The following is a 113,455-nucleotide window of genomic DNA, read 5'->3' on the forward strand; positions in this document are numbered from 1 at the left end:
CGCGCTCGGCATCGCGCTCGTGACGCTGCTCGTCCCGATGACGTTCATCGACCTCGACACGCGCACGATCCCCAACGTGCTGCTCGCGCCGTTCGCCGTCCTCGCTCCGGTGATCGCGCTCGCGCTCGACCCGGACCTGCTCCCGGAGCTGCTGCTGTCCGGGGCGGCCGCGTTCGCGGCGTTCCTGCTCGTGGCGCTCGCCTCCCCGAAGGGGATGGGGATGGGGGACGTGAAGCTCGTCGGCGTCCTGGGCCTGTACCTCGGCCGCGCGGTCGCCCCCGCGATCTTCGCGGGGCTGATCGCGGGCGTGCTCGTCGGCGCCGTGATCATGGGCCGACTCGGCGCGCAGGCGGGCCGCAAGGTCGCCGTGCCGTTCGGCCCGTTCCTCGCGCTCGGGGCGGTGCTCGCCCTGTTCGTCGGCGAGGACCTCGTCGACTCCTACGTCGACACGTTCTAGCGCGCCGCGTCGGCGTCCACGATCTCGCCGCCGACGCTCAAGTCTGAAGCCCGTCTGGACGAAGAGGGGAGTGGAGGCGCCCCCCGCTCGAACCGCGAGCCGGACGGGCCGATCCGCCCCCGAGACCCATGGCCAAGAAGCCCGCAACCATCGTCGGACTGGAGCTCGAGCCGAGCGGCGTCACCGCCGTCGCGGTCACCGGCTCCGGCCGCCTCGAGATCAAGCACGCCGCGACCGCCCCGCTGGACCCCGGCGTCATCCGGGACGGGGAGGTCGCCGAGGTCGACGCGCTCGCCGACGCGCTGCGCCGCCTCTGGCAGGACGAGAAGGGCCTGGACAAGCGCGTCCGGGTCGGCATCGCCAACCAGAAGATCGTCGTGCGGATCATCGAGCTGCCGGTCATCGAGGACCCCAAGGAGCTCGCCCAGGCCGTCCGCTTCCAGGCCCAGGACCAGATCCCGATGCCGCTCGACAGCGCCGTCCTGGACTTCCAGACGCTCGGGATCGTCGACACCGACCAGGGCCGCCGCCAGCGCATCGTCCTCGTCGCCGCCCGGCGCGACATGATCGACCGCGTCCTCGCCGCCACCCGCGCGGCGGGCCTGCGCCCCGAGGGCATCGACCTCTCCGCGTTCGGCATGGTCCGGGCGCTGCAGCCGACCGCGCTCGCCGCCGGTGCCGGCCCGGACGACGTCGTCCTCTACGTGTCGATCGGCGGCCTCACGAACATCGCGGTCGCCCAGGGCCGCACCTGCACGTTCACGCGCGTCGTCGGCGCCGGGCTTGAGCAGCTCGCCGTCGAGCTGGCCGAGCGGCGCCGCCTGACGCTGGACCAGGCGCGCGCCTGGTTCGCCCAGGTCGGCCTCGAGCAGCCGCTCGAGCTGCTCGACGGGGACCCCGAGATCGTCGCGGAGACCCGCGCGCTGCTCGACGAGGGCACCCGCCGGATCGCCGGGGAGGTCCGCAACAGCGTCGACTTCCACCACATGCAGGGCAGCTCCGGGCCGGTCACGCACTGTGTGCTCACCGGTCCGGCGGCCGACGTCCCCGGCTTCGTCGCCGCGTTCGCGGTCGAGCTGGGCCTGCCCGTCCACCCCGGCGCCGTGGCCGGCGCGCCCCTGGGCCTCGACGCCCGGATGGCCGTCGCCGCGGGCCTCGCGATCCCGGAGGCCCAGGCCGCATGAAGGCCGTCAACCTCATCCCGCTCGAGGAGCGCCGCGGCGCCGGCGGTGCCGCCGGCCGGTCCGGCGGCGCGGTCTACGTGCTGCTCGGCGCGCTCGCGATGGTCGTCATCGCGCTCGCGACGCTCACGGTCACCGGCAAGCGCATCGACGACCGCAAGGCCGAGCTCGCGTCCGTGCAGCAGCAGGTCGCCGCCGAGCAGGCCCGCGCCGCCGAGCTGCAGGCCTACGCGACGTTCCGGGCGCTGCGCGAGGCGCGCGTCCAGACGGTCACGAGCCTCGCCAACAGCCGCTTCGACTGGGGTGCCGCGCTGCACGAGGTCTCCCGTGTCGTCCCGCGCGACGTCTGGCTGACCCAGCTGAACGCGACGGCCGCGCCCGGCGTCGCGGCCGGCGGCGGCGGGACCGGGGCGAGCACGCTGCGCAGCGCGCTCGCGGTCCCGGCGATCGAGCTGACCGGCTGCACCACGAGCCAGCCGGGGGTCGCCCGCGCGATGGCCGCCTTCCGCCGCATCGACGGCGTGCAGCGCGTGACGCTCGCGAGCTCCGAGAAGGGCGACGCCGCCCAGGCGGGCTCCTCCGGCAGCGGCGACTGCCGCCAGGGCCGCGACACCTTCCCGCAGTTCTCGATGGTGCTGTTCTTCGACCCGCCGGCCGGGGGCGTCGCTCCCGCCACGCCCGGGACCGCGACGGCCGCCCCGGCGGCGGTCACCGGCCCGACCGGCGCCACCGGCGCCGCCCCGTCCACGGCGACCGCGCAGCTGCAGGCAGCCAGGCCGCCAAGGACGCCGCACTCGCCACGCAGGAGGAGGACCGGTGACCGCCCGTGACCGCACCGTGCTGATGGTCGTGGGGCTGCTCGCCCTCGTCCTCGGCTTCTGGTTCCTGGCGATCTCGCCCAAGCGCGACGAGGTCGCCGCGCTCGACACCCGCATCGCCACCGCCCGGCAGGAGCTGCAGGTCGCCGCCGAGGGGGCGCGCAGCGCCGAGCAGGCGAAGGCCCAGTACGCCCGCGACTACGCGGTCGTGGCGCGGCTCGGCAAGGCCGTGCCCGCCGACGACGACGTCGCCTCCCTGCTCGTGCAGCTGGAGGCGGCGGCCGACGACGCCGAGGTCGACTTCCGCACGATCCGCCTGGAGTCCTCCGGCACCGTCGCCCCGCAGGCCGCCACGCCGAGCGCCGCGGTCGCCGCGGTCGGCGCGGCCGAGAAGGGCAAGGACCCGGCGGCCGCCGCGGCCGCACCCGCCACCGAGGCGGCCGCCGCCGTGCTGCCGCCCGGCGCGGCGATCGGCCCGGCGGGCTTCCCGACGATGCCGTTCAGCTTCGCGTTCCAGGGCGAGTTCGCCGGCCTGGAGAAGTTCCTCGACCAGCTCACCGCGTTCACGCGGATGAAGGGCAGCACGATCGCCGTCCGTGGCCGCCTCCTGACGATCGACGCGGTGAACCTCACCGCGGGACCGAAGGGGTTCCCGCAGATGGAGGCGGCGATCAAGGCGACCGCCTACCTGCTGCCGGGCGACCAGGCCGGCCTGCCGGCCGCGCCCGGCGCCACGCCCACCACCGTGACGACCTCCGGAGGCACCCCGTGACCGTCCTGCGCGCCATCGGGCACGACCTCGTCGAGAAGAAGCTGTGGCCGCTCGCGGTCCTGCTCGTCCTCGCGCTCGTCGCCGTGCCGGTCGCCCTCGGGGGCGGCGGCAGCCCGCAGAGCACCCCGGCCGACCCCGGCGCGACCGCCGCGGTCGCGCCCGGCGGCGCCCCGGCGACCGCCGAGGTCGCGGTCGCCGTCGAGCAGCCCGCGCTGCGCCGCCGTGCCGGCGCGACCCGGGACCCCTTCCGCCAGCAGTACGTGCGCAAGGCCACCGGCGCGGTCGACGGGGCGGTCACCGGCGCCACCGGCGTCGCGACGGTCGACCCGGTGAAGGACGTCAGCGGCGGCACGCCGAGCTCCCCGGTCGCGGCGACGACGGGGCCGAGCGGCACCAGCGGCCCGTCCTCGACGGCCGGCACCACGACCGTCCCGAAGCTCGACCCGCTCGACGTGTACCGCGTCGCGCTGCGGTTCGGCACCGACGAGCGCCGCCGCACGCTGCGCAACGTCTCGCGGCTGAGCCCGCTCCCGAACGCCGAGCAGCCGTTCTTCGTCTTCCTCGGCGTCCTCGCCGGCGGCAAGAAGGCCGTGTTCCTCGTCGGCGCCGACGCGCAGGTGACGGGGGACGGCACGTGCCGCCCGTCGCGCACGAACTGCGAGACCGTCGAGATGGGCACCGGCGACACCGTGTTCCTCGACCGCGAGACCGCCGACGGCATCACGCAGTACGAGCTCGAGCTGCTGTCGGTGACGCGCCGCACCAGCGCGCAGGCGGTCGCGGCCAAGGAGGGAGCCTCCACCTCCCAGAAGCGGCAGTCCGCCGCGAAGGACGAGGCGGCCGAGGACCTCACCGACCTGTACCGCTGGGACGACGAGCGGGGCGTGCTCGTGCGTCGCAAGCTCACGCGTGCCGCCCGGTCGGCGCCCGCCGCGACGCGCACGCCGGCGCCGCAGGACGCCCCGGCGGTCGCGGGACACACGGCGGCCGAGTACCGGGCCTGGTATCTCGCGGTCTACCTGGAGTACCTGCGCCAGCTCGCGGCCGGGACGGCGCAGGCGGCGCAGCGGACCGCGGCGGTCCTCGACGCGGTCCCGCAGCCCTGAGCCCGGGGGTCTGGCGCGGGCCACGGCGTCCCGCCGCGTAGACTCCGGCGCCGCATGACCCTCAAGCTCGTCACCGCCGGGGAGTCCCACGGGCCCGGTCTCACCTGCCTCGTCGAAGGCCTGCCCGCGGGCCTGGAGCTCGATCGCGACGCGATCGACCGCGACATGGCGCGTCGCCAGCTCGGCCACGGCCGCGGCGGCCGCATGAAGATCGAGACCGACCGCGCGTACGTCACCGCCGGGGTGCGGCACGGCCGCACGCTCGGCGGGCCGATCGCCCTCCAGGTCGCCAACCGCGACTACACCAACTGGGAGGAGCGGATGAACCCGTGGCCGGTCGAGGCGACCGTCCCCGAGGTGCACCTGCCGCGGCCCGGGCACGCCGACCTCGTCGGCACGCAGAAGTACGGCCTGACGGACGTCCGCGACATCCTCGAGCGCGCGAGCGCCCGCGAGACGGCCGCGCGCGTGGCGGGCGGCGCGGTCTGCAAGGCGTTCCTGCGCACGCTCGGGGTGGAGGTCGTCAGCCACGTCGTGCAGATCGGCAGCGTGCACGCGCCCGCGGTCGACCGCGAGCTGACGCTGGCGGACTTCGACGGCATCGACGACGACCCGGTCCGCTGCCTGGACGGGGACGCGAGCCGCGAGATGGTGCAGCACATCAACGTGCAGCGCAAGGCGAACGAGTCGATCGGCGGCGTGTTCGAGGTCGTGGCGTTCGGCCTCGTGCCGGGCCTCGGCTCGCACGTGTCGTGGGAGGAGCGTCTCGACGGCCGCCTGGCGGGCGCGATCTGCTCGATCCAGGCGGTGAAGGGCTGCGCGATCGGGGACGCGTGGGACGTCGCGGGCCGTCCGGGCTCGCAGGCCCACGACGAGATCTTCTACGACGCCGAGCGCGGCTACCACCGCTCCACGAACCACTCCGGTGGTCTGGAGGGCGGCATGACGACCGGCGATCCGCTGCACGCGCGCGGGGCGATGAAGCCGCTGCCGACGCTGACGAAGCCGCTGCAGAGCGTGGACATCGACTCCAAGGAGCCCGCGCAGGCGCTGCGCGAGCGCACGGACTCGTGCACGGTGCCGGCGGCCGGCGTCGTCGGCGAGGCGATGGTCGCCCTGGTCCTCGCGGACGCGTACCGGCGCAAGTTCGGCGGCGACCACGTGGACGACGTGCGCGCCGCGGTGGACGCGTACCGCGCCCGCCTGCGTCAGGGGTAGCGGGCCCGCGCGATGCCCGCGCCCGCGCTGGTCTTCGTCGGCTTCATGGGGGCCGGCAAGAGCACGGCGGCCCGCGAGGCCGCCGCGGTCCTCGACGCCCGACTTCACGACAGCGACCGGCTGCTGGAGGCCGAGTTCGGCAGCACGATCGAGGCGTTCTTCGACGCGCACGGCGAGGCGGCGTTCCGCGAGCGCGAGGAGGCGCTCGTCCTGCGCCTGCTCGACGCCGCGGACGGTGACGTGATCGCCTTGGGCGGCGGGACGCTCGCGAGCGCCCGGGTCCGCGAGGCGCTCGGCCGCCACCTGGTCGTGCACGTCGAGGTCGACCTCGAGACGGCGTGGACGCGCGCCGCGGGCAAGGGCCGGCCGCTGGCCCGCGACCGCGCGGTGTTCGAGGCCCGGTACGCGGAGCGCGCCTCGACCTACCGGTCGGTCGCCCGCGCGACGTTGCCGCCCGCCGACAAGAAGGTGGGCCGCCGGGCGGCGCGGGCGCTGCGCGATCTCGCGGACGCCCCGGCGGGCACGCAGCTGCTGTGGGCGACCGCCGCCTCGGGCGACTACCCGGTGCTCGTCGGCCGCCGGCTGCTGGGCCAGGTCCCGTGGCCGCTGGGCGGGCGCCGGTTCGTGGTGAGCGACGCGAACGTCGGCGACCTCTACGCGGGCCTGGTCGGTGAGGTGTCAGGCTTGATCGAGATCGGCGCGGGGGAGGAGCACAAGACCCTCGCGACGGCCGAGCGGGTCTGGGAGGCGCTGGTCGAGCAGGGCGCGACCCGCGCCGACCACGTCGTGGCGGTCGGCGGCGGCGTGGTCGGCGACCTCGCGGGGTTCTGCGCGTCGGCGTACCAGCGCGGCGTGCCGGTCATCCAGGTGCCGACGACGGTCGTCGCCCAGGTGGACAGCGCCTACGGCGGCAAGACCGGGGTGGACCTCCCGACCGCGAAGAACTACGTCGGGGCGTACCACCAGCCGTCCGCGGTCGTGGTCGACGTCGCGACGCTGGCGACGCTCCCGCCGGAGGAGCACGCGGCGGGCTACGCGGAGGTCGTGAAGACCGCGCTGATCGCGGGCGGCGCGCTGTGGGAGCAGGTCGCCTCGGGCGTTCCGGTCGACGACGCGACGATCCTCGGCTGCGCGCGCACGAAGCTCGCGGTGGTCCGCGAGGACGAGCGCGACGGCGGCCGCCGGCAGGTCCTGAACCTCGGCCACACGGTCGGCCACGCGATCGAGACGGTCAGCGGCTTCGCGCGCTACCGCCACGGCGAGGCGGTGGGCCTGGGCCTGCTGGCCGCGCTGCGCCTGTCGGGCCAGGAGGATCTGCGCGCGCACGTGCGGGACCTGCTCGAGGGGGTCGGCCTGCCGGTCGAGCTCGACCCGCAGCTGGACGCCGCGGAGATCGTCGCGGCGACCGCGAAGGACAAGAAGCGGCTGGGCGAGCACACGCCGTTCGTGCTGATCCACGGTCCGGGGGACGTCCGGCACGGTGCGGTGGTCGCGCCTTCCGACGTGCTCGCGGCCGTGGCAGAGTTGCACGGGTGACCCCGCCCGTGAGCACCCACAACCGCGTCGAGGTCCTGCACGGCGTGAACCTCGACCAGCTCGGCCGGCGCGATCCCGCCCACTACGGGTCGTTGACGTTCGAGCAGCTGCAGTACCGGATCGAGGAGTTCGGGCGGGAGCTCGGCCTGAGCTTGCGGTTCTTCCAGACCAACCACGAGGGCGAGTTCGTGGAGCACCTGCACGAGATCCGGGACACGGCGGACGGCATCGTCCTCAACCCGGGGGCGTGGACGCACTACAGCTACGCGATCCGCGACGCCCTGGAGCTGACCGAGCTGCCCGCGGTGGAGGTCCACCTCTCCGACGTCCAGGCGCGCGAGGCGTTCCGCCGGCACTCGGTGATCACCGACATCTGCGTCGCGACGGTGAGCGGCAGGGGCGTGGACGGGTATCGCGACGCGTTGAACCGACTGAGCGAGGAGCTGCAGGGATGAGCGCAGGCATCGACATGACCCGGGCCGACCGCGTGGCGGCGGCCCTCGACGGCCGAGCGGCCCTGCTCGTCACGGACCTCGTGGACATCCGCTGGCTGACGGGCTTCACGGGCTCCAACGCGGTCGCGCTCGTGGGTGCGGCGGGCGAGCGGCTGCTGCTGACCGACTTCCGCTACCTCAGCCAGGTCGAGGCGCAGGTCGACGCGGGCTGGGAGCGCCTGATCCGCCAGGACCTGCTGGCTTCGGTGGCGGACGCCCTACCGACCGGTCGGTCGGGCTTCGACGAGCACGACCTGTCGGTGCACCAGCACCAGCACCTGCTCGCGAAGGTCGGCGAGGGCGTCGAGCTCGAGCCGGCGGGCTCGATCGTCAAGGACCTGCGCGCGATCAAGGACGAGGCGGAGCTCGTGAAGCTCCGGGCCGTCGCGAAGGTCGCCGACGAGGCGTTCGAGGAGGTGGTGTCCGCCGGGCTCGTCGGCCGGACCGAGCGCGACGTCGCCCTGGACCTGGAGATCGCGATGCGCCGCCGCGGCGCCGACGGGGTCTCGTTCCCGCCGATCATCGCCGCGGGCGAGCACGGCGCGCTGCCGCACGCGGAGCCGCGCGACGTCCCGATCCCCGCGAACACGCTCGTGGTCATCGACTGGGGCGCCCAGATGGACGGCTACGCGTCGGACTGCACGCGCACCGTCGCCACCGGGCCGTTGGACCCGCGTGACCGCGCGGTCTACGACACGGTGCTGGCCGCGCAGGAGGCGGCGCTCGCCGCGGTGCGGCCCGGGCCCACGGGCCGCGAGGTCGACGCGGTCGCCCGGACGATCATCGACGAGGCCGGGCACGCCGAGCACTTCGGGCACGGCCTCGGCCACGGTGTCGGGCTGGAGGTCCACGAGGGTCCGCGGCTCTCCAAGCAGGGCGAGGTCGCGCTCGCCCCGGGCCACGTGGTGACGGTCGAGCCGGGCATCTACGTGCCGGGCGCGGTCGGGGTCCGGATCGAGGACCTCGTGGCGGTGACCGAGGGCGGGCACGAGGTCCTCTCGTCGCTGCCCAAGGCGCTACGCACCGTCGACTGATGCTCGAGCTCTCGGGGCACCAGGTCGCGCTCATCGACGAGCCGCTCGACGTCCGGCTGCGCGGCCTCGGCGAGGTCGCGGCCGCATTCGACGACGAGGACGATCTCGGCGGTGTCCTGTGGCGTGCGCGCCTGCGCGACGACGACGGACGCGTGTGGCGCGCCGCGGCCGACGCTCCGGAGCACCTGCCCGCCGGTCTGGCCCCGTCCAAGCCGGGAACGGGCCGCGTGCCCGCGCTGGGCTCCCTGCACCCGGTGCGGCTGGACGTGCACGCCGAGGCGCCCGACGGGCGCGGCGCGAAACGCACGTTCGAACGGCGGCTCCTGGCCGACGGGGTGCGCGTCCGCCGCTGGAAGGAGCCGCAGCTGCGCGGCACCGCGTTCCTGCCGCCGCCCGACGCGCCGGCCGCCGAGCCGTTGCTGCTCGACGCGCGCATCGACGCCAGCACCGGTGAGCTCGGCCTGCTCGCCGCGTTTGTGGCGCCGCTGGCGGCCGCGGTCCTCGCCTCGCGGGGCCGCGCGACGCTCGTCGTGACCGACCTCGACGACCTCGCGCCCGCGCTGGAGCGGCTGGCCGGGCTGCGCGCGGCGACCGGGGCGCCCCGCGTCCTGCGAACGCTGGGCGCCGGCGACGTCGTGCTGCTCCCGCCCGGGATCCCGGTGCTCGACGAGGGCTCCGCGGCCCGCACGGCCCGGCGGGACCGCTGGGCGAGCATCGTCACCCCGGCCTGAGGTCCGGCGGGTCACGCCCGAGGTCGCCGCCGCGCGGGCGGGCCGGCCACGACGGATCCGCGCCCGGCGGGGTGCGCTCGCCGCGCCGCAGGTCCGCGCGTGGCGGCCGGGTCCACGCGCGGGCGAGGTTCGACGCGGCGACGAGCGGGTGCGCGAGCGCCCAGTGCATCACGGCCTCCGCGGCGCCGACGAGCATCTCGGCGTGCAGCTCGAGGGCGAAGCGGCGGTTCAGGCCGCGCTGGGCACGGACGCTGCGGTCACGGCGCAGGGCCGCCACCACCCGGTCGAGCACCGTCCGCCGCACCTCGGCGTGCACCGCCATGACCGCCTCCTCCTCGATCGGCCGGTGCAGCAGCAGGCGGGCGCTGTCGGGGTTGCGCCGTGCCCAGCGCACGAGCGCGCAGACGACGCGCGGGAGCGGCTCGAGCTCCCAGCCCGTCGGTGCGGGGCCGGCCGCGACCGTGTCGACGGCCCCGACGTGGCCGCCTCGACCCGCCGCGAGCACGGCCGGGCCGAGGAACTCGTGCGCGTGGGCGCCCACGAGCTGCGGGCCGAGCACCGCCTCGACGCGTTGGGCCTCGTGCCGCAGCGCGGCTGCGTACAGATGCGCCTTGGACGGGAAGTACGAGTACATCGTCGGGCGCGAGACGGGGGAGACCGCCTCGAGGCGCCGCAACGTCGCCCGCGCGTAGCCGCGCGCCGCGAAGACCGGGATGACCGCCTCCAAGATCTGGACCCGCCGCTGCGCCCCCGTGACCCGGGCGGCCCGCCGCGCCCGCCGGTCGCGCGGCTTGTCGAGCACCTTGCCGAACAGGAGCCGCTCGGTGCGGTCCGGGTCGAACAGCGCGTCGATGTCCTTCTGGTCCATGCCCCAGACCTACCGGTCGGTCGGGTGGGGTTGGGGAGGGACCCCGCGATCGGCACCGGATCGGCACGAAGCCGTCACGAAGCCCGCACACGGACCGGTCGTCACGACACGCCGCGCGGCACTACGCTCTGGGGACCGTGATCAGCACCAACCAGCTCAAGAACGGCAACCACATCGAGGTTGACGGGGTCATCTACAAGGTCGTGGAGTTCCAGCACGTCAAGCCGGGCAAGGGGCCCGCGTTCGTGCGCACGAAGCTCCGCCGCACCACCGACGGCAACATCATCGACAAGACCTTCCGCGCCGGCGAGAAGTTCCGCAGCGTCCGCACCGAGGCCCGCAAGGAGACCTTCCTGTACTCGGACGGCGCCGACGCGCACTTCATGGACGCCGAGACGTTCGAGCAGACCGCTATCCCCGAGAAGGCGCTGGGCGACAAGCTCCGCTGGGTCAAGCCGAACGAGACGGTCGACCTGCTGTTCATCGACGGCCAGCCCGCGGACATCCAGCTGCCCGCCTCGGTCGAGCTGGAGATCACGCACACCGAGCCGGGCCTGCGCGGCGATACGGCCTCCGGTGGCGGCAACAAGCCCGCGACGGTCGAGACCGGTGCGGAGATCCAGGTGCCGCTGTTCGTCAACGTCGGGGACCGCGTGAAGGTCCAGACGGAGACGGGCCAGTACATGTCCCGCGTGTGAGCCGCCGCTCCGACCAGCGGCGCGCCTCGGTCTTCGCGCTCTACCAGCACGAGCTCACCGGCCGCGAGCTCGACGACGTCTTCGAGCGCGACGCCAGCGAGTTCACGCGCGCACTCGCCTACGCGACCGCCGACTACGCCGAGGAGCTCGACGCGATCGTCGAGCGCCACGCCACCGGCTGGACCGTCGACCGCATCGCCCCGCTGGAGAAGGCGATCCTCCGCGTCGCGCTGCTCGAGATGCTCCACCCCGACGCTGCGCCCGGCGACCAGCCGATCCCGGCCGAGGGCGCGATCGACGAGGCGGTCGAGACCGCCAAGACGTTCTGCGGGGCCGAGGCCCCGTCGTTCGTCAACGGCATCCTCGACGCCGCGCTGCGCGAGCACCGCGCCGCGCCCGCCGACGCCGACGGCGATGCGGGATGATCGGGACGCGATGAGCGAGGCGCCCGACACCCACGAACAGCTCGACCGGCTGATCGAGCGGCTCGAGACCGCTGCCGACCAGCTGCGCACCGGCGAGCTCGACCCCGACCAGGCCGCCTCCGTCGTCGAGCAGTGCGCCACGTTCGCCTCGCAGGCCTCCGCCGAGCTCGAGCGGCTCGCCCGCGTCGCCGCCTCCGAGCCGCTCCCCGGTCAGGACCAGCTGCTCTAGATGGGCTACCCGGACGCGCTGCGCGACGAGGTCGAGGCCTACCTGGAGGGGCTGTCGTTCGCGCCGCCCGGCGGCACCGACGGGCTCCAGGAGGCCATGCGCTACAGCCTGCTCGCGGGCGGCAAGCGGATCCGGCCGGTGCTCGCGCTCGCGACCGCGCGCGCCGTCGGCCTGCCGCACGAGGCCGTGCTCCCGTACGCCGCCGCGCTCGAGCTCGTCCACACCTACTCGCTGATCCACGACGACCTGCCGGCGATGGACGACGACGACCTGCGTCGCGGCCGCCCGACCTGCCACGTCAAGTACGGGGAGGACGTCGCGATCCTCGCCGGGGACGCGCTCTACGCCGAGGCGTTCCACCTGCTCCTGCGCAGCACCACCGCCGTCGGGGCGATGGACCCCGCCGACGTCATCGCGGCGGCCGCCGAGCTCGCCGCCGCCACCGGGGTCGACGGGATGGTCGGCGGGCAGTACATCGACGTCGCCGGCACCGCCACCACCGCGCAGGAGCTCCGCGCCCTTCACGCCCTGAAGACCGGCCGCCTGATCGGCGCCTCGGTCGTCGGCGTACTGCTTCTAGGAGGCATCAAGGAACCTGCGACAATGGCCTATCGCCAGTACGCCACCGAGATCGGAGTGCTCTTCCAGATCGTCGACGACATCCTCGACGTGACCGGGACCGACGCGGACCTGGGCAAGCCCCAGGGCAGCGACGAACGACACGGCAAGCGCACGTACGTGTCGGAGTTCGGCCTCGACGGCGCGCGGGAGCTCGCAGCCCGCTGCCACCAGGACGCCCGGACGACGCTCGCCACGGCGGCCGCCGCCCACGACGGACGAGCCGACGAGCTCGAGCAGATCACCGACTTCATCCTGACCAGGACCGCATGACTCGCATCCTCGACCGCATCGACCGCCCCCAGGACCTCCACGGCCTCACCGAGGAGCAGCTCGCGCAGGTCGCGCAGGAGGTCCGTGAGCACATCATCGACACCGTCGGCGAGATCGGCGGCCACTTCGGCGCGAACCTCGGCACGTGCGAGCTCGCCGTCGCGCTGCACTCGCTGCTGGACTCGCCGCGCGACAAGATCCTCTGGGACGTCGGCCACCAGGCGTACCCGCACAAGATCCTGACCGGCCGTCGCGACGAGCTGCACACGATCCGCCAGTACGGGGGCCTCGCCCCGTTCTGCGCCACGTTCGAGTCCGAGCACGACATCATGGGCGCCGGCCACGCCTCGACCTCGATCGGCTACGGCGTCGGGCTCAAGGAGGGCATGCTCCTGCGCGGCCAGAAGCCGCAGGTCGGCAAGGTCGCGGCCGTCATCGGCGACGGCTCCATGACCGGTGGCGTCGCGTTCGAGGCGATCCACCAGGCCGGCGGCCTCGGCACCCCGCTCGTCGTCGTCCTGAACGACAACGGCATGTCGATCTCGCCGAACGTCGGCGCGCTCTCCCGCTACTTCAACCGCGTGCGGCTGCACCCCAAGCTCTGGCACGCGCGCGAGGGCATGGAGAAGAACCTCGTCGACCTGCCCGGCGGGCTCGGCGCCGCGATCGAGAAGCTCGGCCCGCAGTTCAAGGAGTCGATCAAGGCCTTCTGGGCTCCCGGCCTGCTCTGGGAGGAGCTCGACTGGGCGTACATGGGCGTCATCGACGGCCACGACGTCCGCGCGCTGCGCGTCGCGCTCAAGCAGGCGTTCGCCGCCGAGCGGCCCGTCGTCGTGCACGTCGCGACCGTCAAGGGCAAGGGCTTCGCCCCCGCCGAGGAGGGCGGCCTCGAGGGCATGGAGCAGTGGCATGCCGCCAAGCCCAAGTCGATCGCCAACGGCAGCCCCGTCGCCGCCAAGCCCGCCCCGGCGGACGCCAAGCCCGCCCCGCCGCAGTACACGAAGGTCTTCGGCGACGCGATGGTCGAGGAGGTCCGCCGTGACCGCCGGGTCGTCGGCATCACCGCCGCGATGAACTCCGGCACCGGCCTCAACATCCTCCAGAAGGCGGAGCCCAAGCACTACTTCGACGTCGGCATCGCCGAGCAGCAGGCGCTGCTGTTCGCCTCCGGCCTCGCGCTCGAGGGCGTCAAGCCCGTCGCCGCGATCTACTCGACGTTCCTGCAGCGCGCCTACGACCAGATCGTCCACGACATCTGCCTGCAGGAGCTCAACGTCGTCCTCGCCATGGACCGCGCCGGGCTCGTCGGCGACGACGGCCCGACCCACCACGGCGTCTTCGACATCGCCTACCTGCGGTCGCTGCCGAACATCGTCTGCATGGCGCCGCGCGACGAGGCGATGCTCCGCCACATGCTGCGCACCGCGCTGCTGCACGACGGCCCGATCGCGCTGCGCTACCCGCGCGGCGAGGGCGTCGGCGTGCCGCTGCCCACCCCCGAGGAGATCCGCCCGATCGAGATCGGTCGCGGCGAGGTCCTGCGCGAGGGCACCCGGGTCGCGCTGCTCGGCTACGGCACCGGGGTCCAGAAGGCGCTCGACGCGGCCGACCGGCTGCGCGACGAGCACGGACTCGAGGTCACCGTCGCCGACGCGCGGTTCGCCAAGCCGATCGACCTCGAGCTCGCCACGCGGCTCGCCACCGACCACGAGCTGCTCGTCACCCTCGAGGAGGGCGTGCTCGCCGGTGGCTTCGGCAGCGCCGTCTGGGAGGCCCTCAACGAGCACCCCACGCCCGGCGCCGACGCGCGGATCCTGCGGATCGGGGTGCCCGACCGCTACATCACCCACGGCAAGCCCGCCCTGCTGCACGAGGAGATCGGCTTCACCGGCGAGGCGGTGGCCCGGCGCGTCCTCGAGGCGATCGGCGCGTCGACCGGGACGCCCGTCGGCACCGCATGAGCGCCGGCCCCGGCGGCGGCCTGCACCCGCAGGTCGCCGCGCTCGTCACCGCCCCCACGGACGGGCCGCTGGACCTCGACACGCTACGCGCCGGCTACGCCGAGACCGCCCGGGCGCTCGGCGGGCCCCCGGAGGACGTCGCGCACGTCCAGAACCTCCGCGTGCCTCGCCAGGACGGACCCGACACCGAGGGCATCCCCGCCCGCTACTACCTGCCGCAGGACCTCGCCGACGGCCCCGCCGGGGTGCTCGTGTGGTTCCACGGCGGCGGCTGGGTGATGGGGGACCTCGCGGGCATCGACCCCGCCTGCCGCGCGATCTGCGCCGCCTCGGGGCACGCCGTCCTCTCGATCGACTACCGGCTCGCGCCCGAGCACCCGTTCCCCGCCGGTCTCGACGACGCGTGGAGCGCGGTCCGCTGGGCGGCCGGGCCCGACGGGGCCGAGATGCTCGCCATCGAGGAGGGCCGCGTCGCCGTCGGCGGCGACAGCGCGGGCGGCAACCTCGCCGCCGCGTGCGCGGCCGCGCGCGGGACGGCGGCCTCGCGCTCCACGGCCAGGTGCTCGTCTACCCGGCGCTCGACCCGACCGGGGCGAGCCCGTCGTTCACGGAGCACGCCGACAGCGACATGCTGCGCGCCGACCAGATGCGCTGGTTCCTCGACGCGTACGCCGGCGGCGACGCCGGCGCGCGGCTGCGGGACCCCGACTTCGCGCCGCTGGCCGCCGCCTCGTTCGCCGACCTCGCGCCCGCGTACGTCGCCGTCGCGGAGATCGACCCGCTGCGCGACGACGGCCTGCGCTACGCGCAGCGCCTGCAGGAGGCCGGGGTGGAGGCGTCCACGCGCGTGCACGCCGGGATGGCGCACGGGTTCCTGCGCTGGGGTGGCGCGGTCGACGAGGCGCTCGTGCTCCTCGAAGACCTCGGCCGCGAGACCCGCCGCCTGCTCGGCTGAGTCGCGGCCGTCGCCCGCGTCCGCGTCGCCGTTGCGGGCGGCGCGCGACGACCGTCGCATCCGGCATCCTGCAGGACCGATGCGCGGACCGCTCCTGCTCCTCCTCGCCTCCGTGGTGCTCGGCGCCGGGGCCGCGGTCGCCGCGGTGACCGAGCGCAGCGACGGCCTGCGTCCGCCCGGCCTTACCGCGCGGACCGCCGCCCCGTCGGGCTCCGTGGTCGCCCGCGCCACGCCGCTGCCGCCCGCCCTCGCCCCGGCCCCGGCCGTCCCGGCGCCCACGCCCGCCGCCACCCCGACCCCGGTCCCGACCCCGCCCTCCATGGGGACCGCGCCCGCGTCCCGCGCCGTCGGCCGCCCGTTCCGCGACGGCCGGCTGGAGAACGGCGTCCTCCTCCCGGCGCAGGGCCCCGGCCACCGCACCTGGGACGCGCCGCTGCAGCGCAGCCCCAGCCGCGCCTGGCGGCGGTGGGGGACCGACGTCCTCGTCGCCACCGTGCTCCAGGTCCTCGCCGAGCACCGCGCCGCGCACCCGGAGTCGCCACCGATCCTCGTGGGCGACCTCAGCCGCCCGCGCGGCGGCATCTTCGACCAGCGCTACGGCGGGCTGGGGCACGCCTCGCACCAGAACGGCCTCGACGTGGACATCTACTACCCCCGCAAGGACCGGCTCCCGATCGAGGCCGCGCGCGCCTCCCAGGTCGACCGGCGGCTCAGCCAGGACCTCGTCGACCGCTTCCTCGCGCGCGGCGCGGAGTTCGTGTTCGTCGGGCGCAACGTCCGCCTGCGCGGACCGAAGGGTCGCGTGTCGAAGCTGCCCCACCACGACGACCACCTCCACGTGCGGATCCCGGACCCCGACGGCGTCGGCGGACGCTAGCCCGCCCGGGCAAGAAAACGGCCCGCTGGGAGGCGGGCCGCTTTCGGGGAGGAGAGATACTGCTATGTGGGTCGTGCGTGGATCTCTGAGGGAAGTCTGTGTGCCGGTCAGGCGCGCGCGCTGTACCGGGTGCTGAGGTTCAGCGCGAGCTGCAGCGCCGCGATGCCCGCGAGCGTGAAGCCCGCGACCGCGTCCCCGGCGACGCCGAGCACGAGGGCCGCGCCGCCGACGCCGATCGCCAGGCCGTAGTCCGCCGCGTGGTGCGTGGCGACCGGGACGGCCGGGACACCGCGCTCGTCGGTGGTGGAGCCGAGCGCGAGGCCGACCAGCGCCGCGCCGACCACGACCGCCAGGACGGTGCCCGCCGGGTCGAACCCGAGGGCGAACGGCGCGACCATCGTGAGGATGCCGACGAGCATCTCGAGGGCGCCGTGGGCCTGGAGGGGGATGAGGCGGAACGCGGTCATCTGCCGCCGGATCGTGGCGGGCGGACGGACGTTCGTCTGTGACACCAGGCACACACCCGAACGGCCGTTCGCCCCGGGCTGGGCGTCCCGCTGCACGGGCGGCGCGGGTTCGGCGCTACGGTGTCGCACGCCGATGCCCAAGGTCCGCCTGGACACCCTGCTCCACGAGCGCGGCCTGTTCGCGTCGCGCAGCCGCGCCGCCGCCTCGGTGATGGCGGGCGAGGTACGGCTGGGCACCGACGGCGCCCGCGCGCAGAAGCCCGGCCAGCTCGTCCCCGACGACGCCGTCGTCACCGTCGACGAGGCCCCGCGCTACGTGTCCCGCGGCGGCGTGAAGCTCGCCAACGCGCTCGACGTTCGGGCGATCGAGGTCGCCGGGCGCCGGGCGCTCGACGTCGGCGCCTCCACGGGCGGGTTCACCGACTGCCTGCTGCAGCGCGGCGCCGCCCACGTCGTGGCGCTCGACGTCGCCTACGGGGAGCTGCACTGGAACGTCCGCACGGACGAGCGGGTCACGGTCGTCGAGCGCACCAACGCCCGCGCGCTGACCCCGGACCAGCTGCCGTACGCTCCCGACCTCGTGGTCTGCGACGTCTCGTTCATCTCGCTGACGAAGGTCCTGCCGGCGGTCCTCGCCTGCCTGGACCCGGCGCGCCACGACGTCCTCGCGATGGTCAAGCCCCAGTTCGAGGTCGGCCGCGAGCGCCTGGGCAAGGGCGGCGTGGTCCGCGACGCCGACGACCGGCGCGCCGCGCTCGTCGCCGTCGCCGCCGCCGCCCGGGACGGCTCCGGCGCCACCGTCCTGGGCTTCGCGTCCTCCGGCCTGCCGGGCCCCAAGGGCAACCGCGAGACGTTCGTGCACCTCGCCGAGCCGGGCCGCGACGGGGCCGTGACCGACCTCGAGGCGGCCGCCCGGGAGGTCGAGCCGTGACCCCGCGCCGCTCCGTCACCGTGCTCACGCACCAGCGGCCCGTGCAGACCGGCTCGGTGCTCGACACGCTCGTCCAGGTCGCGCGCGAGGCCGGGGTGCTGCTGCGCTTCGACCCCGACGAGACCCGCAAGCACCACCTCGCCGCCCAGGACGTCGTCGCGGTCGACGCGCCGCTGATCGACGACGTCGAGCTGTGCATCGTGCTCGGCGGCGACGGCACGATCCTGCGCGCCCTGCGGCGCTACGCCGGCACGAGCGTCCCGGTGTTCGCCGTGAACTTCGGCGAGGTCGGCTTCCTCGCGACCGTCGACCCCGACGACGACGGGGGCGCGGAGGCGTTCCGCCAGGCGCTGCGCGGCGACTTCGAGACGCTGACGCTCCCGGCGATCGCACTGGAGCTGCCCGGTGGCCCGCAGGCGGCGATCAACGACATCTCGATCCATCGCAAGGTCGGGGAGCGGGTCGCGACGCTCGCCTACGCGAGCAACGGCGAGGAGGTCGGCAGCGTCCGCTGCGACGGCCTCGTCGTCGCCACCCCGGCGGGCTCGACCGGCTACAACCTCGCCAACGGCGGCCCCGTGATGGCCTGGGGCGTCGAGGGCTTCGCGGTCTCGTTCATCGCGCCGCACTCGCTGACCGCCCGGGCGCTCGTGGTCGCCCCCGACGACGAGCTGACGATCTTCAACCGCTCGCTCGGCGCGGTCGACCTCTCGGTGGACGGCCGGCCCGTGGGCGAGCTCGGCCCCGGGCAGCGGATCACCGCCCGGTTCGTGCGCGAGGCGGCCGACCTCGCGCAGCTGCCCGGCACGAGCTTCTACCGCCGCCTGCGGGAGAAGTTCGGCCGCCTCTCCTCCTAGAACGTCTGTTCGCCCCGGTTCCGTCCGTGGCCGGTGGTTCACTCGGCGGCGTGCTCCACGAACTCCGCGTCGAGAACCTCCTCCTGATCGAGCGGGCCGAGCTGCGGCTCACGGCGGGCCTCAACGTCCTGACCGGGGAGACCGGCGCGGGCAAGACCGTGCTCGCGCACGCGCTCGACCTGCTGCTCGGCGGCAAGGCCCGTGCGGGCATCGTGCGCCCGGGGGCGTCCGAGGCGTGGGTCGAGGGGGTCTTCGACCTGCCCGACGCGCTGCGCGCGACGATCGGGGACCGGCTGCCCGAGGACGCGGAGGACCTCGTGCTCGCGCGCCGCGTGAGCGCGGAGGGGCGCACCCGCGCCTACGTCGGCGGGCGGACCGCGACGGTCTCCGACCTGCAGGAGATCGCGGCCGGCCTGATCTCGTTCTACGGGCAGCACGAGCACCGCAAGCTCACGCTGGCGACCGCGCAGCTGGACCTGCTCGACAGCGCCTGCGGGCCCGAGCACCTCGAGCGCCGGGCCGCGTTCGGCGCGGTCCACGCCCGGGCCCGGGGCCTGGAGCGGCGGCTGGAGGAGCTGCGCGAGGTCGCGGGCGCCCGGGAGCGCGAGCTCGACCTGCTGCAGTTCGAGCTCGCGGAGATCGAGGCGGCCGCGCCCGACGTGGCCGAGGCCGCCGAGCTGCGCGGCGCGCGCGAGCGCCTGCGCCACGTCGAGGCGCTGCGGCTGGCCGCGCACGAGGCGGCGGACGCGCTCGCGCCCGAGGACGGCGACGGGGTCGTGTCGCTGCTCGGCGGCGGCGCGGCCGGCCTGGAGGGCGTCGGCGGCGTCGACGCCGAGCTCGACCGGCTGACCGAGCGGGTCCGGGCGCTGGGCTACGAGGCGCAGGACGTGGCGGGCGAGCTGCGCCGCTACGTCGACGGCCTCGACGCCGACCCGGAGGCGCTGGAGGCGACCGAGGAGCGGCTCACGGTGCTCGACCGGCTGCAGCGCAAGTACGGCGGGTCGATCGAGGCGGTGCTCGAGCACGCCGCGACCTGCCGCGCCCGCCGCGACGAGCTCCAGGGCGCCGAGGTGGCGATGGAGGACGCGACCGCGGCGCTCGACGCCGCCCGGGCCGAGCTCGACACCCGCGCCCGCGAGCTGCGCGCCGCCCGCGAGGCGCAGGCTCCGCTGTTCGCGCAGGCCGTGCGCGAGCGCCTCGGGGCGCTGGCGATGGAGGCCGCGCGGTTCGAGGTCGTCGTCACCGAGCGCGAGCCGACCGCCACGGGCGCCGACGCGGTCGAGTTCCGGATCGCGGCAAACCCCGGCGTGCCCGCCGGCCCGTTGCGCGACATCGCCTCGGGCGGCGAGCTCTCCCGCGTGATGCTCTCGATCATGGGCGTCGCCAACGACGGGTCGGGCGCGACGCTCGTGTTCGACGAGGTCGACGCCGGCATCGGCGGCGTCACCGCCCGGGCGGTCGGCGAGCAGCTGCGCGAGCTCGGGGCCGGGCGCCAGGTCGTCTGCATCACGCACCTGCCGCAGATCGCGTCGCTGGCCGCGCGGCATTTCTCGATCGAGAAGGACGTCAGCGTCGAGCCCGCGCGCACCACCGTGCGGACGCTCGAGCAGCGCGAGGTCGTCGGCGAGCTCGTCCGGATGCTCGGCGCGGAGGCCGACGACGTCGCCGCGCGACGGCACGCCAAGGAGCTGCTGAAGGCCGCCTGAGCGGCCCGCGGGAGGGACCGCGGACGGCGACCCGACGGGGGCGCGCCGTAGACTCGCGCGCAATGGCGTTGCGCCGCCGGTCGACCGGATCCCAGCCCGTTGGCGGCTCGCCCGACCCCTCCGGGGTGCGGGTGGTGCGCGGGCCCGTGCGCCGCGGGCGCAAGACGAAGATGCTGGTCAAGCGCCTGCGTCCCGGCGAGGTCGCGGTGATCGACCACAAGGACCTCGACCGCGTCGGCGCCGAGGACCTCATCGCCGCCGGCGTCGTGTCGGTCCTCAACTGCCGCCCGTCGAGCAGCGGCACCTACCCGAACATGGGACCCCTGCTGCTCGTCCAGGCCGGCATCCACCTCGTGGACCTCGACGGCGACGGGATCTTCGACGCGGTCGACGACGGGGACCCGATCGAGGTCCGCGGCGGCACCGTCCTCATCGACGGCGAGGTCGTCGCCACCGGGACCGTGCAGGAGCCCGCCGACGTCCGGGCCGCCAACGAGCAGGCGCGCGCCGACATCGGCGAGGCGCTCGAGGCGTTCGCGCGCAACACGATCGAGCACATGGTCGAGGAGCAGGAGCTGCTCTCCGGGCGCATCGAGCTGCCCCGGTTCGACACCGACTTCCGCGACCGGCCCGCGCTGATCGTCGTGCGCGGCGTCGACCACCAGTCCGACCTGCAGGCGCTGCGGCCGTACATCCGCGACGTCAAGCCCGTGCTCGTCGGGGTCGACGGTGGCGCCAACGCGATCCTCGAGGCGGGCTTCAGCCCCGACATGATCGTCGGCGACATGGACTCCGCGCAGGAGCGCACGCTGCGCTGCGGCGCCGAGCTCGTCGTCCACGCCTATAGCGACGGCCGCGCGCCCGGCCGCGACCACCTCGAGAGCCTCGGGCTCGCGCACAAGGTCGTACCGGCCCCGGGCACGAGCCAGGACGTCGCGATGCTCATCGCCGCCGAGAAGGGCGCGGAGCTGATCGTCTCGGTCGGCGCCCAGCTCAACCTCATGGAGTTCCTCGACAAGAACCGGCGGGGGATGAGCTCGACGTTCCTCACCCGCCTGCGGCTCGGCGAGATCATCGTCGACGCCAAGGGCGTCAGCCGGCTGTACCGGCCGCTGCCGCGCGCCGCCCCGATCTGGCTCGTCCTGCTCACCGGGTTCGTGACGCTCGTCGCGGTCGTGCTGCTCACGCCCGGGCTGCGCGAGGTCGCCGACCTGCTGTGGCTGAAGCTCCGCGTCCTGCTGGGCTTCGACCTGTGACCACCTCCGATCGCTAGCCTCCCGGCCGCCTCGTGTTCGACTTCCGCTACCACGCGCTCTCGCTCGTCGCCGTCTTCGTCGCCCTGCTCATCGGGCTGCTCCTCGGCGTCGCGATCGGGGACGAGGGCCTCGTCTCCAGCGCCGAGCGCCAGCTGCGCTCGAACCTGCGCTCCGACGTCGCCGACGCCAACCGGCGTGCCGACGAGCTGCGCGCCGACGTCGCCGAGAGCCAGCGGTTCGCCTCCGAGGTGTACGCGCCGCTCGTCGCCGACCGGCTGCTCGGGCAGCGCGTCGCCGTGCTCTTCCTGGGGGAGGGCTCCGAGGACCTCGCCGACGACGTCCGCACCGCCCTGGAGGACACCGGCGGCCGGGTCGTGGCGGTCGGCGTGGTGCGCGAGCCGCTGGACGTGCCGCAGCTCGCCCAGCGCGCCGCCGACACCCGCTACGAGAACCTCGCGGTCGGCGACGAGGACCTCGCGCAGGCGCTCGGCGTCCGCATGGGCGTCCAGCTGGTCTCCGGCGGCGAGCTGCTGGGCCGCCTGCGCCCGACGCTCTTCCGCACCCTCAACGGCTCCCTCGACGACGTCACGATGGTCGTCCTGATCCGCCGCCCGCCGAAGCTCGAGGGCGCGCCGGAGCGCACCCGCGCCGGGTTCGAGGAGGGCTTCGTGCAGGGCCTGCGGGAGACCGCGATGCGCGTGGTCGGCGCGGAGGACTCCGACGCCGACCCGTCCCAGATCGGCTGGTACGAGGACCGTGACCTGTCCAGCGTCGACGCGCTGGACCGCATCGAGGGCCGGGCCGGGCTCGTCCTGACCCTGGCCGGAGCCGAGGGGACCTTCGGCATCAAGGACAGCGCCGACGCCCTGTTGCCCGACGTGGTGGGAGGAACACCATGAACCTCACCAGCGACCGCTCGCTGGGACAGCTGCTCGACACGTCCTTCGCGCTCTACCGCGCGCACCTGGGGCTGTTCCTGCTGCTCGCGGCCGGGGTCGTCATCCCGGTCGACCTGATCGTCGGCGGGATCGGCCTCGGGCAGCTCACCGCCGGCTACGACGAGAGTCCCTCCGCCGCCGAGACGCTCGTGCCCAGCGCCGTCTCCGCGCTGGTGACCGTGCCGCTGATCACGGCGATGCAGGTCCGCGCGATCCTCGCGATCGAGCAGGGACGGACCCCGACCGCGGGCGAGGCGGTCCGCGAGGGCCTGGACGTCTTCACCCCGCTGCTGGTCGTCGTCGTGCTCGCCGGCCTCGTCACGATCCTCGGCTTCCTCGCGCTGATCATCCCCGGCATCTACCTGCTGACGCACCTGGCGGTCGCCGCGCAGGTGGTCGCGGTCGAGGGCCGCACCGGCGGGGAGGCGCTGCGCCGCTCGTTCGAGCTCGTGCGCGGCAACGCCTGGTGGACGCTCGGCGTCCTGCTGGTGATCAACCTGCTCGCGGGCATCGTCGGCGGCATCGCCACGCTGCCGGCGGTCGGGCTGGCCGAGAGCAGCGACAGCGCGCTGCCGCTGCTGATCGCCGCGATCATCGTCGAGCCGTTCACGCTCTCCTTCCAGGCGCTCGCCACGACGGTCCTGTTCTTCACGCTCGTCGCCCGCTCGACCGGGGTCGGTGCGGCCGATGGGCCGTCCGGCGCCGGGCCGGGCACCGCACCGTCGCAGGACGACGCCTTCCGCGCCCCCGAGGCGCCCTGGCAGCCGCCCGGCTTCACCGACCTGCCGCCGCCGCCCCGCCCGCCCGCCGGGTGGGAGCCGCCGCGCCCCGGCTCCTGAGCGATCCCGGGCGGGCCGCAGGGCGGGTCGTCCGCGCCCTCAGCTAGGTTGCCCGTCCGTGCCGGAGCTGCTCGTGTCGTTCGTCATCGCCGCCGCCGTCGCGGCGGTGATCGCCGGCCCGCTGCTGCGGAGCCTCGCCGACGGGGGCTTCACGGTCACCAACTACCGAGGCGTGCCGCTGCCGTGCCCGCTGGGCCTGCTGTTCCCGGCCGCCCTGTCGGTGGCGTTCGTGCCGCTCTGCGCCGCGGTCGTGCTCGGCGCCGACCCGGAGGTGCTGGCCCTCAGCGGCTTCGTGTTCCCGGTGCTCGTGTCGGTCCTCGGGCTCGCCGACGACGCGTTCTCGAGCGCCTCGCGGGGCCTGCGCGGCCACCTGCGGGCCACGCTGCGCGGCGAGTTCTCCACCGGCGCCCTGAAGGCGGTCGGGATCGCCGGCCTGGCGCTGGGGACGACGTACGGCGCCTACGGCGACGACGACGCCCGCTGGCTGGCGAGCGCGCTCGTGCTGACGCTCGCGACGAACCTCTTCAACCTCGTCGACCTGCGCCCCGGCCGCGCGGTGAAGGCGTACCTGCTCGTCGTCGCGGGCTGCGCCGTGCTGGCGTGGGACGAGGCGCTCTTGCAGGGGATGTCCACCTTCACCGCGGTCGTGGTCGTCTGCGGCCTCTTCGACCTGCGCGAGCGGGGCATGCTCGGCGACACGGGCTCCAACGCCATCGGGGCGGCCGCCGGCGTCTGGCTCGTCGGCACGCTCGACTCGACCTCCGGGCTGCTGCTCGCCGCCGCCGTCCTGCTGGCGCTGACCGCGTACGGCGAATTCCGCTCAATTTCCGCGTTCGTCGAACGCACCCCAGGATTCCGTCACCTAGACTCGCTCGGGAGAGTGCACCGTGCCTGACACCACATCCAAGACCCGGTACATCTTCGTCACGGGCGGCGTCGTGTCGTCGCTCGGGAAGGGGATCGCCGCCGCGTCGATCGGGCGCATCCTCGTCTCCCGCGGCCTGACGGTCGGCCTGCAGAAGTTCGACCCGTACATCAACGTCGACCCGGGCACGATGTCGCCGTATCAGCACGGCGAGGTCTTCGTGACCGAGGACGGCGCCGAGACGGACCTCGACCTCGGCCACTACGAGCGCTACACCGACACGAACGCGTCGCGCGCCTCGAACGTCACCGCCGGCGGCATCTACAACTCGGTCATCCGGCGCGAGCGCCGCGGCGACTACCTCGGCGGCACCGTCCAGGTCGTCCCGCACATCACCGACGAGATCAAGAACCGGATCAAGCTGATCGCGGAGACCTCGGACGTCGACGTCGTCATCACCGAGATCGGCGGCACCGTCGGCGACATCGAGTCGCTGCCGTTCCTCGAGGCGATCCGCCAGTTCCCGGTCGACGTGGGCCGGCGCAACTGCCTGTTCATGCACCTGACGCTCGTGCCGTACATCGGGCACGCCGGCGAGCTGAAGACGAAGCCGACGCAGCACTCGGTCAACGAGCTGCGTCGCATCGGGATCCAGCCCGACATGCTCCTGTGCCGGTCGGAGTCGGAGCTCTCGTCGGACATCCGCAAGAAGATCGCGCTGTTCGCGTCGCTGCCGGTCGAGGCGATCGTCTCCGCCAAGGACGTCAGCGACATCTACGAGGTGCCGCTCTGGTACCACGACCAGGGCGTCGACACGTTCGTCATGGACCAGCTCGGCATCGTGCCGCCGCGCGACGCGGACCTGGCCGAGTGGGAGGCCGTGGTCGAGCGCGCCAAGCAGGCGACGCAGCCGGTGCGGATCGCGCTCGTCGGCAAGTACGTGCAGCTCGAGGACGCGTACCTGTCGGTCGCGGAGGCGCTGCGCCACGCGGGGATCCTGCACGGCGGCAAGATCGAGCTCGACTGGGTCGACTCGGAGACGCTGACCGACGACGCCGTGGCGCGCGAGCGCCTGGGCGACCACGACGGCATCCTCGTGCCCGGCGGCTTCGGCGGCCGCGGCGTCGAGGGGAAGATCCGCGCGGCGCGCGTGGCGCGCGAGCAGCGGATCCCGTACCTGGGCATCTGCCTGGGCATGCAGATCGCGGTCGCGGAGTTCGCGCGGCACGTGGCCGACATGCCGGGCGCGAACTCGACCGAGTTCGACATCGAGACCGAGTGGCCCGTGATCGACCTCCTGCCCGAGCAGAAGGAGGTCGCGGACCTCGGCGGCACGATGCGCCTCGGCGCCGACCCGGTGAAGCTGCACGAGGGCACGCGCGCCCGCGAGCTGTACGGGGAGGCGGTCGTCTACGAGCGCCACCGCCACCGCTACGAGGTGTCGATCAGCCTGCGCAAGCGGCTCGAGGCCGCCGGGCTCGTCGTGTCCGGCACGTCGCCCGACGAGCGGCTCGTCGAGGTGGTCGAGCTGGCGGACCACCCGTTCTTCGTGGCGTCCCAGTACCACCCGGAGTTCAAGTCCCGCCCGGAGCGTCCGGCGCCGCTGTTCCGCGAGTTCGTCGGCGCCGCCATGGGCCGTGCGCGGTCCGAGCACCCGGACGGCGACGTGCAGGTCTCGCGCGGCTCCGCCGCGCACCCGGCCTGAGCCGTGCGGCGCGCCGACGCGGCCGAGCGCGAGCGCCTGCACGCGCTCTTCGGCGAGCTGTGCGCGATCCGCTCGGTGACGGGCGAGGAGCGCGCGATCGCCGACCGCGTGACGGCCGAGCTGACCGGCCTGGGCCTCGCGGTCCACGAGGACGGCACGGCCGCGGAGACGGGCCTGGGCAGCGGCAACCTGCTGGTCCGGATCCCCGCGGCGCACCCGACCGACCGGTCGGTCGGGTTGTGCGCGCACCTGGACACCGTGCCGCACGACGGGGTCGTCGAGCCCGTCCGGGTGGACGGGGGGTGGGAGAGCGCGGGGGAGACGATCCTCGGGGCCGACAACAAGGCCGCGCTCGCCGTGCTGCTCGTCGCGGCGCGTCGGCTGGTGGCCGAGGGGGCCCCGGTCGGCGTCGAGCTGCTGCTGACCGCCGGGGAGGAGACCGCACTGCTGGGCGCCTCGGCGTTCGACGTCTCGACGCTGCGCTGCGACCTCGGCTACGTCTACGACCACGCGTCCCCGATCGGGGAGATCGCGCTCGCGTCCCCGACCTACTACCGGATCGAGGGCCACTTCCTCGGTGCCGCCGCCCACGCCGGGATCCGTCCCGAGACGGGGCGCAGCGCGGTCCGGGCCGCGGCCCGGGCGATCGTCGCGATGCCGCACGGCCGGCTCGACGACCAGACCACCGCGAACGCCGGGCACGTGCGCGGCGGGCCCGCCGGGGCGACGAACGTCGTGCCGGAGCACGCCACGGTGCTCGCTGAGGTCCGCTCCCTGGACGCCGCCCGGGCGGAGGAGGTCGTCGGGCAGGTCGTCGACGCGTTCCACGACGCCGCCAACGACCCGGACGCCCCGTGCGACCTGGACCTGCAGGTCGCCCGCCTCTTCGCCGGCTACCGGCAGGCGCCCGACCTGCCCGCGGTCCGCATCGCCGAGGAGGCGCTGCGCGCGTGCGGCTACGCGCCGCGCCACATCGTCACCGGGGGCGGCACCGACGCCAACGCGATCATCGCCGCCGGCGGGCCGCCGTTCGTGAACCTCGCCAACGGCACCGAGCGCAACCACCAGACCTCCGAGCGCGTCAGCGACCAGGCGCTCGAGGACATGCTCGACCTCACCTTCGCGCTGCTCGACGCCGCGGCGGACCCCCGGTTCGCGCCGGAAGCGTGACAGCGCACCCCTGATCGCGTGACGGCGGCCGCCGGCGCGCCCGAGCGGTGCTTGGGTGCGCCCATGTGGTTCGCCATCCTCACCCCGGGCACGCACGAGTGCCGACCGATCGCGAAGCCCGGCGTGGCGACGCTCTACTGCTGGAACGACATCGCGCGGATCCGGATCGACGGCCCCGCGCACGACGTCGCCTCGGGCCTGCGGATGCTCCGCGCGTCGCTGCGCCGGCGCGGGCAGGCCGGGCACGACCCGCGCTGCTTCGTCTGCGGCTGCCCCTACCCGGTCCCCGACCCCGACGAGGTGCTCCGGGAGGCGGGGCCGCCCGACCCGGAGGGCCTCGCGATGCCCGCCGACGCCGCCGACCACCAGCCGCCCGAGCACGGGCCGGCCACGCTGCTGCTCGTCCACCTCGCCGACGACGTGCGTGACGTGCGGGACGAGGAGGCCCTCGTCGTCCTCGCGGGCACGCCGGTCGCGATGCTCGTGCCGCTCGACGCGCTCGACCACGTCGGCCCGCTGCTGTCCCAGACCGCCGCGACGCTCGAGCCCGCCCGCTGCGAGGCGTGCGACGCGGTCGCCCCCGGCGGGGCGCGTGCGGGCCGGCCCGGTCGCGCCGAGCGCCGGGCGGCCGCGCGCGCCGCGGCACGCGCGGACCGCCGCGGACACGCCCGCCGCGGGCGCGCGGCCTGAGCGGCGCGATCCCGTAGGGTCGCCGCGATGCTCGTCCTGCGCCGCGGCACCGTCCTGCACGCCGATCCCCCCGAGGGGACCCAGCAGGCGTTCACCGTCGAGATCGACGGCCGCGAACGGCGCGCCTTCGGGGACGTCGCGCTGCACGGCGAGACGGCCGCCGGCGACGACGTCGTCGTCAACACGCAGGCGGTCGACCTCGCGCTCGGCAGCGGCGGGGCGGACGTCCTGCACGTGAACCTCACGCGCGGGCTCGGCCGGTCCGGCGTGCCCGGCGCGCACGTGATGAAGCTGAACTACACGTCGCTGCAGCACGCCGTGCTCCCGGTCGAGGGGGAGGACCTGCACGTCCCGCTCGGCCGGCCCGCCGCGGTGTTCGGCCTGCACGGCCAGCTCGCGCCGATCGCCTGGGCGTTCTCCCGCACGGCCCCCGGCGGGCGCCTGGGCTACGTCCAGACCGCGGGCGGTGCGCTGCCGGGCGGGCACTCCCGCGTCGTCGCCCGGATGCTCGACGAGGGCCTGCTCGCCGGCCACCTCACCGCGGCGCCCGCGTTCGGCGGGCAGGGCGAGGCGATCACCACCGCCGGGGCGCTCCAGCACGGCCTGCACGACCTCGGCTGGGACGCCGCCGTCGTCGGTCCCGGCCCGGGCATCCTCGGCTCCGGCAGCGCGCTCGGCCACGGCGGCCTGATCGCGCTCGACAGCGCGCACACGGGATTGGCGCTCGGCTGCCGCGTCGTCCTCTGCGCGCGGATGAGCAGCGGGGACCCGCGGCCGCGCCACCAGGGGCTCAGCCACCACACCGCGACCGTCCTGCGGCTGCTGCTGGCGCCCGTCGAGGTCGCGCTGCCGGTGGGGCCCGCACGCACCCCGGATGCCGACGGCGTCCTGCCCGTGGCGCGCGTCACCGGCCTCGGCCACACGGTCACCGAGCTCGAGACGGACCTCGACGGCTACCGGGCGAGCGGCCTGCCGGCCCGCACGATGGGCCGCTCGATCGACGAGGACGCGCCGTTCTTCGCGGCGGCGCTCGCCTGTGGCGCCGCCCTGGCTGCGAGGATCACCCCGTGAGCGAGCGCGATTTCGAGCACGTCGGCGGCGAGCTGATCTACGAGGGCCGGATCATCTCGGTCCGCCGCGACCGGTTCCGCTACCCCGACGGGGGAGACCGTCGAGCGGGAGGTCATCACCCATCCCGGGGCCGTCGCGGTGCTGGCCGTCGACGACGACGTCGTCCACCTCGTGCGGCAGCCCCGCGAGGCGGTCGGCGACCCCGACGTCCTGGAGATCCCCGCCGGACGCCGCGACAAGGACGGCGAGCCGCCGCTGGAGTGCGCCAAGCGCGAGCTCGCCGAGGAGATCGGCAAGGCCGCCGACCACTGGGAGCACCTCAAGGACATGTACGCCGCCGTCGGCGTGCTCGGCGAGGTCGTCACGATCTACCGGGCCACCGGCCTGCGCGACGTGCCGTTCGAGGACTCCGGCGAGAACGAGCGGATCGAGCTCGTCGCCTGGCCGCTGGACGACCTCGACGGCGCGATCGCCGCCACGCGGGACTCGAAGACGCTCGTCGCGCTGCTCTGGCTGAAGGCCGAGCGCGCCGCCCACGCCTGACCGCGACCACCGGCGCCCGTACGGCGCGCTCACCCGAAGTCGGCGTCGAGCTGCTCGCGCAGCTCGAGCGCCACGCGCAGCTCCAGCGACCGCTCGCGCAGCGGCCGGCCGATCAGCTCCTCCGCCGCGCGCACCCGGTTGCTGACCGTGTTGGGGTGCACGCCGAGCCGGGCGGCGGTCGCACCACGGTGCTCGTGCTCCTGCAGGTGCACGCGCACCGTGGCGCGCAGCCGGGCGGGCTCGGCGCCCGCCGCCGCGAGCGGCCCGAGATGGCGGGCCACGAACCGCCGCGCCCGCGCCCGGTCGCCGCCGGCCAGCGCGACGAGCTCGACCGCCGCGAACGACACGACCCGGTCGCGTGGCGTGGCGCTGCCCATCGCGATCCCCGCGGCGGCCAGCGCGTCCTCGTGCGTGGCGCGGAAGCCCGGCAGGCCGGGGGCCGGGTCGCCGTGGGCGATCGACAGCTCCGGCGGGCAGGCCACCTCGAGCGCGTCGCGCAGCTCCGCGGGGTCGGGGTCGTCGCGCAGCGCGATCCACGCCCACGCCACGCCGCTGGCGGCGGCCACCACCAGCGGCGGGGCGGCACCGAGCGCGTCGGCGACCGCGCGGGACACCCCGGCGAAGATCGGCTGCGGGTCGGCGACGGCGGGCACCCCGTCGAGCACCGGGGCGTCGCGCCACAGCACGAGGCCGACGTGGCGGCGGCGGAACTCGTAGGCCGCCGTGCGGCTCAGCGCGTCGACGTCCACGGTGCGGCCGCTGAGCGCGGCGTCGACGGCCTCGCGCCGCACGCGCTCCGGCGTGCGCGCGAGCCGCTCGCGCTCGGCCTCGTACACGGCCGACAGCTGCCGCGTCAGGCCGGTGAACCACTGGAAGGTCAGCTGGTGGGCGCGGCGCATCGCGACCGCGAGCACCTCCGCGCGCAGGCCGAGCCCGGCGAGGCGCTCGTCCCACACGTCGGCGAACGCGCCGTGGGCGACCTGCCCGATCCGCAGGAGCGCCCCGATCGGGATGCCGTCGCGGGCCATCACGCCGATCTGGAACTGGACCTCGGGGGGCGGGGCGACCCGCTCCGGCGGTGCGCCGCGCCGCCACGCCCCGACGAGCAGCACGAGCGCGGCCCGCACCGACCGGCGCGTCTCCTCCGTGCTCAGCGGATCGCCGGAGACTTCCGGCACCTCGCGCAGCAGCGCCTCGACGAGCACCGCGGCGACCGCGTCGGCGTCGTCGAGCAGCTGGCCGGCGACGGCGACGAGCGCCCGGTCGGCGGCGGCCTGGGTGGCGAGCGGAACCGACGGACTCACAACGGACACCGTATCCGTTGTGACCGGATCACAGTGGTCGGGGCTCGCGGGTGGCGACGATCGAGCCGTGTCCCCGTCCGTCAGCTCCCGGTCCAGCGCCGTCGTCACCGGCGGTGCCAAGGGGCTGGGCGCAGAGATCGCCCGGCGGCTGGCCGCCCGGGGCCACCACGTCGTGATCGCCGACCTCGACGACGGCGCCGCCGCGACGCTCGCCGACGAGCTCGGCGGCCGCGCGGTGCGCCTCGACGTGGCGGACGCCGAGGCGTGTCTGGCGCTCGCCGAGGACCTCCCCGACCTCGGGGTCTGGGTCAACAACGCGGGCGTGCTCGCCGTCGGTCCCGCCTGGAGCACCGAGCACGAGCGTCGCCGGCTGCTCGTCGACGTGAACCTCCACGGCACGATGAACGGCACCACGGCCGCGCTGCGGCGCTTCCTGCCCGCCGGGACCGGCCACGTGCTGAACGTCGTCTCGACCGCCGGGATCACCCCGGCCCCGCACGAGACCGTGTACGGCGCCACCAAGCACGCCGCGCTCGCCTACTCGATCGGCACCGCCCTGGACCTCCGCATCACCGGGCACCGCGGCGTGCACGTCAGCGCGCTGTGCCCCGACGGCATGTGGACCCCGATGCTGCACGACCTCGCCCGCGACCCCGACGCCTGGCCGTCGTGGCAGGGCGGGATGATGCAGCCCGGTGACGTCGCCGACGTCGCCGTGCGGCTGCTCGACCGCCCGCGCATGGTGCGGGTGCACCCGCGCTGGCGCGGCGTGCTGCGCGTCGGCGCCGCGTTCCCGGGTGCCGCCGCCCACCTGCTTCCCGCGATCGTCGCCGACGCCCGGCGCCGCCAGCGCGCGTTCGCCGACCGCCACCCCCGCTGATCCCGACCCGGAGGACCACCATGGCCATCACCGTCGCCACCCCGACCCTCGACGCCGCCGGACTGCGGCCGATCTCCGAGCTCGACGAGGCCCGCGCCGTCTGGCCGCGCGGCCGCCGTCTCGCGGCGCTGCGCGAGGGGGCGGAGACCTTCAAGGCGCGGTTCAAGGCCCAGGGCGAGGTGCTCGGCGTGCGCAGCGTCGACCTCGTCGTCGCCCCGTACCCGACCGGGTTCGCGTTCCACAACGCGGTGCCACTGCCGGTGCCCTACATCTTCATCACCAACCGCATGGTCATCGTGCAGTACGAGGACTTCCACGGCGTGCCGCGCACGCTCGTGTGGGAGCCGACCGTCCCGGAGGGGTCGGCCAAGGCGCCGTTCTACCGGCAGACCCGGGCGCTCCTGGACCGCGTGCCGCGCGGCGACTGGCTGGCCGACAACGTCTTCGCCCGCTACCGCAACGACACCGACGGCGCCCTGCGCGCCTGCGGCCTTCGGGCCGAGGACGTCGACTACGTGAGCTTCGACCACCTGCACGTCCAGGACGCCCGGATGATCCTCGGGACCACCGCGCCGATCCCGGGGGAGACCGCGCCGCGCGCGCCGCTGTTCCCCAACGCGCTCGTGCTCGCCCAGGACCGCGAGATCGCGACGCTCGAGGACCTCCATCCGATGCAGTGGGCCTGGTATGTGCCCGGGGCGCTCGAGCACGCGCAGACCGAGCGGTTCGGCCGGCTGGAGGGCTCGGTCGAGCTCGGGATCGGGGTCGCGATCGTCTGGACGCCCGGCCACACCGACGGCAACCACTCGCTCGTCGTCAACACCCCCGACGGCGTCTGGGTCAGCTCCGAGAACGGCGTCTCGCTGGACAACTGGCAGCCCGACCGGTCTCGGATCCCGGGCGTGCGGCGCTACGCGGAGTTCTACGGCCGGGAGGTCGTGCCGAACGCCAACACGCTCGAGGACCCGCAGGACCAGTACGACTCGATGGTGCTCGAGAAGACGCTCGCCGACCCGTCGCCGCGCGACGAGCGCTGGCGGCAGGTGATCCCGTCCTCGGAGCTCACGAACGTGCGGCTGCAGTGGCCGATCCGCGCCACGTACCAGCACGGGGGCATGGACTACGGGACGATCGAGCCGCGGCGGTGAGCCGCGAGCTGCGCGTCGTCGGCGGCCTGCTGGGGCTGCTCGCCGCCGGGATCGCGCTCAGCACCCAGCTCGACGCGCCGGCGCGCGGCTGGCTGGTGCTCGCGGTCGTCGTCGCGGCGAACGTCGCGTTGCCGCTCGCGGCCCGGGCGGTCGGCCGGGACGACTGGGTGACCGTCTGGGCGGTCCTGCTGCCCGTCTCGGTGCTGCAGGTGCTGCCCGACTGGGTGCTCGCCGGGCTCGTCGGCACGCTCGAGTTCGACCCGATCGGCGGCCCGCGGCTCGGGGACACGATCACGCTCGCGATGGCGGGTCTGTGGGTCGTGCCGCTCGCCGTCGCGGTCATCGGGGCGGACGGCCGGCCGGGCCGGGCCGCCGGGCTCGCGCTCGGCATCTTCGCCGGGGCCGAGCTGCTGGCCCCGACGATCGGCATCTGGGAGCCCACCGGCCGCGCGAGCGAGGTCGCCGGGGTCGCGCTCTACGTGCTCCCGGCGGAGGCGGTCCTCGGCGCGGCGGCGGCGCTCGCGGTCGCCGCCGACCGCTCCGCGACGAGCACCGGGATCCGGCGGCTGGGGCGTCGCGCCGCGGTCGCCGGGCTGGTGAGCGCCGCCTACACGGGGTCCGCGGTGACCGCCTACTTCCTCATCGACGTGGCGTCGTTCACCGTCACGGTCTGACCGGCCCCTAGCGGGTCGCGCGGCCCGGAAGGCGGCCTGCACGGGATCGTGCGCGGCGCAGCGCGGCTTGCACCGGCGAGGACCGCGGCCGCCGAGGTGGAACCCCGGGACGTCATGGCTCTCGCTCCCGCCCCGCCCGTCGACCGTGCCCTCGAGCACCACGTCCTCGACTTCCTGGCCTACCTGGAGTTCGAGCGCGGCCTGTCGCGCAACACGCTGGAGGCGTACCGCAGCGACCTGCTGCAGCTCGGCGCCTACCTCGGCCGCATCGGCGTCGGGGTGCTGCAGGCCGAGCACCAGCACCTCTCCGGCTTCCTGCACGACCTCGCCACCGGCAGCGAGGGCCGCCCGCCCGTCGCGCCCGCGACGATCCAGCGCAAGGCCGCGTGCCTGCGCTCGTTCTACCGGCACCTGCGTCGCGAGAACCTCCTGCAGAGCGACCCCACCGCCGAGCTGCGCGCCCCGAAGAAGTCGCAGAAGCTGCCGCAGGTCCTCAGCCGCGACGAGATCACCCAGCTGCTCGCCGCGCCGCGCGGCAGCACCCCGGGCGCGCTGCGCGACCGCGCGCTGCTCGAGCTGATGTACGCGTGCGGCCTGCGCGCCAGCGAGGCGGTCGGCCTGGAGGTCCGCGACGTCGACCTCGACGCCGGGGTCCTGCGCGCCCGCGGCAAGGGCAACAAGGAGCGGCTCGTGCCGATCGGCCGCGAGGCGATCCACGCGACCCGCGCGTACCTGGCCCGCTCGCGCCCGGTGCTCGTGGGGCTCGGCGACGAGCCGCACCTGTTCGTCAACCAGCGCGGCACCGGCCTGACCCGGCAGGGCCTGTACAAGATCGTCCAGCGCCACGCGCGCGCCGCCGGCCTGCACGGCCGCATGAGCCCGCACACGCTGCGTCACACGTTCGCGACGCACCTGCTCGCCGGTGGCTGTGACCTGCGCGCCCTGCAGGAGATGCTCGGCCACGCGGACATCGCGACCACCCAGATCTACACGCACCTGTCGGCCGAGCGCCTGCGCGACGTGTACTTCCGCGCCCACCCGCGCGCCACCGCCGCGGCGCCCGCGGCACCGTCGGACCCGGTCACCTAGCGCATCCGTCCGCCGGTCCGGCAGAATCTGCCTGCCGATGTCCCGTCCGCTGCCGCTGTTCGCCGTCCTGGCGCTGCTCGCCGTGCCCGTCGCCGGGTGCGGCAACGAGCGCACGCCGGTCCCCGAGGTCGGGGCGCCGACGCAGCGCCTGGGGGACAACCCGATCTCCGACCCGCGCGCCGGGTTCTCGCTGGTGGCCCCCGCGGGCTGGACCGTCGCGGCCGGCGCCGCGCCCGTCGTCTCCACGATCTCCAGCGGCACCGCGATCGTCTCGATCCTGCGCTACCCGCGGACCGAGCCGCTGCCGAAGGACCGCGAGGCGCTCGACCGCGCCCTCAACGACCTGCTCGCCGCGGCCAAGGCGCGCGACGCCTCGTTCATGCCGATCAAGAGCGCCCGGGCGAAGCTCGACGGGCACCCGGCGCTGGAGATCCGCGCCACGCAGACGGTCGCCGGGGTGCCGCGCACCGTGCGGTCCGTGCACGCCTACGCGTTCGGGGCCGAGGTCGTCGTCGACATGATCGCCCCGAACGACAGCTTCCGGCAGGTGGACGCGACGTTCTTCCGGCCGCTGCTGCGCTCGATGAAGCTCCGCGCGCCGACCGCGTGACCGACCGGCACGCAGAGGCGCGGCGCGCGATCGTCGTCGTCATGGACGCGTGCGGGGCCGGGGCGACCGACGACGCGGACGCCTACGGGGACGCGGACGCCGACACGCTCGTGCACCTCGCCGAGGCGGTGGGCGGCCTGGAGCTGCCCGTGCTCGGGCGCCTCGGGCTCGGCAACGTCCGCTCCCTGCTCGGGGTGCCGCCCGCGCTGCGCCCCGGCGCGCTCCACGGGCGCCTGCACCCGGCGGGGCCCGGCAAGGACTCCACGACCGGGCACTGGGAGCTCTTCGGCGTCGTCGCCGACGCCCCGCTGCCCACCTACCCGGAGGGCTTCCCGCCGGCGGTGCTGGGGCGCATCGAGCTGGCGGCGGGCCGTCGCTGCTGCTGCAACGCCCCGTACGAGGGGATCGCGGCGATCCACGACTTCGGCGAGCACCACCGGGCGACCGGGGAGCTGATCCTCTACACGTCGGTCGACTCGGTGCTCCAGATCGCCGCCCACGTCGACGTCATCCCCGAGGCGGAGCTGTACGCGATCTGCGCGCGGGTGCGGGAGGTCATGCGCGACGAGCACGCGGTCGGCCGCGTCATCGCGCGCCCGTTCACGGGGGAGCCCGGCGGGTTCCGGCGCACCGAGGGGCGCCGCGACCTCGTCGTCCAGCCGCCCGGACCGAGCCACGTCGACCTGATCGCCGACCTCGGCCTGCCGACGCACGCGGTCGGCAAGGTCGCCGACCTCTTCGCGGGTCGCGGCTTCTCGGACACGCACCCGGGGGCGACGAACGCGGTCGCGCTCGAGCGGACGACCGCGCTGCTGCGCGACGTGCCCGCGGGCCTGATCGCGACGAACCTCGTCGAGACCGACCAGACCTACGGGCACCGCAAGGACGTCGCGGGCTTCGCGGCGGCGCTGCGGGCGATCGACGACGCGGTGGGGGAGTGGCTGGCGCTGCTGCGCCCCGGGGACCTGCTCGTCCTCACCGCCGACCACGGCTGCGACCCGACCACGCCGGGCACCGACCACACGCGCGAGCACGCCCCGCTGCTGGCGGTCTTCGCCGACCACGGCGGCCGCCGGCACGACGGCCCGCTGTCGGACGTGGGGGCGAGCGCGGCGGCCTGGCTGGGCGTCCCGACCGACCGGTCGGTCCCCGGCACGTCGTTCGTGACCCCCGTCGACCCGTCGGCCGCCTGAGCCGTCCGCGGAGGGTCCGTGCCGGAGCTGCCCGAGGTCGAGACCATCCGCCGCGGACTCGTGCCGTTCGTCGAGGGACGGACGCTCACGCGCCTGGAGATCCTCGATCCGCGCTGGTGCCTCCCGCGCGCCCCGGAGGAGGTCGTCGACGCGCTCGTCGGCCGCCGGATCGAGCGGCTGGGCCGCCGCGGCAAGTACCTGATCTGGACGTTCACCGACGAGATCCACCTGCTCGTGCACCTGCGCATGACCGGCACGTTCCTCGTCGACGCCGACGAGGACGAGCGCTACCAGCGGGTGCGCCTGCACCTCGACGACGGTCGCCTGCTGCGCTACTGCGACCCGCGCCGGTTCGGCACCGGCGAGCTCGCGCTCGGCGACGCCGGTCTCGCGGCGTTCCTGGCCCCGCGGCTCGGCGTCGAGCCGTTGGACGGCGAGCTCGACGGGACCCGCCTGCGCGCCGAGGCCCGCGGGCGGCGCGCCCCGGTCAAGCCGTTCCTGCTGGACCAGCGGCGCGTCGCGGGCGTCGGCAACATCTACGCGGACGAGGCGCTGCACCGGGCCGGCGTGCACCCGCTGCGGCCCGTCGACCGGATCACCCCGAAGCAGTGGGACGCGATCGCCGACGGGATCGTCGCGGCGCTCACCGCCGGACTCGAGGCGGGCGGCGCGACGATCGACGACTTCCGCAACGTCGAGGGCGTCTACGGCGGCTTCCAGCACGAGTTCCTCGTCCACCTCCGCAAGGGGGAGCCGTGCGACACGTGCGGCACGACGATCCGCAAGCTCGTCGTCGGCGGGCGCGGCACGTACGTGTGCGAGCGCTGCCAGCCGCGTCCGCGCGCCCGGCGCGCGTAGGATCCCGGCCATGAGAGAGCGGATCGCGATCGCCTTCCCCTTCATCCTGGCGGCCGCGCTGCCGCTCGTCGGGCTGATCCTCGCGCTCTTCCGCGCGACCGAGCGCCGCTTCCACGACGCCGTGCTGCTGACGCTGTGCGCGCTGCTCGGCGCGCTGATCTTCGCGATCCTGCTGGGCTGAGCGGGGCGCCGGGCGGCTCAGGCCTCGAGCAGCTCGTGCTCGAGGCGACCGTCGTCGTGCAGGCGCACGACGCGCGCCCCGGTGAGGCCCTCGCCGAAGCGCATCGCCTCGCCCTCGTGCGCGATCGCCTGCGCGGTCGACGGACCGCCGAGCAGGACCAGGTCGCCCGGGCCGGGGAGCGCGAACGCGTCGTGCAGGTGACCGCTGAGGACCGCGCGGACGTGCGGTCGCGCGGCGAGCGCGTCGAGGAGCGCGTCGGCGCCGTCGAGCTGGAACCACTCGTGGGTGCTGCGCGAGCGCGGCGGATGGTGGACGACGAGCACGGTCGGGCGGTCGTCGAGTGCGTCGAGGCGGTGCAGCAGGGCGGGCACGTCGAGCGTCCCGTGGATCTGCCCCGGGCGGGCGGTCCGCGCGCCGAGGACGCGCCAGGCGCCGACCTCGGCGGTGTCGGGACCGCCGAGCGCCACCGTCGGCGCGTCGTGGTTGCCGCCCACGGCGAGGACCGGGGCTCCCAGCGTGGCGAGCGCCTCGTCGACGCGCCGCACCGCGTCCGGGTGCTCGTCGTCGGTCACGTCGCCGCTGTGGACGACGAGGTCGGCGGACTCCCCGCGGGCGGTCCAGGCGGCCAGCACGGTCGCCAGCCGGGCGTCCGGGTCGCACGCCATGACCGGGCCACCCGGGGTGGCACCGAGGTGCGTGTCGGACAGGTGCAGGAGCGTGGCCACGGCCGCATCCTGCCCGATCGGGCGGTCAGGCGGCGGCGAGGAGCTGGTCGAGCTCGCCGGTCTTGTCGGCGCGCGCGGTCTCGTCGTAGCCGCCGACGACCGTGTCGCCGATGATGACCTGCGGGAAGCTCATCCGGCCGGTGCGCTCCACGAGGGCGGAGCGTCCCTCCGGGTCACGTGCCAGATTGATCTCCTCGTACTGCAGCCCGCGCTTGTCGAGCAGCCGCTTGACGCGGACGCAGTAGGGACACATGTCGGTCGTGTACACCGTGATCGAAGCCATGACTTCACAAAGTATAGCGGGTGGGTGCTGAGTGCCCGGTCCGGTCAAGACCGAGGCCGTCGTCCTGCGCTCGATGCGCTTCGGGGAGGCCGACCGCATCCTGCACCTCTACACGCCCGGTCGCGGACGGGTCGGGGCGATCGCCAAGGGCGTGCGGCGCGCCCGCAGCCGCTTCGGCGGCCGGCTCGAGCCGTTCGGCCGGGTCGACCTCGTCCTGCACGAGGGACGCAGCGACCTGCTCACCGTCACCGGTGCGCAGATCCTCGAGCCGCACCGCGTCCTGCGCGAGGACGGCCGCGCGCTCGACGCCGCCGGCCGTGCCTGCGACGCGGTCGCCCGCCTGTTCGAGCACGCCGAGCCACAGCCCGAGGTCTACCGCCTGCTCTGCCACGAGCTGACGATCCTCGACCGCGCCGCCGCGGCGCCCGAGAAGGCCGCGGCCGCCGGCTTCGACCACCACGCCAACCAGCTCGCCTTCCGGCTGAAGCTCCTCCATGCGGGCGGCTTCGCCCCCCAGCTGACCTCGTGCGCGCAGTGCGGCGAGGTCGACCACCTCTCCGGCTTCAGCGGCGCGGCGGGCGGTGTGGTCTGCTCGTCCTGCGAGGCGGGGGCGTTCCCGCTCGCCCAGGACGCCTACGGCTTCCTCGCCGACGCGCTCGCCGCCCCGCTCGCCCGCGCGCCGCAGGCCCCGACCCGCGCGCTCGCCCAGGCCGAGCGGGCCATCGGGGAGACCGTCGAGCACCACGCCGGCGTGCACCTGCGCTCGGCCCGTCCGGTCGCTCCATAGGATCCGGCGGTGACCAGCGACCAGCGCGTATGGGTCCACGACTTCGCGACCGGCTCGCGCGAGATGCGCGACCTGCTCGGCGGCAAGGGCGCGAACGTGGCCGAGATGACCCGGATCCTCGGGGCCGACCGGGTCCCCGGCGGCTTCACGATCACGACCGAGGCGTGCGTCGCCTACATGGAGTCGGGCGGGGCGACGCCCGCGGGGCTCGACGCCCAGGTCGCCGACGCCCTCGCCCGCCTGGAGGCGCAGTCCGGCCGCACGCTCGGCGACGCCGACGACCCGCTGCTCGTCTCGGTGCGCTCCGGCGCCCGCGAGTCGATGCCGGGCATGCTCGACACCGTCCTGAACCTCGGCCTGACCGACCGGTCGGTCGAGGGCCTCGCCGCCCGCACGGGCAACCCGCGCTTCGCCTGGGACTCCTACCGCCGCTTCGTGCAGATGTACGGCAACGTCGTCCACGGCGTCAGCGGCGAGCGGATCGAGCAGGAGATCCGGGCGCTGAAGGCGCGCCGCGGGGTCACCGAGGACACCGAGCTCGACGTCGACGACCTGCGCGAGCTCGTCACGACCTTCAAGGGCCTCTACCGCGAGGCGACCGGCGAGGACTTCCCGCAGGATCCGCAGGTGCAGCTCGACGGGGCGATCCGCGCCGTGTTCGACTCGTGGACCGGGGAGCGCGCGGTCACCTACCGGCGGCTCAACCGCATCCCCGACTCGTGGGGCACCGCGGTGAACGTGCAGCAGATGGTGTTCGGCAACAAGGGGGAGACCTCCGGGTCCGGCGTCGCGTTCTCCCGCGACGAGGTCGACGGATCCCCCGAGCCGTCCGGGGACTTCCTCCCCAACGCCCAGGGCGAGGACGTCGTCTCCGGCGTCCGCACGCCCCGCGACATCCGCGAGCTCGCCGACTGGCAGCCCGCGGTCCACGAGCAGCTCATGGACATCCTGCGCACGCTCGAGCGCCACTACGGCGACATGCAGGACACCGAGTTCACGGTCGAGGAGGGGCACCTCTACATGCTCCAGACCCGCAACGCCAAGCGGCCCGCGCAGGCCGCCGTGCGCTTCGCGGTGGACGCCGTCGCCGAGGGCCTGCTGGACCGTGGCGCGGCGATCGCGACGATCGACGCCGCCTCGCTCGACGCGCTCCTGCACCCGACGTTCGGGAACCTCGACTACACGGTGCTCGCCCGCGGGGTCGCGGCCTCCCCGGGCGCCGCGAAGGGCGAGATCGTGTTCACCGCCAAGGAGGCCGTGGCCGCCGCCGCCGAGGGCCGCGAGGTGGTGCTCGTGCGGCCCTTCACCGAGGCCGACGACGTCGCGGGCTTCCACGCCGCCCGCGGGATCCTCACCTCGGAGGGTGGCAAGGCCTCCCACGCGGCGCTCGTCGCCCGCGGCATGGGCCGGCCCGCGGTCACCGGGGCGGGCGACGTCGAGATCGACCTCGCGGCCGGGGAGATGCGCGTCGGCGACGTCGTCCTGCGCGCCGGCGACCGGATCGCGATCAACGGCACGACCGGCGGCATCACCACCGACGACGTCCCGCTCGTGGAGCCCGAGATCAGCGCCGAGTTCCTCACCGTGCTGGGCTGGTGCGACGAGCTCCGCACGCTCGGGGTGCGCACGAACGCCGACACCCCGCAGGACGCCGCCAAGGCGATCGAGTTCGGTGCCGAGGGCATCGGCCTGTGCCGCACCGAGCACATGTTCCTCGGCGACCGCCAGCCGCTGATGGCCGACGTGATCCTCGCCGCCGACGACGAGGCCCGCACCCGCGCGATCGACGCGCTGCGCCCGCTGCAGGAGGCCGACTTCGAGGAGATCCTCCGCACGATGGCCGGCCGTCCCGTCACCGTGCGGCTGCTCGACCCGCCACTGCACGAGTTCCTCCCGCACCCGCACGACCTGCCCGAGGGCTCGCCCGAGCGCGCACGGGTCGAGTCGCTGCAGGAGGCCAACCCGATGCTCGGCACGCGCGGCGTGCGGCTCGGCATCCTCATGCCCGCCCTGTACGAGATGCAGGTCCGCGCCCTGTTCACCGCCGCCGCGAAGGTCGACGGCGCGAACGTCGAGGTGATGGTCCCGCTCGTCGACTACGAGCGCGAGCTCGAGCTCGTCCGCGCGCTGATCGAGCGCGTCGCGCAGGAGACCGGCGTGCCGGACGGCGCGTACACGGTCGGCACGATGATCGAGCTGCCCCGCGCCTGCTTCCTCGCCGACGCGATCGCCCACTACGCCGACTTCTTCTCGTTCGGCACCAACGACCTCACGCAGACCGGCCTCGGGTTCAGCCGCGACGACATCGAGGCGCGCATCCTCGCGCGCTACATCGACGTCGGCATCCTCGACCGCTCGCCGTTCGAGACGATCGACTCCCCGGGCGTCGGGCAGATGCTCCGCATGGGCGCGTGGCTCGGCCGCAAGACGAAGCGGGACCTGAAGCTCGGCGTCTGCGGCGAGCACGGCGGCGACCCGGACTCGATCGACTTCTTCCACCACTCGGGGATCGACTACGTCTCCTGCTCGCCGTTCCGCGTGCCGATCGCGCGCGTCGCCGCCGCGCAGGCCGCGATCGGCGCGCCCGCCGGTGTCTGGGCCTGAGCCACACGCGGTCGCGCGGGTCGCGCGCGGCCTGCGCGCCGCGGCGCTCGCCGCGAAGGACCGCGAGGACGTCGGGCCGCTGCTGCTGGGCCTGCACCCGGCCAGCGACCGCTACTACGGGTCGGTGGCGGTGCCCGCCGCGGGCGTCGCGCCCGCCGACGTCGACGCCCGCGTGCTCTCACGGGCACGTGACGCGTTCGCCGCGCGCGGCCGGCGCCTGCGCGTCGAGCTCGTCGAGCAGGACGTGCCCGGCGTCGCCGACGCGCTCGTCGCGCTCGGGCTGGAGGTCGAGGCGCGCGTGCCGCTGCTCGTCTGCGCCCCGCAGGACCTCGTCGCCGTCGACCCGCCCGCCGGGATCGGGATCGAGCACATCCCCAGCTCCGCCGACGACGAGATCGTCCACGAGGCGCTGCAGGCCGGGCGGGCCGCGTTCGCCGGGGCGGTCGACGTGACCGACGACGAGGTCGCCCGGGTCGCGGAGATCGTCCTCGACGGCGGGCTCGTCGCGGCCCGCGACGCGTTCCACCGCGTCGTCGGCTCCGGGTTCGCGATGGTCCCGCAGGAGGGCGTCAGCGAGATCACCGCGATCGGGGTCGACGAGCGCGCCCGCGGACAGGGGCTCGGGACCGCGCTGACGTCCGCGATCACCGCCGCGGCGTTCGCGGCGGGCGTCGAGCTCGCGGTCCTCAGCCCCGGGGACGAGCGCGCCCACGGCATCTACGCCCGCGTCGGCTACCGCCCGCTCGCGGACATGGTCTTCCTCACGGATCCCGCGTAGCCCGCATCGCGCGGCACACGGATCCGTGCCGGGACCGTCACGGGCCACCGCCCCCGCCTGCGCCGCTGCGACAATCCGGACGTGGACCCGCACCTGCACCCCGGACCCGTCGGCGAGGACTTCCACGCGCGGCGCCGCGCGTGGGAGGAGGCGAACCTCTCGCCGCTCGCGGCGCGGTCGTGGCCGGCGCGCCGCGTCCACGAGGAGGACGACTGCGGCCTGCGCAGCCCGCTGCAGCGCGACCGCGACCGGATCGTGCACAGCAAGGCGTTCCGGCGGCTCAAGCACAAGACCCAGGTCTTCGTCGCGCCCGAGGGCGACCACTACCGCACGCGGCTCACGCACACCCTCGAGGTCACGCAGATCTCGCGGACGGTCGCGCGGGCGCTCGCCCTCAACGAGGACCTCACCGAGGCGATCGGCCTCGGCCACGACCTCGGGCATCCGCCGTTCGGGCACATCGGCGAGGACGTCCTGGACCGCTGCCTGCAGGACCGCTTCGGGCGCGCGTTCCGCCACTTCGAGCACTCGCTGCGCGTCGTCGACGTGCTCGAGCGCGACGGCCGCGGGCTCAACCTCACCGCCGACGTGCGCGACGGCATCCGCTGCCACTCGGGCCGCTCGCCGACCCCGGCGACGCTCGAGGGGCGGATCGTGCGGCTCGTCGACCGGATCGCCTACATCAACCACGACATCGACGACGCCGTCCGCGCCGGGGTGCTCGACGTCCGCCGCCTGCCGCAGGACGCGATCGCGGTCCTCGGCGAGACCGGGTCGGTCCGGATCGACCGGCTCGTCCACGACCTCGTCGAGCACAGCTCGCGGGCCGGGGACGTCGTGCAGGGCGAGGAGGCGGGGGAGGCCATGGCCGCGCTGCGCGCCTTCATGTTCGACGAGGTCTACCTCGGCGAGGTCGCCCGCCGCGAGCACGAGCGGATCGACCTCGTGCTGCGCACCCTCTTCCACCACTACGTCGGCCTGCCCGACGGTCCGCCCGACGGCGGCGGCGCCCCCGACGCGGACCTCGCGCAACGCGTCACCGACTACCTCGCCGGCATGACCGACCGCTACTGCATCCGCACGTTCGAGCAGCTCGCGGTCCCCGCGTCGCTGCCGCTCTAGGCTCCGACCTGCGCCGATGGCCCGCTACACCGCCGACAGCAAGGAGAAGGTCCGCGACGCGGTCGACATGCTCGACCTCGTCAGCACCCGCACCGAGCTGAAGAAGAGCGGCGGGTCGAGCTACATGGGCCGCTGCCCGTTCCACGAGGAGCGGTCCGGGTCGCTCAGCGTCGAGACCGCGAAGAAGGTCTACCACTGCTTCGGCTGCGGCGCCTCGGGTGACTGCTTCCGCTTCGTCGAGGAGCTCGAGGGGCTCGACTTCAAGGGCGCGATGGAGTGGCTGGCCGCCCGCTACAACGTCGAGCTGGAGCTCGAGGACGAGGACCCGGCGGCCGCCCGCCGCCGCCAGGAGCGCGAGCGGCTGCTCGAGCTGCTCGAGCGCACCGCGACGTTCTACAGCCGCTACCTCTGGGAGTCCAAGGAGGCGCGGCGCGCCCGCGAGTACCTCGCCGAGCGCGGCCTCGGCGAGGAGGTCCTGCGCACCTACCGCGTCGGCTACTCGCCCAAGGCCTGGGACACCGTGCTGATGGCCTCGCGCAAGGCGGGCTTCTCCAACCGCGAGTGCTACGACGCGGGCCTGGCCAAGCGCGCGCAGGGGGAGGGTCGCATCTACGACGCCTTCCGGGGCCGCGTCATGTTCCCGCTGTGCGACCGGCGCGGGCGCGTCCTGGGCTTCGGCGCGCGGACGCTGTCCTCGCAGGACGGCCCGAAGTACCTGAACTCCAACGACAACGCCGTCTTCCACAAGGGCCAGCACCTCTACGGCGCGGACCTCGCCCGCAGCGCCGCGGCCCGCGCCGGCGAGGTGATCCTCTGCGAGGGCTACACCGACGTCCTCGCCCTGCACCAGGCGGGCCTGACGAACACGGTCGGGCAGATGGGCACCGCGCTCACGCCCGACCAGGTCGGCGAGCTGTCGCGGCTGGCGCCCACGGTGCACATGGCCCTGGACGCCGACGAGGCGGGCCAGAACGCGATGCTGAAGGCCGCGACCGTCGCGCGCGGGCGCGGCGTCACGCTGCGCGTCGTGCAGCTGCCCGGCGGCCAGGACCCCGCCGACGTCGTCGCCGCCTCCGCGCAGGACATGCGCGACCGGGTCGCCGCGTCGCTGCCGTTCGTCGCGTTCCGCGTGCGCCGCGCGCTCGACGGTGGCGACCTCTCCGACGCCGAGGGCAAGGACGCGGTGATCGACGAGCTGCGCCCCGTCTTCGCCGAGCTGCCACCCGGCGTGCTGCGCGAGGAGCTGCTGCAGACCGTCGCCGAGCGCCTCGACGTCAAGCCGTCCCTGGTCAGCGGCTGGCTCGCCGCTCCCGCGCCTGCGCCCGCGTCGGCCGGTCGACCGGGCCGTCCCGCCCCGCGGCCCGAGCCTGCCGCGCCGGCGTTCGGCGACCCCGGCCCGCCCGCCGGTCCCGCGGGGCGCGGCGCGCCGGGACCCGCGCGGGGCCGCGGTCCGGTCCGCGCCGGGCTCGACGCGGCGGTGCAGTCCGAGCGCGCGTTCCTCGCCGCGGTCGTCGCCCTGCCGCAGTCCGGCACGACCGAGCTCGAGCGCCTGGACCTCGACGTGGCGTTCACCAGCCCGCTGCACCGCCGGGCGGCGCAGCACCTGCTCGCGCACCCGGGCGAGCCGACGACGGGCATCGACCCCGAGGACCAAGAGCTCGCCGCCCTCGCCGCGGAGCTCGCCGTCCGCGCGGGCGAGCTCGGCGCCTCCGGCGCGATCCTCGAGGCCGAGGCGCGCAAGGTCGAGCTCGCGATGGTCGACCGGCTGATCGCCCAGAGCCGCGCCCGCGGCACCGGCGGCGTCGCCGACCTCGCCCGCCGCCGCCAGGAGCTCCAGGCGGCGCAGCACCGCGCGCTCGAGCGCGCGATGGCGGAGACCGCCAAGCCCGACTGACCCCGCGCGATCCGTCCGTGAGGCGAACTAGTGTTCGTGTTCGCATGCGGCGCTCGGACGGTATCGATGCAGGGCGGTTGTCGGAGCTGGTCGCCGCGGACCACACCGTTGCGGAGATCGCCGAGCAGTTGGGGCGCAGCGAGGCGACGGTGCGCCACTGGCTGCGGCGCCACGATCTGGCGATCACCGACGCAGCGCGAACCAAGCGCCGACGCCTCCCGCGCTTCTCCGCGGTCTGCGCCACGCACGGCACGGCCCAGCACGTCCGTCGACCCGACGGGGTTGCGGTCTGTCTGCAGTGCCGGGCGGCCGCCGTTCGCGACTGGCGCCGTCGCGCAAAGGCACGGCTGGTCGCCGAGATGGGGGGTCGGTGTCGGTGCTGCGGATTCGACGCCTTCGATGCCGCGCTGCACTTCCACCATCTCGATCCCGGCACGAAGCGTTTCGCCATCGGCGCGCGGGGATTGACGCGCTCGTACGAGCGTCTCCGGGAAGAGGCGGCGAAGTGCGTGCTGCTCTGTGCCAACTGCCACGCCGGCGTGGAGGCGGGGGGAGGTCGAACTGCCTCCGTCGGTCCTCCTCGATAAGCTTTCCGACGAGCCGAACCTTCGGGGGTAATTCAATCGGCAGAATGCTCGGCTGTTAACCGAGTCGTTGTGGGTTCGAGTCCCACCCCCGAGCTCTCGACGGCGCCCATGATGGGCGCCGTCCCTCGTTGGAACGGCCAGGTACCTCCGGGTCCTCCGCTACCGTCCCGCCATGAGGTTCGCGCAGAAGGGACGGGAGGGAACCCGTCAGGTCCTGTCGGTCGCCGCCGCCGCGGTGGCATCACTCGTGCTGGCGCCGAGCGCCCACGCGGCGCTGGGGGTCTCCTCGCCGACGGTGACCGAGGGCACCGGCCCGACGGCCGGCGCCACGCTGAGCTTCACGCTCACCGACTCCGGCCTGTCCTGCGGCGGCACCGCGTACGTCACGACGCGCGCGGGCACCGCGACGGCGACCGCCGACTACGTGCCGCGCACGGCGTTCGCGGTCGACATCCCGACCGGGCTGCTCGGCTTCGGCTGCAGCACGACCGTGACCGTGGCGGTCGTCGGCGACGCGCTCGACGAGAACGACGAGACGGTCATCCTCGACGCGGCCGGCACGCCCACGGGCGCCGCCGAGGCGTCGGGCACCGGCACGATCGTGGACGACGACGCGGCGCCGAGCGTCACGCTCGCGCCCGGCGCGGCGCCGGAGGGCACCGGGACCGCCGGGTTCGTGCCGCTCGTCGCGTCGCTCAGCGCCCCCAGCGGCAAGGCGGTCACCGTCCCGTACACCGTCGCCCCGGGCACCGCGACCGCGCCGGAGGACATCGACGCGACGGCCGGGCAGCTCGTCATCCCCGCCGGGGCGGCCAGCGGCGAGGTCCGCGTCCCGACCGTCGGCGACGACGTGGACGAGCCGGACGAGCAGTTCACCGTCACGCTCGGCACCCCGCTGGCGGGCACTGCGACGCTCAGCACCGGGATCACCGCGACCGGCACCGTCGTCAACGACGACGCGCCCGTCGTGAGCATCACGGGCGTCAGCGGCCGCGAGGGCACCGCCGCGACGCCGACGCCGTTCACCTTCACCGTCGCGCTGTCGAAGGCCGGCCGCGTACCGGTCACGGTGCGCGTCCTCACCGGGGACGTGCAGGCCAAGGCGCCGGGCGACTACGCGCCGATCGACACGACGCTGACGTTCGCCGTCGGCGAGACGTCGAAGACCGTCACCGTGGGCGTCGTCGCCGACGCCGTCCGCGAGCCGGACGAGGCGTTCGCGATCGCGCTGGCCGAGCCCGTCGGCGCGACGATCGGGACCGCGATCGCGCTCGGCGCGATCATCGACGACGACGCCGCCGGCACGGGAACCGGGACCGGGACGGGAACGGGTACGGGCACCGGCACCGGGACGGGCGGCAACACCGGGACCGGCGGCGGCACCGGCGGGACGGTGACGATCCCGGGCGGGAGCGTCGACGCGACCCAGCCGGTCGTGCGCCTGGCGAGCCTCGCCTACCGGCGCAGCGGCGCGAAGGTCCGCCTGACCGTCACCTGCCCGGCGACCGAGATCCGCTGCACGGGGACGGTCAACGTGTTCAACGTCGTCGTCCCGAAGGCGAAGACGAAGGCGCTGCGCCGCGAGGTGCGCCTGGCCCGAGGGACCTTCGCGCTCGCCGGCGGGGCCAGCACCACGCTGACGCTGTCGACGACCGCCAAGGGCCGGGCGCTGCTCACGGCCGCCCGCTCGTTCCGGGCGCGGGCGTTCGCGGTCGCGCGCGACGCCGCGGGGAACACTGGCATCGCGACGAAGACCGCGACCTTCAGGCGCTGAGCACCGGGCGACCGGTCGCCGCGAGCTCCTCCACGAGCGTCGCGGCGCGGTCGCCCGCGTCGTGCGCGGCCGCCCAGGCCGCGAGATCGGCGGCCCGGGTCGCGAGGCGCCGGTCGCCGAGCGCCCGGCCGGTCGCGAGCCGCAGCGCGCGCGGGCCGACCGCCAGCCGCGGGACGCGGACGCCGCAGCCGGCCCAGTCGATGCGGGCCGCGTTCTCGTTCATGTCCCCGGCCGCCGGGGCGGCGACCACCACGGCGCCGCTGGTGAGCGCCCGCACGACCGTGCCGTGGCCGCCGTGGCAGACGACGACGTCGCAGCGCGGCATCGTGCGCGCGTAGGACACCCACTCGACGAGCGTCGCGTTGCGCGGGACCTCCACGGGCGGGTCGGGCACGCGCCGGTTCCAGGTGGCGAGCACGCGCACCGGCAGCTCCGCGAGCCCGGCGAGCGCCGCGCGCAGGAGCCGGTGGTCGCGGTCCTGGGAGGTCGACGGCGCGACGAGCACGAGCGGCGCGTCCCCGGGCGGGAGCGGGTCCTGCGCGGTGGGCGGCTCCCACTGCAGCGGCCCGACGACGTGCGTGCCCGGCAGCCGCCGGGTGCGCGGGTACTCGAGCTGCGGGAACGTCCCGACGAGGCAGAGGTCCCGGCTGATGCCGCCGTGCACGTGGTCCAGGCGCCGCAGGCCGAGCAGCTCGCGCGTCTCGTTCAGCTCTCGCTGGCCCTGCAGCAGGCCGCGCGAGACGAGCCCGTCGACGCGGCCCCAGAGCGCCCGCCCCACCGGCGTGCGGGGGCGCCGGGCGCCGATCGAGTACGGCGGGAAGCCGGGATCGGGACGCGGGTCGACGTGCGGGACGAGCGTCGCGACCGGCACGCCGCTCAGCTCGCCCGCGAGCGCGGGCGCGAGCGTCAGGATGTCCGCGACGACGACGTCGGGCTCGACCTCCTGCACGAGCGGCAGCGTGTCGCGCGTCGCGCGCACGACCGCCTCGTAGGGCTTGAGGTGCCGGCCGAGCGTCGGGAAGACGTCGTACTCCGGCGCGGCGGAGAAGCCCAGGCCCTCCGCGCGGACGTGCGGCTCCCACCGCACCCAGGTCTGCACGACGACCTCGTGGCCGCGCGCGCGGAGCGCGCGGCCGAGCGCGATCACCGGGAAGGTGTGCCCCGGGTCCCCGAATGCTCCGAGCAGGACCCGCAAGCGCGCCTAGATCTCCGAGTGCAGCTGCGCGACCTCGCGGAGCTGCTGGATCCGGGCCTCCTTCGTCCACGCCATCGGCGTCATGCCGAGCGTGCCGACCCCGGCGTCCTTGTACGCGCGCAGGCGCTCCTTGACGTGGTCGCGGGGACCGCAGACGCTGACCGTGTCGATCAGGTCGTCCGGGATCGCCGCCATCGCCTCGTCCTTCTTGCCCTCCAGGTACAGGTCCTGGATCTCCTGGGCGGCGTCGTCGTAGCCGTAGCGGCGGACCATCTGGTTGTAGAAGTTCTTGTCGCGTGATCCCATGCCGCCGATGTAGAGGCCGAGGAAGGGGCGCATGAGGTTGCGCGCCTCCGTCATGTCGTCGCCGACGAACACCTGCACGGTCGGCGCGATCTCGACGTCGTCGATCGTCTTGCCGTTGCCGGCGCGGTCGACGCCGATCTGCAGCTCGTCCCGGATCACGGTGACGTGCTCGGGCGAGAACAGGGTGGGGATGACGCCGTCGGCGATCTCGGCCGCGAGCTGCGTGTTCTTCGGGCCGATCGCGGCGATGAAGATCGGGATCCGGTCCTGGACGGGCGCGATCGTGAGCTTCAGCGCCTTGCCGGGACCGTCGGGGAGCGGCAGGTCGATCGACTCGCCGTGGTACTCGACCCGCTCGCGGGCGAGCGCCATCCGCAGGACGTCGACGTACTCGCGGGTGCGGGCGAGCTGCTTGCCGAAGCGCACGCCGTGCCAACCCTCGGAGACCTGCGGGCCGGAGGTGCCGAGGCCGAGGATGAACCGCCCGTCGGAGAGCTGGTCGAGCGTCGCCGCGGTCATCGCGGTCATCGCGGCGGTGCGCCCGGGGATCTGGAAGATCGCGGAGCCGATGCGGATCTTCGAGGTCTGGCCGGCGATCCAGCCGAGGATCGTCGCGGCGTCGGAGCCGTAGGCCTCCGCGGTCCAGACGGAGTCGTAGCCGAGCTTCTCCGCCTCCTGGACGATCTCGAGCTGATCCTCGCGGGTGAGGCCGAGGCCCCAGTAGCCGATGTGGACTCCGAGCTTCATTGCAACGTTCCTTTCAGCGGGAAGGAGTTCCGTGGACGGTGCAGAGGGTCGTTGCTAGGTTGACCCCACGCCCTCGGGAGGGGCGAGATCCTATGTCACGACGTCACCGCTCGCCCATCGACGACCTTCGCACCGCGATCGACTGCCTGCCCGAGCGCACGCGCATCGCGATGCTCGAGGGCATCAACGCCAACGACATCATCGTCGGGGCGTACACCGACCGCGACGGGGGCGTCTGCCCGATGCTCGCCGCGCACCGCTGCGGCGGGCGCACGAACTTCATCTCGTTCGCGAAGGCGTGGGACCGCTTCGCCGCGTCCAAGCGGGCGCGCCGCGCCACGACGCGCGAGGTCGCGATCCTGCGCAGCCACCTCGAGGCGAGCCTGCTGGCCGACGACCGCGTGGACCTCGCCGGCGCGATCCGCGACCACCGCGACCTGCTCGCCACCCGGCCCGCCGAGCGCGCGGAGCAGGAGGCGACGCGTCGCCGCCAGCCCAACGCGCCGCGTCCCGGCGACGCGTACCGCGGCCGCGACACGAAGGGCCGCCACTGGCTGCGCCCGTTCCGTCGCCTCGACGAGTACGAGGCGGCCCTGGCCGCCGTCGAGGCCGAGCGCGACGCCCTGCTGGAGCGCCGCGCCCGGGAGCTCGAGACCGTCTAGACGGACACCTCGTCCACGCCCGGCAGGTCGCCGCCGCCGGGCTGGACGTACTGGATCTCCGGGACGACGCAGCCCGGGGAGGTCCGGATGAGGAAGCGGACGGACTCCGCGATGTCCTGCGTCGTGATCATCTTCTCGGCCGGCACGGCGCCCTTGACGAAGTCGGTCATCGGCGTGTCGACGAACGCGGGGCACAGGGCGGTGTTCTTGATCCCGTCCTTGGCGAGCTCCTTGTTCATCGCCTGGGTGAAGCCGACGACGCCGTGCTTGGTGGCCGAGTAGACGCTGAGCCACGGCTCGCCGACCTTGCCGGAGATCGACGAGGTGTTCACCACGAGCGCGTTGCGGTGCTCGGCGCCGGCGGCGCGCAGCAGCGGCACCGCCGCCCGGTAGAAGAGGAAGATCGACCGCAGGTTCAGGTCGAGCTGGAGGTCGACCTTCTTCGTGGTGAGCTCGCCGACGAACTCGCCGATGCCGACGCCCGCGTTGTTGACGAGCACGTCGAGGCGCCCGTAGGTGCGCTCGTGCAGCGCGACGACCGCGTCGATCGCCTCCTCGTCGCCGAGGTTGCCGGCGTACTCGACGACCCGGTGTCCGGCGGCGCGCAGCTCGTCGGCGGCCGCGGTCAGCTTGTCCGGTCGGCGGGCGGCGACGGTGAGCCCGTAGCCCTCCTGCCCGAGCATGTGGGCGATGGCGAGTCCGATGCCGCTGGAGGCCCCGGTGATGATCGCCGCGCGGTCAGCCATGTCAGTTCTCCCTCTCGTGAACGGTGCGGCGCGCAGTCAATCAGACGCCCGTAGGATGCCCGCGATGCGTTCCCCGTCCCGTCGCTCCGTCGTGTGCTGCGCCGCGCTCGCGGCGCTCGCGGCGGGGGCCGCCGCCTGCGGCTCGCAGGACGAGGAGGAGACGACGCCCGCGGCGCTCGCGATGCCGACGGCCAAGGCGCAGGACTTCCCGTCGACGACGGGCCGCTCGCTCGCGGACCTGCAGTCGATGATCCCGGAGGGCCCGGTGCTCTCGCCGACCGTGTCGCTCGTCGAGCGGGGCACGAGCCGGGTGGGCTTCGGCCTCTTCGACACCGCCCGCAAGCAGCTTGGCGGCGCGCCCGTCGCGCTCTACCTGTCGCGCACCGACGGGTCGTCGCTGCGCGGGCCGTTCCCGGCGCGCAGCGAGTCGCTGACGGTGAAGCCGCAGTTTCGCAGCCGCCAGACCGCGCAGGACCCGGACGCCGCCAACCACGTGTACGTCGCGGACCTCGCGTTCCCGTCACGCGGCAGCTGGGCGGTGACCGCCGTCGCGCGGCTCGACGGCCGGCTCGTGCGGACCTCCCCGACGGCGATGCGCATCGGCCGGACCGGCAGCGGGCCGCCGCAGGTCGGTGACCGCGCCCCGCGCGTGCACACGCCGACGTTCGAGGACGTCGCGGGCGATCTCGAGTCGATCGACACGCGCGTGCCGCCGCTGCGCTCGCTGCACGACACCGACCTGGCCGACGTGCTCGGCAAGGAGCCGGTCGTGCTGGTGTTCGCCACGCCGCAGCTGTGCCAGAGCCGCGTCTGCGGCCCGGTCGTCGACGTCGCCGCGCAGGTGCAGCAGCGCGCGGGGGACGACGTGCGGTTCGTGCACATGGAGATCTACCGCGACAACGACCTCTCCAAGGGCTTCCGCCCGCAGGTCGCCGCCTACCGGCTGCCGACCGAGCCGTGGACGTTCGTCATCGACCGGCGCGGGATCGTCCGCGAGCGGTTCGAGGGCGCGTTCTCGGTCGCCGAGCTGGAGCGGGCCGTCGAGCGCGTCCGCTGAGCGCGCCCGACGGAGCTCAGCGGACCGAGAACCGCCGCGAGGTGAACGTCGTGTTCCCGGTCGCGTCGGTGCCGCGGACGGTCATGACGTAGCGGCCGGGGGCCAGGACGGTCCGTCGCCCGGTGCGGAAGCTCCAGACCCCGAACGCGACGGCGGTGTCGAAGTACACCGGGCGCTTGCACGACCGACCGACGATCCCGCCACGCGCGGGGTCGAGGTAGCGGCAGGTCTTCTTCGTCGGCCGCGGGCCGGAGCCGAACCGCTGCGTCAGCCGCAGCGACAGCGCCACCGGGCCCGTGCCGGACGCGGTGTCCTGCGTCGTACCGGCGAAGCGCAGCAGCGCCCGGGTCCGGACCGCGCGGGCGCGGCCGCGGACGGTGCGGGTCACGGTCGCGAAGCGCACGAGCCGCCGGTCCGGGGTCGGCTGCGTGATCACGACCTTCGGGCCGACGCCGTCGCGCACGAGGGTGGACAGCGGACCGGACGTGCCGGTCGCCCCGCCCCGGTCGGTGACGGTGACCGTCGAGGCGTAGGTCTGCATGCCCGTGTACCGGTGCGTGACCGTGGGGGTCGTGGTGGTCTGGGTGACCCCGTCGCCGAAGTCCCAGCGGTAGCGGACGATCGCGTCGCCCAGCGGGCCGTCGGGATCGGTCGAGGTCGTCGCGTCGAACGTCACCTCGCGGTTCTGCCGCGGCGAGACCGGGGTGCGGGTGATCCGCGCGGACGGCGGCCGGTTGCGGAACTCGTCGGCACCGAGGTCGGGGGCCGGCCCGACGGTCCGCGGGTCCCCGTCGACGTCGGTCTCCGCGGCGGGTGCGCCACCGGGACCCTGGTCGATCACCGGGGCGTCGGCCCGCAGCCGCCCGCCGGCCAGCCCGTCGGGGGCGGTGGCGGGGAGGAGCAGCTGCGCGTCGGGCGTGAACCGCGTGCCGGTCAGCCGCGTGGTCGCCCGCCCGTTGCTGCCCGTCGCGGCGACGACGTCGGTGTCGCTGTCCGAGACGACGAGCGCGGCGCGGTTCGGTGCCGAGCCCAGCCCGCCGACGTTCGCGGTGACGCGCGCGGGCCCGTGCACGATCGAGCCGGTCGCCGCGACCGCGACGTCCCCGACACCGGTGCCGCCGCCGCTGAGGCCGTCCAGGAGCGAGACCGCGCCGTTGGCCGCCGCGTCGAGGACGATGCTGCGACCGGCCCGCGGGATCGTGACGCGGGAGAGCGTCACGGCCAGCGCCCCGGCGGTGCTCGGCCCACCGGTCGCGGCGCGGCTCGCGGCGAGCAGCCCGACGCCCTGGGCGCCGGCGGCCAGCACCGAGGAGCGCACCGTGACGACCTTGGCGGCCGCGTCGTCGGCGGCGGACACGAGCGCCAGCGCCGTCCCGGCGGACGTGGGGGAGGCGATCACGCTGCCGCCGACCACCGGACCGGACGCCCCGCCGCGCAGCTCGACCGCGGTGGCGGCGTTGGGGCCGCCGAGCACCCGGCTGTCGGTCAGCTGCACCGCCGCGCCGGCCTCGCCAAGCACGGTCGGGGCGGCGAACGACCCGGTGCGCGTCTCGCCGTCGAGCACCGCGAGGCGGCGCAGGACGACGCCGCTGCCCGGGCGGGCGAGCACGAGCGGCACCGACGCGGCGGTCGTCCCCTGGCGACGCACCGCCGCCCGGTCGACGACGGCGCCGGTCCCGGTGACCGCGATCGCCGTGACGCCGGCGCCGACCCCGAGGTCGAGCCCGTCGACCGTCGCGTTCGCGCCGATCGAGAGCGCGGTCGGAGCGCTGCCCCCGGTGACGGTGACGGTCCCGGGCGTCGCCTGCACGAGCACGCCGTCGGGCACCGCCAGGCCGCCCTCCCGGTAGGTGCCGGCGCGCACGGAGACCGTGTCCCCGGCGGTGGCGGCGGCCAGCGCGTCCCCGAGCGACCCGCACGTGCCGCCCGCGCACCCGGCGGGCGCGGCGGGGTCCACGGTCAGGATCTGGGCGGCGGTGGCGGTCGCGGGAACCGCGAGAGCCGCGGCGCCGGCGACGGCCACGGCGAGTCGAACGACAGGCGTCATCCGCGGCGACGATACCCCCGAAAGAGCCCCTGGCGACGGGTCCGGGACCGCTTTGGTCGGGCGGTCGAACCGTCGCACCGGAATGTCCTCCCGGCAGTCGAAGAACGGACGTGGATCCCGTCGCTAGCGTCGCCGTATCGTCCCCGCGGTCGACCAGCCGGTGTCGCGCACAGCCACGGGAGAGCCCGGGGTCGACGTCCCCGTGGGCACCCTCCGGGTCCTCGCGGCGACCGACCTCTTCGAGCCCGCCGTGGGCGGCCTGGAGCGCGCCGTCGCGACGCTCGGCGAAGCGCTCAGCGACCGCGGGCACGTCGTCCGCGTCGCGACCCTGAGCATCCCGGGCCTGCCGGGCCGCGACCGGTCGGGGGCGCTGGACGTGATCCGGCTCGCGGGCTGGCACGAGACGTTCGGCCCGCTCTACCAGGACCGTCACCGCCCGTTCCACCCGACGATCCCCGACCCGACCGTGGTGAAGGGGCTCGTCGCGCAGATCGACGAGTTCCGGCCCGACGTCCTGCACGCCCACGGCTGGATCCTGCACTCGGCGATCGCCGCGCGGCGGCTGCGGCCCGACGTGCGGCTCGTCGTGACGCTGCACGACTACTCGCTGACCTGCCCGAAGAAGAACAACACGCGCGCCGGCGCGAGCTGCGGCGTCGGTGGACCGGTGCGCTGCGTGACCTGCGCCACGGGCCAGTACGGGCTGCCACGTGCGGCCGCGCTCACCGCGGGACTGCGGACCGGCGGGCGGCGACTCGGGGACGTCGACGCGTTCGTGCCGATCAGCCGCGCCGTGCTCGAGGTGTCGCGCGCGGCCATCCCGGCGGGCGCGGTCGTCGAGCTGATCCCGTCCCCGGTGTCCGACCACGCGCTGGCGCCCGCCACCGGGCCGCGTCCCGCGTTCGTCCCCGACGGGCCGTACCTGATGTTCGCGGGGGAGGCGTCGACCCACAAGGGCATCGACGTCCTCGCCGAGGCGCACGCGCTGCTCGGCCACGAGCCACCGCTGCTGATCTGCGCGACCCGGCCGTCCGCCGCCGCCCCGTGGAACGCCCCCAACACGACGGTGGTCGTGCAGCGCGACCACCCCGAGATCGTCGCCGCGTGGCGGTCCTGCGCGGTCGCGGTCGTGCCGTCGGTCTGGCAGGAGCCGCTCGGCCTCTCGGCCCTGGAGGCGATGGCCTGCGGCGCCCCGACCGTCGGGACCCTCACCGGCGGGCTGCGGACCTCGATCCGCGACGAGGTCGACGGGCTCCTCGTCCCGCCGGCCGATCCGCGCGCGCTCGCCCGCGCGATCCGCCGGCTGCTCGACGACGAGCCGCTGGCCCGCCGCCTCGGCGAGTCCGCGCGGCAGCGGGCGCGCGGGTACGCCGCCGCCGACGTCGCCCGCGCGCACGAGGCGCTCTACCGCCGCCTGCTCGCCGATGGCTGACCTGTCGGTGCAGGTCGTGCGCACGCCGCTGGAGCTCGCGGCGCTCGCCCCGGCCTGGGCGACCCTGCACGCCCAGGGGTGCCCGAACCCGTTCGCGCACCCCGCGTGGCTGCTGCCGTGGGCCGCCCGCTGGGTCGCCCCCGGCGCGCTGCGGGTGCTCGCGGTCCGGCGCGGGGAGGAGCTCGTCGCCGTCGCGCCGCTGCACGAGGACCGCGGCCTGCGCGGCACCCGCGTCCTGCGGGCACTCGGCACCGGGCCGGAGTCCGCGCTCGTCGAGCTGCCGCAGATCGTCACCGGCCCAGACCCGCGGCGGGCGGTCCGGGCGGTCGTCGCGTGGGCGTGGGAGCGCGCGGACGCGCTCAGCTGGATCGAGCTGCCGCTCGCCCCCGACCAGGGCTGGGTCGAGCCCGCCTGGCTCGCGGGCGGACCGGACGGGCCGGGCACCGTGGTGCACAAGGCGGTGCGGGCGTGCGTCGTCGAGCCGCTCCCGGACACCGTGGAGGCGTGGCACGCGACGCGCAAGCGCAACCTGCGCGAGAGCCTGCGCCGGGCCCGCAACCGCCTCGGGCGCACCGGCCTGCCCTGGAGCGTCGAGGTCCACGAGGGCCCGGACGCGGTCGCGGCGCTCCCGACGCTGCTCGCGCTGCACGCCGCGCGCGCCGCGCTCCCCGGCAAGGTCCACCATCCCGGCCGCTTCGACGACCCGGCCGCCGCCGCGTTCCTGCGCGACGCGGTCGCCGGGCTCGCCGCCGCGGGCGCGGTCGAGCTCCACGTCCTGCGCGTCGGGGACGAGGCGGCGGCCGCCCGGCTCGTGCTGCGGGCCCCGGGCGCGATCTACCTCGCCTGGTCCGGGGTGGCGCCGCAGTGGTGGGAGCTCTCGGGCGTGACGCTGCTGACCGCGACGGCGATCGAGCGCGCGATCGCCCGCGGCGACCGGGTCGCGAACGTCGGGGCGGGCCCCGACACCGCGAAGCTGCGTTTCAGCGAGCGGCTCGAGGTCCACCACGAGTTCCTCATCGGCGGCACCGGCCGGGCGGCCCGCATGACCTTCGGCGCCTACCTCGGGGCGCGCGCGCTCGCCGACCTGCGGCGGGCCCGCGCCGCCGTGCGGACGGTGCCCGCGGCATGAGCGCCGTCGAGGTCGACCGGGCGACCTGGGACGCCGCGCTCGCCGCCCATCCCGCCGCCACGGCGTTCCACCGCCACGACGTCCTCGAGCTCGCCGCCGCCGCGCTCGGCGGGCGCTTCGCGGCGCTCGCGCTCCCCGACACCGACCCGCCGGTGCTGCTGCCGGTGCTGGAGCGCCGCCGCGGCCCCGTCAGCACCGTCGGCTGGGTGCCGTTCCCGTACCTCGGCCCGCTCGCCGCCGACGGGGACCTCCCGCGCGCGCTGCGCGCGCTCCTGACCGCCGCGCGCCGCCGCCGCGCCGTGCTCGTCCAGTGCGCCGTGCGCGACCCGGGCGCGGCCACGGCGCCCGCCCTGCGCGCCGCGGGGTTCACGCTCCACGACGACCGCACGCTCGAGGTGCCGATCGCGGGCCGGGATGCGGCCGCCTGCTGGGGTGCGCTGCGCGGCAACGGCCGGCGTGACGTCCGCGCCGCGCGCGACGCCGGGCTGACGGTGCGCGCCGCGACCCGCGAGGACGTCTGCACGCACCTGCCCGCGATGCTCGACGCGCTGCACGCCCGCGGCGGGGAGACCGGCTGGCCGGCGCGGCGGACCACCGCCCTGGCGTGGGAGCGGCTGGCCGCGAGCCCGCACGCGCGGATGACGACGGCGGTCGACGCGGACGGCACCCCGGTCGCCGTGACGATCGCGCTGCACCACGGCACCCGGACCCACCTGTGGCTCGGGGCGGCGCACCGTCGCGACGGGATCGACCCGCACGCGCTGCTCTACTGGGACGCCATCGAGGACGCGGCGGCGCGCGGGCTCGACGCGGTCGACCTCGTCGGCGCGCCGACCCCGGGGATCGTCGCGTACAAGCGCAAGTTCGGGGCGGTGGAGCGGCCGGTGCTCGTCGGCCGGCGCCAGCGGCTCCCCGGCTACGGGCGGCTGCAGCGCGGGCACGCTCGGCTCACGGCCCGCCGGGCGGCGGTGGCCTGAACGTGCGCGCGCTGAGCATGGCCCTGCGGGTCGGGCTCGTCGTCGGCGCGTGGGCGGGCCTGCGCTCCGCCGATCCCGCGGCCGCGGTGCTGCTGCTGTCCGGGCTCCTCGCGAGCCTGCTCGCCCGCCTGGCGCCGCCGCGGGAGGAGCTCCTGTTCACCGGCGGCCTCTGCGGGCTGCTCGCGCTCGCCGCTCTCGGGGTGCTGCCGGACCACCTCGGCGGCGACCTCGTCGTCCACGGCGTCGCCAGCGCGCTGCTCGCGCTCGTGCTGCTGCGCGGGCTGCTCCCGCGGACCCCGGCGCCGGTCGCCCGGCACGGCCTGCTCGCGCTGCTGCTCGTCGGCCTCGTGGGGGTCGCCTGGGAGGGCGCGGAGGCGCTGGCGGACGCGTGGCTGGGCACGCAGATGTCGCTGGGCGCGACGGACACGGCGTCCGATCTCGTCGCGGACCTGGTCGGGGCGGCCACCGTGATCCGGCTGCTGGCCGCGTCGCCCGCGCTCGGGGTGGCGGCGTGAGGACGGCCAACACGCTGCGCGACCGCTTCGAGCCGACCCACTCGTTCGTGCTCGGGCCGGTCCGGCTCGCCGCCTGGCTCGCGCGGCGGCGGGTGCCGCTGGTCCCGACGCTGCTGCAGATCCTCACCCGGGTCGTGTTCGGCGCGGACCTGCCCGCGGGGATCCGCTGGCCCCGCCAGCTCGTGCTGCTCCACAACGGCCTCGGGATGGCGATCCACGCCGACTGCCGCTTCGAGGGCCCGATCGTCATCGCGCCCGCCGCGATGCTCGGGCACCGCCTCGTCGAGCCGGACGGTCCACCGACGTTCGGTCCCGGCGTGCTCGTCGGCAACGGGGCGGCGGTCCTGGGACCGGTGCGGGTCGGGCGCCTGTGCGCGATCGGCGCCAAGGCGCTCGTCATCGACGACGTCCCCGACTTCCACATCGCCAGCGGCGTGCCCGCGACCGTCCGGCCGATGCGGCCCGACCAGGTCCGCAGCCTCGCCGCGCTCATGGGCCTCGACGCCCCCGACCTCCCGGAGGATCCCGATGCCTGACCCCGCCGCCGTGCTCACCGCGGGCCCGGTGCCCGCCTACCGGGACCCCCGCTTCTCCGTCGTCATCGCCGCCTACACCCTCGACCGCTGGGACGACCTGCAGCGGGCCGTCGCGTCGCTGCGCGCGCAGGAGCCGGCGCCGCACGAGATCATCGTCGCGGTGGACGGCAACCCCGAGCTGCTCGAGCGCGTGCGCGCGACCCTCCCCGACGTCATCGCCGTCGAGAACGACCGCCACGCCGGGGCGGGCGGGGCGCGCAACGCCGGATCGGCCGTCGCGACCGGCGAGGTCCTCGCGTTCATCGACGACGACGTCCACGTCGCGCCCGGCTGGCTCGCCGCCCTGCACGAGCTCTTCGCCGACCCGACCGTGCTCGGCGCGGGCGGGCCGATCCGCCCGGACTGGGCGACCGCGCGGCCCGCCTGGTTTCCGCCCGAGTTCGACTGGGTCGTCGGCTGCACGTTCCGCGGCTCGCCGCAGGAGGCGGCGACCGTCCGCAACCTCATCGCCGCGAACATGACGATGCGCCGCGACCGCTTCGAGCAGCTCGGCGGCTTCCGCACCGGCTTCGGCAAGGTCGGGACGCGCTCCGCCCCGGAGGAGACCGACCTGTGCATCCGCGCGGGACAGCGGTGGCCCGACGCGCAGTGGCGCTTCGAGCCGACCGCGGCCGTCTGGCACGCGGTGCCCGCCGGGCGCACCGAGCCCCGCTACTTCCTGCGCCGCTGCTGGCTGGAGGGGACCGGCAAGGCGGCGCTGGCCGCCCACGTCGGCAGCGACGCGGGCACGAGCACCGAGCGCGACTACGTCGCCCGCACGCTGCCGTCCGGGGTGCTCGGCGGCGTCGGCGAGGCGCTGCGGACCCGCACCGTCGCCCCGCTCGGCCGGTCGGCGATGATCGTGCTCGGGCTCGCCTTCACCGTCGCCGGCTACGTGATCGGCACCGCCCAGGAGCGATGGGCCGCGCGTTGATCCGTCGCAGCACGGTGGCGGTCGCCGGGACCGTCGCGCTCGCGCTCGCCGCCCCCGCCGCGGCGCCGGCCACGGTCGCCGGGGTGCTCGTGGAGCCCGCGCCCGAGCGGCTGCTGGCCCGGGACGCCGTCCGTGTCGCGCTGGTCGGTCTCTCCACGGGGCGGGTCCGCGTCGCGGTGCGGCTCACCGGTGCCGCGGGCGGCGCGACGCTGCGCTCGCGCGGGCGCGTCGTCGCCCGCCCGACGGGCACCGTGGTGCGGCTGCCGCTGGACGAGGCGGCCCGGGCGCTGCTGGCGGGCTGCGATCCGCTCGTGGCGACCCTGCGGCTGCGCACCACCCGGACCGTCCGCGAGACGGCCACGACGCTGCAGCGCGCCGGCGCCCCGTGCGCGACGCCGACCGTCGTGCGGTCCGCCCCGCCCGCCGCCGTCACGGCGGGCACCCCGGGGTCGCCACCTCCGGCGGTCTCGTCGACCTGCCCGCCGAGGTCGTCGACCGCGATCTCGCGCTCCTCTCGGCGACCGGGGTGCGGTGGCTGCGGATCGCGCTGGACTGGGAGCGGGTCGAGCCGACGCCGGGAGCGGTCGACTTCTCGCGCTTCGACCGCGTCGTCGACCTCGCCGCCGCGCGCGGCATCCGCACGCTGCTGGTGCCGACCTACGCGCCCGCCTGGGCGCGGCGGGTCCCGTCCGGCCCGGAGCCGCGCAGCGCCGCGGAGTTCGCGACGTTCGTCGGTCGGGCGGTCGCGCACTTCCGCACGCGCGGGGTGCGCGACTGGGAGATCTGGAACGAGCCGAACCTGCCGCGCTTCTGGGGGCCGCGGGTGTCGCCGCGCCGCTACGGCAGCCTGCTTCGGCCCTCGGCCGCGATCGTCCGCGCGGTCGATCCCGGTGCGCGGATCCTCAGCGGCGGACTGGCCCGGACGGTCGACTCGAGCGGCGGCCTGACCGCCCTGCGGTTCCTGCGCGGCGTGCTGCGCAGCGGCGGGCTCGGGGACGTCGACGCGGTCGCGGTCCACCCGTACACCTACCCGCTGCGCGCGAGCGTCCCGACAACCGACCGTCGCAACGCCTGGCCCGACCTCGGGCTGCGCCCCGACAGCGTGCGCGCCCAGCTGCGGGCGGCGGGCCGCGGGCGGCTGCCGATCTGGGTGACCGAGTTCGGCGCGCCGACGGGCGGGGTCGACGGCGTGACCGAGCAGGAGCAGGCCGCGATCCTCGCCGACGGGTACGCGCTCGCCCGCCGCTCGCGCCGGCTCGGCCCGGTGTTCTGGTACGCCAACCGCGACCTGTCCCCGATCCCGGGGGACCGCGAGCGGTCGTTCGGCCTCTTCCGCTTCGACTTCACGGCCAAGCCCGCGGTGGCGGCGTTCGCCGCCGCGGTGCGGCGCGAGACGCCCGCGCCGTGAGCTCGCCGCTCAGCGCGCGAGCGCGACCGGACGGGAGTTCCCGGCGGCCGGTCCGGCGACCGTGTCCGCGTAGATCTCCTCGAGCCGGTCGACGAACCGGGCGACGTGGTACCGCCGCGCCCGCACCGGGCCCGCCGCCGCGAGCCGGGCGCGCAGCGCGTCGTCGGCCAGCAGCCGCGCGAGCGCCGCGGCCAGCGCGACCGGGTCGCCGGGCGGGACGAGCAGGCCGGTGTGCTCGTCCACGACGATGTCGCGCAGGCCCCCCGGTGTCCGAGGCGACGAGCGGCACGCCGCTGGCCATCGCCTCGACCGCGACCTGCCCGAACGGCTCCGGCCACCGGCTCGGGATCACCCCGACCTGCGCGTGCCGCCACGCGGCCATCACCTCCGGGTGCGGGCGGGGACCCACCGCGTGCACCCGCGGCCCGAGCCGGTCGGGGCGCCCCGAGCCCAGCAGGACGAGCGGCGGCGCCGCCGCGCCCAGGCGTGCGTGCGCGTCGAGCAGCACGTCGACGCCCTTGAACGGCAGGACCGACCCGACGAACAGGACGTAGGGCCCGTCCAGCGGCGGGGCGACCGCCGGGTCGAGCGGGTCGAACACCGCGTCCGGGACGGTCGATCCGACCACCTCGATCGCGCGCAGGCCGCCCGGGACCACGGGAGCGATCGCCTGCCGGACGGTCTCCGACACCGCGAGCCACCGGTCGATCGCGGCCAGCCGTCGCCGGCCGCCGTGCACGCCGAGCGCCTTCGCGACCCCCACCGGGGCCGACGAGACCCGGGCGCTGCACGTCACGCACGCCGCCAGGCGTGGGCCGCCGCAGGGCACCCCGTCGCGCATCAGCGAGCGGTTCGCGCAGACCGGGAAGTAGTCGTGCACGCTGACGACGACCTTCGGCGGGTGCGCGAGCCCGCGGACGGCGGCCAGCAGCGAGTGGACCATCCAGCTGCGGGCGTGCACGACGTCCGGGCGGTCCCGGGCGATCAGCCGCCGCAGCGACCGGACCGTCAGCGGGTCGGGCAGCGGCGGGTGCTGCACGAACGGCATGTGGTCGCGGGAGAGGTCGCTGGGCAGGCGCGCCGCGAGCATCTCCAGCCGCTCGAGCCGCACGGGCCCGTCGGACGCCGCCAGCCCGTCGTGGTGGGTGACCGCGACCGTGACCGCGTGCCCGCGCGCGGCCAGCTCGTGTGAGACCGTCCGCGTGTGGCGCTCGAGGCCGCCGACGACCGGCGGGTAGGCCTCCTGGACGGCGAGGACGCGCAGCGGAGCGCTCACGTCTCGACCGCCGGCCGGGCCGGGACGAGCGCGGGCGCGAGCGCGCCGCGCCGGATCGCGCGGACGCCGAGCACGAGGCCGAGCAGCCGCCCGATCCCGAGGCCGATCGCCGCGCCGCCGACGCCCAGCGACGGCAGCAGCACCCAGGTGGCACCGACCCCGACGACGACCGAGGTCAGCGTCACGCTCGCCGCGTCGCGCAGCCGCTCGCGGACCCGCAGGACCGCGACGCTCATCGACTGCCCGGCGTCGGCGGCCGCGGTGAGGACCAGGAGCGCGAGCAGCGCGCGACTGTCCTCGCTGTAGGCGTCCCCGAAGACCCGCAGCACGAGCGGACCGGCGGCCACCAGCAGCACCGCGGTCGGGATCGCCAGCACGGTGAACTGGCGCACGGCGCGGCGCAGGTCGTCCTCGACGCGCTCGGGGTGGTGCGCGCCCTCCGCGAACAGCGCGTTGCTCAGCGACGGGGCGATGAGGAAGATCACCGTCGCGACCATCCAGGTCGCGTAGAAGTGCGCGTTCTCCTCGGCGCCGAGCTGCGCGGAGACGACCACGGGCAGCACGAACGGGGCGACCTGGCCGCCGACGTTGATGACGTGGTGCCCGGCCAGCAGCCCGCGCATCGCGGCGAGCTCCGGCCGCCAGCCGCGCAGCGTGGGGGAGAAGTCGCGCTCCAGCCGCGGCAGGGTCCGGGCCAGGCCCAGCACGCTGAAGACCGCGAACGCCCCGACCCAGGCGCCGAGCACCCAGCCGTTGCCGGCCGCCCCGACGAGCGGCACGGCGGCGAGCGCCGCGACGCGCAGCACCGCCATCCCGCCGTTGCGCCAGAACGCGGGAGCGGCGGTCCGCTCGGCGATGCACGCGTAGTCGAATAGGAACGACCACGCCGCCCCGGTCACGCCGAGCGGCAGCAGCACGAACAGCTCCAGCCCGGTGCCGCGGCGCACGTCCTCGACGATCAGCGGCAGCAGCAGCGCGGCGAGGAGCCCGGCGGCGAGGCTCGCCGCGGCGGTCGTCGCCAGGCCGACGCACACGGTCAGCGACCACTCCGCGCCCGGTGCGCGCGAGGCGAGCCGGGCGATGAACACGTGCCCGAAGCCGAGGTTCGTCAGCAGCCCGACGAGCAGCATCGTCGAGACGAGCGCCGCCCCGACCCCGACCTCGTCCGTGGCCATCGTGCGGGCCGCGACGATCCAGAAGACGAACCCCGCGAGCGCGGTGACGATGGTCGTCCCCATGATGTAGAGGGCGTTGCGCAGCAGCGGATCGGCGAGCGCCGCCCGGGCGCGCGCCACCGCCTCGGTCACCGGTCCCCGCAGGGCGCTCACCGGCGGCTCACCGGCAGCGACGGGCAGATCGACCGCGTGCCGCGCACGTAGAACGTCAGGACCGCGACGTGGTCGGTCCGGGCGCCGCGGCGCAGCGCGATCGCCATGCGGTTGAAGCACTCCCGGGACGTCGGCACCGGTCCGCTGACCGTGCCGCGCCACGTCTCGCCCGCCGGGACGGTGACCGTGCGCCGCTCCCAGCGCTGCGCCCCGCGCAGCGTCGGGACGATCGTGTACGACTGCGCGCGCGGCCCGTCGTTCTTCAGCTGCAGGTCGACGCGCAGCTGGTCCCCGACCGGCTCGACCGTGCGGTCCAGCTGCGCCCACGGCCCCGCGAGCCCGAAGCGGAAGTACGGGATCGGGTCGGGCTTGGGCAGCACCTGCAGGCACAGGGCGATCACCGCGATCGCGGCGGCGACGACGGCGGCGAACGTGCCGACCGAGCCGCGGTCCAGCGGGTCGCGCAGCACGTCGGGCCCAGGGGAGCGCAGGGAGCCGATCAGCGCGAGCACGATCACGACACCGCCGATCGAGCGGCCGAAGACCCCGGGGTCGAGCCGGTCGACGAGCGGGTCGACCACGATGACGGTCAGCGCGATGACCGCGAACGAGAGCATCGCGGCGAGGACCGCGCGCACGATCGGGTCGGGCCGCTGGTCGGCGCGCAGCGCCACGGTCAGCAGCGCGAGACCCGGGGCGAACACGGCGACGGGTGCGGCGAGCGCCCGCAGCGGCTGCGGCAGGTCGGCCGCGATGGCGAGGAACAGGCCGGCCGCGATCAGCAGCACGGACGTCAGCCGCAGCGCGGGCGCGGGGGCCGGCGTGGGCCGGGGCTCGGTCGCGACGCTCATCGCAGACCCGCCCGCTGCGCGTCGAGCGCCCCGAAGTCGAACCGGTAGAGGTTCAGGTTGTCCGACTGGCTCACCTTCAGCGTGAACGGCAGCCGCTCGTACTTGTCCAGGAACTCCGGGGACGGCGGCTCGGTCCGGATCTGCGCGAGCGGCTCGTCCGGCTCGAAGTACACGCCGATCCGCGGGGTGAACAGGCCCATCTGCCGGTCGACGACGAGGAACTTCCACTCCGAGCCCTTCAGCTGGTTGAGCAGCGCGTCGGTCGGGAACGGGTCGAAGTACATCTGCCAGACCGGGAAGCCCGCGGACGGCCGCGAGGTGGACTGGCGGCCGATCGTGCCGGTCAGCAGCGTCGTGTAGCGGTCGCCGACGACGCGGTTCCCCGGCCCGTAGGTGTCGTCGAGGTTGCGGGAGAAGTCGACGAGCTCGGGCGTGACCGAGCGCGTGTCCGACCCGTACACGTACGGTCCCGGGAAGCGGTAGGTCTCGTTGAGCCCGATGGCGGTGTTGCCGATCACGCTGGCGGTGAACGCGGCACCCAGCGCGGCACCGACGACCAGCGGCCGTGGCCGTCGCCGTCGGCCCGGCGGGCCCGGGGGGCGGCCGGGGCGGCGACGGTGACGGTCCCACAGGTGCACGACCGCCGGGGACACGAGCACGACCAGCCCGATGTAGCTCGTGGCCCAGCTGCGCCGCGCGCCCTCGTTGCCCGCCACCGACAGCAGCAGCGGGAACGACGGCAGGTACAGCAGCCCGAGGCCGACGAACGTCAGGTGCATGTCGTCCAGCCGCTCGCGCCGGCGACGGATCGCCTGCCAGACGAGCCACAGCCCGCCGAGGGTGGCGACGAGCGCGATCGGCGCGACGAGGAAGCCGAGCACGCGCTCGTAGGTCGGCAGCGTGCTCTGCGCGAACAGCTCCCGGCCTTCCTTGTTGCGGCTGGCGATGTCGAACAGCTGGCTGAAGCCCTGCGTGATCCGCGGCTCGAGGTACTGCTTGACCAGCGGGGCGCGGACGACACCCCAGAAGACGCACGCGCTGGTGGCCACGACGAACAGGGCGAAGGTCAGCCGCACCGGCGGCCATGCCGCGCGGCCCCGCAGCGCGCGGACCGCGCCGACCACGGTGACGCCGAGCAGCAGCATGCAGAGCACGTACGCGGTCAGGTGGTGGGTGACGACGAGCCCGCCGCCGATCGTGATCGCCAGGCCGCACCAGCCCAGGCACGCGCCCCGGTCCCCGAGCGAGCGGCGGGCGCGGTCCACGCACACCAGCGTCCAGAACAGCAGCGGCAGCGACAGGCTCTCGTAGGAGAACTGGGCGTCGAAGTACAGGTAGCTGGCGTTGACGGTGTAGAGGAACCCGGCGAGCGCCCCGATCCGCGAGGACCCGCTCACGCTCTCGGCCAGGAGGAACAGGCCGACGAGCCCGAACGCGTGCAGCAGCCCGATGAGCAGCGCGATCGTCGCGGGCTGCCCGATCCCGGAGACCTCCTGGAGCGTCGCGGTGATGCTGTGCAGGCCGGGGAAGGACTGGACGATCTGGATCAGCGGGTTGAGGTCGCCGAGGCGGCCGTTGTCGGTGATCAGCTGCACCTGCCGGGCGTGCGCGAACTCGTCGTGGAAGACGATCCCGCTGGTCTCCCGCAGGAACTTCGGGACGTAGAGGACGAGCCCCGTGGCGATGACGAGCAGGAGCCGCTCGTCGCGGCCGGGGGCGGGGGAGAGCAGCCGCGCGCCGACCGGCAGCAGGACCGACAGCATGCCGAGCCAGAAGACCGAGTAGTGCAGCTGGTCGTCCGCCGGGCTCGTCGCCGCGATCGAGTACGACCAGGCCATGAGCGCGGGGGCGACCACGAAGCTCGCCCAGGTCAGGCGGCGCGGCCAGCGGCGCGCCTCGCCGCCGTCCTGCTCGGGGATCGGGGGATCGTCGGCTGGTCGACGGTCAGGGCCATTCAGGCGTCGTCCTCGGAGTCGATGAGTCGGTCGACCGTCGCCCAGAAGGTGCGCCGGGCGACGGGGTCGGTCTGGATCGGGCCGGTGTGCTCGGAGATCCGCGGATCGGTGATCACGCGCAGCCGGCCGGTCGGCCCGGCGGCGCGCACGAGCGTCCGCGCGACGGTCCGCGTCTCGGGGCTGTCGTCGGCGCCGGCGAGCGCCAGCAGCGGCGTGCCGGGCGCGAGTCGCCGGCCGGCGGGCGCGGGCAGCCGCACGCTGCCCTCGTCGGTGAGCAGCGGCCGCACGGTGCGGCTGGGGTAGGCGGCGACGACCCCGGCGGCCCGTGGCAGGGTGAGCGGGCCGGCGCTCGCGGCGATGTCCGCGGCGAGCGCGCCGCCCGCGCCGTAGCCGAGGTAGAAGGCGCGGCGCGGGCTGACCCCGAGGAGCTCGAGCGCGTTGCGGATGCCGGTGGCGGCCTGCGGCAGCGCCCGCGACGGCCGGTCGCCCTGACCGGTCTGGTAGAGCGGGAACACGACGGTCCGGCCGGCGGCGACGAGGTGCGCGATCCACGGGCCGTGGGTCGTCGGGTCGGTCGCGCCCCAGTCGTGCACGAACACGACGGGCGGACCGGTCGGACGCCCCGCCCCGGGACGGGTGAAGACCCAGGCGTTGCCGTCGAGCGGACCGACGAGCCGCGCGCGCAGCGGCACGACCGGCCCGTAGCCGAGGGCGACGTCGATCGTGCGGTCGTCGGACACGGTCGGGCCCGACGGGCCGTCGTCGCCACCGCACGCGGCGAGCGTCAGCGCGGCCAGCACGGCGCAGAGCGCGGCTTGACCGGTCCGCTTGAATCCGTGCCCATGCGCCGCATCCTGCAGATGGTGACCCTCCGCCACGTGGCTGGCCTGCTGCGCTGGGCGGGCTGGTGGGTGCGCAATCCGCGTCAGCGCTGGCCGCTGTTCTGGATCGACCACGGGGCGCTCATCCAGATCGGCCCGCACGGCCGGCTGGAGATCGGTCGCGGCGTCGTCATCCACCCCGACGTGACGCTGCACGTCCACGGGCACCTGCGCCTGGCGGACAACGTGATCCTCGGCCGCGGCGTCTACCTCGACGCCAGCGAGCGCATCGAGGTCGGGGAGGCGTCGGGCCTGGCCGAGTGGGCGTCCGTGCACGATGGTCAGCACCGGGCGGGCCTGGACGACACCCCGTTCCTGCAGCGGCCGTGGGACAGCGCGCCCGTGGTCATCGGACGCAACGTGTGGGTCGGCGCGAAGGCGACGATCCAGGCGGGCGTGACGATCGGCGACCACAGCGTCGTCGGCTCCAACGCGGTCGTGACCCGGGACGTGCCGGCGGCCACGATCGTCGCCGGCGTGCCCGCCAAGCCGATCGGCGAGGTGACGGCCGAGACCCAGCTGGGCCGCGCGACCCGGGCGAGCGGGGACGGTCACGGCGCGAGCGCCCGGTAGGCGGTCCCGGCGGGCTTCAGGCGCCCGTCGGCGTGCAGCAGGCCGAACGCGGACTCCACCGACGAGGCCGCGATGTCGGTGCGGTCCCGCAGCGCGTACCAGAACGCCGGACCGGCCCAGGCGCGCCCGCGCAGGGCCGCGTACAGGTCGGTGACGAGCTGCGCCTGCCGGGCCTCGCCGACGCCGTCGGGTGATCCGGTGGCCGCGCCCGACCCGCGGTCCGGTGCCCCGTACTCGGTGATCCACAGCGGCTTGGACTCCTGGTCGGCGAGCCGCAGCAGCGCGAGGATCCCGTCGAGCGGCCGCTCGATCAGCCGCCAGGCGTTGCGGGTGCTGTCGTCGGGGTCCAGCGGCGAGAACGGGAACGTGTACGGGTGCAGGCCGATCGCGTCGGTCTGCGGCACCACGCCGCTGACGAGCATCTGCTCGAGGAACACGTTGGCGGGCAGGCTCGTCGAGTCGAAGTCGACGCGGGCCAGGCCGCCGCTGATCACGACCGCGCGCGGCTGGACCGCGTGGATCGTGATCGAGGTCAGGCGCAGCAGCCGCGCGTAGGAGGCCGGGTCGACCGCGGGGGCCCAGAAGAGCGCGAAGTTGGGCTCGTTCCAGACCTCCCAGTGGCGCACGCCGTAGGGGGCGTAGCGGGCGACCGTGCGCGCGGCGAACGCGGCGAACCGCACCGGGTCGCGCGGGTAGCTCGTGCCCTCGGGGGAGGCCCAGCGCGGGGCGGCGGTGAGGAGGCCCAGCGTGCCGATCCGGCGGGCGGTGGTCCCGCGGACGGCGGCGTCGAGCGCCGTCCAGCGGCGCACGCCGGAGCGCGCCTCGACCTTCGGCCAGTCCATCGGCACGCGCAGGAACCCGGCGCCGAGCGACCGCACCGCGTTGAGGTCGGCGGCCATCCGGGCCGGGGACTCCTGCAGGAAGGTCGCCGGGACGGCGATGCCCTTCGTCGTCGCGGACGGCCGGGCCGGGACCGTGAGCCGGGGCGGGCGGTCCGGGCAGCGTGCCGCGTCGCGCAGCAGCGTGACGCGGTCCACGGCCACCGGCGTGCGGCGGGTGGTGAACGCGGCGACCGTGACCGTGGTGGGACGACAGGTCGCCACGGCGCGGACCGCGGCGGGCGGCAGTGCGACGCCGGACGGGTGGCCGCCGGCCGCGGCGGGGATGGCGGTCCGCGTCGCGACCCAGCTGCGGGTCCCCTGGCGGACGGTGACGCGCACGCCGACGAGCGCGCCGCGCTCGGCGATGTAGACGAACCGGACCGCGCGGCCGGCCACGAGGTCGCGCATGCTCGTCGTCGCGACGACGATCTCGGCGTGCGCGGACGGGAACGCGACCATGCGCGTGGGGACGGCGGCCGTCACGGGCGCGGGAACGCAGAGCGGCGCCAGCGCCACCGCGCAGGCGGCGAGGAGGGACCGGCGGGCGATCACGAGGCGCGCACGCGGGACGGGGATGCGAGCTCCTCGCGATAGATCGACACGACGCGCTGCACCGCGTCGGTCCAGGTCGGGACGGGCTGCGGTGCGGTCACCCGCTCCAGTCCGGCGCTCGCCTCGATGACGCGCGCCAGCGCGGGGACGTCGGGGCGGGCGGGGACGAGCACGACGGTCCCGGGCAGCAGGCGGTCGAGCATCTCGCGGTGCGCGGGGATGTCGGAGGCGACGATCCGCGCCCCGGCACCGGCGGCCTCGTAGGCGGCGATGTTGAACGCCTCGTTGGTGGACAGCGTCACGTACACCGCCGCCGCCCGCTGCCAGCGCTGCAGCTCCTCGACCGGCAGGATCCCGGTGAGCAGGACGCGCTCCTGGACCCCGAGCCGGGCGGCGAGCTCGCGCAGCGTCGCGAGGTGCGGGCCGTCCCCGGTGACGACGACGCGGTAGTCGTCCCCGAGCTCCGCGGCGGCGGCGACGAGGTGGTCGACGCCCTTGTAGGCCTCGAGCCGGCCGCTGCACAGCACGACGGTCTCGCGGCTGGTCATCGGCGGGGTGAACGCGGACGGCGGATCGACGCCGTTGGGGACGACGTGGATCTTCGAGCCGGTGCTCGGGAAGTGCCGGCGCACGCGCGCGGCCTCCGCCTCGGAGACGCAGAGGATCGCGTCGGCGCGCCGCATGATCCCGTGCCCCGCCGGCCGGTACACGCGGTGCAGGTAGCGGCGCACGAGCGAGTGCCCGGTGCCGTGGTAGTGCGGCGTGAAGACCGTGACCGGACCGCGGATCCGCGACGCGGCGAGCGCCGGGAGGGCGTGGTACCCGTGGCTGTGGACGATCCCGAAGTCGCGGCCGTGCGCGCGCAGCCAGGCGTGCAGGTCGCGCGAGTACCGGTAGGCCGGGCGGGCGACGGTCAGCGGGAAGCGGTGGACGGTCACCCCGTCGAGGTGCTCCACGCGCGGCTCCTCGTCCCCGGGGTTCCCGAACGTCGCGACGACGACCTCGCAGCTCGTGCCGGTGACGATCCCGCGGGCGAGCTGGGCGACGTGGTGCTCGATGCCGCCGAGGTCCGGCGGGTAGCCGGGGGTGACCAGCAGGATCCGCTCGGACAGGTCGGTGGCGACCGTCCGGTCGAGCTCGACGGTGGCGTCCAGGGCAGGCCTCACGCGGCAACGGCCTCGGCCGGGACCCGCTGCCGTTCGCGGAAGATCGTGCCGAGCACCCGGAACCCGTCGCGGACCGCGCGCAGGTTGCTCGACCCGTGCAGGCGCCCGAACTCGAAGCTCGGCACCTCGACGACGTTCAGGCCCGCGCGCTGGATGCGGATGTTGATCAGCGTCTCGACCTCGAAGCCGTCGCAGTCGACGTCGAGCGCGGGCAGGCACCGCGTCCAGAACGCGTTGTAGCCGTAGCAGAGGTCCGTGTACCGGGTGCCGTGCACGCGGTTGGTGAGCCCGGAGAGCGCGAGGTTCCCCGCCCGACGGATCGGGGTGATGTCGATCGAGCCGCCCCCGTGCGCGAACCGCGTGCCCTTCGCGAAGTCCGCGCCGTACAGCAGCGCCTCGACGAACCGGGGGATCTCCGCCCCGTCGGCGGAGCCGTCGGCGTCGAGCATCACGATGATGTCCCCGGTGGCCGCCGCGAACCCGGCGGCGAGCGCGGCCCCCTTGCCACGGCGCTGCTCGTCGACCACGACGACGTCGGGACGCAGACGGCGCGCGACCTCGACGGTGCCGTCGGTGGAGTGCCCGTCGACGAGAATCACCTCGTGCACCTTCGGCAGGCGCGACAGGACGTGCGGCAGGTTCTCCGCCTCGTTGAGGGTCGGGATGATCACGCTGACGCGGACGGGGTCCTCGATCGTGGTCCGGCCGGTGATGGATGGACGCAGGCGCGGCTGACCGCCCACGTCCGTGGTGCGTGTGCTGCTGATCATGGAGTGCCCTCCGGGCAGATCTCGGTCGCTGATGCCCCGGCTGGAACGGTCTGGACACGCCGGGCACGACGATTGAAGCGCGCTATGACGGGGATCTCCCGGCCTGCCTGCACAGACCCGGGTGGCCCCGCGGTCGAACATCCGTCCGCGTCCCGTCCGACGTGCGGTCCACCCGGGGGCCGCCGGGGCGGCCGGGCGGGCCGGTACCGTGACGCCCGCGGGCCGGTAGCTCAATGGTCAGAGCAGCGGACTCATAATCCGTCAGATCCTGGTTCGAGTCCAGGCCGGCCTACTGGTGAAGGACCGCTGACGCGCAGGCAGAACGCTTCCGGGCCGGATACCCTCTGACCGATGCGACGCGCGTTTCCCGAGACGCTCTAGCCCTCACCGCCGTGGTGGGGGCGGGGCCCACCCGAGGAGCGCCCCGTGCGCCGCACCCGCCACCGCCGCCGGTTTCACACCGACCGCATCGTCGCGGCACGTCGTGCCCGGTACCTGCGCGTCGTGGGCTGCCGCCCCGACCGCCTCGACCCCGCGATTCGTCGTCGCCTGAGCCACGGGGCGCTGGCGAATGCGAGCCCGTGGGACTGCGGGACCGCCGCATGCGGGATCTGCCGCGACCCCACGACCGCCGGCCAGCGCCGTCGGCGCGCCGAGCGCAGCTGGCGCGACGACTGGGGCATGGAGCGCGGTGAGCGGATCCTCGGCGTGGCTCTGGACGCCCACCGCCGCCGGCCGTCAGCCAGACCGTGGGAAATGGTCCGCGTCGAACGGACGCTCGCCCACGCTGCAGTGATAGCAGCGCTCGACCACGCCATCCGCGTTGTAGAACTCGTGCGCACCGCAGTCGCTCCGCCCCTTCGGCAGCACGCCAAGATTCACCAAGAACCAGGGCAGTCGACGACGGGCCGCGGTGCGCCAGCGATATCGACCGCGTGCCATCGATCGATTCTGGCACCAGCGAGCCCGCAGCATCAAGACGGTGTGCGACAGCCTCGCGTGAACGCGCTAGCGAGAGATGACCAACGTCGACCCACAGGCTGCCCGCCTGACGGACCGCGAGGACTGACGCTTGCGTGGCCGCGCATCGCCCGGAACCATTGCGAGCATGCGGACGTGGTTGGCCAGGGCTGGCGATGTGTTCCTCGCACCACGAGCTCACGTCATCAAGAGCACCTATCTCGTGCTGTGGGCGATCAGCGCTCTCCTGGCGATCGGCGCGATCGTTCTGTACCTGGTTCAGCCGATGGACTGGACATGGTGGGCGAGTGGCGTACTGCTCGTCCCCGCCGGGTGGCTGCTTGCCGACCTCACGCCGGACTCCGACGACGACCTCGGGAGCAACGACACGGGTCCGGTCGGGCCACCCTGACGAATTCGGGTTGTCCAGTCTGGTGCAGCGCGTGTTTCCGCTCCTGGGGCACGGCCCGATCCTTCCCGGGCTTCTCGCGATCGCGATGGGGCTGATGAACCACTACAGCGACCTCGAAGCCGAAGCGATTCGCCGGTGGCACGCGCGGGAGCGCGAGTTGCCAGACCGGAACGGTTTCGGTGGTGCGCGCGCTCTCGCGGTCGAGCACGCCCGCGATGTGACGCCCGGATCGCGAGGGTCGGTCAGGACGTCAGCGGAGCCACGCGTGGACCTCGGTCCTCTGCGCGCCAGCTCATCGTTCTGGTGAGCTCGTGCGCACTCGAGCGTCCGGGCCGAGCGGCGCGGTGCGGTCCGGCTGAACCGCGCCACACTATCCACGAACAGCCATGTTCGCCATCGGGTAGGCTCGCCGCATGGGACGACGCCGCACCGTGCTCGCCACCCTGGCCGTGCTGCTGGCGACGGCCACCGCGCCACCCGCCGGGGCCGCGACGGAGCGGCGCAGCGAGCAGTTCGTCGCGTCGGACGGCGTGGCGCTGCAGACGACGCTCACCGGCCAGGCCCCGCTCGTCGCGCGACCGACGATCGTCGAGTTCAGCCCCTACGGTCGCGACAGCGGCACGTTCGACGCCGGTCCCGCGTACAACCACCTGCTCGTGCAGCTCCGCGGCACCGGCGACAGCCACGGGCGCTTCGACGTCCTCGGCCCACGCACGCAGGCCGACCTCGCCGAGACGCTCGGCTGGGCCTGCAAGCAGCCCTGGAGCGACGGGCGCTTCGGGCTCGCCGGCTTCTCCGCCAGCGCGATCGCGGTCTACAACGCGCTGCACCTCGAGCTGCCGTGCGTGCGCGCCGCGGTCCTGAAGTCCGGGACGCACGAGCTGTACCGGGACCTGCTCGTGCCCGGTGGCGTGCAGAACATCGTCCCCGGCGCGGTCGTCCTCACCGGCATCGGCGGCATCGCGCTCGCGCAGGGCCTGCAGCGCGACCCGGCGACCGCCGCGGACGCCCTGCTCGGCCTGCTGCGCTCCGGGACCGAGGTCCTGCAGCACCCGACGCTCGACGGCTGGTGGCGCGAGCGCGGCTACCGCGGCAACGGCAACCCGGGCCTCCCGGTCCTCGCGGTCGCCGGCTTCTCCGACGTCGAGTCGCGTGGAGCGTTCGAGGGCTACCGCGCGCTGCGCGACGACGGCGCCCACCTGCTCGTGATCGGCGCCCACGACGCACGGCCCGCGGGCACCGACGGCGGACTGGGGGAGATGCGCGCATGGATGGACCGCAACGTCCGCGGCATCGACAACGGCGTCGACGACCACCCGCGCGTGCAGCTGTGGCTGTCCGACGGGGACCGCGCGAGCTACGCCAAGGGCCGGTTCGTGCGGCGCGACGCGACCGACTGGCCCGTGCCCGGCACGCGCTGGCGCTCCCTCTACCTCGACGCCGCACGCAGCGGCAGCGCCACCTCGCTGAACGACGGAACGCTCGCCGACCGCCCGGCGCAGCGGCCGGTCCGCCAGCGCTACCCGGGCCTCGTCAGCGTGCCGACGATGACCGACGTCCCGAACGCCGCGATCATCGACGCGGCCGGGGCGAGCGCGCTGACCGACGCGCTGCCCGCCCTCGGGGACATGCGCCTGGCCGAGCCGCTCGGGCTCTCCTACACGACCCCGCCGCTCGCGCGCGACCTCGTCGCGGCGGGGCCGGCGGCGCTGGAGCTCGACCTCGCGACGACCACGCCACGCGCCGCGATCTGGGCGGTGGTGTCCGACGTCGGTCCATCCGGGATCCCGAAGCCGCTCGGGGTCGGGCGGCTCTCGACCGACTTCCCGGACACCGACCCCGCCCGCGACCGCACCGACGCCGACGGCGCGGTCGTGCAGCCCTACGGCCGCTACGACCGGCCTCGGCCTGCCACCCCGGGCACGAGCCGCCGCTACCGCGTCGAGCTGTGGCCGCTGGGCAACCGCTTCCGGGCCGGTCACCGGCTCCGCCTGCACCTCGTCGGCACATCGCTCGCCTCGGTCCCCGACCTGCCCGGCCTGAACACGGTGACGATCGGCGGGGCGGGCGGCTCGCGGCTGCTCGTCCCCGAGCTGCCCGACCCGGCGCCCGCGAGCCCCGCGCCGGCCTGCCGGTCGCGCCGGACGGTCACCGTCACCGTCCCGCGCGGCGACCGGCGACGGCTGCGCTCCGCGACCGTGACCGTCGGCGACCGCGTCGTGGCGCGGCTCACCCGGACCCGTCCGCGCGCCCGCGTGGACCTGCGCGGTCGCCCGCGCGGCACCGTCCGCGTGCGCCTGCACCTGCGGTTCGCGGACGGCCGCCGCGTGGTGCGCACGCAGCGCTACCGGCTCTGCGCGCCGCGCCGCGGCTGACGGGCCCGGAGCCCGGGAACGCCGGGGGTCGGGGATAGGATGCCGCGCGATGCAGCCCGGATCCCCGCCCGCGGTCGGCCTCGCGCACGACTACCTCCTCGTGATGCGCGGCGCCGAGCGGACGTTCGCGGAGATCGCGGCCTGCTGGCCGACCGCGCCGATCCACACGGCCCTCTACGACCCGGAGGCGATGCCGCGCTTCGCCGGTCGCGACGTGCACACGTCGGTCCTGCAGCGCACGGGCGTGCGGCAGAACGGCTTCCGCCGGCTGCTGCCGCTGTTCCCGGCCGCCGTGTCGCGGATGCGGATCGACGCCACCGAGCTCGTCGTCTCGTCCTCGTCGGCGTTCGCGCACGGGATGCGCGTGCCCGAGGGCGTGCCGCACGTCTGCTACTGCTACACGCCGTTCCGCTACGCCTGGCACGAGCGGGCGACCGCGCTGCGCGAGGTGCCCGCGCCCGCCCGTCCCGCCCTGCGCCTCGTCCTCGACCAGATCCGCCGCTGGGACGTGCGTGTCGCCGCGCGGGTCGACCACTACGTCGCGATCTCCGAGATCTCGCGCGAGCGGATCGCCGCCGCGTTCGGGCGTGACGCCCCGATCGTGCACCCGCCCGTCGAGGTCGAGCGGTTCACGCCGACCGCGGGCGGCGAGCATCTCCTCGTCGTCTGCGAGCTCGTCTCGCACAAGCGCGTCGAGCTCGCGCTCGAGGCGGCGCAGCGCGCGGGCTGGCCCGCGGTCGTCGTCGGCACCGGTCCCGAGCAGGCGCGGCTGGCCCGCGACTTCCCGACCGCGCGGTTCGCCGGACGGGTCTCCGACCCCGAGCTCGCCGTCCTCTACGCGCAGGCCCGCGCGGTCGTCGTCCCCTCCTACGAGGAGTTCGGGATCGTCGCCGTCGAGGCCCAGGCGTCCGGCACCCCGGTCGTCGCGCCGCGGCGCGGTGGCGCGGCCGAGACCGTCCTGGACGGGGTCACCGGCGTACTCCTGGACGAGGTCAGCGCCAGGTCGATCGCGGCCGCGCTCGCCCACGAGGTCGTCGCCCAGCCCGACGCCGCGGCCCTGCGCGCGCAGGCGGACCGGTTCTCCGCGGCCACCTTCCGGCGCCGGCTGGTGGAGACCGTCGAGGAGCTCACCGGCCGCCCGGCACCCGCGGGGACCGTCGCGGACGCCTGACCGGGCCGCTGCGAGCCGGGTCGGCCCGCGGTCGTGCACGACGCGGAAGGGGGACGCCGGACGGGCGTCGAATCCCGTGTCGCCCATGAAGAGGACGTCGACCCAGACCATCGCCCCGCCGCACGAGGCGCACGGGCATCAATCGCTCTCGGACTACGTGCAGTCGCGGTTCGACGAGTTCTCGCGCTCGCAGAAGGACGTCGCGCAGTACATCGTCGACCACCTCGACGAGGTCGCGTTCCAGACCGCCGAGGAGCTCGCCCGCCGCGCGAACACGTCGAGCTCGACCGTCGTGCGGTTCTCGCAGGCGCTCGGCTTCGAGGGCTTCCCGGAGCTGCAGCACGCCGCCCGCGAGGAGTACCGCCGCCGCCACGAGAACGGTGGGGGACGGGGCACGACCGTCGAGCCGCTGTTCTCGCTGGACCGCTCCGCGTTCGAGACCGCGGTCGCCGCCGACCACGCGAACGTCGAGGAGACGGCCCGCAAGGCGTCCCGCAGCGAGATCGACGCCACGATCGACGCGATCGCCGGCGCCGACCGCGTCCTGATCGCCGGGACCGACCAGATGGCGTTCTTCGCCAGCTACATGCGGCACCTGCTGATGCTGCTCGACCTCCGCGCCGAGATCGTCGCGAGCCCCTCCCAGGAGGCGCTCAGCCGCCTCGGGCGCATCGACGACCGCACGCTCGTCGTCGGCCTCAGCGCCGGCCGGCCGCACCCGCTCGTCGTCCGCGCCCTGAAGCTCGCCCGCCACCGCAAGGCGCGGACCGTGGCGATCACCGACGCGACGCTGTCCGAGGTCGCCAAGCTCGCCCAGATCCGGCTCTACTACTCCAGCGACAGCCCCGCCTACGTGCGCTCGCACACCGCGCTGCTGAGCGTCATCCAGGGACTCGCCTACGGCGTGTACGCCCGCGACGCCGAGCAGTACGCCGATCGCATCAAGGCGTTCCGCCTGAAGTAGCCGGACCGGCCTGCCGCCGGGCGCCAGCTTCGACGACGCGGCGCGGGGCCGTCGCCCCCGTGGCTCTACACTGCGGTGCATGCGCGACGAAGCGACGTTCGGGGTCAAGGTCGGACTGGCGGAGATGCTCTCCGGCGGCGTCATCATGGACGTCGTCGATGCGGAGCAGGCCCGCATCGCCGAGGCGGCGGGAGCGTGCGCGGTCATGGCGCTCGAGCGCGTCCCGTCCGACATCCGCCGCGACGGGGGCGTCGCGCGCATGTCCGACCCGGAGATGATCCGCGGCATCCAGCAGGCCGTCACCATCCCGGTGATGGCGAAGGCCCGCATCGGGCACTTCGTCGAGGCCCAGGTGCTCGAGTCCCTCGAGGTCGACTTCATCGACGAGTCCGAGGTCCTGACGCCCGCCGACGAGGCGCACCACATCGACAAGTGGGCGTTCAAGATCCCGTTCGTCTGCGGTGCGACGAACCTCGGCGAGGCGCTGCGGCGCATCGGCGAGGGCGCCGTGATGATCCGCTCCAAGGGCGAGGCCGGCACGGGCGACATCGTCGAGGCGGTCCGCCACATGCGCAGCATCCGCGGCGAGATCAAGCGCCTGACCCGGCTGGACGACGCCGAGCTCGCGACGGCCGCCAAGGAGCTGCAGTCGCCGCTGGACCTCGTCCGCGAGGTCGCGTCGACCGGCAAGCTGCCCGTCCCGCTGTTCTCCGCGGGCGGCATCGCCACCCCGGCCGACGCGGCGCTGATGATGCAGCTCGGCGCCGAGGCCGTGTTCGTCGGCTCGGGCATCTTCAAGAGCTCCGACCCGGAGCGGCGTGCCCGCGCCGTCGTCGAGGCGACCACGCACTTCCAGGACCCGGACCGGATCGCCAAGGCGTCCGAGGGCCTCGGCCCGGCGATGATGAGCCTCGAGACCTCGAAGCTCCCCGCCGACCAGGTCTTCGCGACCCGCGGCTGGTGAGCGACCCCGCCGGCGCCGGCCCGCGGGTCGGCGTCCTGGCGCTGCAGGGCGCGTTCGCCGCGCACGCCCGGGCACTGCACCGCTGCGGTGCCCGGACCTCGGAGGTCCGCACGCCCGCGGGCCTGCAGGGGCTCGACGCGCTCGTCCTGCCGGGCGGCGAGTCCACGACGATGATGCTCGGCATCGCGCGGGAGGGACTCGCGGAGCCGCTGCGCGCGTTCGCGGCGTCCGGCCGCCCGGTGCTGGCGACGTGCGCGGGCCTCATCGTCCTGGACCGCGAGCGGCTCGGCGTGCTCGACCTGCGGTGCGCCCGCAACGCGTTCGGGCGGCAGCTGCACAGCTTCGAGGAGGACCTGGAGGTGGCGGGCCTCGACGGCGGGCCGCTGCACGCGGTCTTCATCCGCGCGCCCTGGGTCGCCGAGCACGGGCCGGCCGTCGAGGTGCTCGCCACGGTCGACGGCCATCCCGTCGCGGTCCGCCAGGGTGCGGTCACCGGCGTGTCGTTCCACCCGGAGCTGACCGGCGACGACCGGCTGCACGCCGCGCTCGTCGCCCGCGCGGCCGCCGGCACGCCGGGATAGGCTGGCGGGCGTGGACCTGCGCCGACGGATCGTCGCCCGGCGGTTCCGCTCGTCGATCGAGCGGCACGTCCGCCCGGCCGCGTTCGGCGCCTACGGCTCGGGGACGGTCGTCCACCCGCCGCTGCACGCCCCGCGCCGAGAGGACGTGCACGTCGGCGACTCCACCTACGTGCTCAGCGGGGCCCAGCTGCTGACCGGTGGGTCGGGCGGCGGCTCGACCGGCCGCATCACGGTCGGCTCCGGCACCTACCTGGGGCGGGACCTGACGATCGTCGCGCACGAGCTCGTCGAGATCGGTGACGACGTGATGGGCTCCGACCGGCTGTACCTCGCCGACACGGAGCTGATCCCCGGGCCGGACGGGCCGGTGCCCTCCACGCCGCGGCCGGTGCGGATCGGGGCCGGGGTCTTCCTGGGCACCGGCGCGATGGTGCTGCCGGGCGTGACGGTCGGGGCGCGCAGTCTCGTCGCGGCGGGTGCGGTCGTCGACCGCGACGTCCCGCCCAACGCGGTCGTGGCGGGGAACCCGGCGCGCGTCGTGCGCCGGTTCGACCCGGGCGCCGGCGGCTGGGTGCAACCGGCGCGGGACTGAGGTCGTTCAGGGCGCGGGCGTCGGCGTGGCGGCGGGCTCGAAGCCCGGGGCGCCGCCGTCGCCGCTGCCCGAGCTCGAGTCCTGCGGCTCGGTGAGCGCCTCGTCCTGCTGGCCGCTGTCGCTCTGCGGTCGCGCGCTGCTGCCGCTGTCGCCCTGCCCGCGGGTGCTGCCGGACGACGGGGACTCGTCGGCGGGAGCCGCGGGAGCGGCGGTCGTCGGCGTCGCCGCGCCGTCCTGCTCGTCCTCGGCCTCCTCCTGCGCCTTCTCACGGCGCTCGGCGGCCCGCTGCGCCGCGGCCTCGCGCGTCGTGCGGCGGTCGGACGCCTCGATCCGTGCGAGCGCCGCGCGCGCGGCCTCGGCGGCGCGGCGCTGGATCGCATCGTCGGCCGGCGGGCGGCGGGCGGGCGGGGCCGGGTTCGGCGGCCCGGGAACGCCGCCGGGCGGCTCGGGCGCGGTGCCGCCGAAGACGCCGGCGATCGCGGAGGCCGTGACGACCGCGGCGGTGACGATGACGGCCGGGACCACGACGCGCGGGACGAGCGAGCCGGAGCGCGCAGGCTCCTGGGCGGGCGCGGGCCCGTCGGCGGCCCGCTCGCCGTCCGCGTCGTGCGGCGGCAGGACGGTGAGCACCGCGGTCTCGTCCTCGGGCGCGAACGGGTCGTCCTGCGGCTCCTCGGCGTCGCGGTGCAGGTCGATGACCACGACCTCCGCCGCCTCGGGCTCCTCGAACGCGGCCGGGTCGTCCTCGAACGGCTCGGGCTCGGGCTCGGGCGCCGCCTCCGGGACGACCGGGGCGGGCGTGACCGGAGCGTCGGCGACGGTCTCGACCGCGGCCACGGCCTCCGGCGCGGGCGGCGCGGGGGCCTCGTCGACGACCGGCTCGGGCGCCACGGGGACCGGCTCGTCGATCGCGGGACGGTGCAGGACCGGGGCGGCGGACGTCAGCGCGGCCACGACGCGCGCGACGACGGCCGCGTCGGCGGCTTCCGTCTGCGGCCGGCGGAACGCCGCCTCCGCAGCGTCGATGGACTCGGCGAGCTCCGCGCAGACCGCACAGGTGACGAGGTGCTTCGTCAGCCGCGCCTCCTCGGAGACCGCGTTCATCCCCTCCAGCCGCGACACCGCCAGGAACGGGGTGGCCGGGCACTCGGGCCGCGTGCCGCGCACCGGGCAGAGCGCCGCGACCGAGTGCCGCGTGCAGGACAGCAGCAGCGCGTCGGGCGCGAGGTCCGCCGGGTCGTCCGCCGCCGCGACCGCGCCGCGGAACCGCGCGAACGCCTCTGCGGTCGCGTCGAGCGCCGCCGCCTCGTCGCAGACGAGCCGCGCGTACGCGTAGACGGCGCCGCTGCGGCGCTCGGCCAGGCCGACGAGCGCCTCGGGGTCGCCGTCCCGCACCCCCTGCGGTGTCACGCGGGATGTCGAGGACGTCGTCACGTGCACCAGAGAGTAGTGGGTGGACCCGGACGGGACGCCCGCCCCTGACGGCCCGTGGAAGCGGTCCGCGTCAGGGCAGGATCGTGATCTTCGAGGACACGCGACTGACGTTCCCGGAGCCGTCCACGGCCCGGGCAGCGACGAGCAGCAACGCCGGCGGGAGCCGCGGCCCGATCTTGAACCGCCACGACCGCTTGCCGACCGCGACGTTGCGGAACGCGCGCAGCTGGCAGTTGAACGTCGGGCGGAAGCGGTCGCCGTCGAGGAAGAAGCAGCGACCGACGCTGTTGACGTACGTCACGGCGATCTCGACCTTGAGGATCCCGGAGCCGCCGCGGTCGGTCGTGACGCCGCGGATCGTGCGGCGCGACCGCGAGGTCGAGACGCTCGTGATCCGTGCGCGGGGCCGGATCCGGTCGAGCGTGAGACGGAAGGTGCGACCGATCGGATCGGGGAGGATGCCCGGCCCGGTGGCCCGGATCGTGATCGAGCGGCCGGGCCGGCGCAGCGACACGGTCGGCCCGCACGTGAACGGCACCCCGAGGTCGACGCGGCACAGGTACCGCGTCGCGCCGGGGTCGTCCGCGCCGACCGTCACGGAGCGGGACGTGCGGTCGACGCTCGAGGTGCGCGCGGGGACGAGCCGGCGCACGAACACGTCCGCCAGCGCGTCCGGGACCCCCGGGACGAGGTTCGTGGCGGTGCTGACGAAGCCGACGGTCTCCCCGTCGTTGGTGATCGTCGGGCGCTGCAGCAGCTGACCGGTCAGCTCGGGCTGGCGGCGGCCGCCGTCGTTGGCGACCGAGGCGATCGTCGTGGTGAAGGTGCGCAGGTCGCGCACGAAGATGTCGGCGCCCACGCCGTCGCCGTCCCGCGCGAGGTTCGTGGCGAACGACTGGAACGCGACATGCCGCCCGGACGGCGTGATCACGGGGGAGACCGAGTCGTTGTTCCCCTGGACGCTCGAGCTGCTCGAGCTGACCAGCCGGGTCGTCTCCTCGCGGCGGTCGCGGACGAAGACGTCCGAGCGGCGGTTGATGTCGTTGGGGACGAGGTTCGACGCCTCGGAGTCGAACACGACGAGCCGACCGGTCGCGTCGAGGTCGCTGACCATGCGGAACGGCGCGGTCACCGCCCGGTTCTGCTGGCGGCCGTTGGTGCTGACGCTCACGCGCGAGGTCTCGCGGCGGACGAGGTCGCGCACGAACACGTCGGCCTGGCGGTTGGTGTCCTCGTCGACGAGCGTGTTGGCGGCCGACTCGAACGACACCACGCGGCCGTTGGCGCTGATCGCGGGCGTCGAGGACCGGAACCGGGCCTGCTCGCCGTCGGTGCTGACGCTGACCCGCTCGGTCTGCCCGGTGAGGAGGTCACGGACGAACACGTCGGTCTGGCCGTTGGAGTCGCCGTTGACGAGGTCCGAGGCGTCGGACTCGAACACGACGTAGCGGCCGTCGGCGGAGATGTCCGCGTTGCGCGACGCGCGGTTGCCGAGCGTGCCCGACGGCGTGACGCTGACCGGGAGGACCCGGCCGATCCCGTCGCGGACGAACACGTCGGAGGCGCCGTTGCCGTCCCCGGGGACGAGGTTCGTCGCGTCGGAGGTGAACACGACGCGCTGTCCGTCACGGGACATCGCCGGGTCGGTCGAGGCCCCGTCGGCGCCCGTGCCGTCCGGGGTGGCGGAGACGAGGCGCCGCTCACCGGAGACGCCGTCGAGGACGACGACGTCCGCGATCGGGCCGTTGAGCTCGTCGCCCGGGACGATCCCGGTGGAGGTCGTCGTGAACGCGATGACCCGCCCCGTGGTGCTGAGGAACGGCTCGGCGCTCGACCCGTTGGCCGGCACGCCGCCGGACTGGGTCGAGATCTGCAGCGTCCGCGGCTGCACGACCGCGCCGTGGGCGACGCCGACCAGCGGGACCCCGAGGGCGACGGTGACGGTGAGGAGGGTGCGGCGCGGATGCCGGCGCAGGACGGCGATCACGAGCCCGGCGCCTCACGTCCGGGCTGGGCCGACGGCTCGGCGCCCTGCGGGACGTCCGGCGAGGCGGGCGCCTCGGCGACCGGGGTCGACGGTGCGGCGGGGGCCGACGGCGCGGGCCGCGACGGGCGCGACGGCTGCTGCGGGGTCCGGACGGGCTGCCGCACCGGGGCGCTCGGCGCGGCGGCCGCGGGCGCGGACACGACCGGGGCGGCGGCGACGGCGGCCCCGCCGCCCCCGGTGGCCGGGGCGGCGGCCGCGGCGGCGCGACGCGCCGCGCGGCGCGAGCGGCTGACGGCCCGGGCGGCGCTGCGGCGGGCCGCGCGGTTCTCGGCGGCGGCGCCGCGCTCCTGCTGGCTGATCGTCTGCTCGGTGAACCCGGTCGTGCCCGCGACGTCCGCGGGGGCGGCGACGGTGACGGCCGGCTCGTCGGAGGAGAACGTCCCGGCCGCGGCGGCAACGCCCAGTGCGGCGACCGCGACCACGGCCACGCCGCCCGCGTAGAGGGTCGAGCGGTTGCGGGTCGCGCGGATCGGGGCGAATCGCGGGACGGTCGACGCAGGGACGACGGCGACCGGTGCGCCCTCGGCAGGTGCCCACGCGTCGGATGCGTCGGCCGCGGCGACGGAAGCGGGAGCCGCGGTCGCCCACGGGTTCGCGGACGTGGCGGGAGCGGCCGCGGCGGCGACCGCCCACGGGTTCCCGGACCGGGCGGGCTCGCCACCGTCGGCCGCGACGGCGGGGGCCGGGGCGTCGACGGCCGCGGCCGGCACCGCGTCGGCGACGACCCAGCTGCTGGCGTCGTGCGCAGACGCCGGCCGCGCCGCGTCGGCGGGCAGCCACGGGGTCGACGTGGCCTGCGGGCCGGAGGGCGTGGCGGGCGTCGCGGCCGCAGCCGTCGCCGTCGCCCCGTCCGGCTCGTCGGCGCGCGGGACCCAGGGGGACGCCGCGCGCGGAGTGTGCTCTGCCCCGCTCATCCCGTGAATGCAACCACGTCGGGCGGCTGTCTGCATCGGTCCGGCTCGTGGATCAGTCGCGGCGCAGATACCCGCGCGCCTCGCGGACGAGGTCGCGTTCCAGCGCGACCGTGGCGACCGCGGTGGCCGCGACGAAGGTCGCGAGCTCGGCGATCGTCACCAGACCCCGCTCGGAGGCCCCGTCCAGCAGCCGCAGCCCGAGGGTGACGGCCGTCGCGACGAGGGCCGGGGCGAACGCGCGGACGCAGTGCGCCAGGGTCCGGAACGCCGGGAAGATGCGCCGCAGGAACCAGAACCGGGCGAGCACGACGACCACGGTCTGCACGAGAAATCCCACGGCGAGCCCCTCGAGTCCCTCGAGCAGGATCAGCGGGAGCGTCACGACGAGGAACGCGACGAGCGTCAGCCCGGCCGCGACGGCCATCGGCCGCGTGTCGTCCCGGGCCCGCAGGATGCTGTCCCAGTTGAACCCCAGGTGGTTGATCGCGGCGGCGACCCCGAACGCCTCGAGGACCGGGATCGCGTCGCCCCAGCGGTCCTGGCCGAGCACGAAGTGCACGAGGTCCCCGGCGAACACCGCGAGCCCGAGCCCGAACGGCGCCGCCCACAGCAGCGCGATCCGGTTCGCCTTGGTGAACACCTCCTGCAGCACCTCGGTCCGGTCGGCGACCGCGCAGATCGCCGGGTAGAGGGTGCCGGAGACGATCTGGTCGACGCGGTCGGCGAACTGCGAGATCGAGGCCGCGAGCGTCACGACGCCGGCCGCGGCGATCCCGAGGTGCGCGGTCGTCGCGGTGATCGTCCCCTGCGCGATGACGATCGCGCTGCCGGACGCGAGCAGCAGCGGGATCGAGAACGACGCGTAGCTGCGCAGCGTCCCGCGGTCGTAGCGCAGGCGCAGCGGGTACGGGCACGAGCGGACGCTCACGATCGCCGACGCCCATCCGCCCGCCACGACGCCGAGCACGAGCGCCCAGTAGCCGGCCCCGGCGATCGCCAGCGCGATCGCCACGACAAACGAGACGAGCGGGTCGACCGCCTGCAGCAGCCGCTGCTTGAGGAACTCCAGCCGCCGGTAGTAGATCCACAGCGGTGCCTGCAGCACCAGCGCGGGCATCACGCAGAGCAGCACGTAGCCGGGCAGCACGATCTCCGACGGGGCGAACGTCACCGCGATCACCGGGATCGCGCCGGCGAGCACGAGCGTGAACAGGGCCGTGAACGCGAGCTCGAGCGTGAACGCCTTCTGGAAGGCGAGCTGCTGGTCGGGATCGTCCTGCTGGATGTACTTGTCGCCGATCCCGACCTGCTTGAGCCACAGCAGCGTGCCGAGCGAGATGATCAGCACGCCCCAGATCCCGTAGTCGTCGGGCTCCAGGAAGCGGGCGAGGATGACGCCGCGCAGCAGGCCCAGCGCGGCGAGCGCGACGAGGAAGACGCTGTTGACGAGCGTGCCGCGCGCCGCGACGACCCGCAGGCTGCGGCCGCGCAGGTCGAAGCGCTGGGAGCCGGGACTGCTCACGAGCCCTCCCGACGGGCCGCGAGACGGGCGGCCAGGAGCGCGCGGGCGCGGTCGCGCCGCCAGCCGTACCCGACCGGGGCCAGGCGCGCCGCGACGGTGAGCGCGGCGGACCGCACGACGCCCGCGCCGATCGCCAGGCCCCACCACGCGGCGGTGCGCGCCGGCCCGAGACGGCGGCGCGACCAGGCGTGCGCCGCGCGCTGGCTGCGCTGCAGTCGCCCGGCGCCCCACGCCTGCGTGGTCGACGCGGCGACGTGGTGCTCGACCACCGCATCGGGCACGTAGCGGGTCGGGGCCCCGGCCCGGGCGGCGCGCCAGCAGAGGTCGAGGTCCTCCGCGTACATCCACATCGACGGGTCGAAGCCGCCCAGCCGCTCCCACAGCGCGCGCGGCAGCAGCAGGAACGCGCCGTGCGCCCAGTCGACGGTGCGCCCCGCACCCGGATCCCAGGCGCCCTCCAAAGCGAGCCGCCGCGCCTCGCCCGGAAGGACCCGCGCGAGGCCGAGGTCGACCGCCGCGACCTGCCGCAGCGACGGGAACGGGTGCACGCTGTGCTGGATCCCGCCGCCCGGGGTGCGCAGGCACGGCGCGAGCACCGCGTCCCCGTGCCGGGCGGCCGCGGCCAGCAACGCGTCGAGCGCCCCCGGCGTCACCGCGGTGTCCGCGTTCGCGACGGCCACGTACGGCGTCCGGGCCCCGGCCAGCGCGACGTTCGCGGCCGTGCCGAACCCGGGGTTGTCGAACCGCTCCACGAGCGCCGCCCACGGATGTGCGTCGCGGACGAGGGCGGGGGAGCCGTCACCCGAGCCGTTGTCCACGACGACGACCGCGGCGCGCCCCGCGGCGTGCTCGGGCTCGAGCGCGCGCAGGCACGCGTCGAGGAGGTCCCGCGTGTTCCACGAGACGACGGCGACGGTCACGGCGGGTGCGGCGTGCGCGGACAACGGGCCCATCCTCGCAGGCGCGCCCTCGGGCATACTCGCCGCGTGATCGCGATCGACGCGCGCGCCGCGGTGCGCCCCGAGCTCGGCGGGGTCGAGCGCTGGGCCCGCGAGCTGGTCGCGCGGCTGCCCGCGCACGCGCCCGGCCGCTACCGGGTGCTGGCGCCGCCCGCCGCGCTCGCGCACCGCGCCGGCCACGTCTGGGAGCAGGCGTGGCTGCCGCTGCGGGCCGCCCGTCACGAGGCGCTGCTGTGCCCCGCGAACCTCGCTCCGCTGGGGTCGCCGCGCACGACCGTGATCGTCCACGACGCGGCGGCGCTCCGGGACCCGTCCTGGTACAGCCCCGCCTACGTCCGCCTCCAGCGGCTGCTGCTGCCCCGGATCGTCGCGGGAGCGGCGCGCGTGCTGACCGTCTCCGCCTTCTCGGCGCGCGAGCTGCGCGAGCTGCTCGGGGTCGACGCGACCGTCGTGCCCGGCGGGGTGGGGGAGGCGTTCCGGCCCGTCGACGACGCGGCGGTCGCCGCCGCGACCACGGCGGTCGGCCTCGAGCCCGGCGCGCCCTACGTGCTGACCGTCGCGAGCCGCACCGCGCGCAAGAACCTCGCCGCCCTCGGGCCCGCCGCCCGGCGCCTGGCCGGGGAGGGGGTGACGGTCGTCGCGGTCGGCGGCGACCGGCCGCAGTTCCGAGCCGAGCCCGCGGTCGCCGGGATCCGCGAGCTCGGCCCGGTCGCGGACGGCCACCTTCCCGGGCTCTACGCGGGGGCGGGCGCGTTCGTGCTGCCGTCCCGCTACGAGGGCCTCGGCCTACCGTGCCTGGAGGCGATGGCGTGCGGGACACCGGTCGTCGCCGCGCGCGCCGCCGCGCTGCCGGAGACCTGCGGCGGCGCGGCCCGACTCGTCGACCCCGACGACCACGAGGGCTTCACGGCCGCGCTGCTGGACGTCCTGGCCGATCCGGCGCCGTGGCGTCGCCGGGGGCTCGCGCACGTCGCGGGTCGCGGCTGGGACGCCACCGCCGCGGCGGTCCACGCCGCGATCGCGCTCAGGCCGCGCTGAACCGCACGACGCCGTCGTCGCCGACGTCCTCGCGGACGCGGCCGTCGGCGAGCAGCAGGTCGGTGTGGCCGAGCACCTCGCTGAGGGTCAGCAGCGCCTGGCTCTCGGCCGCGTCGCCCCACATCCGGCGCGCGACCTCGTGCGCGCTCAGCGGCTCGTCCTCCACGAGCCGCGCGATCTTCGCGGCGCGGCGCTCGTGCAGCCGCTCGCGGTCCGCGACGAGCGCGCGATGGTCGGCGAACGGCTCGCCGTGACCGGGCAGCACGAGCTCCAGGTCGGTGGCCGCCGTGGTCCGCATCGACGCGATGTAGGTCGCCAGCGCGTGCGGGCGCGGCGCGTCGGCGGGCCGGCCGAGCGGCCGCTGGATCAGCGGGTTGGAGCTGATGTGGGCGAGCAGGTGGTCGCCGCCGAGCAGCACCCCGCGCGCCTCGTCCAGCAGCACGGTGTCCGAGGGGCTGTGCCCGGGCCGGTGGTGCACCCGCAGCGTGCGCCCCGCGAACTCGAGCGTGCCGCCGTCCGACAGCGGGCGGTCCACCGGGCAGGCGCCGCCCCAGCCCCGGAACGCATGGGAGACCGCGGCCAGCGCGTTGGCGACCGGTCGGGGCACCCCGTGGGCCGCGAGCAGCAGCTGCGTGAACTCCTCGTCGAGCACGGTCTCCTGCGCGTACCCGGCCAGCCACGGCGCCAGGGCGTCGAGCGCGCAGACCTCCGCGCCCGAGCGGCGGGCGAGGATGCCCGCGAGCCCCTGGTGGTCGGCGTGCTGGTGGGTGATGACGATCCGCTCGAGGTCCTCGACGCGCCGGCCGAGCGCCGCGAGCGCGCGCTCGAGCTCGTCGAGCGCGCGGCCGGAGTTCGGCCCGCAGTCGACGAGCGTCAGCGGCTCGTCCTCGATCAGGTAGCAGTTGACCCGTCCGACGAGGAACGGGGTCGGGATGGGGAGGGCGTGGATGCCGACGGCGCGGGCGCCCGCCCACGGGTCGCCGCTCACGCGCGGATCACGCCGAGCACCTCGTCGCGCTTGGCCTCCATGTCGGCGTGCGAGACGAGCGACTCCAGGCACAGGCGCAGCAGCGGCTCGGTGTTCGACATCCGCACGTTGAAGTGCCAGTCGTCGAAGTCGACCGACACGCCGTCGACGTGCGTGACGGTCGCGCCGGGCCGGGAGCCGTAGAGCTCCTCGATCTCCTTCGCCTTGGCGGGCCCGTCCGCGACGGTCGAGTTGACCTCGCCGGAGATGAAGTACTTCGCGCGGTAGGGGGCGAGCAGCTCGCTGAGCGTCTTCGCCTCGACGGAGAGCTTCTCGAGGATCAGCAGCGCCGGGATCGTGCCGGAGTCCGCGCAGTAGAAGTCCCGGAAGTAGTAGTGGCCGGAGACCTCGCCGCCGAACAGCGAGCCCTCGCGCTTCATCCGGCCCTTGAAGAAGGCGTGGCCGACGCGGTTGATGTGCGCCGTGCCGCCCGCGGCCGTCACGGTGTCGGCGACCGCGTAGGAGGCGCGCGCGTCGTAGAGGATCGCCTCGCCCGGGGACTTCGCGAGCAGGTGCTCGGCGAGGATCGCGGTGAGGAAGTCGCCGTCGACGAACTCGCCGGTGTCGTCGATGAAGAAGCAGCGGTCCGCGTCACCGTCCCAGGCGATCCCGAGGTCGGCGCCGGTCTCCTTGACCTTGGCGATGATGAACTCGCGGTTCTCGGGGAGCAGCGGGTTGGGCTCGTGGTCGGGGAAGTTCCCGTCCGGCGTCCAGTAGGTCTCGATCAGCTCGATCGGCAGGCGATCGAGGACGGGGCCGACCATCGGCCCGGCCATGCCGTTGCCGCCGTCGACGACGACCTTCAGCGGCCGCACGTTCGCGGGGTCGATGAACGAGAGCGCCTTGTCGAAGAACTCGGCGTACAGGTCGACGTCCTGCACCGTGCCCGGCTGGGCGGCGGGCTCGCCGAGGCCCTCCTCGATGAGCCGGCGGATGTCCTGGATGCCCTCGTCGCCGCTGAGGGCGATCGCGCCGCGCTTGACGAGCTTCGCGCCCGTGTACGCCTTCGGGTTGTGCGAGGCGGTGCACATCAGGCCGCCGTCGAGCTCGCGCGAGCCGACGAGGTGGTAGAGCATCTCGGTGCCGACCTGGCCGGCGTCGAGCACCGACGCCCCCTCCGCCACCATGCCGGCGCGGTATCGGCCCGCGAGCTCCGGCGCCGTGAGACGCATGTCGCGCCCGAGACCGAGACGGACGTCGGAGACCGGCTTGCCCTCGAGTCCGGCGATGACCCGGGCGAACGCCCGGCCGATGGCCTCGGCGACGTCACCGGTGATCTGCTCGCCGTAGAGGCCGCGGACGTCGTAGGCCTTGAAGATCTCGGGAGGCACGCTCATGCGCGCATCCTATGTCCGCGGGCGGCGTGCCGGAACTGCGGCGCTCCGGTCACCGTGCGGCGACCGGAGCGACGGACGCGTCAGCGACGGGCGCGACGCGCCTGGTTCATGAAGAACAGCGCGACGCAGCCGAGCAGCGCGAGCACGAGCGCGATCGACCCGGTCGGCGCGCCGTCGTCGGTCTGGGGCGCCGCGCCGAGCGCGGAGGCGCTGTCCGGCGTGACGGACTCGGTCGTCGAGCCCTCGCCGAGCATGATCGCGCCGAGCTTCTGCTTGCCCTCGGTGGTGTCGACGTTGTCGACGACCGGGATCTTCAGGTCCTCGTAGTCCTCGACGAACGAGGGCTTCGTGTCGCTGATCTCGACGTAGGCGACCGGGATGCCGGTGGAGCGCAGGCCCTCGGCGACGCCCTCGAGGAGCTCGGCCGCGTCCTTGCTGATCCCGGCGCGGCGGGTGAGCACGGCGCGGATGACCGGCGCGAACAGCGGGTCGTTCTTGAAGATGACGGGCAGCGCGTCGGTGAGCGCGGGCGTCGGGTTGACGAGCTGCGCGCCGAACGCGCGACCGATCGCGCGGGGGCCCTCGGAGGAGAGCGCCTTCGCCTCGTCGGACTCCAGGAACTCCTTCAGCGTCTTGCTCGAGGCGTCGCCCTCGAAGAGCACCTGCAGGCCGGCGCCCTCGAGCGCCTGGCGGATGTCCTCGAGCAGGTCGTCGGACGCGAGACCCCAGGTGAGGACCGTGACCCGGTTGGTCGGGAAGCCGGTCGGCGCGGCGGACGTGTCGCCGGAGCCGGTCGTGGTGGCGGCGTCGCCACCGGACGCCGTGTCGCCCTCGGAGGCGCCGTCGTCCTCGGCCGCGTTCTCGCCGGCCTGGTTCTCGTTCTCGGTGCCACCGGAGTCGGTGGGCTGCTCCTCGGCGGGCGTGCCGGGGTCCTCGGTGGTCGGCGCCGGGGTCGGCGTCGCCGTGGGCGTCGTGCCCTGGCCGCCGACCGGCGTCGTGTTGACGCCGTTGCCCGGCGTGTACTGGTCGCCGCCGGCGCCCTGGCCGTACGCGACACCCCCAAAGCAGAGCCCCGCGACGACCGCCGCCACAACGCCTGCAATCAGCTTCCGCACCGTCTTCCCCGATCTGGATGCACTACACGTTGGTGTGATCCCGGCAACACCCCTGCGCCGGACCGTGCTAAGGCTAGCCGGAATCCGGACGTAACGCGAGCGAGCGGCGCAGAATCCCCTGCACGAGGGGGTTCAGCGTCTCGTGCGGGACACGAACCCGGGCGGCAGCGCCGCGAGCGGGTTGAGCTGCAGCACGCGACCCATCTCGGCGGCCGCGGCGTCCTCGCGACCGAGCTGCCGCAGGACGATCGCGTGGTCGTAGCGCAGGGTCCAATCCTCCGGAGAGCGGTCGATCGCCGCGCGGAACGCGCGCTCGGCGGGGACGAGCTCGCCCAGGCGCAGGGCCGCGAGCGCCTCGATGCGCAGCGCGCGCGGGCGCACCGTCGGTCCGTCCGAGCGGCGGGCCAGTGCGACCGCCTGCTCGCCGTTGCCGCGCTCCAGCGCCGACTCGGCCCGGTCGACCCGCCGCTCCTGCTGCAGCGACAGCGCGAGCACGAACGCGGCCGCCAGGAACGCGCACGCGAGCGCTCCTCGGATCGGTCGGGAGAGCGCGACGGCGTCCACGGCCCGCGATCCTAGCGCGACGTTCCGCCGACATCGTGCACTACGCTGCCGCGGTGCACGGAGGACGGGGCGAGGGGCGGACGCGGACGCGTCGGGGTGGCGGACGGGTGCCGCTGGAGCCCCTCCACGTCCTGGCCTGCGTCCTCGTGGCCGGGCTGCTCGTGCTCGCCGCCTGGACCTCGGGCGGCTACTTCCCCACCGACGTCGCGCTGATCGGCGTCGTCGCGCTCGTCGGGCTGGCGCTGCTCGTGCTCGTCCTCCCGCGCGTCGCGGTCCCATCGGGACCGGGGCTGCTGACGCTCACCGGGATCGTCGCCCTCGCCGCCTGGAGCGGCCTGTCCGCCGCCTGGTCCCCGGACCCGGTCGCGGCGACCCAGGCGATGATCCGTGCCGGCGCCTACGCCGCCGTCTTCGCCCTCGCGCTGCTCGCCGCCGGGACGGGCCGCCACGCGGCGCTGCTCGTGCGGCTCGTCGTGCTCGTGCTCGTCGCGATCTGCGTCGCCGCGGTGCTCTCGCGCCTGCGGCCGTTCCTGATCCCGACCGATCCCGGCCTCGTCTCCTTCGCGGGCGGGCGGCTCTCGTACCCGATCAGCTACTGGAACGGCCTCGGGGCGATCGCCGCGATGGCGATCGTCGCCACCGCTGCGCTGGCCTGCGACCCGCAGGGCCGCCGGGTCGAGCGGGCGCTGGCCGCCGCCGGCGGGACCGTCGCCACGCTCGCGCTGTACCTCACGCTCTCGCGCGCGTCGATCGCCGCCGCGCTCCTGGGCCTCCTCGTGCTCGCCGTGCTCTCGCCGCGCCGCGTGCGGCTCCTGGGGTCGGCCGCCATCATCGGGGCGGCGGGCGCCGTCGCGGTGCTCGTCGTGCGCGGGTCGCCGGAGCTCGTCGACATGCCCGGTGCCCTCGACGTGCAGTCCCGGGAGGGCGGGCGCGCCCTCGCGGTCCTCGTGGCGCTCGCCGCCGGCGCCGCCGCCGTGCAGTGGGTCGTCGCGGCCCTCGAGCCCGGCACCCGCCCGACCGGCTCCCGGTCCCGCGGTCGTCACGTCCCCGTCGGGGCGCAGCGCGTCCCGGTCGTCGGGATCGTCGCGGGCCTCGTCCTCGCCCTGGTCGGCGCCGCCGGCTACGCGGCCGCCGGCGAGCGGCTCGAGGGACGGGTCGCCGACGGCGTCTTCGGCGCGCGGTCGTTCGTCGACCGCCAGTACGACGAGTTCCTCGACTCGAGCGCGGCGCCCGCACGTGGGCAGGAGCGCCTGTCGGAGTCGCGGTCCAGTCGCTCGGAGTCCTTCCGTGTCGCGCGCGAGACGTTCGCCGACGCGCCGCTCGTCGGCGTCGGCGCGGGCGGCTACCGCGTGGCGTGGTTCGAGCGCCGCGAGATCACCGAGAGCATCCGCAACGCGCACTCGCTGCCGCTGGAGACGCTCGCGGAGCTCGGGCTCGTCGGGGGTGCGATCCTGGCGATGATCCTCGCCGGCCTGCTGTCGGGCCTGCGGTCCGTGCGCGTGCGGACGCGCGGCCTGACGCGCGCGCAGGCCGCGGCGGGCGGGGGCGCCGTGACCGTCTGGGTGGTGCACGCCGCCCTGGACTGGGACTGGCAGCTCGCGGGCGTGACGCTCCCGGCGCTCGTGCTGGCGGCGGCGCTGCACAGCTCGCTCCCGGGCGGCCGGGGCGGGGGCGAGGGGTCGCGCGGACGCGGTCGCGGGGCGGCCGCCACGTCGTGACCCGCTCCTGGTTGCAGGGGGACCTGCCGATGTATGGAACGCCCCGACCCACTGCTATGTTCGCCCGCCGCCACCGGCGCGTGGCGGCTCTCTCCATCTCATGAACGACGCCTCGACCTCGATCACCCTCCCGGCGCTGTACGCGGTCGTCCGCCGCAACGCCGCCATCATCCTCTTCACGATCGGGCTCGCCGTCGGGACCTCCGTGGCCCTCTCGGCCGCGACCGATCCGGTGTACGAGGCACGGTCGGCGGTGGCGTTCAACGACAACTCCGCCGACCTCCAGGCGCTCGGGATCCCGGCGTCCCCGGACTTCCAGCCCGACAAGGCCGCGGCCGCCCAGGCGGAGCGGATCACGCGCCCCGACGTCATCGCCGAGGTCCGGCGGACGCTGCGCGTGGACCTCAGCGTCCAGGAGATCCAGGACTCCGTCAGCACCCAGGTCGACCCGGCGAGCAACCTCGTCTCGATCATCGTCGAGGCACCGACCGCCGACCTCGCGGCCCGCCTGGCCAACGGCCTGGCCGCCGCGGTCCGCGACGACGCCACCGACCGGGTGAAGGCCCGGTACCGCGAGGGGGGCCGCGCCGCGCAGCGGCGCGCCAACCGCCTCAAGGGCGACCGCAACCTCGCACGCCGCGCCGTCTTCGAGGACCAGGCCGCCCGGCTGCTGGCGCTCGCGAGCTTCGCGACCCCGGTCGACGTCGTGCGCACCGCCGAGGTGCCGGAGGGGCCCTCCTCGCCCAAGCCCGTGCGCAACGGCGTGCTCGCCGCGCTGCTCGGGGCGATCCTCGGGGCCGGCCTGGTCTTCCTGCGGCAGACCTTCGACCGTCGCCTGCGCGAGGTCGACGAGGTCCGCGAGCAGATCGACCTGCCGATCGCCGGCTTCCTGACCACGCGCGCCCTCGGCCACGTCGCGTTCCCCGGCAGCGGGGACAAGAAGCCCAAGGAGCAGGACACCGAGGCGTTCCGGATCCTGCGCACGAACGTCGGGTTCCTCGACCCGGCCGGGCCGCCGAAGGTCGTCCTCGTGACGAGCCCGCTGCCCGAGGAGGGGAAGTCCACCACCGCGTCCGGCCTCGCGTGGGCCGAGGCGGTCGCCTCGCGGGCGACGCTGCTCGTCGACTGCGACCTGCGCCGCCCCACGGTCGCCAAGCGCCTGGGCCTGCCGGCCAGCCCCGGCCTCACCGAGTTCCTCGCGGGCGAGGCCGAGCCGGCGGACATCCTCCACACCGTGGACGCCGGGGACGGATCGAAGCTCGTCGTCATCACCGCGGGCGGCCACACGAGCAACCACGCCGAGATGCTCGTCTCCGAGCGCTTCCGCGAGTTCCTCGCCCAGGTCTCCGACGTCTACGATCGGATCGTGCTCGACAGCGCGCCGCTGCTGCCCGTGAGCGACACGATCGGCCTGCTCCCGCAGGTCGACGCGGTGCTGCTGTGCCTGCGCCTGGGGCAGACCACGCGCGACGACGCGACCGCGGCGCGCAACGCGCTGGACCGCTTCCCCGACGCGACCGTCGGCATGGTCCTCACCGCCGCGGACAAGAGCCAGCGTCCCTACTACGCGGGCTCGTACGCGTACACGAGCCTGCCGGCCTCCGAGCGGGCGTGATGCTGCCGACGGCGCACCGGGCGTCGCGGCCGCCGGGCGCCTTCGGCGTAGCGCTCACCGGAGCGCTGGTCCTGCTGGCGGGCCTCCTCGCCGCCGCGATGGTCAACGCGGCGCCGAGCAGCGCGATCCTGCCGCTGATCGCTGCGGCGGGCGTCGTCGCCCTGTACGTCGCGATCGCCCACCCGACGCTGATGGTCGCGGGCGCGGCCCTGGCCGTCCCGCTGGAGGCGTTCCGGCCCGGCGCGATCAGCCCCTCGGCCGCGGTCATCGGCCTCGCGGCGATCGGCGTGCTCATCCGCTGGGTCTGCACCACGCCGCTGCGGCTGCCGCGCCATCCGGCCCTGATCGCGTTCTTCGTCCTGGTCGTCGTCAACGCCGCCGGTCTCGTCTTCGCGGTCTCGCCGGTCGACGTCGGCCGCCAGCTCGTCGTGTGGATGACGCTGCTGGTCGTCGTCGGCGGCTTCGCGCTGACGGCCACGCGTCGCGACGTCCGCTTCGTGATGCTCGCGCTCGCGGTCTGCGGCGGTCTCGCCGGGGCGGTCGCGATCATCGATCCCAAGCCGCTGACCGGCTACGTCTTCGGCGGCGGGGACGTCACGCGCGCGACCGGCGGCTTCGGCTCGCCCAACGCGCTCGGCGCGCTGCTCGTCCTGACGATGCCGATCCAGGTCGTGCTCGCGCTGCGCGGCCATCCGATCGTGCGCGCGGTCGCCGCCGGCTGCTTCGTCGTCTCGCTCGTCGGCATGGGCCTGTCGGTCTCGCGTGGCGCGTTCGTCGGGCTCGGCGCGGCGCTGCTGGTGCTCGCGCTGTGGCCGCCCGTGCGGCGCATGGCGGCGGTGCTGCTCCCGGTCGTCCTCGTCGTCTCGCTCGTCGGCAGCAACCCGGCCTCCCCGATCGCCGGGAAGGTCGTCGAGCGGCTCACCGAGGTCCAGACCGCCGGCTCGAGCAACCCGCGGCTCGTCGTCTGGCGCAAGGCGCCGCAGATCCTCTCCGACCACCCGATCTTCGGCGTCGGGGCCCTGCACTTCGGCTACTACGCGAGCGTCTACGGCATCCGCTTCCCCGAGGGCGTGCCCGACCACGCGCACAACCTGATCCTCAACACGGCGATCGAGAACGGGCTGCTCGGCCTCGCCGCGTTCCTCGCGATGTTCGCGACGGCGCTCGCCGCGATGCGCCGCGTGATCCGGACCGCCTCCGGGGAGGGTGCCGCGCTCGCGTACGCTCTCGCCGCCGCCCTGACCGGCTTCTTCGTCAGCGGCCTCGTCGACGACGCCCTGGGCGTCACGCCGATCGGGGTCGCGTTCTTCCTCGCCCTCGGCTGCGTGATCGGCCTGTCGCTCGACGAGCAGCGCCGCGCGTCCGCCGCACGACCCACCGGAGAGACCACCCCAACATGACCCTGAAGTCGCTCGCGAAGCGGGTCACGCCCGCCTGGGCGTTCCGCACCCGTGACCGCTACCGCAACGCGCGTGCCACCCGGCGCTTCGCGGGGATGCCCACCGACCAGGTCTTCGAGACGATCTACCGCGAGGGGCTGTGGGGCGGGGAGGCCGGCGGCGAGCCGACCTCCGGCCGCGGCAGCCACGACGCCACCATCGTCGAGCCGTACGTCGCCGCGGTCACCGCGTTCCTGCAGGAGCTTCCCGCTCGGCCCGACGCCGTCGACCTGGGCTGCGGCGACTTCAACGTCGGCTCGCGCATCCGGCCCGCGTGCGGGCGCTACGTCGCCTGCGACGTGGCCGCGAGCGTGATCGAGCGCAACCGCGGCCACTACCCGGCCGAGCTCGACGTCGACTTCCGCGCCCTGGACATGCTCACCGAGCCACTGCCCGAGGGCGACGTCGCCTTCGTGCGGCAGGTCCTGCAGCACCTCTCCAACGCGCAGATCCAGCAGGTGCTGCCGAAGCTGCGCCGCTACCGGTGGGTGCTCATCACCGAGCACGTCTCCGACGACCCGCGGTTCGTCCCGAACCTCGACATCGTCGCCGGGCCCGGCATCCGCACCGAGCGCCGCTCCGGCGTGGTCCTCGCCGACCCGCCGTTCTCGTTCGTCGCCGACGAGGCCCGCGAGATCTGCCGCGTCGACCACGAGGAGGGCACGATCGTGACGACCGCCTACCGCTTCGACGGGACCGGCGCGTGAACGCCGCGCGCGAGGTCGCCCCCTACGCCGGGCCCGACGGCCGCACGGCCGAGGAGCTCCACGAGCTCGCCGACGGCCTGGGCATCGCGGTCTGGACCCCGGAGCCCGGCCCGCCCGCCGGACGCTGGAAGCGGATCGTCCGCGCGGCGCGCGAGTCCCCGCGCGGCAAGCTGCCGCCGCGCTACGCCACCGACACCTGGCACGTGCCGTTCCAGCCGCGGCTGGAGGCCGCCCTGCGCCCCGGCATGCGGATCCTCGACGTCGGCGCCGGCGCCCGGCCGATGGTCGCGCCCGCCGACCGTCCCGCGGGCGTCACCTACGTGGGCTTCGACGTCGACGGGGAGGAGCTGCGCAAGGCGCCCCCCGGCAGCTACGACGAGATGGTCGTCGGCGACCTGACGATCCGCGAGCCCGCGCTCGTCGGCCGCTTCGACCTCGTGCTCAGCTGGCTGACCATGGAGCACGTCAAGCCGGTGCCGGACGCGCTGCGCAACCTGCGCAGCTACCTCGCCGAGGACGGCCGCTTCCTCGGCTACCTCGCCGGCGGCCGTTCGATGCACGCGGTGCTCAACCGCATCGTCCCGCACCGCCTGGCCAAGCCGATCATGCAGCGGCTGTGGGGCCGCGTGCCCGACACCGTCTTCCGCGCGCACTACGACCACTGCTGGTACGACGCGCTGCGCGAGGTCACCGACGACGCGTGGAGCACCGCCGAGGTCATCCCGCTGTTCACCGGCGGCTGGTACCTGCAGTGGTCGCCGCTGCTGCGCGCGCCCTACCTCGCCTACGAGGAGTGGGCGGTCACCGGCGACCGGCGCAACCTCGCCCCCTACTACCTGATCGACGCGGTCACATGAACAACGCACCCTCCGTCTGGACCCAGCGCCGCACGGCCGTCGCCCGCAACGCCAAGAACGCGGTGAAGATCGCGATCGACCACCGCGGCCAGCGCGAGCGGCTGCTGCGCGAGTACTTCTTCACGCTGTCGCGCCGGTTCACGCCGATGCTCGCGGTCGACAGCGGGGACCTGCGGTTCCACGTCTCCACCGCCGAGGAGGAGGGACGGATCATCTTCGGCGAGCGCGGCCTCGACGAGCGCGCGATGGCCGACCTGGTCGCGGCGCTCGCCGAGCACACCGGGGTCGCCGAGCCGCTGCGCGACAAGGTGCTCCTCGACATCGGCGGCAACATCGGGACCACCAGCCTGTACGCGGTGCGCCGCTACGGCGCACGGGCCGCGATCGCCGTCGAACCCGCCCCGAGCAACCTGCGGCTGCTGCGGCTGAACCTGCACGAGAACGGCGCCACCGACGACGTGCGGATCCTCGAGCTCGCGCTCAGCGACCGCGACGGCACCGTGCAGCTCGAGCTCTCCCCGGAGAACTCCGGGGACCACCGGGTCCGCACCGGGGCGGCGAGCGCGGCGCCCGGGCTGATCGGCGAGGAGCGCCGGGACCTCCTGTCGGTGCGTGCCTGCCGGCTCGACACGCTCGCGCAGGAGGGGGAGATCGACGCCGACGCCCTCGGGCTGATCTGGATGGACGTGCAGGGGCACGAGGGCCACGTCCTCGCGGGGGCCGACGCCGTGCTGGCGCGAGGCATCCCGGTCGTGCTCGAGTACTGGCGCTACGGCCTGGACCGGGCGGAGGGCCTGGAGCTGCTGCACGACAGCATCCGCCGGCACTTCAGCCGCGTCGTCGACATGGGGCCGCCGTGGTCGGACGAGCCGCCGACGGTGATCGCGGCCGCGGACGTCGCGACGCTCGCGACCCGCTACGACCGCCCGGACGTGTTCGCCGACCTGCTGCTGCTCCCCTGAGCAGCGCCGTCCGTCCCGCGCCCGGTCGATGAGCACGCCCGCCGCGGGGAACGCGACCCGCCGCATCGCGGGGAACACCGCGCTGCAGGCGGCCGCCGACGGGCTCGGGAAGCTCGGCACGATCGTCCTCTACGCCGTCCTGGCCCGCGAGGCCGGGGTCGCGGCGTTCGGCGACTTCACGACCGCCGCGTCCCTGTCGGTGCTCGTGATGGTGGCCGCGTTCGGCATGGACTTCCGGGTCACCCGGCTCGTCGCCCAGGGCGACCCGGACGTCGGCCCGTCGATCTGGGGGGCGGTCCTCCTGAAGCTCGCCGGCGGCACGGCGATCCTGCTGGTCGTCTGCGGGATCGCCGCGCTCGGCCCGTACTCCGACCGCGTCGTCGCCACGACCGCCGTGCTCGGCCTCGCGATGATCGTCGAGCTCACGACGATGACGCCGCACGCGGTCTTCCGCGGCCACGAGGACCTGCGGCCCGTCGCGCTGGCCCTGCTGCTGTACCGGGGGCTCCTCTCGGTGCTCGGCGTCGCCGTCCTGCTGGCCGGGGGGTCGATCCTGCTCGTCGCGGTCGGCTGGCTGCTCGGCGCGCTCGCCGGCCTCGCGTACACGCTGCTGCGCGCGCGCCGCGCCGGGCTGCGGCACCCGTTCGTCGTGACGCGGGCCGGGCTGCGCGCGGTCGCGACCGACTCGCTCGGGCTCGGGCTCGCCGCGGTGCTCGGCGCCGCGCTCTCGCGGCTGGACATCGTGCTGCTCGGCGCGCTGAAGGACAGCGAGGCGGTCGCGCTCTACGGCGGCGCCTACCGGCTGATGGAGAGCACCTTCTTCATCACCAGCGCGCTGGCGCTGTCCGCGTTCCCGGCGCTGTCGCGACTCACCCGGACGTCGACGCCGAGCCTCGGCGAGGCGGTCGCGCTGACGACGAAGGCCGTGCTCGTGACGACCGTGCCGCTGGCCGTCGGGTTCGTCGCGTACGCGGAGCCGGTGCTCGTGGCGATCTACGGCGACGGGCTGCGCGACGCGACCGGGACGCTGCAGATCCTCGGCGTGCTCGTGATCACCACCGGGATCTACAGCCTGATGGCGTTCGTGCTGACGAGCCAGCAGGCGCAGCGGCCGATCGTGGTCGCGCTCGTCGTCACGACGGTCCTGAACGTCGCCGCGAACCTCGCGCTGATCCCCTCGATGGGCGCTGAGGGCGCGGCCTGGTCGTGGGCGGCGACGACGACCGTCCTGGCCGCCATGCTGCTCGTCGCGGTGCTGCGCGACGCGGGCCGCGTGCCGGTTCTGCGGACCGTCGAGGGACCGCTCCTGGGCGGCCTCGCGATGATCGCGGTGGCGGTCGCGACCGGCGCCCACGCCTGGGGCATCCCGCTCGCCGGCGCAGCCTTCGCGGTCGTGCTCGTGACCGTCGAGCGCCGGCGCCACCCCGACGACGCGGTGCGGCTGCGGCTGGCGCGTCCCCGCGGGGCATGACCGACCGCGGACGTCGGCCCGGCGGGGTAGTCTGCGGCCCGGTGAGCACCCCCGAGAAGCCCGACGAGGAGCAGCGGCCGGCGGCCGGCGTCACGGAGCGTCGCTACGGCCTGCTAGAGCTGATCCGCTCCGACTACGAGTTCTACTGCGACCTCCACGAGGAGCCGCGCGCCGTGCGGCGCCGCAAGGCCCCGGTGCGGTTCGTCATCAACACGTCGCTGCGCGCGGGCGTGCTGTTCCGCATCACCTGCGCGGCGCCGCGCTGGTCGCACTGGTTCTGGCGCTCGCTGCTGAACGCGCTGCACTCCAGCGAGGTCGTCTACGGCGCCCGGATCGGTCCCGGCCTGCACCTCCCGCACCCCTACGGGATCGGGATCGGCGGGCAGGTCCTGATCGGGGAGCGCGTGACGATCTGCCAGAACGTCACGCTCGGCTCCGACATGGGCGCCACCGGCCAGCCGGTCGTCGGCAACCACGCCGCGCTCCTGGCGGGCGCGGTGGCGGTCGGGCCGATCCGGATCGGCCACGGCGCGATCCTCGGGGCCAACGTCGTCCTCGAGGAGGACGTGCCCGACGGGGGGCTCGCCGCCCCCGCCCGCACCCGCGTCGTGAAGCGGCGCATCAACTGGAAGAACTACCCGGTCCAGGGCCGGAAATCCGAGGTCCACCCGTGAGCCAGAGCCACGCCCCCGCCGCGCACTACGACCGCGTCACCGCCGCCTGGCGCTACCTCCTCGGGGAGGAGCTCCACTACGGCGTCTTCGACGAGGGCGTCACCGACCTCGCCGTCGCGACCGGCGAGCTGACCCGCCGCATGATCGAGGGGGGGCCGCATCGAGCAGGGCGTGTCGATCCTCGACGTCGGCTGCGGCACCGGGGCGCCGGCCTGCCGCCTGGCGCAGGAGTTCGGCGCGCACGTGACCGGCATCACGACCAGCGAGGAGGGCATCCGGGCCGCGCAGGAGCGCGCGAAGGCGGCCGGGCTCGTGGCGCAGACCTCCTTCGAGCTGCGCGACGGCACCGACAACGGCCTGCCGGACGCGTCGTTCGACCGCGTCTGGATCCTCGAGTCCTCGCACCTCATGCGCCGCCGCGAGCGGCTCATCGGGGAGGCCGCGCGTGTCCTGAAGCCCGGCGGTCGGGTCGTCCTGTGCGACATCACCCGCCAGCGGCCGCTCGACCTCGCCGAGGTCCGCCGGCTGCGGGAGCCGCTGGCGCTGCTGCGCGAGGTGTTCGGCGACGCGCGCATGGAGGGCCTGGGGGACTACCGCGCCCTGATGGAGGGTGAGGGCCTGACCGTCGACCACGAGGTCGACCTGACCGCGGCGACCCGTCCCACGTTCGACGCCTGGCGCGCCAACGCCGACCGGTACCGCACCGAGGTCGTGGAGCTGATCGGGGAGCGGGCCTGGACCGCGTTCCGCGACTCGTGCGACGTCCTCGCCGGGTTCTGGGACGACGGCACGCTCGGCTACGGGCTGATCGCCGCGTCGCGCCCCTGAGCGCGCGCCCCGTGCCGTCGCTCGTCTCGATCCTGCCGTCGGACCTCGCACGGGCCCGCGGCGGCGCGGAGCGGTACGCGGTGGAGCTGCACGCCGCCCTGCGCGCCGAGCTGCCCGGCTGGGAGCACCGCGCCCTCGTCGCGGTCAGCGCCGGGGCGGCCGAGCACCTGCCGGACGGCTGGAGCGCCGTGCAGGGCCGGCTCGCCGGCCGCGTCTCCGCCGGGGACGCGATCGGCCCGCTCGACGTGGCGCGCGTGCTCGCGCGCCGCCCGACGGTCGTGCTCAGCCACCAGTGGCGTACGCGCTCGGCCACGACGCTGCGCGCCGCCTGCCGGCTGCTGCGCGGCACGACGCTCGTGTCGATGGACCACGGGGCGGGCACGCGGCTGGGCTACGTCCTGTCGTGGACGCCGCTGCCCGGCGCGGACGTCGGCGCGCACCAGAGCGTCTTCGAGCAGCGGATCTCCCCGATCGGCGCCCGTCGCCACTGCGTCGTGCGGGGCGGGATCGACGACGCGCGGTTCGCGCCCGCCGAGGACGTCGAGCCCGACATCGACTTCCTCATGGTCGGCCGCTTCGTCCCGTACAAGGGCCAGCTGCGGTTCCTCGAGCAGCTGCCCGCGGGAGCGCGCGCGGTGCTCGTCGGACCGTCGGACTCCGTGGACCCCGACTACCTCGCCGCGGTGGCCGCGGCGGCCCGGGAGGCCGGGGTGGAGGTCCGCTACGACGTCAGCGACGCCGAGCTCGTGGCGACCTACCGTCGCGCGCGGCACACCGTCCAGGTGCCGATCGACGTCCGCCGCTACGGCAGCGGGGCCGGCGCCGCGCCACCGGAGCTGCTCGGCCTGACGATGCTCGAGGCGATGGCGTGCGGATCGGTGCCGATCTGCCCGGCGGACGGCGCGTCGGCGGAGTTCGTGACCGACGGCGTCACGGGCCGCACCTACGACGCGCAGGACGACCGGGCGCTCGCGGCCGTGCTCGCGCGGGCGCTCGCGGACCGCGAGGGCACCGCGACGCTGCGGGCGGGCGCGATCGCCGAGTCGGCGCGCTGGACCTGGCGGGCCGCGGCCCGCGAGCTCATCGCCGCGGTCCCGGCGCTGGGCGGCCGCTGACCGCCGGGCGGCTCAGCGCCGCGTGACGCGCGGCGCGGGACAGCGCGCGAGCCGCAGCGTCGCGCGGTCCTGCTCGCGACCGAGCGCGTCCTTCGCGACGACCGTGATCGTCCCGCGCCGCCGCGGGATCGGCAGCGTCAGCCGGGCGGGGAGCGTCGCCGGTCCGCCGCCGTCGGGATCACCGGTCACCCGCGGCCGTCCGCCGGGGAGCGTGACCTCCAGGCGGCTGTACGGCTCGCTGGTCGTGCCGAGCCCGAAGCGCAGGACGAAGCGCCCGCGCGAGCAGCGCCGCGAGGCGACGGGGGCGAGCGGGGCGCGGCGCGCGGCGTCGGGTGTGACGAGCCGGGGGAGGTCGGGGCGGTTGCAGCGGACCGCCGGGGCGACCGGCGTCGTGGTCACCCGCCGGACGGCGTCGACGTACGCGCGACCGGACGGCTTGAGCTCCGCGGTGCGGCGGTCCGCGAGGCCGAACCAGCCGGCGGCGTCGGCGCTCAGGCTCTCCTGGGTGACCCACGCGAACGGGGTCACCTTCTGGACGCCGCAGTCGGAGGCGGCGAGCAGGTCCACGAGCTCGGGGAGCATCGCGGTGCGCCGCTCCTCGCTGACCGCGGCGATGTCGGTGAGCAGCACCGTCCCGCGGGTCGCCCAGCCGGTCTCGTGGATGTCGATCGGGGTGGAGCGCTCCCCGAGCCGGTCGAGGATCTCCCGCAGGCCGCGGACCTGCTCCAGCACCTGCTCGGGGTTCTGGCGGTAGATCGTCACGCCGACCGCGTCGACGTTCCCGGCGAGCGCGGGCCGGGCGGCGAACATGTCCTGCAGGAAGCCGGCCGCGTTGCCGGTGCCGCTGCGCGCCGAGTGCACGAGCCCGCCGATCGCGACGCGGGCGTGCGGGTCGACCTCCAGCAGCGCACGACGCACGGCGAGGTACAGGTCGGCGTAGTGCGTCGGGCGGATCGCCAGCACCGATCCGCTGAGGTTCGGCTCGTTCCAGACCTGGAACTGCGTCATCGGGACGTACGGCAGGTCCGGGTTGCGGCGCCAGAACGCGCCGTCGCGCCCGTACCGGCGGGCCACCGCGGTCGCGTAGCTGACGAACGGCCCGATGCGCGGGGCGCCACCGGTCGTCCCGGGGACCTCGCCGCCCCACGGGGTGGAGAAGCCCAGCAGGGCGTCCCAGCGCAGCCCGTTGCGCGCGAGGTGGCGGGCGATCGCGTCCGGGCGGGTCCAGTCGTAGGTGTGCTCCCCGGTCCGCGGGTTCGGGGCCTGCGGCTCGATCTGGTCCCAGTAGGGGATCGCGCGGACGCTCGCGAGGCCCGTGCGCCCGATCGCGTCGGCGTGGCGGGCGGTCGGCAGCTCGCCGAGGCCGTCGGGCCACAGGACCCCGTTGTTGATCCCGAACGCGTCGGGGCGCACCGGCGCCTCGCGGCCCGTGGCCGCCGACGGGGCGAGGAGCAGTGCCGCGCAGGAGGAAAGGAGGAGCGCGCGCGGCCGGCCCCGCTCGACGGTCATGCCGTCGATCCTAACGGCGGTGCATCGACCGCGGAAGGGGTGTCGCACCGCGCGGTCCCCGTCCGGTCCGGCGGTAGACTCCTGCCGGTGACCGCGAGTGCCGGAGAGGCCCGGAGCGCCCGCCCGGGGCCCGAGCCCGTGCCCGTCCTGTTCGTCTCCTCGCACGCCCAGCTCGGCGGCGGCGAGGGCTACCTCCGCTCGATCGTCGAGGGGCTCGGCCCGGCGTGGTGCGCGGGCATCGTCTCGCTGCACGACGGGCCGTTCGTGCAGCGGCTGCGGGACGGCGGCCACGAGGTCACGGTGCTCCCCGCGGAGGGCCGGACGAGCGTCCTGGGCGCGGCCCGACGGCTGCGCGGCGAGCTGCGGCGCACCCGGCCGGCGGTCGTGCACGCCAACGGCATCAAGGCGGCGCTCGTCGCGGTCCTCGCGCGCGGCGTCGGCGGCCCGCCGGTCGTGTGGCTGAAGTACGACTTCGGCTGGGACGGCGCGATGGCCGCGTTCGTGGCGCTGCGCTCGCGCATGGTCGTGGGCATCAGCGGGGCGGTCAACGAGACGTTCGGTCGCCTGACCCGGCGTCGCGCCCGCGTCGTGTACGCCGGCGTCCCGGAGTACCCGGACGCCGAGGCCCAGGGGCCACGCGCGCTCGCCGCGGTCATGGACCGGCCCGCGGACGGCCCGGTGATCGCGCTGTCCGGGCGGCTGTGCCCGGGCAAGGGCCAGACCGACATGGTCGCCGCGATGCCCACCGTGCTGGCCCGCCATCCCGATGCGACGCTGCTGCTGCTCGGCGTCGAGGACTCGTTCTACCCCGGCTACCGCGCCACGCTCGAGGAGCAGGCGCGCGGGCTCGGCGTCCATGACGCCGTCTGCTTCGCCCGGCTCGCCGGGCACATGCCCGCCGAGGCGGTGTCGGTCGTCAGCGCCTGCGACGTGCTCGTGCAGCCGAGCCGCCTGCAGGAGCGCGGCGGCTGGCGCGAGGGCTTCGGCCTCGCCGTCGTCGAGGCGATGCAGGTCGGGACGCCCGTCGTCGCCTACGCCAACGGCGCGCTGCCCGAGGTCGTCGGGGACGTCGGCGTCGTCGTGCCGGAGGGGGACCACGTCGCGCTCGGGACCGCGGTCGCCGACCTGCTGGACGATCCCGAGCGCGCCCGTGCGCTCGTCGCCGCGGCGCGCGTGCGCGAGCGCGAGCGCTACCGCCTGGACCGGGTCATCGCCCAGATGGCCGACTGCTACGTGGAGGCCGCCCGATGAGCACGCCCGACGTCTCGCTCGTGATCCCCGCCTGGGGCACGCACGTGACCTACCTGCCGCCGGCGATCGAGTCGCTGCTGGAGCAGGAGGGGCCGCGGACGGAGATCATCGTCGTCGACAACGCCTCCGACGTGCCGGTCCCGCCGCTGCCGCCGCAGGTCCGCGTGATCCGCACGCCGCAGCGGCTGCCGGTCGGCGGTGCGCGCAACGCCGGCCTCGACGCGGCGATCGCCCCGGCGATCATGTTCTGGGACGCCGACGACGTCATGCTCCCCGGCACGCTGCGGCGCCTGTGCGAGGTCCTCGACGGCGACCCGCGCGTCGTCGCCGTGACGATGGACAGCGTGCGCTGGACGCCCGAGACCGGGCCGGGCGAGCGCTGGCCGTGGCCGCGCAGCGTGATGTACGCGCTGTGCCGCCGACCGCGGCTGTTCGCGATCATCGCGCAGGTCTACTGCCCGTTCACCACGACGGGTCCGGCGCTGATGCGCACCGCGGAGGTCCGCGACGCGGGCGGCTTCGCGAGCGACATCGCGTTCTTCGAGGACTGGGCGCTCGCGTCGTCGCTGACCGTCCGCGGACGGATCGTGATGCTGCGGGAGATCGCCCGCTGGTACCGGATCCACGACGAGTCGCTGACGCTCGGCCACCTCGGCCATCCGGACGAGCATCTCTGGCTCGCCGGGCTGCGCCGCCGCGCGCGCACGGACCACCGCCGTCCGCGCTGGCTGAAGGCGATGCTCCCGCTCTTCCGCGTGCACCACGAGATGCGCATCCGCCGCGGCCGCAAGAGCACGGCGGGCGTCGGCTACTACGAGTCGGCGCTGGCGGACGTCGACGGCGCCGCGGGCGCGAAGGAGGCGGCGGGCAGCCCCTCGCCGTGAGCCCGGAGGCGCCCACCGGCGCAGCCGCTACCATCCCCGCCGCGAACGGCGACCCGCCACCGCGGACCGCCGTCCACCACCCCGAGATCCACAACCCAGGGACGTTCATGGCAGAGCCCACGCAGGTCATCGTCGAGCTCATCAAGGGCCTCATCGAGCGCCGCGGCGACGAGCCGCCGGAGATCACGCCGGAGTCGCGCATCGCCGCCGACCTCGACCTCGACTCGCTCGAGCTCGCCGAGCTCTCCGCCGGCCTCGAGGACGCGTTCGGCCGCGACCCGTACAGCGAGGGCATCGTCCCCGCGACGGTCGGCGAGCTCGTCGCCTACTTCGGCTAGCGGGCGGCGCGAGCGGCCCGTGCTCATCGACGTCCTGCGGACGGCCGCCGAGGCGGGGGCCGACACCGCGATCATCGGCCCGGACGGGAGCATCGGCTACGCCGAGCTCGTCGCCCGGGCCGAGCGCCTGGCCGCGGGCCTGGCCGCCCGCGGCGTCGAGCGGTTCGCGGTCGCCTGCCACGACCCGCTCGCCGTCGTCGCGCTGCTGGCCGCGTCCTCCCGGATCGGTGCGGAGGCGTGCGTGTACCCGCGCGCGCTGGACGACGCGGGGGTCGCGGAGTCCGCCCAGCGCCTCGGCCACGACCTCGTCGTCGTGGACGCGCCGCGCGACACCGGGGCCGCGACCGCGCTGGTCCCCGCCGAGCTCGAGCAGGACGGCGCGCTGCCGCCCCAGCCGCAGGACGCCCCGGTCCTGATCCTCACGACCGGCACCTCCGGCACGCCGAAGGGCGTGCGGCACGAGTGGCGGCGGCTGATCGCCGCGGTGCCGCGCGGGGCGGACGCGATCGGTCGCCGCTGGCTGCTGGCCTACAACCTCAACCAGTTCGCGGGCTTCCAGGTCCTGCTGCACGCGGTCGTCCACCGGGCGACGCTCGTGGTGCCGCGCAGCAGCCAGGCCCGCGACGCGCTCGACGCGCTCGTCGCCCACGAGGTCTCCCACGTCAGCGCGACGCCGACGTTCTGGCGCCTGCTCGCCGGGCAGGCGGAGGCCGCCGACGGCCCGCCGCCCGCGCTCGCGCAGATCACGCTCGGCGGCGAGGCGACCCCGGGTCCGCTGATCGAGCGGCTGCGCGCGGTGTTCCCGGACGCGCGGATCACGCACGTCTACGCGGGCACCGAGTTCGGGTCCGCGATCGCGATCACCGACGGGGAGCCCGGCCTGCCCGCCTCCGTGCTCGAGCGCGGGGAGGACGCCGACGTGCGCTTCCGTGTGGTCGACGGCGAGCTGCACGTGCGCTCCCGGCACGCCATGCGCGGCTACCACGGGGCAGCCGAGCACGAGGGCTGGATCGCCACCGGGGACCTCGTCGAGGAGCGCGACGGGCGCCTGCACTTCGTCGGGCGCACGGTCGAGATCATCAACGTCGGGGGCGCCAAGGTGCACCCCCTCCCGATCGAGGAGCTCGTCTCGACCGTGCCCGGGATCGCGGTCGCCGCCGTCTACGGCGCGCCGAACGCGATCACCGGCCAGATCGTCGCGATCGACGTCGTCCTCGAGCCGGGCGCCGACGAGGCCGTCGTCAAGAAGGCCGTGTACGCCGCCTGCTCGGTGCTTCCCGCGCCCGGCCGGCCGCGGCGCCTGCGCTTCGTCGACGCGCTCGAGACCCGCGGCGACAAGATCGTCCGCACCACAACCCAGGAGCAGCAATGAGCAGTCGCGTCGTCGTGATCACCGGCGGGAGCCGCGGGCTCGGGGCCGGCATCGTCCAGGCGTTCCTCGACGCCGGCGATGTCGTCGCCACCTGCAGCCGCTCCGCCACGCCGCGGACCGACGCCTGGGCGGCGGATCCCGCCACCGCGGAGCGGTTCCTGTTCGCGCCGGTCGACATCGTCGACGTCGCGGCCGCGCAGGCGTTCGTCGCGCAGGTGCTCGAGCGGTTCGGGCGCATCGACGTGCTCGTGAACAACGCGGGCATCGCGCGCGACGGCGTCATCGGCCTCGCCTCCGACGAGGACATCGACACGGTCCTCGACCTGAACCTCAAGGCGACGTTCACGATGACCCGCCTCGTCGCCCGGCGCATGCTCCTCGCGGGCAGCGGCCGGATCGTCAACATCTCCTCGATCGTCGGGCTGTCCGGCTATCGCGGCCTGTCGGTGTACTCGGCGACGAAGGCCGGCCTCGACGGCTTCTCCCGCTCGCTGGCCCGCGAGCTCGGTGCGCGCGGGATCACGGTCAACTCGGTCGCGCCCGGGTACCTCCGCACCGAGATGTCGCACGGCCTCGACGAGAGCCAGCTGCAGCAGATCGCCCGGCGGACCCCGGCCGGCCGGCTCGGCGAGCCGGAGGACATCGCCGGCGTCGTGCTGTTCCTCTGCTCGCCCGCCGCGAGCTTCATGACCGGGCAGACGCTCGTGGTCGACGGGGGGCTGACCGCCTGATGGAGCCCGCGCCCGACGACCGCCGCGCCTCCTGGCCGAAGGGCGTGCGCGCGCTCTACTGGTCCGACTACGTCGCGCACTGCAGCCACAAGGCGCCCGAGTCCCGCGAGCGCCGCCGGCTGCTCGCGCTGCCCCGCCTGCTGGTCAACCCGTCGCTGCAGGCGGTCCTCGTGCTGCGGATCGCCAACGCGAGCCCGCGCTGGACGTGGTGGATCTGGCGGAACTTCTTCGTCCGGCTGCACTCGATGGACTGGAGCGGCAAGCTCGAGATCGGGCCCGGGTTCGAGATCCCGCACCCGATCGGCGTGCTGCTCGCCGCCGACGCGCAGATCGGCGCCAACGTCGGGCTCGGCCACAACGTGACGCTCGCGGGCGAACGCGGTCCCGGTCGGCCGATCATCGAGGACAACGTCACCGTGTACCCGGGCTCCGTGCTGATGGGCGGCGTGCGCATCGGCGAGGGCTCGATCGTCGGCGCCAACTGCGTCGTCACCCGGGACGTGCCGCCCGGACGGATGGTCACGCCGCGCGGCGTCGTCCCGCTCGCCGCCTCCAACCGGCACGGAGAGCCCGGGACGTGAGCGGCCGGCGGGCCCGGCGCCGGCTGGCGGCCGTCGCGGGCGCCGCCGCCCTCGCCGCGCTCGCCGGTTGCGGCGGCGGGGAGCAGCCCGTCCGCACGCTCGACCCGCCCGCCCACCGGGGCGTCGCGGTCGACATCGTCTTCGGCACGCCCGCCTCGGCGGAGCTCGCGGAGGTCGACGCCGCCGCCGAGCTCGGCGCCGACGCGATCCGCGTGGCCGTCCAGTGGGCGGGCATGGAGCCGCTGCGCGCCGGCGAGCTCGCCGACTGGTACGTGCAGCGGCTCGACGGGCTCGTGGCGCGCGCGCGGCGCGCGGGGCTGCAGGTCCTGCTGACCCCGGTGTTCACGCCGTGCTGGGCGGTCGACGCCGCCGGCGGTGCGCCGTGCGCCTCCCCGGCAGCCGCGCAGCAGGTGCAGACCACGCACCCGCGCGATCCCGCCGACTACGCGCGCTTCGCCGGCCGGCTCGCCCGCCGCTACGGCGACGCGCTGGCCGGACTGGAGGTCTGGAACGAGCCGAACCTCCCGGGCTTCTGGGCCCCGCAGGACGCGGCGCGCGACTACGTCCGCCTGGTCCGCGCCACGCGGCAGGAGCTGCTGCGCGTCGCGCCCCGGCTGCCGCTCGTCGCGGGCGCGCTGGCGGGCGGCGACGCCCCGTTCCTGGAGCAGCTCTACGGCGAGGGCCTCGCCGACGAGATCGACGTCCTGTCCGTGCACGCGTACAACGACGGCCGCCCGCCCGAGCGGGGCCTGCCCGCCCGCTTCGCGCGCGCCGCGTTCCGGCAGGGCCTGCTCGCGGTCAAGGGGGTGGTGGACCGGCGGGACGCCGGGCGCACCGTCTGGGTGACCGAGATCGGCTGGAACACGAGCACGCAGCGCGGTGAGCCGTTCAACGACGGGGTCGGCGAGGCCGAGCAGGCCGCCTACCTCGGCCGGGCCCTCGCGCGCCTGCAGGCCCCGGGGACGGCGCTGGGGTTCCCGGAGTCGGTGTTCGTGTACCGGCTGCGCGATCCACGCCAGGCGCCCGCGGATCCGCAGCAGAACTACGGGCTGATCGCCGCCGACGGCCGCCGCAAGCCCGCGTTCGCCGCGGTGCGCAGGGCGTTCGCCGCCCGGCGCGGCTAGGGTCCGGGGCGATGGCCCAGCCGATCACCCGTCAGGTCCTCCGGGACGTCATGGCCGTCGTCGACCTGCCCGACCCGGTCGTCGAGTTCGGCTCCCTGCAGGTCGAGGCCGCGCAGGACATCGACCTGCGCCGTTTCTTCGCCGGACGGCCGTTCACCGGGACCGACTTCCGCGAGGGGCCGGGCGTCGACCGCGTCGAGGACCTGCGGGCGCTGACGTTCGGCGACGGCGAGGTCGGCACCGCGATCTGCCTCGACACGCTCGAGCACTGCGCCGATCCGCCGCAGGCGTGCCGCGAGCTGGCCCGGGTGACGCGCCGCGACGGTGGCGTCTGCCTGATCAGCTCGGTGATGCTGTTCGGCATCCACGGCTACCCCAACGACTACTTCCGCTTCACCCCCGAGGGCTTCCGCGAGCTGCTGAGCGGCTTCGACGACGTCCGCGTGGTCGGGATCGGCGACCCGGACATCCCGCGCGAGGTGTTCGGGATCGGCGTGCACGGCCGCTCGCTCGGGGACCTCGACCTCGCCAGGCTGCCGAGCGTCGTCGCGCTGCAGCGCGTCTGGGACGACCCGGCGACCGGCGTCAAGGTCGGACCGCTGCGCGTCCCGCCGGGGCAGCTCGCCCGCTCGCTCGTGCGCGAGCTCCCGGGCGTCCTGCGCGCCCGCCGCGCCGCGCGCCGCAGCGCCTGACCGGGACGGTCGCGCGCGCTCAGGACGCGGGCGCCTCGCCGGTGCGACGGGCGGCCAGCACGTGCTGGAAGGTCAGGAACGTGCGCCCCGGCCCGCGGGCCAGCAGCCGCACGAGACGCCCGTCGGACGGGCCGGTCGGCCGCGGGCGCAGCACGCGACGCACCTCCACGACCTCGAGGCCGGCGGCGGCGCACAGGCCGTACGCGTCGGCGAGCGTGAACCAGCGCAGGTGCGTCCGGTCGAAGATCCCCATGCTGCGCCGCGGGAACGTGCCGCGCACGCCGAGCTGCCAGAACGTCTCCCAGTGGCGGACGTTCGGCAGGCTGACGACGACGGTGCCCCCGGGCGCCAGGGCGCGCACCAGCCGCGCGAGCACCGCCTCCGGATCGCGCAGGTGCTCCAGGACGTCGGCGCAGACGATCACGTCGAACGGCTCCTCCGGCAGCGGCACGTCGGCGTCGAGGTCGACGGCGTGGACCGCGTCGAGGCGCTCGCGCGCGATCGCCACGTAGGCGGGATCGCGCTCCAGCCCGACGACCGTCCCGGCCCCGTCGGCCTTCAGCGCGGCGCCCAGCGCCCCCGAGCTGCAGCCGACGTCCAGGACGCGCCGCGGGCGCGGCGGGACGAGCGCGCGGACCTCCGGGCGGTCGTTCTCGTAGGCGGCGGCGAGGACGTCGAAGCCGCCACCGGGCCCCGGGACCATCAGCCGTTCTTGCGGGCGTGGAAGACGGCGTGGCGGACGGCCCAGCCGTCGGTCGCCTTCATCGAGAACTTCGCGACCCGCTCGACGTGGTCGAACCCGGCGCCCCAGATCATCGAGCGCCACGCCCGCTGGTTGGGCATCCAGTACACGACCGCGGCGTCGCGGTCGGCGCGGTAGCGGGACACGGGCCAGGGGAGGAGGTCCAGTCGCGGGTCGTACTCCTCGGCGCTGACGAACATGCCGCCGGGCTTCGTCAGGGCGGCGATGCGCTCGAGCGCGAGCACCTGGTCGCGCAGGTGGATGAGCACGGAGCCGCAGAAGACGAGGTCGAACTGCCCGAGGTCCTCGGGCAGCGCGTGGTAGACCGAGCAGACGACGCGCTCGACCTTGCTGCCGAGCAGCTCCTTGGCGACCGCGAAGCCCTGCCCGCGCTGCACGTCGGCGAAGGTCTCGGGCCGGCGGCGGGCGGGCCAGTCGAGGTCCTCCTCGCGGTCGAGGTCCAGGGCCACGACCTCGGCGCCGCGGCGCTCGAGCTCGAAGGCCCAGAACCCGTCCCAGGTCCCGACCTCCAGGACGCGCTTGCCGTCCAGGCGCTCGGGGAGCCGGTAGTGCGGGACCTGATCACGCAGATCGAAGATGCCGGGGGTCACCAGACCCTCCGGCAGCTCGAGCGTGTGGTACCAGCTCATGGACTTGGCGCGCTCCAGGGTGCTCACAGGACCGGCATACTACGCGCCGCATGCCACGCCGAGAGCCTGTCGTGATCCTCTGCGGAGGGCGGGGAACCCGTCTGCAGGAGAAGACCGTCGACATCCCCAAGCCCCTGGTGGAGATCGGGGGCCGTCCGATCGTGTGGCACGTGATCCAGGTCTACGCCGCCCAGGGCTTCCACCGCTTCGTGCTGCTGACCGGCTACAAGGGCGAGATGATCGAGGCGTTCGCACGCGACACGGCGTGGCCGGAGGGCCTGGAGGTCCGCTGCGTCGACACGGGCCTGGACACCCAGACGGGCGGGCGGATCAAGCGCGCCGCGGCCACGGGCGCGTTCGGCGACGGGCGCTTCGCCGCCACGTACGCCGACGGCGTCGCGGACGTCGACCTCGCCGGCCTGCTGGCCTTCCACGAGGGACACGGCGAGCTCGCGACGATGACCGTCGTGCGCCCC

At 75.3% G+C, this 113,455-nt stretch carries 110 protein-coding genes, 2 tRNA genes and 2 pseudogenes (2 of these 114 running past the window's edge); 84 read left to right on the top strand and 30 right to left on the bottom strand.

All coding sequences use genetic code 11. The features are described 5' to 3' along the window. The 10 genes from GKE82_RS01380 to GKE82_RS01425 all read left to right on the top strand — a co-directional run. Nucleotides 1-457: the 3' portion of an A24 family peptidase gene (locus GKE82_RS01380; protein WP_154732098.1), read on the top strand. The gene continues 299 nt to the left of window position 1, outside the view; 457 of the gene's 756 nt are visible here — the last part of the coding sequence; its start codon lies beyond the left edge, outside the window; its stop codon occupies nt 455-457. A gap of 128 nt (nt 458-585) precedes the next feature. After that, nucleotides 586-1,641, top strand: a complete 1,056-nt coding sequence (gene pilM / locus GKE82_RS01385; RefSeq protein WP_154732099.1) for a type IV pilus assembly protein PilM — start codon at nt 586-588, stop codon at nt 1,639-1,641. Then, nucleotides 1,638-2,468, top strand: coding sequence for a PilN domain-containing protein (locus GKE82_RS01390; RefSeq protein WP_154732100.1), 831 nt, complete (start codon nt 1,638-1,640; stop codon nt 2,466-2,468). The genes pilM and GKE82_RS01390 overlap by 4 nt, the downstream gene beginning before the upstream one ends. Next, a complete protein-coding gene (locus GKE82_RS01395) occupies nt 2,455-3,228 on the top strand; it encodes a type 4a pilus biogenesis protein PilO (protein WP_107570862.1) in 774 nt (257 codons plus the stop codon). Before GKE82_RS01390 ends, GKE82_RS01395 begins: the two co-directional genes overlap by 14 nt. Beyond that, complete coding sequence (locus GKE82_RS01400) at nt 3,225-4,334, top strand: hypothetical protein (RefSeq protein ID WP_107570863.1); 1,110 nt, start codon at nt 3,225-3,227, stop codon at nt 4,332-4,334. Before GKE82_RS01395 ends, GKE82_RS01400 begins: the two co-directional genes overlap by 4 nt. Nucleotides 4,335-4,388: 54 nt before the next feature. Continuing rightward, nucleotides 4,389-5,552 carry a chorismate synthase gene (aroC, locus tag GKE82_RS01405; protein WP_107570864.1) on the top strand — a complete coding sequence of 388 codons (1,164 nt, stop codon included), beginning with the start codon at nt 4,389-4,391 and terminating at the stop codon, nt 5,550-5,552. Between the two features lie 12 nt (nt 5,553-5,564). Next, on the top strand, nt 5,565-7,088 hold the full coding sequence (locus GKE82_RS01410; RefSeq protein WP_154732101.1) for a bifunctional shikimate kinase/3-dehydroquinate synthase: 1,524 nt from the start codon (nt 5,565-5,567) through the stop codon (nt 7,086-7,088). Then, on the top strand, nt 7,085-7,543 hold the full coding sequence (aroQ, locus tag GKE82_RS01415; protein WP_233243933.1) for a type II 3-dehydroquinate dehydratase: 459 nt from the start codon (nt 7,085-7,087) through the stop codon (nt 7,541-7,543). Before GKE82_RS01410 ends, aroQ begins: the two co-directional genes overlap by 4 nt. Next, nucleotides 7,540-8,616, top strand: a complete 1,077-nt coding sequence (locus GKE82_RS01420; RefSeq protein WP_107570866.1) for a Xaa-Pro peptidase family protein — start codon at nt 7,540-7,542, stop codon at nt 8,614-8,616. The genes aroQ and GKE82_RS01420 overlap by 4 nt, the downstream gene beginning before the upstream one ends. Next, nucleotides 8,616-9,347, top strand: a complete 732-nt coding sequence (locus tag GKE82_RS01425; protein ID WP_154732102.1) for a hypothetical protein — start codon at nt 8,616-8,618, stop codon at nt 9,345-9,347. Before GKE82_RS01420 ends, GKE82_RS01425 begins: the two co-directional genes overlap by 1 nt. Here the strand turns inward: GKE82_RS01425 and GKE82_RS01430 are convergent. Further along, complete coding sequence (locus GKE82_RS01430) at nt 9,334-10,215, bottom strand: TetR/AcrR family transcriptional regulator (protein ID WP_154732103.1); 882 nt, start codon at nt 10,213-10,215, stop codon at nt 9,334-9,336. The two genes, GKE82_RS01425 and GKE82_RS01430, sit on opposite strands and share 14 nt — an antisense overlap. A 137-nt stretch (nt 10,216-10,352) precedes the next feature. Between GKE82_RS01430 and efp the strand changes: the two genes are divergently transcribed. From efp to GKE82_RS27700, 7 genes and pseudogenes are all read left to right on the top strand, one after another. Further along, on the top strand, nt 10,353-10,913 hold the full coding sequence (gene efp, locus GKE82_RS01435; RefSeq protein ID WP_107570869.1) for an elongation factor P: 561 nt from the start codon (nt 10,353-10,355) through the stop codon (nt 10,911-10,913). After that, nucleotides 10,910-11,338 carry a transcription antitermination protein NusB gene (locus GKE82_RS01440; RefSeq protein WP_107570870.1) on the top strand — a complete coding sequence of 143 codons (429 nt, stop codon included), beginning with the start codon at nt 10,910-10,912 and terminating at the stop codon, nt 11,336-11,338. Before efp ends, GKE82_RS01440 begins: the two co-directional genes overlap by 4 nt. A 10-nt stretch (nt 11,339-11,348) precedes the next feature. After that, nucleotides 11,349-11,567 carry a hypothetical protein gene (locus GKE82_RS01445; protein WP_107570871.1) on the top strand — a complete coding sequence of 73 codons (219 nt, stop codon included), beginning with the start codon at nt 11,349-11,351 and terminating at the stop codon, nt 11,565-11,567. Next, nucleotides 11,568-12,458: a polyprenyl synthetase family protein gene (locus tag GKE82_RS01450; RefSeq protein ID WP_154732105.1), complete on the top strand. Its 891-nt coding sequence runs from the start codon at nt 11,568-11,570 to the stop codon at nt 12,456-12,458. Continuing rightward, nucleotides 12,455-14,419 carry a 1-deoxy-D-xylulose-5-phosphate synthase gene (gene dxs, locus GKE82_RS01455; protein WP_154732106.1) on the top strand — a complete coding sequence of 655 codons (1,965 nt, stop codon included), beginning with the start codon at nt 12,455-12,457 and terminating at the stop codon, nt 14,417-14,419. Before GKE82_RS01450 ends, dxs begins: the two co-directional genes overlap by 4 nt. Beyond that, a pseudogene (locus tag GKE82_RS31160) lies at nt 14,416-15,374 on the top strand (alpha/beta hydrolase). The gene dxs and the pseudogene GKE82_RS31160 overlap by 4 nt, the downstream one beginning before the upstream one ends. 79 nt (nt 15,375-15,453) lie before the next feature. Beyond that, the gene (locus GKE82_RS27700; RefSeq protein ID WP_230316069.1) at nt 15,454-16,251 is read left to right on the top strand and encodes a penicillin-insensitive murein endopeptidase; all 798 of its coding nucleotides are present in this window, start codon (nt 15,454-15,456) and stop codon (nt 16,249-16,251) included. A gap of 107 nt (nt 16,252-16,358) precedes the next feature. Here the strand turns inward: GKE82_RS27700 and GKE82_RS01465 are convergent, their stop codons facing one another. Continuing rightward, nucleotides 16,359-16,718 carry an SPW repeat protein gene (locus GKE82_RS01465; RefSeq protein ID WP_154732108.1) on the bottom strand — a complete coding sequence of 120 codons (360 nt, stop codon included), beginning with the start codon at nt 16,716-16,718 and terminating at the stop codon, nt 16,359-16,361. A 133-nt stretch (nt 16,719-16,851) separates the two neighbouring features. Here GKE82_RS01465 and GKE82_RS01470 point away from each other — a divergent pair, with 133 nt between their 5' ends. The 12 genes from GKE82_RS01470 to GKE82_RS01520 all read left to right on the top strand — a co-directional run bounded on the left by GKE82_RS01470 (nt 16,852) and on the right by GKE82_RS01520 (nt 29,289). After that, a complete protein-coding gene (locus GKE82_RS01470; RefSeq protein WP_154732109.1) occupies nt 16,852-17,649 on the top strand; it encodes a TlyA family RNA methyltransferase in 798 nt (265 codons plus the stop codon). Further along, nucleotides 17,646-18,506: an NAD(+)/NADH kinase gene (locus GKE82_RS26745; RefSeq protein WP_107570878.1), complete on the top strand. Its 861-nt coding sequence runs from the start codon at nt 17,646-17,648 to the stop codon at nt 18,504-18,506. The genes GKE82_RS01470 and GKE82_RS26745 overlap by 4 nt, the downstream gene beginning before the upstream one ends. 50 nt (nt 18,507-18,556) lie before the next feature. Beyond that, complete coding sequence (gene recN / locus GKE82_RS01475) at nt 18,557-20,212, top strand: DNA repair protein RecN (RefSeq protein ID WP_196189013.1); 1,656 nt, start codon at nt 18,557-18,559, stop codon at nt 20,210-20,212. A 62-nt stretch (nt 20,213-20,274) separates the two neighbouring features. Next, complete coding sequence (steA, locus tag GKE82_RS01480) at nt 20,275-21,468, top strand: putative cytokinetic ring protein SteA (RefSeq protein ID WP_107570879.1); 1,194 nt, start codon at nt 20,275-20,277, stop codon at nt 21,466-21,468. 32 nt (nt 21,469-21,500) lie between these two features. Next, the gene (locus GKE82_RS01485) at nt 21,501-22,367 is read left to right on the top strand and encodes a copper transporter (protein WP_107570880.1); all 867 of its coding nucleotides are present in this window, start codon (nt 21,501-21,503) and stop codon (nt 22,365-22,367) included. Further along, nucleotides 22,364-23,245, top strand: a complete 882-nt coding sequence (locus GKE82_RS01490) for a hypothetical protein (RefSeq protein WP_107570881.1) — start codon at nt 22,364-22,366, stop codon at nt 23,243-23,245. The genes GKE82_RS01485 and GKE82_RS01490 overlap by 4 nt, the downstream gene beginning before the upstream one ends. A gap of 58 nt (nt 23,246-23,303) precedes the next feature. Further along, nucleotides 23,304-24,140, top strand: a complete 837-nt coding sequence (locus GKE82_RS01495; RefSeq protein ID WP_107570882.1) for a hypothetical protein — start codon at nt 23,304-23,306, stop codon at nt 24,138-24,140. After that, a complete protein-coding gene (locus GKE82_RS01500; protein WP_107570883.1) occupies nt 24,133-25,815 on the top strand; it encodes a CTP synthase in 1,683 nt (560 codons plus the stop codon). The genes GKE82_RS01495 and GKE82_RS01500 overlap by 8 nt, the downstream gene beginning before the upstream one ends. Before the next feature lie 3 nt (nt 25,816-25,818). Next, nucleotides 25,819-26,985, top strand: coding sequence for a M20/M25/M40 family metallo-hydrolase (locus GKE82_RS01505; RefSeq protein WP_154732111.1), 1,167 nt, complete (start codon nt 25,819-25,821; stop codon nt 26,983-26,985). 63 nt (nt 26,986-27,048) lie between these two features. After that, the gene (locus GKE82_RS01510) at nt 27,049-27,675 is read left to right on the top strand and encodes a hypothetical protein (RefSeq protein ID WP_154732112.1); all 627 of its coding nucleotides are present in this window, start codon (nt 27,049-27,051) and stop codon (nt 27,673-27,675) included. Between the two features lie 27 nt (nt 27,676-27,702). Then, nucleotides 27,703-28,746, top strand: a complete 1,044-nt coding sequence (locus GKE82_RS01515; RefSeq protein ID WP_154732113.1) for a DUF3866 family protein — start codon at nt 27,703-27,705, stop codon at nt 28,744-28,746. Between the two features lie 138 nt (nt 28,747-28,884). Beyond that, nucleotides 28,885-29,289: an NUDIX hydrolase gene (locus GKE82_RS01520; protein WP_309233326.1), complete on the top strand. Its 405-nt coding sequence runs from the start codon at nt 28,885-28,887 to the stop codon at nt 29,287-29,289. 29 nt (nt 29,290-29,318) lie between these two features. On the opposite strand, the gene GKE82_RS01525 is transcribed toward GKE82_RS01520, so the two are convergent. Beyond that, entirely contained in the window at nt 29,319-30,593 is a 1,275-nt protein-coding gene (locus tag GKE82_RS01525; protein WP_154732114.1) for a CdaR family transcriptional regulator, read from the bottom strand. Nucleotides 30,594-30,660: 67 nt separating this feature from the next. Here GKE82_RS01525 and GKE82_RS27705 point away from each other — a divergent pair, with 67 nt between their 5' ends. From GKE82_RS27705 to GKE82_RS01565, 8 genes are all read left to right on the top strand, one after another. After that, nucleotides 30,661-31,473, top strand: a complete 813-nt coding sequence (locus GKE82_RS27705; protein WP_309233327.1) for an SDR family oxidoreductase — start codon at nt 30,661-30,663, stop codon at nt 31,471-31,473. Between the two features lie 20 nt (nt 31,474-31,493). Then, a complete protein-coding gene (locus tag GKE82_RS01535) occupies nt 31,494-32,621 on the top strand; it encodes a hypothetical protein (protein WP_154732115.1) in 1,128 nt (375 codons plus the stop codon). Next, complete coding sequence (locus GKE82_RS01540) at nt 32,618-33,295, top strand: DUF6989 domain-containing protein (protein ID WP_154732116.1); 678 nt, start codon at nt 32,618-32,620, stop codon at nt 33,293-33,295. The genes GKE82_RS01535 and GKE82_RS01540 overlap by 4 nt, the downstream gene beginning before the upstream one ends. 114 nt (nt 33,296-33,409) lie before the next feature. Then, on the top strand, nt 33,410-34,384 hold the full coding sequence (xerD, locus tag GKE82_RS01545) for a site-specific tyrosine recombinase XerD (RefSeq protein ID WP_107570891.1): 975 nt from the start codon (nt 33,410-33,412) through the stop codon (nt 34,382-34,384). A gap of 37 nt (nt 34,385-34,421) precedes the next feature. Then, the gene (locus tag GKE82_RS01550; RefSeq protein ID WP_107570892.1) at nt 34,422-34,994 is read left to right on the top strand and encodes a hypothetical protein; all 573 of its coding nucleotides are present in this window, start codon (nt 34,422-34,424) and stop codon (nt 34,992-34,994) included. Further along, nucleotides 34,991-36,187, top strand: a complete 1,197-nt coding sequence (locus GKE82_RS01555; protein WP_309233329.1) for a phosphopentomutase — start codon at nt 34,991-34,993, stop codon at nt 36,185-36,187. The genes GKE82_RS01550 and GKE82_RS01555 overlap by 4 nt, the downstream gene beginning before the upstream one ends. A gap of 18 nt (nt 36,188-36,205) precedes the next feature. Beyond that, nucleotides 36,206-37,045, top strand: a complete 840-nt coding sequence (gene mutM, locus GKE82_RS01560) for a bifunctional DNA-formamidopyrimidine glycosylase/DNA-(apurinic or apyrimidinic site) lyase (RefSeq protein WP_154732117.1) — start codon at nt 36,206-36,208, stop codon at nt 37,043-37,045. A gap of 10 nt (nt 37,046-37,055) precedes the next feature. Beyond that, a complete protein-coding gene (locus GKE82_RS01565; RefSeq protein ID WP_154732118.1) occupies nt 37,056-37,226 on the top strand; it encodes a hypothetical protein in 171 nt (56 codons plus the stop codon). 17 nt (nt 37,227-37,243) lie between these two features. On the opposite strand, the gene GKE82_RS01570 is transcribed toward GKE82_RS01565, so the two are convergent. Both GKE82_RS01570 and grxC read right to left on the bottom strand, forming a co-directional pair. Continuing rightward, nucleotides 37,244-37,951, bottom strand: coding sequence for a metallophosphoesterase (locus tag GKE82_RS01570; protein WP_154732119.1), 708 nt, complete (start codon nt 37,949-37,951; stop codon nt 37,244-37,246). A gap of 25 nt (nt 37,952-37,976) precedes the next feature. Beyond that, a complete protein-coding gene (grxC, locus tag GKE82_RS01575) occupies nt 37,977-38,234 on the bottom strand; it encodes a glutaredoxin 3 (RefSeq protein ID WP_107570895.1) in 258 nt (85 codons plus the stop codon). Nucleotides 38,235-38,265: 31 nt separating this feature from the next. Between grxC and recO the strand changes: the two genes are divergently transcribed. From recO to GKE82_RS01615, 8 genes are all read left to right on the top strand, one after another. Further along, a complete protein-coding gene (recO, locus tag GKE82_RS01580; protein WP_154732120.1) occupies nt 38,266-39,021 on the top strand; it encodes a DNA repair protein RecO in 756 nt (251 codons plus the stop codon). A gap of 9 nt (nt 39,022-39,030) precedes the next feature. Next, nucleotides 39,031-41,625 (top strand): pyruvate, phosphate dikinase, encoded by a 2,595-nt coding sequence (ppdK, locus tag GKE82_RS01585; protein ID WP_309233330.1) that lies wholly within the window; start codon nt 39,031-39,033, stop codon nt 41,623-41,625. Further along, nucleotides 41,612-42,403 carry a GNAT family N-acetyltransferase gene (locus GKE82_RS30495; protein WP_154732121.1) on the top strand — a complete coding sequence of 264 codons (792 nt, stop codon included), beginning with the start codon at nt 41,612-41,614 and terminating at the stop codon, nt 42,401-42,403. Before ppdK ends, GKE82_RS30495 begins: the two co-directional genes overlap by 14 nt. Before the next feature lie 81 nt (nt 42,404-42,484). Further along, nucleotides 42,485-43,525 carry a deoxyguanosinetriphosphate triphosphohydrolase gene (locus GKE82_RS01595; protein ID WP_309233331.1) on the top strand — a complete coding sequence of 347 codons (1,041 nt, stop codon included), beginning with the start codon at nt 42,485-42,487 and terminating at the stop codon, nt 43,523-43,525. A 16-nt stretch (nt 43,526-43,541) separates the two neighbouring features. Beyond that, nucleotides 43,542-45,419 carry a DNA primase gene (gene dnaG / locus GKE82_RS01600; RefSeq protein WP_154732122.1) on the top strand — a complete coding sequence of 626 codons (1,878 nt, stop codon included), beginning with the start codon at nt 43,542-43,544 and terminating at the stop codon, nt 45,417-45,419. Nucleotides 45,420-45,463: 44 nt separating this feature from the next. Beyond that, the gene (locus tag GKE82_RS01605; protein WP_154732123.1) at nt 45,464-46,006 is read left to right on the top strand and encodes a helix-turn-helix domain-containing protein; all 543 of its coding nucleotides are present in this window, start codon (nt 45,464-45,466) and stop codon (nt 46,004-46,006) included. Between the two features lie 21 nt (nt 46,007-46,027). Beyond that, nucleotides 46,028-46,099: transfer RNA gene (locus tag GKE82_RS01610), tRNA-Asn, on the top strand. 79 nt (nt 46,100-46,178) lie between these two features. Beyond that, nucleotides 46,179-47,780: a Calx-beta domain-containing protein gene (locus GKE82_RS01615; protein WP_154732124.1), complete on the top strand. Its 1,602-nt coding sequence runs from the start codon at nt 46,179-46,181 to the stop codon at nt 47,778-47,780. On the opposite strand, the gene GKE82_RS01620 is transcribed toward GKE82_RS01615, so the two are convergent. After that, nucleotides 47,770-48,975: a glycosyltransferase gene (locus tag GKE82_RS01620; RefSeq protein ID WP_196189014.1), complete on the bottom strand. Its 1,206-nt coding sequence runs from the start codon at nt 48,973-48,975 to the stop codon at nt 47,770-47,772. The two genes, GKE82_RS01615 and GKE82_RS01620, sit on opposite strands and share 11 nt — an antisense overlap. Nucleotides 48,976-48,981: 6 nt before the next feature. After that, nucleotides 48,982-50,028, bottom strand: a complete 1,047-nt coding sequence (locus tag GKE82_RS01625) for an LLM class F420-dependent oxidoreductase (protein WP_107570901.1) — start codon at nt 50,026-50,028, stop codon at nt 48,982-48,984. Between the two features lie 92 nt (nt 50,029-50,120). Between GKE82_RS01625 and GKE82_RS01630 the strand changes: the two genes are divergently transcribed. Continuing rightward, nucleotides 50,121-50,690, top strand: a complete 570-nt coding sequence (locus GKE82_RS01630; RefSeq protein WP_107570902.1) for a hypothetical protein — start codon at nt 50,121-50,123, stop codon at nt 50,688-50,690. On the opposite strand, the gene GKE82_RS01635 is transcribed toward GKE82_RS01630, so the two are convergent. Then, entirely contained in the window at nt 50,687-51,436 is a 750-nt protein-coding gene (locus GKE82_RS01635; protein ID WP_107570903.1) for an SDR family NAD(P)-dependent oxidoreductase, read from the bottom strand. The two genes, GKE82_RS01630 and GKE82_RS01635, sit on opposite strands and share 4 nt — an antisense overlap. Before the next feature lie 64 nt (nt 51,437-51,500). Here GKE82_RS01635 and GKE82_RS01640 point away from each other — a divergent pair, with 64 nt between their 5' ends. Then, complete coding sequence (locus tag GKE82_RS01640) at nt 51,501-52,493, top strand: peroxiredoxin (protein WP_154732125.1); 993 nt, start codon at nt 51,501-51,503, stop codon at nt 52,491-52,493. Nucleotides 52,494-52,509: 16 nt separating this feature from the next. On the opposite strand, the gene GKE82_RS01645 is transcribed toward GKE82_RS01640, so the two are convergent. Beyond that, nucleotides 52,510-54,540, bottom strand: a complete 2,031-nt coding sequence (locus GKE82_RS01645; protein WP_154732126.1) for a PKD domain-containing protein — start codon at nt 54,538-54,540, stop codon at nt 52,510-52,512. Nucleotides 54,541-54,742: 202 nt separating this feature from the next. On the opposite strand from GKE82_RS01645, the gene GKE82_RS01650 reads away from it, so the two are divergent. The 7 genes from GKE82_RS01650 to GKE82_RS01680 all read left to right on the top strand — a co-directional run bounded on the left by GKE82_RS01650 (nt 54,743) and on the right by GKE82_RS01680 (nt 61,510). After that, complete coding sequence (locus GKE82_RS01650; protein ID WP_154732127.1) at nt 54,743-55,972, top strand: glycosyltransferase family 4 protein; 1,230 nt, start codon at nt 54,743-54,745, stop codon at nt 55,970-55,972. Further along, nucleotides 55,965-57,101 carry a GNAT family N-acetyltransferase gene (locus GKE82_RS01655; protein WP_154732128.1) on the top strand — a complete coding sequence of 379 codons (1,137 nt, stop codon included), beginning with the start codon at nt 55,965-55,967 and terminating at the stop codon, nt 57,099-57,101. Before GKE82_RS01650 ends, GKE82_RS01655 begins: the two co-directional genes overlap by 8 nt. Further along, the gene (locus GKE82_RS01660) at nt 57,098-58,078 is read left to right on the top strand and encodes a GNAT family N-acetyltransferase (RefSeq protein ID WP_154732129.1); all 981 of its coding nucleotides are present in this window, start codon (nt 57,098-57,100) and stop codon (nt 58,076-58,078) included. The genes GKE82_RS01655 and GKE82_RS01660 overlap by 4 nt, the downstream gene beginning before the upstream one ends. A gap of 17 nt (nt 58,079-58,095) precedes the next feature. Next, nucleotides 58,096-58,593 (top strand): hypothetical protein, encoded by a 498-nt coding sequence (locus GKE82_RS01665; protein WP_230316071.1) that lies wholly within the window; start codon nt 58,096-58,098, stop codon nt 58,591-58,593. Further along, entirely contained in the window at nt 58,590-59,129 is a 540-nt protein-coding gene (locus GKE82_RS30500) for a serine acetyltransferase (protein ID WP_154732131.1), read from the top strand. Before GKE82_RS01665 ends, GKE82_RS30500 begins: the two co-directional genes overlap by 4 nt. Then, the gene (locus tag GKE82_RS01675; protein ID WP_154732132.1) at nt 59,122-60,102 is read left to right on the top strand and encodes a glycosyltransferase family 2 protein; all 981 of its coding nucleotides are present in this window, start codon (nt 59,122-59,124) and stop codon (nt 60,100-60,102) included. Before GKE82_RS30500 ends, GKE82_RS01675 begins: the two co-directional genes overlap by 8 nt. Before the next feature lie 385 nt (nt 60,103-60,487). Next, a complete protein-coding gene (locus GKE82_RS01680; protein ID WP_196189015.1) occupies nt 60,488-61,510 on the top strand; it encodes a cellulase family glycosylhydrolase in 1,023 nt (340 codons plus the stop codon). A 9-nt stretch (nt 61,511-61,519) separates the two neighbouring features. On the opposite strand, the gene GKE82_RS31165 is transcribed toward GKE82_RS01680, so the two are convergent. The 6 genes and pseudogenes from GKE82_RS31165 to GKE82_RS01715 all read right to left on the bottom strand — a co-directional run bounded on the left by GKE82_RS31165 (nt 61,520) and on the right by GKE82_RS01715 (nt 67,720). Next, entirely contained in the window at nt 61,520-61,753 is a 234-nt protein-coding gene (locus tag GKE82_RS31165) for a hypothetical protein (protein ID WP_375337032.1), read from the bottom strand. A 19-nt stretch (nt 61,754-61,772) separates the two neighbouring features. Next, nucleotides 61,773-62,786 (bottom strand): annotated as a pseudogene (locus GKE82_RS26750) (glycosyltransferase family 4 protein); the annotation flags it as partial. Then, nucleotides 62,783-64,114 carry a lipopolysaccharide biosynthesis protein gene (locus GKE82_RS01700; protein ID WP_154732136.1) on the bottom strand — a complete coding sequence of 444 codons (1,332 nt, stop codon included), beginning with the start codon at nt 64,112-64,114 and terminating at the stop codon, nt 62,783-62,785. The gene GKE82_RS01700 and the pseudogene GKE82_RS26750, both read right to left, overlap by 4 nt. After that, entirely contained in the window at nt 64,111-64,965 is an 855-nt protein-coding gene (locus tag GKE82_RS01705) for a hypothetical protein (RefSeq protein WP_107570914.1), read from the bottom strand. The genes GKE82_RS01700 and GKE82_RS01705 overlap by 4 nt, the downstream gene beginning before the upstream one ends. Beyond that, on the bottom strand, nt 64,962-66,821 hold the full coding sequence (locus tag GKE82_RS01710) for a DUF6541 family protein (RefSeq protein WP_154732137.1): 1,860 nt from the start codon (nt 66,819-66,821) through the stop codon (nt 64,962-64,964). Before GKE82_RS01710 ends, GKE82_RS01705 begins: the two co-directional genes overlap by 4 nt. 98 nt (nt 66,822-66,919) lie before the next feature. Beyond that, nucleotides 66,920-67,720, bottom strand: a complete 801-nt coding sequence (locus GKE82_RS01715) for a hypothetical protein (RefSeq protein WP_154732138.1) — start codon at nt 67,718-67,720, stop codon at nt 66,920-66,922. Nucleotides 67,721-67,762: 42 nt separating this feature from the next. On the opposite strand from GKE82_RS01715, the gene GKE82_RS30335 reads away from it, so the two are divergent. Then, entirely contained in the window at nt 67,763-68,374 is a 612-nt protein-coding gene (locus GKE82_RS30335) for a DapH/DapD/GlmU-related protein (RefSeq protein ID WP_154732139.1), read from the top strand. Here GKE82_RS30335 and GKE82_RS01725 read toward each other — a convergent pair. Genes GKE82_RS01725 through GKE82_RS01735 form a run of 3 tightly spaced genes read right to left on the bottom strand, consistent with a single transcriptional unit; the run spans nt 68,353 to nt 71,743 of the window. Then, complete coding sequence (locus tag GKE82_RS01725; RefSeq protein WP_154732140.1) at nt 68,353-69,807, bottom strand: hypothetical protein; 1,455 nt, start codon at nt 69,805-69,807, stop codon at nt 68,353-68,355. The two genes, GKE82_RS30335 and GKE82_RS01725, sit on opposite strands and share 22 nt — an antisense overlap. Next, complete coding sequence (locus tag GKE82_RS01730) at nt 69,804-70,973, bottom strand: glycosyltransferase family 4 protein (RefSeq protein WP_154732141.1); 1,170 nt, start codon at nt 70,971-70,973, stop codon at nt 69,804-69,806. Before GKE82_RS01730 ends, GKE82_RS01725 begins: the two co-directional genes overlap by 4 nt. Beyond that, nucleotides 70,970-71,743 (bottom strand): glycosyltransferase family 2 protein, encoded by a 774-nt coding sequence (locus tag GKE82_RS01735; protein ID WP_154732142.1) that lies wholly within the window; start codon nt 71,741-71,743, stop codon nt 70,970-70,972. Before GKE82_RS01735 ends, GKE82_RS01730 begins: the two co-directional genes overlap by 4 nt. Before the next feature lie 219 nt (nt 71,744-71,962). Here GKE82_RS01735 and GKE82_RS01740 point away from each other — a divergent pair. The 9 genes from GKE82_RS01740 to GKE82_RS30340 all read left to right on the top strand — a co-directional run bounded on the left by GKE82_RS01740 (nt 71,963) and on the right by GKE82_RS30340 (nt 79,762). Then, nucleotides 71,963-72,035, top strand: a tRNA-Ile gene (locus tag GKE82_RS01740). Nucleotides 72,036-72,851: 816 nt separating this feature from the next. Then, complete coding sequence (locus GKE82_RS01745) at nt 72,852-73,115, top strand: hypothetical protein (RefSeq protein WP_154732143.1); 264 nt, start codon at nt 72,852-72,854, stop codon at nt 73,113-73,115. 10 nt (nt 73,116-73,125) lie between these two features. After that, entirely contained in the window at nt 73,126-73,422 is a 297-nt protein-coding gene (locus GKE82_RS01750; protein ID WP_154732144.1) for a hypothetical protein, read from the top strand. Between the two features lie 106 nt (nt 73,423-73,528). Beyond that, nucleotides 73,529-75,490: a CocE/NonD family hydrolase gene (locus GKE82_RS01755; RefSeq protein WP_154732145.1), complete on the top strand. Its 1,962-nt coding sequence runs from the start codon at nt 73,529-73,531 to the stop codon at nt 75,488-75,490. A gap of 49 nt (nt 75,491-75,539) precedes the next feature. Continuing rightward, on the top strand, nt 75,540-76,661 hold the full coding sequence (locus GKE82_RS01760) for a glycosyltransferase (RefSeq protein WP_154732146.1): 1,122 nt from the start codon (nt 75,540-75,542) through the stop codon (nt 76,659-76,661). An 85-nt stretch (nt 76,662-76,746) separates the two neighbouring features. After that, complete coding sequence (locus GKE82_RS01765) at nt 76,747-77,625, top strand: MurR/RpiR family transcriptional regulator (protein ID WP_107570924.1); 879 nt, start codon at nt 76,747-76,749, stop codon at nt 77,623-77,625. A 79-nt stretch (nt 77,626-77,704) separates the two neighbouring features. After that, complete coding sequence (pdxS, locus tag GKE82_RS01770) at nt 77,705-78,589, top strand: pyridoxal 5'-phosphate synthase lyase subunit PdxS (RefSeq protein WP_154732147.1); 885 nt, start codon at nt 77,705-77,707, stop codon at nt 78,587-78,589. Then, complete coding sequence (gene pdxT / locus GKE82_RS01775) at nt 78,586-79,170, top strand: pyridoxal 5'-phosphate synthase glutaminase subunit PdxT (protein WP_309233332.1); 585 nt, start codon at nt 78,586-78,588, stop codon at nt 79,168-79,170. The genes pdxS and pdxT overlap by 4 nt, the downstream gene beginning before the upstream one ends. Nucleotides 79,171-79,180: 10 nt before the next feature. Next, complete coding sequence (locus tag GKE82_RS30340; RefSeq protein WP_309233333.1) at nt 79,181-79,762, top strand: acyltransferase; 582 nt, start codon at nt 79,181-79,183, stop codon at nt 79,760-79,762. Between the two features lie 6 nt (nt 79,763-79,768). On the opposite strand, the gene GKE82_RS01785 is transcribed toward GKE82_RS30340, so the two are convergent. From GKE82_RS01785 to GKE82_RS01805, 5 genes are all read right to left on the bottom strand, one after another. Further along, a complete protein-coding gene (locus GKE82_RS01785) occupies nt 79,769-81,196 on the bottom strand; it encodes a hypothetical protein (RefSeq protein ID WP_154732148.1) in 1,428 nt (475 codons plus the stop codon). Between the two features lie 70 nt (nt 81,197-81,266). Continuing rightward, nucleotides 81,267-83,183 carry a PD40 domain-containing protein gene (locus GKE82_RS01790; RefSeq protein WP_154732149.1) on the bottom strand — a complete coding sequence of 639 codons (1,917 nt, stop codon included), beginning with the start codon at nt 83,181-83,183 and terminating at the stop codon, nt 81,267-81,269. Further along, nucleotides 83,180-84,157, bottom strand: coding sequence for a hypothetical protein (locus GKE82_RS01795; RefSeq protein WP_154732150.1), 978 nt, complete (start codon nt 84,155-84,157; stop codon nt 83,180-83,182). Before GKE82_RS01795 ends, GKE82_RS01790 begins: the two co-directional genes overlap by 4 nt. Before the next feature lie 52 nt (nt 84,158-84,209). Continuing rightward, entirely contained in the window at nt 84,210-85,679 is a 1,470-nt protein-coding gene (locus GKE82_RS01800) for an oligosaccharide flippase family protein (protein WP_196189018.1), read from the bottom strand. Then, nucleotides 85,676-86,623 carry a glycosyltransferase family 2 protein gene (locus GKE82_RS01805; protein ID WP_196189019.1) on the bottom strand — a complete coding sequence of 316 codons (948 nt, stop codon included), beginning with the start codon at nt 86,621-86,623 and terminating at the stop codon, nt 85,676-85,678. The genes GKE82_RS01800 and GKE82_RS01805 overlap by 4 nt, the downstream gene beginning before the upstream one ends. A 42-nt stretch (nt 86,624-86,665) precedes the next feature. On the opposite strand from GKE82_RS01805, the gene GKE82_RS30505 reads away from it, so the two are divergent. Next, nucleotides 86,666-87,676, top strand: coding sequence for a glycosyltransferase family 1 protein (locus GKE82_RS30505; protein WP_154732153.1), 1,011 nt, complete (start codon nt 86,666-86,668; stop codon nt 87,674-87,676). Here GKE82_RS30505 and GKE82_RS01815 read toward each other — a convergent pair. The 4 genes from GKE82_RS01815 to GKE82_RS01830 form a co-directional block, all read right to left on the bottom strand. After that, nucleotides 87,663-88,664, bottom strand: coding sequence for an MBL fold metallo-hydrolase (locus tag GKE82_RS01815; RefSeq protein WP_196189020.1), 1,002 nt, complete (start codon nt 88,662-88,664; stop codon nt 87,663-87,665). The genes GKE82_RS30505 and GKE82_RS01815 overlap by 14 nt on opposite strands. After that, the gene (locus GKE82_RS01820; RefSeq protein WP_154732155.1) at nt 88,661-90,040 is read right to left on the bottom strand and encodes a phosphomannomutase/phosphoglucomutase; all 1,380 of its coding nucleotides are present in this window, start codon (nt 90,038-90,040) and stop codon (nt 88,661-88,663) included. Before GKE82_RS01820 ends, GKE82_RS01815 begins: the two co-directional genes overlap by 4 nt. A gap of 80 nt (nt 90,041-90,120) precedes the next feature. Continuing rightward, nucleotides 90,121-91,155, bottom strand: a complete 1,035-nt coding sequence (locus GKE82_RS01825) for a hypothetical protein (protein WP_146175472.1) — start codon at nt 91,153-91,155, stop codon at nt 90,121-90,123. 132 nt (nt 91,156-91,287) lie between these two features. Then, on the bottom strand, nt 91,288-91,719 hold the full coding sequence (locus tag GKE82_RS01830; RefSeq protein WP_107570936.1) for a hypothetical protein: 432 nt from the start codon (nt 91,717-91,719) through the stop codon (nt 91,288-91,290). 107 nt (nt 91,720-91,826) lie between these two features. Here GKE82_RS01830 and GKE82_RS01835 point away from each other — a divergent pair, with 107 nt between their 5' ends. The 10 genes from GKE82_RS01835 (at nt 91,827) to GKE82_RS27735 (ending at nt 103,105) form a co-directional block, all read left to right on the top strand. Next, on the top strand, nt 91,827-93,437 hold the full coding sequence (locus GKE82_RS01835) for an O-antigen ligase (protein ID WP_107570937.1): 1,611 nt from the start codon (nt 91,827-91,829) through the stop codon (nt 93,435-93,437). 100 nt (nt 93,438-93,537) lie between these two features. Continuing rightward, nucleotides 93,538-95,052, top strand: coding sequence for a polysaccharide biosynthesis tyrosine autokinase (locus GKE82_RS01840; RefSeq protein ID WP_107570938.1), 1,515 nt, complete (start codon nt 93,538-93,540; stop codon nt 95,050-95,052). Continuing rightward, nucleotides 95,052-96,452: an O-antigen ligase gene (locus GKE82_RS01845; protein WP_154732156.1), complete on the top strand. Its 1,401-nt coding sequence runs from the start codon at nt 95,052-95,054 to the stop codon at nt 96,450-96,452. The genes GKE82_RS01840 and GKE82_RS01845 overlap by 1 nt, the downstream gene beginning before the upstream one ends. Continuing rightward, nucleotides 96,449-97,198, top strand: coding sequence for a class I SAM-dependent methyltransferase (locus GKE82_RS01850; RefSeq protein ID WP_196189021.1), 750 nt, complete (start codon nt 96,449-96,451; stop codon nt 97,196-97,198). The genes GKE82_RS01845 and GKE82_RS01850 overlap by 4 nt, the downstream gene beginning before the upstream one ends. Next, nucleotides 97,195-98,055 (top strand): class I SAM-dependent methyltransferase, encoded by an 861-nt coding sequence (locus GKE82_RS01855; protein ID WP_107570940.1) that lies wholly within the window; start codon nt 97,195-97,197, stop codon nt 98,053-98,055. Before GKE82_RS01850 ends, GKE82_RS01855 begins: the two co-directional genes overlap by 4 nt. Next, nucleotides 98,052-99,017, top strand: coding sequence for an FkbM family methyltransferase (locus GKE82_RS01860; protein WP_107570941.1), 966 nt, complete (start codon nt 98,052-98,054; stop codon nt 99,015-99,017). Before GKE82_RS01855 ends, GKE82_RS01860 begins: the two co-directional genes overlap by 4 nt. 28 nt (nt 99,018-99,045) lie before the next feature. Beyond that, nucleotides 99,046-100,488, top strand: a complete 1,443-nt coding sequence (locus GKE82_RS01865) for a flippase (protein WP_154732157.1) — start codon at nt 99,046-99,048, stop codon at nt 100,486-100,488. Nucleotides 100,489-100,529: 41 nt separating this feature from the next. Beyond that, on the top strand, nt 100,530-101,162 hold the full coding sequence (locus GKE82_RS30510) for a hypothetical protein (protein WP_196189022.1): 633 nt from the start codon (nt 100,530-100,532) through the stop codon (nt 101,160-101,162). A gap of 159 nt (nt 101,163-101,321) precedes the next feature. Continuing rightward, a complete protein-coding gene (locus GKE82_RS01875) occupies nt 101,322-101,990 on the top strand; it encodes a class I SAM-dependent methyltransferase (protein ID WP_309233787.1) in 669 nt (222 codons plus the stop codon). A gap of 11 nt (nt 101,991-102,001) precedes the next feature. Continuing rightward, nucleotides 102,002-103,105, top strand: a complete 1,104-nt coding sequence (locus GKE82_RS27735) for a glycosyltransferase family 4 protein (protein WP_107570944.1) — start codon at nt 102,002-102,004, stop codon at nt 103,103-103,105. A 12-nt stretch (nt 103,106-103,117) separates the two neighbouring features. On the opposite strand, the gene GKE82_RS01885 is transcribed toward GKE82_RS27735, so the two are convergent. Next, nucleotides 103,118-104,614 carry a hypothetical protein gene (locus tag GKE82_RS01885; protein ID WP_154732160.1) on the bottom strand — a complete coding sequence of 499 codons (1,497 nt, stop codon included), beginning with the start codon at nt 104,612-104,614 and terminating at the stop codon, nt 103,118-103,120. 87 nt (nt 104,615-104,701) lie between these two features. Between GKE82_RS01885 and GKE82_RS30515 the strand changes: the two genes are divergently transcribed. From GKE82_RS30515 to GKE82_RS01925, 8 genes are all read left to right on the top strand, one after another. Next, nucleotides 104,702-105,865 carry a glycosyltransferase family 4 protein gene (locus GKE82_RS30515; protein ID WP_107570946.1) on the top strand — a complete coding sequence of 388 codons (1,164 nt, stop codon included), beginning with the start codon at nt 104,702-104,704 and terminating at the stop codon, nt 105,863-105,865. Then, nucleotides 105,862-106,749, top strand: a complete 888-nt coding sequence (locus GKE82_RS01895; RefSeq protein WP_154732161.1) for a glycosyltransferase family 2 protein — start codon at nt 105,862-105,864, stop codon at nt 106,747-106,749. The genes GKE82_RS30515 and GKE82_RS01895 overlap by 4 nt, the downstream gene beginning before the upstream one ends. A 107-nt stretch (nt 106,750-106,856) precedes the next feature. Continuing rightward, nucleotides 106,857-107,087 (top strand): phosphopantetheine-binding protein, encoded by a 231-nt coding sequence (locus GKE82_RS01900; protein ID WP_107570948.1) that lies wholly within the window; start codon nt 106,857-106,859, stop codon nt 107,085-107,087. A gap of 19 nt (nt 107,088-107,106) precedes the next feature. Further along, nucleotides 107,107-108,459, top strand: coding sequence for a class I adenylate-forming enzyme family protein (locus tag GKE82_RS01905; RefSeq protein WP_309233335.1), 1,353 nt, complete (start codon nt 107,107-107,109; stop codon nt 108,457-108,459). Then, nucleotides 108,456-109,190 carry a 3-oxoacyl-ACP reductase FabG gene (gene fabG, locus GKE82_RS01910; RefSeq protein WP_107570950.1) on the top strand — a complete coding sequence of 245 codons (735 nt, stop codon included), beginning with the start codon at nt 108,456-108,458 and terminating at the stop codon, nt 109,188-109,190. The genes GKE82_RS01905 and fabG overlap by 4 nt, the downstream gene beginning before the upstream one ends. Then, nucleotides 109,190-109,771 carry a serine O-acetyltransferase gene (locus GKE82_RS01915; protein WP_107570951.1) on the top strand — a complete coding sequence of 194 codons (582 nt, stop codon included), beginning with the start codon at nt 109,190-109,192 and terminating at the stop codon, nt 109,769-109,771. Before fabG ends, GKE82_RS01915 begins: the two co-directional genes overlap by 1 nt. After that, nucleotides 109,768-110,895: a cellulase family glycosylhydrolase gene (locus GKE82_RS01920; RefSeq protein WP_196189023.1), complete on the top strand. Its 1,128-nt coding sequence runs from the start codon at nt 109,768-109,770 to the stop codon at nt 110,893-110,895. The genes GKE82_RS01915 and GKE82_RS01920 overlap by 4 nt, the downstream gene beginning before the upstream one ends. An 11-nt stretch (nt 110,896-110,906) precedes the next feature. Next, entirely contained in the window at nt 110,907-111,587 is a 681-nt protein-coding gene (locus GKE82_RS01925) for a methyltransferase domain-containing protein (protein WP_154732163.1), read from the top strand. A 19-nt stretch (nt 111,588-111,606) separates the two neighbouring features. On the opposite strand, the gene GKE82_RS01930 is transcribed toward GKE82_RS01925, so the two are convergent. Together GKE82_RS01930 and GKE82_RS01935 are read right to left on the bottom strand one after the other, a co-directional pair. Continuing rightward, the gene (locus GKE82_RS01930; protein WP_154732164.1) at nt 111,607-112,290 is read right to left on the bottom strand and encodes a bifunctional 2-polyprenyl-6-hydroxyphenol methylase/3-demethylubiquinol 3-O-methyltransferase UbiG; all 684 of its coding nucleotides are present in this window, start codon (nt 112,288-112,290) and stop codon (nt 111,607-111,609) included. Then, nucleotides 112,290-113,006 carry a bifunctional 2-polyprenyl-6-hydroxyphenol methylase/3-demethylubiquinol 3-O-methyltransferase UbiG gene (locus GKE82_RS01935; RefSeq protein ID WP_107570955.1) on the bottom strand — a complete coding sequence of 239 codons (717 nt, stop codon included), beginning with the start codon at nt 113,004-113,006 and terminating at the stop codon, nt 112,290-112,292. Before GKE82_RS01935 ends, GKE82_RS01930 begins: the two co-directional genes overlap by 1 nt. A gap of 23 nt (nt 113,007-113,029) precedes the next feature. Between GKE82_RS01935 and GKE82_RS01940 the strand changes: the two genes are divergently transcribed. Next, nucleotides 113,030-113,455: the 5' portion of a sugar phosphate nucleotidyltransferase gene (locus tag GKE82_RS01940; RefSeq protein ID WP_154732165.1), read on the top strand. Its footprint extends 300 nt past the window's final position; the window shows 426 of its 726 coding nt (coding positions 1-426); its start codon is at nt 113,030-113,032; the stop codon falls past the right edge of the window.

Source organism: Conexibacter sp. W3-3-2, assembly GCF_009707605.1.
GTDB classification, from domain to species: Bacteria; Actinomycetota; Thermoleophilia; order Solirubrobacterales; family Solirubrobacteraceae; genus Paraconexibacter; species Paraconexibacter algicola.

Excerpts from the sequence above, each read along its gene's own strand:
- pilM (WP_154732099.1), top strand. The coding sequence starts at position 586 with ATGGCCAAGAAGCCCGCAACCATCGTCGGACTGGAGCTCGAGCCGAGC.
- GKE82_RS01390 (WP_154732100.1), top strand. The coding sequence starts at position 1,638 with ATGAAGGCCGTCAACCTCATCCCGCTCGAGGAGCGCCGCGGCGCCGGC.
- aroC (WP_107570864.1), top strand. The coding sequence starts at position 4,389 with ATGACCCTCAAGCTCGTCACCGCCGGGGAGTCCCACGGGCCCGGTCTC.
- GKE82_RS01410 (WP_154732101.1), top strand. The coding sequence starts at position 5,565 with ATGCCCGCGCCCGCGCTGGTCTTCGTCGGCTTCATGGGGGCCGGCAAG.
- GKE82_RS01420 (WP_107570866.1), top strand. The coding sequence starts at position 7,540 with ATGAGCGCAGGCATCGACATGACCCGGGCCGACCGCGTGGCGGCGGCC.
- GKE82_RS01425 (WP_154732102.1), top strand. The coding sequence starts at position 8,616 with ATGCTCGAGCTCTCGGGGCACCAGGTCGCGCTCATCGACGAGCCGCTC.
- GKE82_RS01430 (WP_154732103.1), bottom strand. The coding sequence starts at position 10,215 with ATGGACCAGAAGGACATCGACGCGCTGTTCGACCCGGACCGCACCGAG.
- GKE82_RS01445 (WP_107570871.1), top strand. The coding sequence starts at position 11,349 with ATGAGCGAGGCGCCCGACACCCACGAACAGCTCGACCGGCTGATCGAG.
- GKE82_RS01450 (WP_154732105.1), top strand. The coding sequence starts at position 11,568 with ATGGGCTACCCGGACGCGCTGCGCGACGAGGTCGAGGCCTACCTGGAG.
- dxs (WP_154732106.1), top strand. The coding sequence starts at position 12,455 with ATGACTCGCATCCTCGACCGCATCGACCGCCCCCAGGACCTCCACGGC.
- GKE82_RS27700 (WP_230316069.1), top strand. The coding sequence starts at position 15,454 with ATGCGCGGACCGCTCCTGCTCCTCCTCGCCTCCGTGGTGCTCGGCGCC.
- GKE82_RS01465 (WP_154732108.1), bottom strand. The coding sequence starts at position 16,718 with ATGACCGCGTTCCGCCTCATCCCCCTCCAGGCCCACGGCGCCCTCGAG.
- GKE82_RS01470 (WP_154732109.1), top strand. The coding sequence starts at position 16,852 with ATGCCCAAGGTCCGCCTGGACACCCTGCTCCACGAGCGCGGCCTGTTC.
- steA (WP_107570879.1), top strand. The coding sequence starts at position 20,275 with ATGGCGTTGCGCCGCCGGTCGACCGGATCCCAGCCCGTTGGCGGCTCG.
- GKE82_RS01490 (WP_107570881.1), top strand. The coding sequence starts at position 22,364 with ATGAACCTCACCAGCGACCGCTCGCTGGGACAGCTGCTCGACACGTCC.
- GKE82_RS01510 (WP_154732112.1), top strand. The coding sequence starts at position 27,049 with ATGTGGTTCGCCATCCTCACCCCGGGCACGCACGAGTGCCGACCGATC.
- GKE82_RS01515 (WP_154732113.1), top strand. The coding sequence starts at position 27,703 with ATGCTCGTCCTGCGCCGCGGCACCGTCCTGCACGCCGATCCCCCCGAG.
- GKE82_RS01535 (WP_154732115.1), top strand. The coding sequence starts at position 31,494 with ATGGCCATCACCGTCGCCACCCCGACCCTCGACGCCGCCGGACTGCGG.
- xerD (WP_107570891.1), top strand. The coding sequence starts at position 33,410 with ATGGCTCTCGCTCCCGCCCCGCCCGTCGACCGTGCCCTCGAGCACCAC.
- GKE82_RS01550 (WP_107570892.1), top strand. The coding sequence starts at position 34,422 with ATGTCCCGTCCGCTGCCGCTGTTCGCCGTCCTGGCGCTGCTCGCCGTG.
- GKE82_RS01565 (WP_154732118.1), top strand. The coding sequence starts at position 37,056 with ATGAGAGAGCGGATCGCGATCGCCTTCCCCTTCATCCTGGCGGCCGCG.
- grxC (WP_107570895.1), bottom strand. The coding sequence starts at position 38,234 with ATGGCTTCGATCACGGTGTACACGACCGACATGTGTCCCTACTGCGTC.
- dnaG (WP_154732122.1), top strand. The coding sequence starts at position 43,542 with ATGGCCCGCTACACCGCCGACAGCAAGGAGAAGGTCCGCGACGCGGTC.
- GKE82_RS01605 (WP_154732123.1), top strand. The coding sequence starts at position 45,464 with ATGCGGCGCTCGGACGGTATCGATGCAGGGCGGTTGTCGGAGCTGGTC.
- GKE82_RS01615 (WP_154732124.1), top strand. The coding sequence starts at position 46,179 with ATGAGGTTCGCGCAGAAGGGACGGGAGGGAACCCGTCAGGTCCTGTCG.
- GKE82_RS01625 (WP_107570901.1), bottom strand. The coding sequence starts at position 50,028 with ATGAAGCTCGGAGTCCACATCGGCTACTGGGGCCTCGGCCTCACCCGC.
- GKE82_RS01630 (WP_107570902.1), top strand. The coding sequence starts at position 50,121 with ATGTCACGACGTCACCGCTCGCCCATCGACGACCTTCGCACCGCGATC.
- GKE82_RS01635 (WP_107570903.1), bottom strand. The coding sequence starts at position 51,436 with ATGGCTGACCGCGCGGCGATCATCACCGGGGCCTCCAGCGGCATCGGA.
- GKE82_RS01640 (WP_154732125.1), top strand. The coding sequence starts at position 51,501 with ATGCGTTCCCCGTCCCGTCGCTCCGTCGTGTGCTGCGCCGCGCTCGCG.
- GKE82_RS01645 (WP_154732126.1), bottom strand. The coding sequence starts at position 54,540 with ATGACGCCTGTCGTTCGACTCGCCGTGGCCGTCGCCGGCGCCGCGGCT.
- GKE82_RS01655 (WP_154732128.1), top strand. The coding sequence starts at position 55,965 with ATGGCTGACCTGTCGGTGCAGGTCGTGCGCACGCCGCTGGAGCTCGCG.
- GKE82_RS01660 (WP_154732129.1), top strand. The coding sequence starts at position 57,098 with ATGAGCGCCGTCGAGGTCGACCGGGCGACCTGGGACGCCGCGCTCGCC.
- GKE82_RS01665 (WP_230316071.1), top strand. The coding sequence starts at position 58,096 with ATGGCCCTGCGGGTCGGGCTCGTCGTCGGCGCGTGGGCGGGCCTGCGC.
- GKE82_RS01675 (WP_154732132.1), top strand. The coding sequence starts at position 59,122 with ATGCCTGACCCCGCCGCCGTGCTCACCGCGGGCCCGGTGCCCGCCTAC.
- GKE82_RS01705 (WP_107570914.1), bottom strand. The coding sequence starts at position 64,965 with ATGAGCGTCGCGACCGAGCCCCGGCCCACGCCGGCCCCCGCGCCCGCG.
- GKE82_RS30335 (WP_154732139.1), top strand. The coding sequence starts at position 67,763 with ATGCGCCGCATCCTGCAGATGGTGACCCTCCGCCACGTGGCTGGCCTG.
- GKE82_RS01735 (WP_154732142.1), bottom strand. The coding sequence starts at position 71,743 with ATGATCAGCAGCACACGCACCACGGACGTGGGCGGTCAGCCGCGCCTG.
- GKE82_RS01745 (WP_154732143.1), top strand. The coding sequence starts at position 72,852 with ATGCGGACGTGGTTGGCCAGGGCTGGCGATGTGTTCCTCGCACCACGA.
- GKE82_RS01755 (WP_154732145.1), top strand. The coding sequence starts at position 73,529 with ATGGGACGACGCCGCACCGTGCTCGCCACCCTGGCCGTGCTGCTGGCG.
- GKE82_RS01760 (WP_154732146.1), top strand. The coding sequence starts at position 75,540 with ATGCAGCCCGGATCCCCGCCCGCGGTCGGCCTCGCGCACGACTACCTC.
- GKE82_RS01765 (WP_107570924.1), top strand. The coding sequence starts at position 76,747 with ATGAAGAGGACGTCGACCCAGACCATCGCCCCGCCGCACGAGGCGCAC.
- pdxS (WP_154732147.1), top strand. The coding sequence starts at position 77,705 with ATGCGCGACGAAGCGACGTTCGGGGTCAAGGTCGGACTGGCGGAGATG.
- GKE82_RS01795 (WP_154732150.1), bottom strand. The coding sequence starts at position 84,157 with ATGAGCGGGGCAGAGCACACTCCGCGCGCGGCGTCCCCCTGGGTCCCG.
- GKE82_RS01820 (WP_154732155.1), bottom strand. The coding sequence starts at position 90,040 with ATGAGCGTGCCTCCCGAGATCTTCAAGGCCTACGACGTCCGCGGCCTC.
- GKE82_RS01840 (WP_107570938.1), top strand. The coding sequence starts at position 93,538 with ATGAACGACGCCTCGACCTCGATCACCCTCCCGGCGCTGTACGCGGTC.
- GKE82_RS01845 (WP_154732156.1), top strand. The coding sequence starts at position 95,052 with ATGCTGCCGACGGCGCACCGGGCGTCGCGGCCGCCGGGCGCCTTCGGC.
- GKE82_RS01850 (WP_196189021.1), top strand. The coding sequence starts at position 96,449 with ATGACCCTGAAGTCGCTCGCGAAGCGGGTCACGCCCGCCTGGGCGTTC.
- GKE82_RS01860 (WP_107570941.1), top strand. The coding sequence starts at position 98,052 with ATGAACAACGCACCCTCCGTCTGGACCCAGCGCCGCACGGCCGTCGCC.
- GKE82_RS01865 (WP_154732157.1), top strand. The coding sequence starts at position 99,046 with ATGAGCACGCCCGCCGCGGGGAACGCGACCCGCCGCATCGCGGGGAAC.
- GKE82_RS01885 (WP_154732160.1), bottom strand. The coding sequence starts at position 104,614 with ATGACCGTCGAGCGGGGCCGGCCGCGCGCGCTCCTCCTTTCCTCCTGC.
- GKE82_RS01895 (WP_154732161.1), top strand. The coding sequence starts at position 105,862 with ATGAGCACGCCCGACGTCTCGCTCGTGATCCCCGCCTGGGGCACGCAC.
- GKE82_RS01900 (WP_107570948.1), top strand. The coding sequence starts at position 106,857 with ATGGCAGAGCCCACGCAGGTCATCGTCGAGCTCATCAAGGGCCTCATC.
- fabG (WP_107570950.1), top strand. The coding sequence starts at position 108,456 with ATGAGCAGTCGCGTCGTCGTGATCACCGGCGGGAGCCGCGGGCTCGGG.
- GKE82_RS01915 (WP_107570951.1), top strand. The coding sequence starts at position 109,190 with ATGGAGCCCGCGCCCGACGACCGCCGCGCCTCCTGGCCGAAGGGCGTG.
- GKE82_RS01925 (WP_154732163.1), top strand. The coding sequence starts at position 110,907 with ATGGCCCAGCCGATCACCCGTCAGGTCCTCCGGGACGTCATGGCCGTC.
- GKE82_RS01930 (WP_154732164.1), bottom strand. The coding sequence starts at position 112,290 with ATGGTCCCGGGGCCCGGTGGCGGCTTCGACGTCCTCGCCGCCGCCTAC.